This window comes from Endobacterium panacihumi (assembly GCF_050847465.1).
Lineage (GTDB): Bacteria > Pseudomonadota > Alphaproteobacteria > Rhizobiales > Rhizobiaceae > Neorhizobium > Neorhizobium panacihumi.
Genome location: NZ_JBOZRA010000001.1, coordinates 227081 through 339506 on the forward strand (window position 1 = coordinate 227081; position 112426 = coordinate 339506).

General features: G+C 59.5%; 111 protein-coding genes (2 of these 111 cut by a window edge). 71 read left to right on the forward strand and 40 right to left on the reverse strand.

All coding sequences use genetic code 11. The features are described from left to right. From ACRQ1B_RS01065 to ACRQ1B_RS01090, 6 genes are all read left to right on the forward strand, one after another. Positions 1-1125: the 3' portion of an efflux RND transporter periplasmic adaptor subunit gene (locus ACRQ1B_RS01065; protein WP_432291830.1), read on the forward strand. 18 nt of this gene lie to the left of the window's left edge; only the last 1125 of its 1143 coding nucleotides appear in the window; its start codon lies off the left edge, out of view; it ends in the stop codon at positions 1123-1125. Positions 1126-1152: 27 nt separating this feature from the next. Next, on the forward strand, positions 1153-4332 hold the full coding sequence (locus ACRQ1B_RS01070) for an efflux RND transporter permease subunit (RefSeq protein ID WP_432291831.1): 3180 nt from the start codon (positions 1153-1155) through the stop codon (positions 4330-4332). Positions 4333-4498: 166 nt separating this feature from the next. Then, a complete protein-coding gene (cysP, locus tag ACRQ1B_RS01075; protein ID WP_432291832.1) occupies positions 4499-5482 on the forward strand; it encodes a thiosulfate ABC transporter substrate-binding protein CysP in 984 nt (327 codons plus the stop codon). Between the two features lie 78 nt (positions 5483-5560). Then, on the forward strand, positions 5561-6385 hold the full coding sequence (gene cysT, locus ACRQ1B_RS01080) for a sulfate ABC transporter permease subunit CysT (protein ID WP_432291833.1): 825 nt from the start codon (positions 5561-5563) through the stop codon (positions 6383-6385). A gap of 3 nt (positions 6386-6388) precedes the next feature. Then, entirely contained in the window at positions 6389-7267 is an 879-nt protein-coding gene (gene cysW / locus ACRQ1B_RS01085) for a sulfate ABC transporter permease subunit CysW (RefSeq protein WP_432291834.1), read from the forward strand. Then, positions 7264-8283, forward strand: coding sequence for a sulfate/molybdate ABC transporter ATP-binding protein (locus tag ACRQ1B_RS01090; protein ID WP_432291835.1), 1020 nt, complete (start codon positions 7264-7266; stop codon positions 8281-8283). The genes cysW and ACRQ1B_RS01090 overlap by 4 nt, the downstream gene beginning before the upstream one ends. Here ACRQ1B_RS01090 and ACRQ1B_RS01095 read toward each other — a convergent pair. From ACRQ1B_RS01095 to ACRQ1B_RS01105, 3 genes are all read right to left on the reverse strand, one after another. After that, on the reverse strand, positions 8280-9386 hold the full coding sequence (locus ACRQ1B_RS01095) for a DNA alkylation repair protein (protein WP_432293778.1): 1107 nt from the start codon (positions 9384-9386) through the stop codon (positions 8280-8282). The genes ACRQ1B_RS01090 and ACRQ1B_RS01095 overlap by 4 nt on opposite strands. 275 nt (positions 9387-9661) lie before the next feature. Then, positions 9662-11098 (reverse strand): NAD-dependent succinate-semialdehyde dehydrogenase, encoded by a 1437-nt coding sequence (locus ACRQ1B_RS01100; protein WP_432291836.1) that lies wholly within the window; start codon positions 11096-11098, stop codon positions 9662-9664. A gap of 235 nt (positions 11099-11333) precedes the next feature. Continuing rightward, positions 11334-12527 (reverse strand): acyl-CoA dehydrogenase, encoded by a 1194-nt coding sequence (locus tag ACRQ1B_RS01105; RefSeq protein WP_432291837.1) that lies wholly within the window; start codon positions 12525-12527, stop codon positions 11334-11336. A 94-nt stretch (positions 12528-12621) separates the two neighbouring features. Here ACRQ1B_RS01105 and ACRQ1B_RS01110 point away from each other — a divergent pair, with 94 nt between their 5' ends. From ACRQ1B_RS01110 to ACRQ1B_RS01180, 15 genes are all read left to right on the forward strand, one after another. Then, on the forward strand, positions 12622-13539 hold the full coding sequence (locus ACRQ1B_RS01110; protein ID WP_432291838.1) for a LysR family transcriptional regulator: 918 nt from the start codon (positions 12622-12624) through the stop codon (positions 13537-13539). A gap of 26 nt (positions 13540-13565) precedes the next feature. Further along, on the forward strand, positions 13566-14243 hold the full coding sequence (locus ACRQ1B_RS01115) for a phosphoribosyltransferase (RefSeq protein WP_432291839.1): 678 nt from the start codon (positions 13566-13568) through the stop codon (positions 14241-14243). Between the two features lie 83 nt (positions 14244-14326). Continuing rightward, a complete protein-coding gene (locus ACRQ1B_RS01120; RefSeq protein WP_432291840.1) occupies positions 14327-15382 on the forward strand; it encodes a dipeptidase in 1056 nt (351 codons plus the stop codon). 89 nt (positions 15383-15471) lie between these two features. Then, positions 15472-17115 (forward strand): ABC transporter substrate-binding protein, encoded by a 1644-nt coding sequence (locus ACRQ1B_RS01125; RefSeq protein WP_432291841.1) that lies wholly within the window; start codon positions 15472-15474, stop codon positions 17113-17115. Between the two features lie 218 nt (positions 17116-17333). Further along, positions 17334-18401 (forward strand): ABC transporter permease, encoded by a 1068-nt coding sequence (locus ACRQ1B_RS01130; protein WP_432291842.1) that lies wholly within the window; start codon positions 17334-17336, stop codon positions 18399-18401. Then, positions 18398-19330, forward strand: coding sequence for an ABC transporter permease (locus ACRQ1B_RS01135; RefSeq protein WP_432291843.1), 933 nt, complete (start codon positions 18398-18400; stop codon positions 19328-19330). Before ACRQ1B_RS01130 ends, ACRQ1B_RS01135 begins: the two co-directional genes overlap by 4 nt. Further along, positions 19327-20163, forward strand: a complete 837-nt coding sequence (locus tag ACRQ1B_RS01140) for an ABC transporter ATP-binding protein (RefSeq protein WP_432291844.1) — start codon at positions 19327-19329, stop codon at positions 20161-20163. The genes ACRQ1B_RS01135 and ACRQ1B_RS01140 overlap by 4 nt, the downstream gene beginning before the upstream one ends. An 11-nt stretch (positions 20164-20174) precedes the next feature. After that, positions 20175-20930 (forward strand): ABC transporter ATP-binding protein, encoded by a 756-nt coding sequence (locus ACRQ1B_RS01145; RefSeq protein ID WP_432291845.1) that lies wholly within the window; start codon positions 20175-20177, stop codon positions 20928-20930. Between the two features lie 34 nt (positions 20931-20964). Further along, a complete protein-coding gene (locus ACRQ1B_RS01150; protein WP_432291846.1) occupies positions 20965-21891 on the forward strand; it encodes a LysR family transcriptional regulator in 927 nt (308 codons plus the stop codon). Positions 21892-22103: 212 nt separating this feature from the next. Then, a complete protein-coding gene (locus ACRQ1B_RS01155; protein WP_432293779.1) occupies positions 22104-23573 on the forward strand; it encodes an ABC transporter substrate-binding protein in 1470 nt (489 codons plus the stop codon). A gap of 259 nt (positions 23574-23832) precedes the next feature. Further along, positions 23833-24783: an ABC transporter permease gene (locus ACRQ1B_RS01160; protein WP_432291847.1), complete on the forward strand. Its 951-nt coding sequence runs from the start codon at positions 23833-23835 to the stop codon at positions 24781-24783. Further along, on the forward strand, positions 24780-25601 hold the full coding sequence (locus ACRQ1B_RS01165) for an ABC transporter permease (RefSeq protein ID WP_432291848.1): 822 nt from the start codon (positions 24780-24782) through the stop codon (positions 25599-25601). The genes ACRQ1B_RS01160 and ACRQ1B_RS01165 overlap by 4 nt, the downstream gene beginning before the upstream one ends. Before the next feature lie 227 nt (positions 25602-25828). Further along, positions 25829-26170 carry an ElaB/YgaM/YqjD family protein gene (locus ACRQ1B_RS01170; RefSeq protein ID WP_432291849.1) on the forward strand — a complete coding sequence of 114 codons (342 nt, stop codon included), beginning with the start codon at positions 25829-25831 and terminating at the stop codon, positions 26168-26170. A gap of 2 nt (positions 26171-26172) precedes the next feature. Next, positions 26173-26619 carry a hypothetical protein gene (locus ACRQ1B_RS01175; protein ID WP_432291850.1) on the forward strand — a complete coding sequence of 149 codons (447 nt, stop codon included), beginning with the start codon at positions 26173-26175 and terminating at the stop codon, positions 26617-26619. Between the two features lie 175 nt (positions 26620-26794). After that, entirely contained in the window at positions 26795-27166 is a 372-nt protein-coding gene (locus ACRQ1B_RS01180; protein ID WP_432291851.1) for a DNA-binding transcriptional response regulator, read from the forward strand. 13 nt (positions 27167-27179) lie between these two features. Here ACRQ1B_RS01180 and ACRQ1B_RS01185 read toward each other — a convergent pair whose 3' ends face one another. Together ACRQ1B_RS01185 and ACRQ1B_RS01190 are read right to left on the reverse strand one after the other, a co-directional pair. Then, complete coding sequence (locus tag ACRQ1B_RS01185; RefSeq protein WP_427567760.1) at positions 27180-27743, reverse strand: RNA polymerase sigma factor; 564 nt, start codon at positions 27741-27743, stop codon at positions 27180-27182. 1 nt (position 27744) lies between these two features. Beyond that, complete coding sequence (locus ACRQ1B_RS01190; protein ID WP_209018814.1) at positions 27745-27921, reverse strand: NepR family anti-sigma factor; 177 nt, start codon at positions 27919-27921, stop codon at positions 27745-27747. A gap of 175 nt (positions 27922-28096) precedes the next feature. Here ACRQ1B_RS01190 and ACRQ1B_RS01195 point away from each other — a divergent pair, with 175 nt between their 5' ends. From ACRQ1B_RS01195 to ACRQ1B_RS01260, 14 genes are all read left to right on the forward strand, one after another. Continuing rightward, positions 28097-28891 (forward strand): response regulator, encoded by a 795-nt coding sequence (locus ACRQ1B_RS01195; protein ID WP_432291852.1) that lies wholly within the window; start codon positions 28097-28099, stop codon positions 28889-28891. Between the two features lie 91 nt (positions 28892-28982). Then, on the forward strand, positions 28983-29147 hold the full coding sequence (locus ACRQ1B_RS01200) for a DUF1328 domain-containing protein (RefSeq protein WP_432291853.1): 165 nt from the start codon (positions 28983-28985) through the stop codon (positions 29145-29147). 85 nt (positions 29148-29232) lie between these two features. Then, on the forward strand, positions 29233-30243 hold the full coding sequence (locus ACRQ1B_RS01205) for a sensor histidine kinase (RefSeq protein ID WP_432291854.1): 1011 nt from the start codon (positions 29233-29235) through the stop codon (positions 30241-30243). Positions 30244-30618: 375 nt separating this feature from the next. Further along, a complete protein-coding gene (locus ACRQ1B_RS01210; protein ID WP_432291855.1) occupies positions 30619-31572 on the forward strand; it encodes a sugar-binding transcriptional regulator in 954 nt (317 codons plus the stop codon). A 147-nt stretch (positions 31573-31719) separates the two neighbouring features. Continuing rightward, positions 31720-33033 (forward strand): ABC transporter substrate-binding protein, encoded by a 1314-nt coding sequence (locus ACRQ1B_RS01215; RefSeq protein ID WP_432291856.1) that lies wholly within the window; start codon positions 31720-31722, stop codon positions 33031-33033. Positions 33034-33183: 150 nt separating this feature from the next. Then, positions 33184-34056 (forward strand): carbohydrate ABC transporter permease, encoded by an 873-nt coding sequence (locus ACRQ1B_RS01220; RefSeq protein ID WP_432291857.1) that lies wholly within the window; start codon positions 33184-33186, stop codon positions 34054-34056. 11 nt (positions 34057-34067) lie between these two features. Continuing rightward, positions 34068-34892: a carbohydrate ABC transporter permease gene (locus ACRQ1B_RS01225; RefSeq protein ID WP_432291858.1), complete on the forward strand. Its 825-nt coding sequence runs from the start codon at positions 34068-34070 to the stop codon at positions 34890-34892. Positions 34893-34904: 12 nt separating this feature from the next. After that, entirely contained in the window at positions 34905-35909 is a 1005-nt protein-coding gene (locus tag ACRQ1B_RS01230) for an ABC transporter ATP-binding protein (protein WP_432291859.1), read from the forward strand. A 31-nt stretch (positions 35910-35940) separates the two neighbouring features. Continuing rightward, positions 35941-36717 carry an L-iditol 2-dehydrogenase gene (locus tag ACRQ1B_RS01235; protein ID WP_432291860.1) on the forward strand — a complete coding sequence of 259 codons (777 nt, stop codon included), beginning with the start codon at positions 35941-35943 and terminating at the stop codon, positions 36715-36717. 73 nt (positions 36718-36790) lie between these two features. Then, positions 36791-38272 (forward strand): mannitol dehydrogenase family protein, encoded by a 1482-nt coding sequence (locus ACRQ1B_RS01240; protein ID WP_432291861.1) that lies wholly within the window; start codon positions 36791-36793, stop codon positions 38270-38272. Between the two features lie 5 nt (positions 38273-38277). Further along, complete coding sequence (locus ACRQ1B_RS01245; protein ID WP_432293780.1) at positions 38278-38988, forward strand: HAD family hydrolase; 711 nt, start codon at positions 38278-38280, stop codon at positions 38986-38988. Positions 38989-39034: 46 nt separating this feature from the next. Beyond that, positions 39035-40639, forward strand: coding sequence for an FGGY-family carbohydrate kinase (locus tag ACRQ1B_RS01250; RefSeq protein WP_432291862.1), 1605 nt, complete (start codon positions 39035-39037; stop codon positions 40637-40639). Continuing rightward, positions 40629-41018 carry an ester cyclase gene (locus ACRQ1B_RS01255; RefSeq protein ID WP_432293781.1) on the forward strand — a complete coding sequence of 130 codons (390 nt, stop codon included), beginning with the start codon at positions 40629-40631 and terminating at the stop codon, positions 41016-41018. Before ACRQ1B_RS01250 ends, ACRQ1B_RS01255 begins: the two co-directional genes overlap by 11 nt. Before the next feature lie 77 nt (positions 41019-41095). Next, the gene (locus tag ACRQ1B_RS01260) at positions 41096-41809 is read left to right on the forward strand and encodes a sulfate transporter family protein (protein WP_432291863.1); all 714 of its coding nucleotides are present in this window, start codon (positions 41096-41098) and stop codon (positions 41807-41809) included. Position 41810: 1 nt separating this feature from the next. Here the strand turns inward: ACRQ1B_RS01260 and nth are convergent, their stop codons facing one another. After that, positions 41811-42614, reverse strand: coding sequence for an endonuclease III (gene nth / locus ACRQ1B_RS01265; RefSeq protein ID WP_432291864.1), 804 nt, complete (start codon positions 42612-42614; stop codon positions 41811-41813). A 35-nt stretch (positions 42615-42649) separates the two neighbouring features. On the opposite strand from nth, the gene ACRQ1B_RS01270 reads away from it, so the two are divergent. The 4 genes from ACRQ1B_RS01270 to ACRQ1B_RS01285 all read left to right on the forward strand — a co-directional run bounded on the left by ACRQ1B_RS01270 (position 42650) and on the right by ACRQ1B_RS01285 (position 45171). After that, complete coding sequence (locus ACRQ1B_RS01270; RefSeq protein ID WP_432291865.1) at positions 42650-43132, forward strand: DUF2244 domain-containing protein; 483 nt, start codon at positions 42650-42652, stop codon at positions 43130-43132. 90 nt (positions 43133-43222) lie between these two features. Then, a complete protein-coding gene (locus ACRQ1B_RS01275) occupies positions 43223-44107 on the forward strand; it encodes a methylated-DNA--[protein]-cysteine S-methyltransferase (protein WP_432291866.1) in 885 nt (294 codons plus the stop codon). Positions 44108-44232: 125 nt separating this feature from the next. After that, positions 44233-44499, forward strand: coding sequence for a PilZ domain-containing protein (locus ACRQ1B_RS01280; RefSeq protein ID WP_432291867.1), 267 nt, complete (start codon positions 44233-44235; stop codon positions 44497-44499). 90 nt (positions 44500-44589) lie between these two features. Continuing rightward, entirely contained in the window at positions 44590-45171 is a 582-nt protein-coding gene (locus ACRQ1B_RS01285) for a dual specificity protein phosphatase family protein (RefSeq protein WP_432291868.1), read from the forward strand. Positions 45172-45177: 6 nt separating this feature from the next. Here ACRQ1B_RS01285 and ACRQ1B_RS01290 read toward each other — a convergent pair whose 3' ends face one another. Continuing rightward, positions 45178-45477: a hypothetical protein gene (locus tag ACRQ1B_RS01290; protein WP_432291869.1), complete on the reverse strand. Its 300-nt coding sequence runs from the start codon at positions 45475-45477 to the stop codon at positions 45178-45180. 135 nt (positions 45478-45612) lie between these two features. Continuing rightward, the gene (locus ACRQ1B_RS01295) at positions 45613-46596 is read right to left on the reverse strand and encodes a sugar-binding transcriptional regulator (protein ID WP_432293782.1); all 984 of its coding nucleotides are present in this window, start codon (positions 46594-46596) and stop codon (positions 45613-45615) included. Between the two features lie 191 nt (positions 46597-46787). On the opposite strand from ACRQ1B_RS01295, the gene tal reads away from it, so the two are divergent. Beyond that, on the forward strand, positions 46788-47753 hold the full coding sequence (gene tal, locus ACRQ1B_RS01300) for a transaldolase (protein WP_432291870.1): 966 nt from the start codon (positions 46788-46790) through the stop codon (positions 47751-47753). A 51-nt stretch (positions 47754-47804) separates the two neighbouring features. Here tal and ACRQ1B_RS01305 read toward each other — a convergent pair whose 3' ends face one another. From ACRQ1B_RS01305 to ACRQ1B_RS01320, 4 genes are read right to left on the reverse strand one after another with little or no spacing between them, the layout of a single operon-like run. After that, positions 47805-48644: a metal ABC transporter permease gene (locus ACRQ1B_RS01305; RefSeq protein WP_432291871.1), complete on the reverse strand. Its 840-nt coding sequence runs from the start codon at positions 48642-48644 to the stop codon at positions 47805-47807. Next, on the reverse strand, positions 48641-49516 hold the full coding sequence (locus tag ACRQ1B_RS01310; protein ID WP_432291872.1) for a metal ABC transporter permease: 876 nt from the start codon (positions 49514-49516) through the stop codon (positions 48641-48643). The genes ACRQ1B_RS01305 and ACRQ1B_RS01310 overlap by 4 nt, the downstream gene beginning before the upstream one ends. Then, on the reverse strand, positions 49497-50390 hold the full coding sequence (locus ACRQ1B_RS01315) for a manganese/iron ABC transporter ATP-binding protein (protein ID WP_432291873.1): 894 nt from the start codon (positions 50388-50390) through the stop codon (positions 49497-49499). The genes ACRQ1B_RS01310 and ACRQ1B_RS01315 overlap by 20 nt, the downstream gene beginning before the upstream one ends. Continuing rightward, complete coding sequence (locus tag ACRQ1B_RS01320; RefSeq protein WP_432291874.1) at positions 50387-51286, reverse strand: metal ABC transporter substrate-binding protein; 900 nt, start codon at positions 51284-51286, stop codon at positions 50387-50389. The genes ACRQ1B_RS01315 and ACRQ1B_RS01320 overlap by 4 nt, the downstream gene beginning before the upstream one ends. A gap of 358 nt (positions 51287-51644) precedes the next feature. On the opposite strand from ACRQ1B_RS01320, the gene ACRQ1B_RS01325 reads away from it, so the two are divergent. Then, a complete protein-coding gene (locus tag ACRQ1B_RS01325; RefSeq protein WP_432291875.1) occupies positions 51645-52583 on the forward strand; it encodes a hypothetical protein in 939 nt (312 codons plus the stop codon). 354 nt (positions 52584-52937) lie between these two features. Here the strand turns inward: ACRQ1B_RS01325 and lysS are convergent, their stop codons facing one another. The 3 genes from lysS to ACRQ1B_RS01340 all read right to left on the reverse strand — a co-directional run bounded on the left by lysS (position 52938) and on the right by ACRQ1B_RS01340 (position 58040). Next, the gene (gene lysS, locus ACRQ1B_RS01330; RefSeq protein WP_432291876.1) at positions 52938-54434 is read right to left on the reverse strand and encodes a lysine--tRNA ligase; all 1497 of its coding nucleotides are present in this window, start codon (positions 54432-54434) and stop codon (positions 52938-52940) included. 225 nt (positions 54435-54659) lie between these two features. Continuing rightward, positions 54660-56117: a glutamate--tRNA ligase gene (gltX, locus tag ACRQ1B_RS01335; RefSeq protein ID WP_432291877.1), complete on the reverse strand. Its 1458-nt coding sequence runs from the start codon at positions 56115-56117 to the stop codon at positions 54660-54662. A gap of 150 nt (positions 56118-56267) precedes the next feature. Beyond that, a complete protein-coding gene (locus ACRQ1B_RS01340) occupies positions 56268-58040 on the reverse strand; it encodes an SLC13 family permease (RefSeq protein ID WP_432293783.1) in 1773 nt (590 codons plus the stop codon). Between the two features lie 166 nt (positions 58041-58206). On the opposite strand from ACRQ1B_RS01340, the gene ACRQ1B_RS01345 reads away from it, so the two are divergent. Then, on the forward strand, positions 58207-58749 hold the full coding sequence (locus tag ACRQ1B_RS01345) for a glutathione peroxidase (protein WP_432291878.1): 543 nt from the start codon (positions 58207-58209) through the stop codon (positions 58747-58749). Between the two features lie 9 nt (positions 58750-58758). On the opposite strand, the gene ACRQ1B_RS01350 is transcribed toward ACRQ1B_RS01345, so the two are convergent. From ACRQ1B_RS01350 to ACRQ1B_RS01365, 4 genes are all read right to left on the reverse strand, one after another. Then, positions 58759-59040, reverse strand: coding sequence for a helix-turn-helix domain-containing protein (locus ACRQ1B_RS01350; RefSeq protein ID WP_432291879.1), 282 nt, complete (start codon positions 59038-59040; stop codon positions 58759-58761). Then, on the reverse strand, positions 59037-59366 hold the full coding sequence (locus ACRQ1B_RS01355; RefSeq protein ID WP_432293784.1) for a type II toxin-antitoxin system RelE/ParE family toxin: 330 nt from the start codon (positions 59364-59366) through the stop codon (positions 59037-59039). The genes ACRQ1B_RS01350 and ACRQ1B_RS01355 overlap by 4 nt, the downstream gene beginning before the upstream one ends. Before the next feature lie 97 nt (positions 59367-59463). After that, complete coding sequence (locus tag ACRQ1B_RS01360; protein WP_432291880.1) at positions 59464-60231, reverse strand: TerC family protein; 768 nt, start codon at positions 60229-60231, stop codon at positions 59464-59466. Positions 60232-60333: 102 nt separating this feature from the next. Continuing rightward, positions 60334-61017 (reverse strand): TetR/AcrR family transcriptional regulator, encoded by a 684-nt coding sequence (locus tag ACRQ1B_RS01365; RefSeq protein ID WP_432291881.1) that lies wholly within the window; start codon positions 61015-61017, stop codon positions 60334-60336. A gap of 136 nt (positions 61018-61153) precedes the next feature. Here ACRQ1B_RS01365 and ACRQ1B_RS01370 point away from each other — a divergent pair, with 136 nt between their 5' ends. The 5 genes from ACRQ1B_RS01370 to xylA all read left to right on the forward strand — a co-directional run bounded on the left by ACRQ1B_RS01370 (position 61154) and on the right by xylA (position 68139). Beyond that, on the forward strand, positions 61154-62347 hold the full coding sequence (locus tag ACRQ1B_RS01370) for an HlyD family secretion protein (RefSeq protein ID WP_432291882.1): 1194 nt from the start codon (positions 61154-61156) through the stop codon (positions 62345-62347). A gap of 48 nt (positions 62348-62395) precedes the next feature. Then, the gene (locus tag ACRQ1B_RS01375; RefSeq protein ID WP_432291883.1) at positions 62396-63994 is read left to right on the forward strand and encodes a DHA2 family efflux MFS transporter permease subunit; all 1599 of its coding nucleotides are present in this window, start codon (positions 62396-62398) and stop codon (positions 63992-63994) included. Between the two features lie 142 nt (positions 63995-64136). Further along, positions 64137-65162, forward strand: coding sequence for a LacI family DNA-binding transcriptional regulator (locus tag ACRQ1B_RS01380; protein ID WP_432291884.1), 1026 nt, complete (start codon positions 64137-64139; stop codon positions 65160-65162). 25 nt (positions 65163-65187) lie between these two features. Continuing rightward, positions 65188-66642 (forward strand): xylulokinase, encoded by a 1455-nt coding sequence (gene xylB, locus ACRQ1B_RS01385; protein WP_432291885.1) that lies wholly within the window; start codon positions 65188-65190, stop codon positions 66640-66642. Positions 66643-66828: 186 nt separating this feature from the next. Next, positions 66829-68139: a xylose isomerase gene (gene xylA, locus ACRQ1B_RS01390; RefSeq protein WP_432291886.1), complete on the forward strand. Its 1311-nt coding sequence runs from the start codon at positions 66829-66831 to the stop codon at positions 68137-68139. Positions 68140-68181: 42 nt separating this feature from the next. Here the strand turns inward: xylA and ACRQ1B_RS01395 are convergent, their stop codons facing one another. After that, a complete protein-coding gene (locus ACRQ1B_RS01395) occupies positions 68182-68739 on the reverse strand; it encodes a YcxB family protein (protein ID WP_432291887.1) in 558 nt (185 codons plus the stop codon). 447 nt (positions 68740-69186) lie between these two features. Between ACRQ1B_RS01395 and ACRQ1B_RS01400 the strand changes: the two genes are divergently transcribed. The 5 genes from ACRQ1B_RS01400 (at position 69187) to ACRQ1B_RS01420 (ending at position 75443) form a co-directional block, all read left to right on the forward strand. Further along, the gene (locus ACRQ1B_RS01400; RefSeq protein ID WP_432291888.1) at positions 69187-70710 is read left to right on the forward strand and encodes a sugar ABC transporter ATP-binding protein; all 1524 of its coding nucleotides are present in this window, start codon (positions 69187-69189) and stop codon (positions 70708-70710) included. Then, the gene (locus tag ACRQ1B_RS01405; RefSeq protein WP_432291889.1) at positions 70707-71708 is read left to right on the forward strand and encodes an ABC transporter permease; all 1002 of its coding nucleotides are present in this window, start codon (positions 70707-70709) and stop codon (positions 71706-71708) included. The genes ACRQ1B_RS01400 and ACRQ1B_RS01405 overlap by 4 nt, the downstream gene beginning before the upstream one ends. An 81-nt stretch (positions 71709-71789) precedes the next feature. Next, positions 71790-72755: a substrate-binding domain-containing protein gene (locus ACRQ1B_RS01410; RefSeq protein ID WP_432291890.1), complete on the forward strand. Its 966-nt coding sequence runs from the start codon at positions 71790-71792 to the stop codon at positions 72753-72755. Between the two features lie 248 nt (positions 72756-73003). Beyond that, positions 73004-74056 carry a sugar phosphate isomerase/epimerase family protein gene (locus ACRQ1B_RS01415; RefSeq protein WP_432291891.1) on the forward strand — a complete coding sequence of 351 codons (1053 nt, stop codon included), beginning with the start codon at positions 73004-73006 and terminating at the stop codon, positions 74054-74056. Between the two features lie 214 nt (positions 74057-74270). Next, the gene (locus ACRQ1B_RS01420; protein ID WP_432291892.1) at positions 74271-75443 is read left to right on the forward strand and encodes a Gfo/Idh/MocA family protein; all 1173 of its coding nucleotides are present in this window, start codon (positions 74271-74273) and stop codon (positions 75441-75443) included. A 30-nt stretch (positions 75444-75473) separates the two neighbouring features. On the opposite strand, the gene ACRQ1B_RS01425 is transcribed toward ACRQ1B_RS01420, so the two are convergent. From ACRQ1B_RS01425 to ACRQ1B_RS01440, 4 genes are all read right to left on the reverse strand, one after another. After that, positions 75474-76397, reverse strand: a complete 924-nt coding sequence (locus ACRQ1B_RS01425; protein WP_432291893.1) for an HD-GYP domain-containing protein — start codon at positions 76395-76397, stop codon at positions 75474-75476. Positions 76398-76678: 281 nt separating this feature from the next. Next, positions 76679-78001 (reverse strand): c-type cytochrome, encoded by a 1323-nt coding sequence (locus tag ACRQ1B_RS01430; protein ID WP_432291894.1) that lies wholly within the window; start codon positions 77999-78001, stop codon positions 76679-76681. Between the two features lie 11 nt (positions 78002-78012). Beyond that, on the reverse strand, positions 78013-79779 hold the full coding sequence (locus ACRQ1B_RS01435; RefSeq protein WP_432291895.1) for a GMC family oxidoreductase: 1767 nt from the start codon (positions 79777-79779) through the stop codon (positions 78013-78015). 4 nt (positions 79780-79783) lie between these two features. Then, entirely contained in the window at positions 79784-80488 is a 705-nt protein-coding gene (locus tag ACRQ1B_RS01440; protein WP_432291896.1) for a gluconate 2-dehydrogenase subunit 3 family protein, read from the reverse strand. Between the two features lie 389 nt (positions 80489-80877). On the opposite strand from ACRQ1B_RS01440, the gene ACRQ1B_RS01445 reads away from it, so the two are divergent. From ACRQ1B_RS01445 to ACRQ1B_RS01475, 7 genes are all read left to right on the forward strand, one after another. Then, positions 80878-82251 carry a GH1 family beta-glucosidase gene (locus tag ACRQ1B_RS01445; protein ID WP_432291897.1) on the forward strand — a complete coding sequence of 458 codons (1374 nt, stop codon included), beginning with the start codon at positions 80878-80880 and terminating at the stop codon, positions 82249-82251. A 324-nt stretch (positions 82252-82575) separates the two neighbouring features. Beyond that, positions 82576-83607, forward strand: coding sequence for a methionine ABC transporter ATP-binding protein (locus ACRQ1B_RS01450; RefSeq protein ID WP_432293785.1), 1032 nt, complete (start codon positions 82576-82578; stop codon positions 83605-83607). Beyond that, a complete protein-coding gene (locus ACRQ1B_RS01455; RefSeq protein WP_432291898.1) occupies positions 83597-84265 on the forward strand; it encodes a methionine ABC transporter permease in 669 nt (222 codons plus the stop codon). Before ACRQ1B_RS01450 ends, ACRQ1B_RS01455 begins: the two co-directional genes overlap by 11 nt. Before the next feature lie 22 nt (positions 84266-84287). Then, entirely contained in the window at positions 84288-85067 is a 780-nt protein-coding gene (locus ACRQ1B_RS01460) for a MetQ/NlpA family ABC transporter substrate-binding protein (protein WP_432291899.1), read from the forward strand. 82 nt (positions 85068-85149) lie between these two features. Beyond that, positions 85150-85926, forward strand: a complete 777-nt coding sequence (locus ACRQ1B_RS01465; protein WP_432291900.1) for a MetQ/NlpA family ABC transporter substrate-binding protein — start codon at positions 85150-85152, stop codon at positions 85924-85926. A 141-nt stretch (positions 85927-86067) separates the two neighbouring features. Further along, positions 86068-88251 (forward strand): putative bifunctional diguanylate cyclase/phosphodiesterase, encoded by a 2184-nt coding sequence (locus ACRQ1B_RS01470; protein ID WP_432291901.1) that lies wholly within the window; start codon positions 86068-86070, stop codon positions 88249-88251. Continuing rightward, positions 88251-88697 (forward strand): hypothetical protein, encoded by a 447-nt coding sequence (locus ACRQ1B_RS01475; RefSeq protein WP_432291902.1) that lies wholly within the window; start codon positions 88251-88253, stop codon positions 88695-88697. The genes ACRQ1B_RS01470 and ACRQ1B_RS01475 overlap by 1 nt, the downstream gene beginning before the upstream one ends. 18 nt (positions 88698-88715) lie before the next feature. On the opposite strand, the gene ACRQ1B_RS01480 is transcribed toward ACRQ1B_RS01475, so the two are convergent. Genes ACRQ1B_RS01480 through ACRQ1B_RS01495 form a run of 4 tightly spaced genes read right to left on the reverse strand, consistent with a single transcriptional unit; the run spans position 88716 to position 91425 of the window. Next, positions 88716-89036 (reverse strand): low molecular weight protein tyrosine phosphatase family protein, encoded by a 321-nt coding sequence (locus tag ACRQ1B_RS01480; protein WP_432291903.1) that lies wholly within the window; start codon positions 89034-89036, stop codon positions 88716-88718. Continuing rightward, positions 89036-89980, reverse strand: coding sequence for an oxygen-dependent tRNA uridine(34) hydroxylase TrhO (gene trhO, locus ACRQ1B_RS01485; RefSeq protein WP_432291904.1), 945 nt, complete (start codon positions 89978-89980; stop codon positions 89036-89038). The genes ACRQ1B_RS01480 and trhO overlap by 1 nt, the downstream gene beginning before the upstream one ends. A gap of 58 nt (positions 89981-90038) precedes the next feature. After that, positions 90039-90950, reverse strand: coding sequence for a CHAD domain-containing protein (locus tag ACRQ1B_RS01490; RefSeq protein WP_432291905.1), 912 nt, complete (start codon positions 90948-90950; stop codon positions 90039-90041). Further along, positions 90925-91425, reverse strand: a complete 501-nt coding sequence (locus ACRQ1B_RS01495) for a CYTH domain-containing protein (RefSeq protein WP_432291906.1) — start codon at positions 91423-91425, stop codon at positions 90925-90927. Before ACRQ1B_RS01495 ends, ACRQ1B_RS01490 begins: the two co-directional genes overlap by 26 nt. 147 nt (positions 91426-91572) lie before the next feature. Between ACRQ1B_RS01495 and ACRQ1B_RS01500 the strand changes: the two genes are divergently transcribed. Continuing rightward, the gene (locus tag ACRQ1B_RS01500; RefSeq protein WP_432291907.1) at positions 91573-92211 is read left to right on the forward strand and encodes a 2-dehydro-3-deoxy-phosphogluconate aldolase; all 639 of its coding nucleotides are present in this window, start codon (positions 91573-91575) and stop codon (positions 92209-92211) included. Between the two features lie 133 nt (positions 92212-92344). Then, positions 92345-93058, forward strand: a complete 714-nt coding sequence (locus ACRQ1B_RS01505; RefSeq protein WP_432291908.1) for a tellurite resistance TerB family protein — start codon at positions 92345-92347, stop codon at positions 93056-93058. A gap of 75 nt (positions 93059-93133) precedes the next feature. On the opposite strand, the gene ACRQ1B_RS01510 is transcribed toward ACRQ1B_RS01505, so the two are convergent. Further along, positions 93134-94051: a hypothetical protein gene (locus tag ACRQ1B_RS01510; protein WP_432291909.1), complete on the reverse strand. Its 918-nt coding sequence runs from the start codon at positions 94049-94051 to the stop codon at positions 93134-93136. A gap of 267 nt (positions 94052-94318) precedes the next feature. Here ACRQ1B_RS01510 and ACRQ1B_RS01515 point away from each other — a divergent pair, with 267 nt between their 5' ends. Beyond that, positions 94319-95014 carry a GNAT family N-acetyltransferase gene (locus tag ACRQ1B_RS01515; RefSeq protein ID WP_432291910.1) on the forward strand — a complete coding sequence of 232 codons (696 nt, stop codon included), beginning with the start codon at positions 94319-94321 and terminating at the stop codon, positions 95012-95014. Continuing rightward, positions 95011-95226 carry a hypothetical protein gene (locus ACRQ1B_RS01520; RefSeq protein ID WP_432291911.1) on the forward strand — a complete coding sequence of 72 codons (216 nt, stop codon included), beginning with the start codon at positions 95011-95013 and terminating at the stop codon, positions 95224-95226. Before ACRQ1B_RS01515 ends, ACRQ1B_RS01520 begins: the two co-directional genes overlap by 4 nt. On the opposite strand, the gene ACRQ1B_RS01525 is transcribed toward ACRQ1B_RS01520, so the two are convergent. The 5 genes from ACRQ1B_RS01525 to ACRQ1B_RS01545 all read right to left on the reverse strand — a co-directional run bounded on the left by ACRQ1B_RS01525 (position 95214) and on the right by ACRQ1B_RS01545 (position 99076). After that, a complete protein-coding gene (locus ACRQ1B_RS01525; RefSeq protein WP_432291912.1) occupies positions 95214-95759 on the reverse strand; it encodes a hypothetical protein in 546 nt (181 codons plus the stop codon). The two genes, ACRQ1B_RS01520 and ACRQ1B_RS01525, sit on opposite strands and share 13 nt — an antisense overlap. Before the next feature lie 51 nt (positions 95760-95810). Then, the gene (locus tag ACRQ1B_RS01530; protein WP_432291913.1) at positions 95811-96347 is read right to left on the reverse strand and encodes a hypothetical protein; all 537 of its coding nucleotides are present in this window, start codon (positions 96345-96347) and stop codon (positions 95811-95813) included. Positions 96348-96426: 79 nt separating this feature from the next. Further along, a complete protein-coding gene (locus ACRQ1B_RS01535; protein WP_432291914.1) occupies positions 96427-97446 on the reverse strand; it encodes a nickel/cobalt transporter in 1020 nt (339 codons plus the stop codon). Continuing rightward, positions 97440-98084 carry a DUF1007 family protein gene (locus tag ACRQ1B_RS01540; protein ID WP_432291915.1) on the reverse strand — a complete coding sequence of 215 codons (645 nt, stop codon included), beginning with the start codon at positions 98082-98084 and terminating at the stop codon, positions 97440-97442. The genes ACRQ1B_RS01535 and ACRQ1B_RS01540 overlap by 7 nt, the downstream gene beginning before the upstream one ends. A 95-nt stretch (positions 98085-98179) precedes the next feature. Continuing rightward, a complete protein-coding gene (locus tag ACRQ1B_RS01545) occupies positions 98180-99076 on the reverse strand; it encodes a LysR family transcriptional regulator (protein ID WP_432291916.1) in 897 nt (298 codons plus the stop codon). 617 nt (positions 99077-99693) lie between these two features. Between ACRQ1B_RS01545 and odc2 the strand changes: the two genes are divergently transcribed. The 4 genes from odc2 to ACRQ1B_RS01565 all read left to right on the forward strand — a co-directional run bounded on the left by odc2 (position 99694) and on the right by ACRQ1B_RS01565 (position 103935). Then, on the forward strand, positions 99694-100824 hold the full coding sequence (odc2, locus tag ACRQ1B_RS01550; protein WP_432291917.1) for an ornithine/lysine decarboxylase: 1131 nt from the start codon (positions 99694-99696) through the stop codon (positions 100822-100824). 106 nt (positions 100825-100930) lie between these two features. Further along, entirely contained in the window at positions 100931-101503 is a 573-nt protein-coding gene (locus tag ACRQ1B_RS01555; RefSeq protein WP_432291918.1) for a GNAT family N-acetyltransferase, read from the forward strand. Positions 101504-101913: 410 nt separating this feature from the next. Then, a complete protein-coding gene (locus ACRQ1B_RS01560) occupies positions 101914-102552 on the forward strand; it encodes an OmpW/AlkL family protein (protein WP_432293786.1) in 639 nt (212 codons plus the stop codon). Positions 102553-102921: 369 nt separating this feature from the next. Beyond that, positions 102922-103935, forward strand: a complete 1014-nt coding sequence (locus tag ACRQ1B_RS01565) for a serine hydrolase domain-containing protein (protein WP_432291919.1) — start codon at positions 102922-102924, stop codon at positions 103933-103935. Between the two features lie 3 nt (positions 103936-103938). Here ACRQ1B_RS01565 and ACRQ1B_RS01570 read toward each other — a convergent pair whose 3' ends face one another. Continuing rightward, positions 103939-104616 (reverse strand): spermidine synthase, encoded by a 678-nt coding sequence (locus ACRQ1B_RS01570; RefSeq protein ID WP_432291920.1) that lies wholly within the window; start codon positions 104614-104616, stop codon positions 103939-103941. A 208-nt stretch (positions 104617-104824) separates the two neighbouring features. Between ACRQ1B_RS01570 and ACRQ1B_RS01575 the strand changes: the two genes are divergently transcribed. Continuing rightward, positions 104825-105991, forward strand: a complete 1167-nt coding sequence (locus ACRQ1B_RS01575) for a GGDEF domain-containing protein (RefSeq protein ID WP_432291921.1) — start codon at positions 104825-104827, stop codon at positions 105989-105991. Between the two features lie 22 nt (positions 105992-106013). On the opposite strand, the gene ACRQ1B_RS01580 is transcribed toward ACRQ1B_RS01575, so the two are convergent. From ACRQ1B_RS01580 to ACRQ1B_RS01600, 5 genes are all read right to left on the reverse strand, one after another. After that, positions 106014-107000, reverse strand: a complete 987-nt coding sequence (locus ACRQ1B_RS01580) for a WD40 repeat domain-containing protein (RefSeq protein WP_432291922.1) — start codon at positions 106998-107000, stop codon at positions 106014-106016. 59 nt (positions 107001-107059) lie between these two features. Next, positions 107060-108214 carry a CobW family GTP-binding protein gene (locus ACRQ1B_RS01585; protein WP_432291923.1) on the reverse strand — a complete coding sequence of 385 codons (1155 nt, stop codon included), beginning with the start codon at positions 108212-108214 and terminating at the stop codon, positions 107060-107062. 142 nt (positions 108215-108356) lie between these two features. After that, positions 108357-108761 carry a type II toxin-antitoxin system VapC family toxin gene (locus tag ACRQ1B_RS01590; protein ID WP_432291924.1) on the reverse strand — a complete coding sequence of 135 codons (405 nt, stop codon included), beginning with the start codon at positions 108759-108761 and terminating at the stop codon, positions 108357-108359. Then, the gene (locus tag ACRQ1B_RS01595) at positions 108761-109012 is read right to left on the reverse strand and encodes a type II toxin-antitoxin system VapB family antitoxin (protein WP_432291925.1); all 252 of its coding nucleotides are present in this window, start codon (positions 109010-109012) and stop codon (positions 108761-108763) included. The genes ACRQ1B_RS01590 and ACRQ1B_RS01595 overlap by 1 nt, the downstream gene beginning before the upstream one ends. Before the next feature lie 51 nt (positions 109013-109063). Next, the gene (locus ACRQ1B_RS01600; protein WP_432291926.1) at positions 109064-109828 is read right to left on the reverse strand and encodes a creatininase family protein; all 765 of its coding nucleotides are present in this window, start codon (positions 109826-109828) and stop codon (positions 109064-109066) included. A 167-nt stretch (positions 109829-109995) separates the two neighbouring features. Here ACRQ1B_RS01600 and ACRQ1B_RS01605 point away from each other — a divergent pair, with 167 nt between their 5' ends. The 3 genes from ACRQ1B_RS01605 to ACRQ1B_RS01615 form a co-directional block, all read left to right on the forward strand. Next, entirely contained in the window at positions 109996-110478 is a 483-nt protein-coding gene (locus ACRQ1B_RS01605; RefSeq protein ID WP_432291927.1) for a MarR family winged helix-turn-helix transcriptional regulator, read from the forward strand. Between the two features lie 108 nt (positions 110479-110586). Then, a complete protein-coding gene (locus ACRQ1B_RS01610) occupies positions 110587-111609 on the forward strand; it encodes a LacI family DNA-binding transcriptional regulator (RefSeq protein WP_432291928.1) in 1023 nt (340 codons plus the stop codon). A 36-nt stretch (positions 111610-111645) separates the two neighbouring features. Next, positions 111646-112426, forward strand: the 5' portion of a protein-coding gene (locus tag ACRQ1B_RS01615) for a 2-hydroxyacid dehydrogenase (protein ID WP_432291929.1). 185 nt of this gene lie beyond the right edge of the window; only the first 781 of its 966 coding nucleotides appear in the window; it begins with the start codon at positions 111646-111648; its stop codon lies off the right edge, out of view.

Here is a 112426-nt window from a genome sequence, read left to right on the forward strand (position 1 = left end):
TTGTCCATCGGTCTTGTCCTGGCGTCCACGCTCGCCCTTCTTGCCGGATGTTCGGAAGAAAAAAAGCCTGAAGCCGCAGAGGTTCTGCGACCGGTAAAAATTGCCGAAATCGGTGCGGCCGATGAAGGGCGCGCACTTGTCTATTCCGGCTCTGTGCGAGCGCGAAAGCAGATGGATCTCGGTTTTCGCGTGGCCGGCAAGATCACCGAAAGACTGGTCGATGTCGGCGAGCGTGTGACGCCCGGCACCGTGCTTGCCCGTCTCGATGCGACCGACCTGCAATTGGCTGTGCGCCGCGCCGAAGCCGATCTGGCATCGGCCGAAAAGCAGGTGGAAATTTCCGCGCTTGCCCGCCGCCGTGCTGAAAACCTCGCCTCGAAGAACATCGCGCCGCAGGCCGAACTTGAGCAGAGCGTACTCGCCGCCGATCAAGCTCTTTCGGCCCGCCAGTCTGCCGTCTCGGCGCTGGAACAGGCGCGCAATCAGGTCGCCTATGCGGAACTCAAATCCGACGTGAACGGCATCGTTACGGGCGTCAGCGCCGAAGCGGGTCAGGTGGTTGCCGCAGGCACGGCCGTAATTTCCGTTGCCGTTGATGGTGAAAAGGAAGTGGAGATCGCGGTGCCGGAAAACGACATCGCCCAGTTCCGTCCGGGCAAGACGGTTTCGGCGAGTTTCTGGTCCTATCGGGACCTGACGCTCGAAGGCAAGGTGCGCGAAGTGTCCGGCAGCGCCAACACCCAGTCGCGCACATTTACCGTTCGCGTCAGCCTGCCGGATGACGAGCAGTTGCGGCTCGGCATGACCGGCATGATCACCGCCCGCACCGACGGCGCGGTTGCCGCCTATTCCGTGCCGCTTGCCGCCGTTGCCGAAAAGGATGGCAAAAAGATCGTCTGGATCGTCGACAAGGCCAAGGGCACTGTGCATTCGCGTGTCGTGACCGTTGCCGGTTTTGCCGATGACGGCGTGCGGATCGCCGATGGCGTCAAGCCCGGCGAGGCGGTCGTTGCCGCCGGAACCCAGTTCATGGCGGAAGACATGAAGGTGAAGGTGCCGGGAGCAGCGACGGCAGAAGCCGAGAGCAATCCGCAGACCGCGCCGCAGGGCGCTGACCGTTCGTAACCGCAGCCGGTAGAGGGAAAAGAGATCATGTCATCCTCCGATCACACACCTTCCGGTTCCAACCCCGGCCCGGTTTCCGGCGCCGAGCAGACGCCCGAAAAGCAGCCCTTCAACCTGTCGCGCTGGGCGATTGCCCATCCGAGCATCGGCCGTTTCCTGTTCGGCCTGATCATCATCATCGGTGCCCTCGGCATCATGAACATGGGCCAGAAGGAAGATCCCGATTTCACCTTCCGCGTCATGGTCGTGCAGGCCGTGTGGCCGGGCGCCTCGCTGGAGGAAATGCAGGATCAGGTCGCCAACAAGATCGAGCGCAAGCTGCAGGAAACGCCGCATCTCGACTGGGTGAAATCCTATTCGCGCGCCGGATCAACGATCATCACGCTGCAGATCAAGGGCGATACCAATGCCGATGATGTGGCGGACGCTTTTTATCAGGTTCGCAAGAAAGTTGGCGATATCACAGACCTTCCGAGCGGTTTGCTCGGTCCGTATTTCGATGACGAGTTCGGTGATACCTTCATCACGCTGCATGCGATCAGCGGCGATGGCTACGGGTATCCGGAGCTGAAGAAATACGCCATTCAGGCACGCGACATGCTGCTGGCGACGCCCGGCGTGGAAAAGGCCGTCATCCTCGGTGACCAGGCGGAAAAGATCTATATCGACGTCTCGTCCAAGGTGTTGGCCGAGCACAACCTGACCTTCAACGATCTCCAGAGCGCCCTTGAGGGCCAGAACACCGTCGATCCGGCCGGAAATATCGAGACCTCCAGTCGTTCCGTCCGGATCGCGGTGGAGGGGGGCGTGACGACGCCGGAAGACGTGCGCGAACTGCGCCTGCGCACCGGTTCGCAGGTCATCCGTCTCGGCGATATCGCCACCGTCTCCTCCGGGCTCGTCGACCCTTACGAGCGCAAGTACCGTTTTAACGGCCATGACGGCGTGCAGGTCGGTGTGGTGATGGCGCCGGGCTTCAAGGTGACGGATGTCGGCCATTCGGTTGAGGAAACCTATGCGCGTTTCATTGCTTCCATGCCGGTCGGCGTATCTGTGGATCAGGTTTCCAACCAGCCGGAAGTCGTGACGGAAGCCGTCGGCGAATTCACCCAGGCGCTGATGGAAGCGCTGGTCATCGTGCTCGCGGTGTCGCTGATTTCGATCGGCTGGCGCTCCGGCATCATCATCGCCATCGCCATTCCGCTGGTTCTCGCGGCAACGCTTGCCATCATGTACACGCTGGGCATCGAGTTGCAGCGCATCTCGCTTGGTGCGCTAATCATCGCGCTCGGGCTTCTGGTGGATGATGCGATGATCGTCGTTGAGATGATGGAGCGAAAGCTGGAGGAGGGGCTGCCGAAACTCGAGGCCGCCACCTTCGCCTATTCCTCCACCGCATTCCCGATGCTGACGGGTACGCTGATCACTGTCGCCGGCTTCATCCCCGTTGGTTTCGCCAATTCCACCGCCGGCGAATATGTCCGCTCGCTGTTTTATGTGGTCGGCATTGCGCTGGTGGTTTCGTGGTTCGTTGCCGTCTATTTCACGCCCTGGATCGGCTATATGCTGCTGAAACAGCGCGCCCATGTCGGCACCCATCACGATGCCTATGACACGCGTTTCTATCGCGGCCTGCGCCATTCCGTCGGCTGGGCGGTCAAACACCGGGTGATCGTGCTGTTGACCACGATTGGTGTGTTCGCCGGCAGCCTGTGGTCTTTTCAGTTCATTCCGCAGAGCTTTTTCCCGCAATCGTCGCGGCCGGAAATTCTGGTCGATATGTGGCTGCCGGAAGGCACCTCGATCGAGGAGACGGAACGTCAGGCGAGGGCGCTGGAAGACCGTATCCTGCCAGACCCCGACAAGACATTTGTCGCCACCTATATCGGCGAGGGCGCGCCACGCTTCTTCCTGCCGCTCGACCAGCAGCTTCGCAACCCGAACTATGCGCAACTGCTCGTCATGGCCAAGGACGTGGAATCGCGCGAACGCATGATCGAAAAACTGCGCAAGACGCTGGCGGAAGACTTTCCGACCGTGCGTGGCAAGGTCGATCGCCTCTTCCTTGGCCCTCCGGTCGGCTGGGCTGTGCAGATGCGCGTGCAGGGTCCGGATCGTGACGAAGTCCGCCGCATTGCCGATCAGGTGAAGGAACGTTTCCACCAGAACCCGGTTCTCGGCGCCATCCACGATGACTGGCTGGAAAAGGTGCCGTCTATGAAGCTTGTCATCGACCAGGACCGTGCCCGTGCGCTTGGTGTCTCGTCGCAGCGCGTGCGACAGATGCTGTATGCCGCCACGACCGGCGCGCCGCTCGGCGATTTCCGCGATGGCGAGGAAACCGTGTCGATCGTTGCCCGCGAACCGGCGGAAACGCGCAAACTGCTGTCGGCTGTCGAAAGCGTCTATATCCCCACCGACAGCGGTGCCTTCGTGCCGGTCTCACAGATCGCCCGTGTCGAACCGGTGCTGGAAAACGGCATCGAATGGCGCCGCGACCGCCTGCCGACCATCACTATCAAGGCGACCGTGCCGGACAGTGTCGAGCCGACCGACCTTTCGGTCAAACTCTACAACCAGCTCAGCGATATCCGCGCCGAACTTCCGGCCGGTTACCGGCTGGAAATCCAGGGTGGTGCGGAGGATGCGGCCGAAAGCCAGGTGTCGATTGCCGCCAAGGTGCCGGTCATGCTGCTGGTCATCGTGGCGCTGCTGATGGTTCAGCTCCAGCATTTTGGAAAATCCATGCTGGTGCTTGCCACCGGTCCGCTCGGCATCATCGGTGCGGCCGCAGCGCTGCTGATCAGCGGTGCGCCCTTCGGCTTCGTGGCGATCCTCGGCGTCATCGCGCTGCTCGGCATCATCATCCGCAACTCGATCATCCTGATCGACCAGATCGACCAGGATATCGCGGCCGGCATGCACAAGGCCGAAGCGATCGTCGGCGCTGCCGTGCGTCGTTTCCGGCCGATCATGCTGACGGCGATGACGGCGGTTTTGGCGCTGATCCCGATCTCCTGGGGTCTGTTCTGGGGGCCGCTGGCTTACGCGATGATGGGCGGCATCATGGTGGCCACCGTGCTGACCATCTTCGTTCTGCCGGCCGGTTATGCGCTGTTCTTCGGTCGCGAGCCGAAGCAGAAAGATGAAGCCTCAGACCAGCAGAATGAGCCGCAGCAACTCGACCTGCCGATGGCGGCGGAATAACGCAATCCGAGGCCTGTTCCTGAAGCGTGGAACAGGCCTCGCCAAACATCGTCTCCTTTGGTGGAAAATTCTCCGGCCAAGCCTTTGCCTGAGTGGTGCGTTTCTCGCGCGGCCTCGCGCTGCCGCATATGTTTGCAGCAATCGCAAATCCCACCGGAGTTTTTTGATGAACCGCCTCCTGATCCTCGGCACTGCCATTGTCGCCTTGTTTGTGCAGCCGGCCTTCGCGCAGGAGCAGAAACTCCTCAACGCCTCCTATGATATCGCCCGCGAGCTTTTCGTGGCTGAAAACGAAGCCTTCGTGAAGGCGCATCCGGGCGTCACCATCGACCAGTCGCATGCCGGCACCTCCAAGCAGGCGCGCTCGATCGTCGAGGGGCTGGAAGCCGACGTCGTGACCTTCAATCAGGTGACCGATGTCGAGTTTCTGGTGAAGCAAGGTTTTGTGGCTAACGACTGGCAGAACGCCTTCCCGAACAGCGCGTCACCCTTCTATTCCTTCCCGGCCTTCCTCGTGCGCGCCGGCAACCCGAAGAATATCAAGGGCTGGGCCGACCTGGGTCGTGACGATGTTCACGCCGTCTTCCCGAACCCGAAGACGTCGGGCAATGCGCGTTACACCTATCTGGCTGCCTATGCCTGGGCCAAGGAAGAGTTCAAGCACGATGCGGAAAAGATCGAAGCCTACATCACCAAGATCTTTGACAATGTTCCGGTCTTCGACACCGGCGGTCGCGCCGCCACCACGACATTCGTCGAGCGCGGTCAGGGCGATGTGCTGATCACCTTCGAGGCCGAAACCCGCGGCATCGAAAAGCAGTATGGCAAGGACAAGGTTCTGAGTGTCATCCCGTCGGTATCGCTGCTCGCCGAGTTCCCGGTCGCCGTTGTCGACAAGGTTGCCAAGAAGCATGGCACCGAACAGCTGGCAAAAACCTATCTCGACTTCCTCTACACGGAAGAGGGCCAGCGTGTTGCCGCCAAGTTCGGTCATCGCGTGCACAATGAAAAGGTTGCCGGTGAATTCAAGGATCAGTTCCCGGAAATCCGCCTCGTCAATGTCGATGACGTGTTTGGCGGCTGGTCAAAGATCCAGTCGGAGCATTTTGCCTCTGGCGGCACGCTCGACAAGCTTTACGGCAGCCGATAATCGCGCATAGTCGTTCAAGTCCATTCAGCCCGGCGGAAGAACACTCCGCCGGGTCTTGCTGTATAAGGAACCGACTGCGTGAGACGCCGTAATGTCCTGCCCGGCCTGCCGCTTTCGCTGGGCGTGACCCTGTTTTATGTCGGCCTGATCGTGGTGCTGCCGCTGGCAGCGCTCGTGTTCAAGGCCGCGAGCCTTGGGCCTGCGGATTACTGGCAGATCATCTCGTCATCGCGGGCCATCGCGAGTTATCGTGTTACGGTGCTGTCGGCGCTTGGGGCGACGCTGTTCAACCTGTTTTTCGGGCTGGCGCTCGCCTGGGTCATCACCCGTTATCGTTTTCCCGGAAGGCGTATCGTCGATGCCATGGTCGACCTGCCGTTTGCCCTGCCGACGGCGGTGGCCGGTATCGCGCTGACGGCGCTGTTTGCCAATAATGGCTGGTTCGGTTCGGTGCTGGAAAGTGCCGGCATCAAGGTCGCCTATACGCCTTTGGGCATCATGATCGCCATGTGTTTTACCTCGCTGCCCTTCATCGTGCGCACGGTGCAGCCGGTACTGGAAGATCTCGATCCTGCGCTGGAAGAGGCGGCGCAATCGCTCGGCGGCTCGGATTGGTCGATTTTCCGCAAGGTCATCCTGCCGCTTTTGACGCCTGCACTTCTGGCCGGCGTGTCGCTCTCCTTCGCGCGTTGCCTCGGAGAATTCGGCGCCATCATCTTCATCGCCGGCAACCAGCCGATGTCGACGGAAATCACCGCATTGCTGATCTTCATCCGGCTGGAAGAGTATGATTATCAGGCCGCTGCCGCCATCGCCTCGGTGCTGCTGCTCACCGCTTTCTTCATGCTCGGCGTCACCAACTGGCTGCAGGCGCGGGCGCTGCGTTATACGGTGAAGGGATAAGTCATGAGCACGCTCTCCACCCGAAAGAAGCCGCCACGCGTCGGCGACAATCCCATCTTCCGCCGCGCGCTGATCGGCATCGTGCTCGTTCTCGTCGCCTTCGTCATCGTCGCACCGCTGATCATCATCGGCGTCGAGGCGTTTTCCAAGGGCTGGGCCGTCTATCGCGACACGATCATCCATCCCGATACGCTGCATGCCATCGGGCTGACCGTGCTCGCAGCGCTGATCGCCGTGCCGGTCAACACCGCCTTCGGCATCGCGGCAGCATGGGCCATCACCAAGTTCGACTTTTGGGGCAAACGGTTTCTGCTAGTGCTGATCGAGATCCCGTTTTCGGTTTCGCCCATCGTGGCCGGTGTCGCCTATCTGTTCGTTTACGGCTTGCAGGGCCTGTTCGGCCCGCTGCTGGACGCCTATGATATCAAAATCCTGTTCGCCATTCCGGGCATCATCATCGCCTCGATGTTCGTCACCGCGCCTTTCGTGGCGCGCGAACTGATCCCGCTGATGCAGGCGCAGGGGCGTGATCTCGAAGAGGCCGCCACATCGCTTGGCGCTTCCGGCTTTCGCACCTTCCTGTCGGTGACACTGCCGAATGTGAAATGGGCGCTGCTTTACGGTGTCATCCTGTGCAATGCGCGCGTGATGGGCGAATTTGGCGCGGTGTCGGTTGTCTCCGGCAATATTCGCGGCCAGACCAATACGCTGCCTTTGCATATCGAACTGCTCTATCACGATTATCAGGCGGCGGGGGCCTTTGCCTCTGCCTCCATCCTGGCATTGCTTGCCGTCTTCACCATCATCGCCAAGGTTTTGCTGGAGCGCCAAGGCGCCGGCCGTGTCCGCAAAACCGCCAACCCGGCAGAGAAAACCGCATGAAAATCCGCCTCGAAAACGTCGTCAAAACTTTTGAGACCTTTCGCGCCGTCAAGGACGTGTCGCTCGATATCGAGAGTGGCGAGCTCGTCGCGCTGCTCGGCCCCTCCGGTTCGGGAAAAACCACGATCCTGCGCATGGTGGCGGGGCTGGAATATTCCGATGGCGGCACCATCCATTTCGGCGATCAGGATGCCACCGACATTCCGGTGCGCGACCGTGGCGTCGGTTTCGTGTTCCAGCATTACGCGCTGTTTCCGCATATGACGGTGGCCGACAACATCGCCTTCGGCATGAAAGTGTCTAAGGTGAAGCGCGAGAAGGCTGCGATCGAGGACCGTGTCACCGATCTGCTGCGGCTCGTCCGTCTAGAAGGTCTCGGTGACCGTTTCCCGGCACAGATTTCCGGTGGCCAGCGGCAGCGTGTGGCGCTCGCTCGTGCCCTTGCCGTCGATCCGAAAGTGCTGCTGCTCGATGAACCTTTTGGCGCGCTCGATGCCAATGTACGGCGAGACCTGCGCCGCTGGCTCAGAGAAATCCATTCGGAGCTCGGGATTACCACCTTGTTCGTCACCCACGATCAGGAAGAAGCGCTCGACCTCGCCGACCGGGTGGTGATTTTGAAGGACGGTCAGATCGTGCAGCAAGGCACGCCGGAAGAAGTGTGCCGCGATCCGCAATCCGCTTTCGTGATGAAGTTTCTGGGTGATGCCAATGTGATCACCGCGCAAGTGCGCGATGGGCGTGCCTATACCGGGGATGTGTCTGTGGAGGCCGCTGGCGTGGCGGATGGCAGGGGCGAGATTTATGCGCGGCCGACCGATCTCGACTGGTCTCACGCCGGACCGGGCATTGCCGCGACGATCTCGCGCGTGCTCGACCGCGCCGACGGCCGCCGTGTGCTCGCAACAACGGCGGCGGGTGAGGCGCTGGAATTCGATGTGGAGCCGGAGCGGGTGGTGAAGGCCGGCGAGGCGGGGTTCGTGACGCTAAGGCGAGCAAAAGTGTTTGCTGTCTAGGCGAGAATCTCGAACGCACCTTCCGTCAGCACCTCGCCATTGACGATCAGTTCCACAGCATGCCGGCCGGGATAATGCACGCGCGTGGTGAAATCTCGGATGGCGCGGCTGATGGAGAGTTCAACATCAGTACCGGCATCCAGCGAAATCTCTTTCCATTTGAACACCTTTTTCGAGGTGCCGCCGGCTTTCTTCACGTAATGCACGGCGTAATCGACCACGAGTTTTTGTGAAGCCTCTGACGTCGAAACGAGATGTGTAGAAACCTTCACCGTGCCGCCGAGTTTCAACGCTGATGGTGTCACAGCAAAGCTTTTCACCGTTACCTCGGCCTTGTGTCCTGCGCCCAGCACATGCAGCGCACGGGCGTCGCCCTTCTTGATCAGCGTGCGCAGAGCCTGCCGGATGATCCAGGCGCTGTGGGTATTGGTCTGGTTCCAACCGGCGATCTTTTGCAGCACCCAGTCCGGGTGATCCTTGGTGATGTCGTTCAGATGATTGGCGACGGATTTGCGGACATAAAGCGCCGGGTCGCTGCGCAGGTTTTCAAGGATTTTTGACACCGGTGAAGGATCGGCGATCAGCGGTTTCAGCTGGAACGACCATGGCAGGCGTGGCCGGCAACCCTCCGAGGCGAGGCGGCGGACGTGCTCGTTGTCGTCTTGCGACCAGCCTTCCATGACTTGCAGCGTGCGTGCCATGTCCTTTTGCAGAAAGTGTCGGATGGCGAATTCCGACGAGCCGAAGCGGGTGAAGTAGGCGAGGGCCTGCATGGAAAGGTCGAAATGGTCGTGACCGTAAAGCGCCACATATTCCGGCAGCGTGATCGACGCAAAACCGTGACTGATGCGCTGTGCCAGCGCCGACAGGATTTCGATGTTCTTCTCGTACGGGCCGGGCAGGGTGGTGTGAAAGGATACCGCGATCTGCCGCAGACGCTGCATGATGCTGAGATCGTCCAGCCCCTCGGATGCCAGCGTCAGAAACCGTTCGCCGTCGAAACCCGGATGGATCGCGGCGGTTTCGTTAGCAAAATGCGTGAGACGGGCGCGATTGAATATTTCCTTGAGCAGAGGTGCGGCTTCGGTCGTGGCGTCGGTCATCATGGCTTCCATTGCTATTGGGTGGGTGGCATCCATCCTCCCCGTCGTCATCCTCGGGCTTGACCCGAGGATCCACACTGCACCCTCTGAGCGCTTGGTTTTGGATCCTCGGGTCAAGCCCGAGGATGACGGGGTGGGGGGAGGTGCGTTGTAACTCTCCACCTAATGTTCACTTTTTGTTTTCGTATGCGACTCTGCTCAAACACACAATCCCAAAAACAAAACGGCCGGAGTTTTCACTCCGGCCGTCCCGTCATTCACATGAAGCTGGTGGATCAGCTCATCTGGCTGACGTATTTGGTTTCGAGATAGGCCTGAACGGCTTCCGAACCGCCTTCCGTGCCGTAGCCCGAATCCTTGATGCCACCGAACGGCACTTCCGGCAGGGCAAGGCCGTTGTGGTTGATGGTCAGCATGCCGGCTTCCACCTGACGACCGAGTTCGTGGGCGGTCTTGACCGAGCCGGTGAAGGCATAGGATGCCAGACCGAAGGGCAGGCGGTTTGCTTCTTCAACGGCATCCTCGAAGGTCGAGAAGCGGTTGACGATGGCGACCGGGCCAAACGGCTCGTCGTTCATGATCTTGGCCGAGGTCGGAACATTGGCAAGAACGGTCGGCTCGAAGAAATTGCCCTTGTTGCCGATGCGCTTGCCGCCGGTCTTCAGGTCTGCGCCGGCGGAAACGGCGTCCTGAATGAGGGCTTCCATGGCCGGGATGCGGCGCTCGTTGGCGAGCGGGCCCATGACCGTGTCGGCTTCAAGGCCGTTACCAACCTTGATGGCTTCGGCGGCCTTCACAAAACCGTCGAGGAATTTGTCGGCGATACCGTCCTGAATGAGGAAACGGGTCGGCGCGACGCAGACCTGACCGGCATTGCGGAATTTCGACATGGCGGTGATTTCGATCGCCTTGTCGAGATCGGCGTCGTTGAAGATCATGACGGGCGCATGGCCGCCGAGTTCCATCGTGGCGCGCTTCATGTGCTTGCCGGCGAGGGCTGCGAGGTGCTTGCCGATCGGGGTCGAGCCGGTGAACGAAATTTTCCGGATGACCGGATGCGGGATGAGATATTCCGAGACTTCGGCCGGGATGCCGTAGACGAGACCGATGACGCCAGCCGGAACGCCGGCATCGGCGAAGGCGCGGATCAGTTCGGCAGGCGATGCCGGGGTTTCTTCCGGTGCCTTGACGATGATCGAGCAGCCGGCGGCAAGAGCGGCAGACAGTTTTCGCACGATCTGGTTGATCGGGAAATTCCACGGCGTGAAGGCGGCAACCGGGCCGACCGGCAGCTTGATCGCCATCTGCGAGACGCCGGTGAAACGGGCCGGAATGATCTGGCCATAGGTGCGGCGTGCTTCTTCGGCGAACCAGTCGATCGTGTCGGCGGCGCCCAAAACTTCCATCTTGGACTGGGCCAGCGGCTTGCCCTGTTCGCGCGTCATCATGTAGGCGATCGCATCGGCGCGTTCGCGCAGGTTGTCGGCGGCCTTGCGCATGATCTTGGAGCGTTCGAAGGCAGACGTGTCGCGCCAGATCTTGAAACCCTTGTCGGCAGCTTCGAGCGCCAGATCGAGATCCGCCTTGCGGGCGTGGGCGATCTTGCCGATCACCTCATCCGTTGCCGGATCGGTCACTTCGATGGTCTCGCCCGCGATGGCATCGCGCCATTCGTTTGCAATGAAAAGCTTGACGTCGGGATAGGTCGTCATGGTGTCCACTTTCGTTTTCGGAAGGATGGAGACGGGGCCGGGAGGAGGCCGGCTCAGGCAATAGCGGTCCTGACGTAGGATAGATGGAGCCGACAATCAACGGCTTGACAAAAAGTAATACTAAATGAATGCGGCAGCCCCTCATCCGCCTGCCGGCACCTTCTCCCCGCGAGCAGGGAGAGGGGGAGCGCAGCTCGCTGCGCTCTGGGTGAGGGGCGATGTTGACCTGCCAAACTCAGAAAAACGCCTGAATCCCAGTCTGCGCACGGCCCAGAATGAGCGCGTGCACATCATGCGTGCCCTCATACGTGTTCACCGTCTCGAGGTTCTGCGCGTGGCGCATGACATGGTATTCGATCTGGATGCCGTTGCCGCCATGCATGTCGCGAGCCTGACGGGCGATGTCGAGCGCTTTGCCGCAATTGTTGCGCTTGACGATGGATATCATTTCCGGCGCCATCTTGTGGGCGTCCAGCAACTGTCCGACGCGCAATGAACCCTGCAGGCCGAGCGCGATTTCCGTCTGCATGTCGGCCAGTTTCTTCTGGTAAAGCTGCATGCCGGCCAGCGGCTTGCCGAACTGTTTTCTGTCCAGGCCATACTGGCGGGCGCGGAACCAGCAGTCTTCCGCCGCGCCCATCACGCCCCAGGAAATGCCGTAGCGGGCCCGGTTGAGGCAGCCGAACGGACCTTTCAGGCCCGACACATTCGGCAGAAGCGCATCTTCGCCCACCTCGACGCTGTCCATGACGATTTCGCCGGTGATCGAAGCGCGCAGCGACAGTTTTCCGCCGATCTTTGGCGCGGAAAGCCCCTTCATGCCCTTTTCGAGCACAAAACCGCGGATCTCGTTATTATGCGCTTCCGACTTGGCCCAGACGACAAACACGTCGGCAATCGGCGCGTTGGAAATCCACGTCTTTGCACCGCGCAGGCGATATCCGCCCTCGATCTTTTCGGCGCGGGTCTTCATGCCGCCGGGGTCGGAACCGGCATCGGGTTCTGTCAGGCCGAAACAGCCGATCAGATCACCGGAGACGAGGCCGGGCAGGTATTTCTGCTTCTGCTCATCCGAACCGTAGGCGAAGATCGGGTAAATGACGAGCGAGGACTGCACGCTCATCATCGAGCGGTAACCGCTGTCGATGCGTTCGATCTCGCGGGCGACGAGGCCATAGGCGACATAGGATGCGTTGGCTGCGCCAAACTCTTCCGGCAATGTGACGCCCAAAAGGCCGGTCTGGCCCATCAGCTTGAACAGGCCGACATCGGTCGTTTCGTCGAGATAGGCTTTTTCGACACGCGGCAGGAGCTCCGATTTCGCGAAGGCGGCGGCGGTGTCGCGGATCATCCGCTCGTCTTCGCTGATCTGCTCGTCGAGCAGAAACGGGTCTTCCCAGGAAAATGCGCTACGCGTGCTCACGATCATGCCTCCAATATCGATGTGACCGGCATTGTCCGTGACGGCTTGACGGACGGCAAGCGTTGTTTACTCATTTCGCCATGAGGTATAGGAATGGATGATGATCACAACGAGCCGAAGATTGCTGCCTTCGACCGGTGCGCTGGCCGCCTTCGATGCGGTGGCGCGGCTCGGCAGTTTTTCCGCCGCCGCCGATGAGCTTTCGTTGACGCAAGGGGCCGTGAGCCGCCAGATTTCCGGGCTTGAAGACCAGCTGGGCGTGATGTTGTTCGAGCGCACCAGTCGCGGTGTGGGGTTGACGGTATCGGGCGTGAACTATGCCAAATCGATCGGCAACGCGCTGTCGCTGATCCGCTCGGCCTCGCTGAAGGCCATGACGAAAACGCATAATGATCAGCTCAATCTCGCCATCCTGCCGACCTTCGGTACACGCTGGCTGATGCCGCGCATTCCGCGTTTCGTCGAGCGTCATCCGGAAATTACGCTGAACTTCGCCACCCGTATCGGCGTCTTCGATTTCGAGAAGGACGGGCTGGATATGGCCATCCATATCGGCCTGCCGGACTGGCCGGGGGCGGAATGCACCTTTCTGATGGACGAGATGGTGGCGCCGGTTGCAAGCCCTGCCTTTCTGGACAGCCATCCGGTTGCTGGTGCGGAGGATCTGAGATCCCTGCCGCTTCTGCACATGGCGTCGCGGCCGGGGGCGTGGAACCACTGGTTCCAGAGTCTCGGGCTTCGCGACGCGCCGTCGCAGGGCATGCGGTTCGAGCAGTTTTCAAGCGTGGCGCAGGCTTGCATTGCCGGGCTTGGCGTGGCGTTGATGCCGCTGTTCCTGATCGAATCCGAATTGCGCAATGGCGAAATCGTACAGGCTTTTGCGCATCAGGTGCGTAGCCCGAGCGCCTATTATGCAGTAGCACCCGTCGCCAAGACCGATTCCCGTCCCGTCAGCGTTTTTCGCGAGTGGCTGGTCGAGGAGATCGGCCGTTATCGTGACGAACCCTATTTTGCCTGACCCGTTTTCGCTTGATGGAGATCCGAATGCAGCCGCACGATTTCTGGCAGGAAATCTATCCCGCCGACACGTTTGATCCGGCAGGTCCGTTCAGCACTTTCTATCCGGCCGTGCTGGAAGATGGCCGGCAGATCATGCTGCCGATCCGGCACCTTTCCAATGGTGAAAACGCGCTGGCCTCGCTGATCATCAATCAGGCCAGTTTTGTCGTGCAGGATGCACTGGCCGATGCGCTGGCGGCCAAGCTGAAACCGTTCGATCCCGAAATCGTCGTCGGCCTGCCGACCTTGGGCCTGACGCTTGCCGCAGCCGTTGCCCGCCGTCTCGGCCACGGCCGTTACATACCGCTCGGGACCTCGCGCAAATTCTGGTATGACGACGAGCTTTCGGTGCCGATGTCATCGATCACCACGCCGGAATACAGCAAGCGGCTTTATGCCGATCCGCGCATGCTGCCGCTGTTGCGTGGCAGCCGTATTGCGCTGATCGATGATGTGATTTCCAGCGGTTCGTCTATTCTTGCCGGCCTGTCGCTGATGGAAGCGATCGGCATCGAACCGGTCGTGATCGGTGCCGCCATGCTGCAATCGGAACGCTGGCGCGACACGATCGCCGATATCGATCCCAAATGGCGCGACCATATCGTCGGCGTGTTCAAAACCCCTCTGCTCAGCCGGACGGATGACGGGCACTGGACCAAATAAGATGATTTTTTCCGGCTTGCCGAGTGTGTGGAGTTCTGAATAGGATCAGCACTTCGCATTCGCAGCAGAGATCTGGAAAATTCATGGAACTGGTGTTCGACGGCCATAACGACGTGCTTCTCCGGCTTTGGAGGACCATGAAGGGGGGCGGCGATCCGGTCGCCGAATTTCTGAACGGCACGAGCCAGGGCCATATCGATGCGCCGCGCGCAAAAATCGGCGCTCTCGCTGGCGGCATCTGCGCCATCTATATTCCCTCCGGCGACCTGATCCTGAAAGAACCGGATGCCAACGGCCATTACGAGACGCCGCTGGCCGCCCCGCTTGAATATCTGCCATCGCTCAACATCGGCATGGAAAAGGCTTCGATCGCGCTGCGTCTGGAGCGTGCCGGCGCATGGCGCCTCTGCCGCTCGACGTCCGATATCCGCAAGGCGATGGAGGACGGCGTGTTTGCCGCCGTGCTGCATATGGAAGGCTGCGAGCCGATCAGCGCCGATCTTGCCGAACTCGATGTGTTCTACGCTGCCGGCCTGCGCTCGCTCGGGCCGGTCTGGAGCCGCCACAACATTTTTGGTCACGGCGTGCCGTTCGCCTATCCGATGTCGCCGGATACCGGGCCGGGCCTCACCGATCTCGGTTTCGAACTGGTCAAGGCCTGCAACAGGCTCGGCATCCTCATCGATCTCGCCCACATCACCGAAAAAGGCTTTTGGGATGTGGCAAAGACCACGGACCAGCCGCTGATCGCCAGTCATTCCAACGCACATGCGCTGACGGCAGTGGCGCGTAATCTCACCGACAAACAGATGGACGCGATCAAGGAAAGCCGTGGTCTCGCCGGGCTAAACTATGCCGTCACCATGCTGCGTCCGGATGCGCGCGACAATGCCGCGACGCCGCTTTCCGACATGGTGCGCCATATCGATTACATGGTGGAGCGCATGGGCATCGATTGCGTGGCGCTCGGATCGGATTTCGACGGTGCAACCGTACCGGCCGATATTCACGATGCGGCCGGCAACCAGAAACTGGTTGCGGCGCTTCGGGACGCGGGCTACGCTTCTGAAGACATTGCTAAATTATGCCGGGAGAACTGGCTGCGCGTGCTTGGGGAGGCCTGGCACGAAAAGGCCTGAAGGCAGAAGCGATACGAAAGCGGCAACGACCGCCGGGACGACAGAAAATAACGACAATAACGGGCAACAAAACAACGGGAACGACCACCATGATGAACTCTCTCAACAGACGCGTTCGCATTCTTTCCGCAGGCGCAGCGCTTGCGTTGATCACGCTTGCCGCGCCAAACGCCTTTGCCGCGACGCCGGCCGATACGCTGGTCGAAGGTTTTGCCATCGACGACATCATCACCATCGATCCGGGCGAGGCTTTCGAGCTTTCAACCGCTGAAGTGACGGCCAACAGCTACAGCAAGCTGGTCGGCCTCGATCCGGCCGACACGTCCAAGGTCGTCGGTGATCTCGCCGAAAGCTGGACCGTGTCCGATGACGGCCTGACCTATACGTTCAAGCTGAAGCCGGACCTGAAATTTGCCTCCGGCAACCCGCTGACAGCTGAAGATGTTGCCTTCTCCTTCGAGCGCGCCGTCAAGCTCGACAAGTCGCCTGCCTTTCTGCTGACCCAGTTCGGCCTGACCGGCGATAATGTTGCCGAAAAGGCCAAAGCCACCGACGCTACGACCTTTACCTTCACGGTGGACAAGGCCTATGCGCCAAGCTTCGTGCTCAACGTTCTCACCGCCACCGTCGCCTCCGTGGTCGACAAGAAACTGGTGATGGAACACGCCAAGCCGATGACGCCGAGCGCGGAATACAAATACGACACCGATTTCGGCAATGAATGGATGAAGACCGGTTATGCAGGCTCCGGCCCGTTCAAGGTCATGGCATGGCGCGCCAATGAAGCCGTCATCATGGAAGCCAACCCGAATTATTACGGCGAAAAGCCGAAACTGAAGCGGGTCATCTATCGTCACATGAAGGAAAGCTCCGGCCAGCGTCTGGCGCTTGAAAACGGCGATATCGATGTTGCCCGCAACCTTGAGCCGAACGATCTGAAGGCCATCGAAGGCAAGGAAGGCCTGTCGAGCACATCGGCGCCAAAGGGCACGATCTATTATTTCAGCCTCAACCAGAAAAACGCCAACCTCGCCAAGCCGGAAGTGGTCGAGGCGATGAAATATCTGGTCGATTACGATGCTATCGGCGCCACCCTGATCAAGGGCATCGGCGAGATCCACCAGACGTTCCTGCCCAAGGGCCAGCTCGGCGCCAGCGAGGAAAAACCGTATAAGCTCGACGTCGCCAAGGCCAAGGAACTGCTGGCCAAGGCCGGTCTTGCCGACGGTTTCACTGTCACCATGGATGTGCGTAACACCCAGCCGGTGACCGGCATTGCCGAAAGCGTGCAGCAGACGCTGGCGCAGGCCGGCATCAAGCTGGAAATCATTCCGGGCGACGGCAAGCAGACACTGACCAAATTCCGCGCCCGCACCCACGACATCTATATCGGCCAGTGGGGCTCGGACTATTTTGACCCGAACTCGAATGCCGAGACCTTTACCGTCAACCCGGACAATTCCGACGAGGGCAAGAGCAAGACGCTGGCCTGGCGCAATGCCTGGGATGTGCCGAAGGAACTGTCGGATGCTTCCAAGGGCGCGCTTCTGGAAAAGGACGCGGCCAAGCGTGCCGCCATCTATCAGGACCTGCAGAAGAAGGTTCTGGATGTCAGCCCGTTTGTGATCGTCTTCCAGCAGACGGAAGTGGCGGGGTATTCGTCGAAGCTCAAGGGTTACAAGCTCGGCCCGAGCTTTGATACGAACTTTGTTTATGGGGTCTCGAAGGACTGATTGCAGTCGCGTTTGGAATGAGGGCGGTGCCGCATTTCCCTTCTCCCCGTTTTGACGGGGAGAAGGTGCCGGCAGGCGGATGAGGGGCAAGCCCGAACCGCCGAGCCTGCGTCGGCCCCTCATCCCCTCGCTGTCGCTCCGGACCTTCTCCCCGCAGGCGGGGAGAAGGGGCTGGCCGCAACGCCTCAAATCCATAGCATCACGCTGAGGAGATCTTCTTGACTCTCACCGATACGACGGCAGCGACACGGCGCAAGCGCAGCCGTTCCTCCACCACCGGCAAGGCGGTTCTCCGTTTTCTGGTGACTGTCGTCACGACTTTCCTCGGCCTTCTGGCCGTCACCTTTTTCATCGGCCGCGTCATCCCCATTGATCCGGCACTCGCCATCGTCGGCGACCGTGCGCCCGCCCATGTGGTGGAACGTGTGCGCGCGCAGCTGGGCCTCAACCTGCCGCTCTACCAGCAGTTCTATTTCTACGTTCGTGATGCGCTGACCGGCAATTTCGGCACTTCGGTTCTCACCACCAATCCGGTGATGGACGATATCCGTCGTGTCTTTCCGGCGACGATGGAGCTGGCGACGATCGGCACGCTTTTCGGTGCGCTGATCGGCATTCCGCTCGGCGTGCTCGCCGCCGTCAAGCGTGGCAGCATTGCCGACCAGATCGTGCGCGTCGTCGGGCTGATCGGTTATTCCGTGCCGATCTTCTGGCTCGGTCTTCTGTCGCTGGTGCTGTTTTACGCAAAGCTGCGCTGGGTGGCTTATCCCGGACGTCTCGATATCGTCTACGAATACACGTTCACGCCGATCACCGGTTTCTTCCTGTTCGACAGTCTCGTGCAGGGCCAATGGGATGTGTTCTGGGATGCCTTCCGCCACATCATCCTGCCCGGTGCGCTGCTCGGGTATTTCTCGCTCGCCTATATCAGCCGCATGACGCGGTCCTTCATGCTCAACGAGTTGCAACAGGAATATATCGTCGCCGCCCGCGCAAAAGGTCTGTCGGAAACGCGGATCATCTGGTTTCACGCGCTGCGCAATGCCGCAGTCCCGCTGATCACCGTGATCGCGCTCTCTTATGCCGGGCTGCTGGAAGGTTCGGTGCTGACCGAAACCATCTTCTCCTGGCCGGGGCTCGGTCTCTACATCACCAATTCGCTGCAGAATGCGGACATGAACGCGGTTTTGGGCGGAACGATCATTGTCGGTTCCGTTTTCATCGCCATCAACCTCCTGTCCGACCTTCTTTACCGCACGCTTGATCCAAGGACACGCAGCCGATGAGCGTTGTGGAACAGACTTTTAAACCCTATAGCCGCGATTGGCTGCTGTCCGACCGCCCCACCTCGCGCCATCAGGCCCGTCTTGGCCGCGCCTATGTGATCTGGCGGCGGTTTTCCGAAAACCGGCTGGCACTGGTTGGCCTCGGCATCATCATCCTGCTGCTTTTCGTTGCTGCATTCGCCAATGTGCTGGCGCCGCACAATCCGGTGCAGGGCGACCTGATGAATGCCCGCCTGCTGCCACCCGGCAGCGCCGGTTACTGGCTCGGCACGGATGATCAGGGCCGCGATATTCTCTCGCGCCTGATCCACGGTTCGCGCCTCACATTGATGGTGATCGTGCTCGTTGCGGTCATTGCAGCACCGATCGGCCTGATCGTCGGCACGGTTTCCGGTTATGCCGGCGGCTGGATCGATGCCATTTTGATGCGCATTACCGATATCTTTCTGGCCTTTCCAAAGCTGGTTCTGGCGCTGGCGCTGGTCGCCGCTCTCGGCCCCGGCATCGAAAACGCCATTCTCGCCATCGCCGTCACCTCATGGCCGCCTTATGCACGTATCGCCCGTGCCGAGACGCTGACGTTTCGCAACTCGGAATTCATCTCGGCCGTCAAACTGATGGGCGCTTCGCCCTTCCGCATCGTGCTGCGCCATGTCATGCCGCTCTGCCTGTCCTCGCTGATCGTGAGGGTGACGCTCGACATGGCCGGCATCATTCTGACTGCCGCCGGTCTCGGTTTTCTGGGCTTGGGCGCACAGCCGCCGCTGCCGGAATGGGGGGCGATGATCGCTTCCGGCCGCCGCTTCATTCTCGACCAGTGGTGGGTTGCGGCCATGCCGGGTTTTGCCATCCTTGTCGTCAGTCTCGGTTTCAACCTCTTGGGGGATGGCCTTCGTGATGCGCTCGATCCGAAGGAGGCCGGCCAATGAGTGCGCCTCTTCTGACGGTCGATGACCTGCGCGTCACCTTTCCCACCCGCACCGGCGAGGTACAGGCGGTGCGCGGCGTGTCGTTTACGCTCGGTCGTGAACGACTGGGCATTGTCGGTGAAAGCGGGTCAGGCAAATCGCAGACCGGCCGGGCCATCATGGGCCTGACGCCCGGCCACGCAAAAATCACCGCATCGAAGCTGGAGTTCGACGGCATAGACCTGTTGAACGCCAAGCCAAAACAACGGCGGGACCTGCGCGGCAAACGCATCGGCATGATACTGCAGGACCCGAAATATTCGCTGAACCCGGTGATGACGATCGGCCGCCAAATCATCGAAACACTGCTCGCACATGAAAAACTCAGCCGCTCGCAAGCGCGTGAGCGGGCACTAAAAATGCTGGAGGCGGTGCAGATCCGCGATCCCGAGCGGGTTTTCGGGCTCTATCCGAACGAGGTTTCGGGTGGCATGGGCCAGCGGGTGATGATCGCCATGATGCTGATCTGCGGCCCGGAAATGCTGATCGCCGACGAGCCGACCTCGGCGCTCGATGTGACGGTGCAGCTCGATGTGCTCTCCATCCTCGACAAGCTGGTGGCCGAGCGCGGCATGGGGCTGGTCTTCATCAGCCACGATCTGCGGCTCGTCTCGTCCTTCTGCGACCGCGTCATCGTCATGTATGCCGGGCGTATCGTCGAGGAACTGCCGTCCGCCGATCTGGCGCAGGCGAAACATCCTTATACGCAGGGCCTTCTCAACTGCCTGCCGACCATCGGCACCGACCGGCATCCGCTGCCGGTGCTGGAGCGCAAGGTGGAGTGGTCGGCGTGATGACTGGAACGATGACAGACAAAACCGCACTTTCCGTCCGCGACATGGTCGTGACGTTTGACGAGTATGTGGCGCTCGATCACGTAAGCGTCGATGTGGCCACCGGCGAATCTTTTGGCATTGTCGGCGAATCCGGTTCCGGCAAGTCCACGCTTCTGCGCGCCGTGGCGGGCCTCAACCGTTTTGACGAGGGCACGCTTAGCGTCGATGGCCGCAGCTATGGCAGTCGCAGCCGGGACAAGGAATTTTACCGCACCGTGCAGATGGTGTTTCAGGACCCTTACGGCTCGCTGCATCCGCGCCAGACGGTGGATCGGCTGTTGCTGGAACCGCTCGCCATCCATGGTTTTGATGATGTCGATGGTCGTATCGCCCGCGCGTTGGATGAGGTGGGCTTGGGCGCCGGTTTCCGCTTCCGTTATTCGCACCAGCTGTCCGGTGGTCAGCGGCAACGCATTGCCATTGCCCGCGCACTGATCCTTGAGCCAAAAATCCTGCTTCTGGATGAGCCGACCTCAGCGCTCGATGCCTCGATCCAGGCGGAAATCCTCAATCTTCTGGAGCAGGCCCGCAAGGATAGAGGCCTGACCTTTGTCATGGTGAGCCATGATCTTGGCGTCATCAGCCATATGTGCGAACGGGTGGCGGTGATGAAAAACGGAAAGATTGTCGAGACCGTACCGGTCGAGGCACTGGAAAAGCGCGCGTTTTCAGAGGATTATACGCGCCAGCTTCTGGTCGCCAGCGAAGGTTTTCGTCGCGGCTGATTTTTCCTTGCCGCGCCTGAGAATGGATGATCGCATGCACCTTCGCGCCCTGATGTATTTTGATGAACTGGTGCGCACCAATTCCATGCGTGCTGCGGCGGAAAATCTCGGCGTTGCGCCGACCGCCGTCAGTCGTCAGATCGAAGCCTTAGAAGACCATTTCGGGACGCCGCTGGTGGAGCGCAACAATCGCGGCATCCGCCTGACGGCTGCCGGCGAGTTGCTGGCCGCGGGGGCGGGCAAAACATTGCGCGAACTGCGGCACGTTCATCAGCTGATCGATGACATGCAGGGTCTCCAGCATGGCAAGGTGTCGATCTACGCCAATGGCGCGACGGTCGCGAACCTGCTGGCGCCGGTTCTGGCCGAGTTCAGTCTGGCATATCCAAAACTGCGCTTCGAGGTGGTGATCACCTCGGCACGGGAGGCGGTGGAAGCACTGGCATCCTCCAAGGCCGATGTCGTCGTGGCGCTGTTTGCACCGAAAATGCCGGGGTTGAAGGTGCTCATGCGTTCCGACGTCACCTATGACGTCATTCTATCCGCCGATCATCCGGCGGCCGGAGCAAAGGAAATTTCGCTGGAGCAGCTGGTTGAGATGCCGTTGGCGTTGCCCGACAGATCATTCAGTGCCGGCCAGGCATTCGAGGATGTGTTTGCCAAGGCCGGTCTGAAACTCGATCCGGTCTTCGTGACCGGTGCCTTGGAAATGCTCAAGGAACTGGTCCTGCGGCAGGCAGCTGTCACGCTTCTGCCGGCGCTGTCCGTGAAGCGGGAAATCGAGGCGGGGCAGATGGTGGCGGTGCCGGTAGCCGGTGGAAAAGCGGTCAGAACGCCGATGGATTTGTGCGTCGCGCCGGACCGACAGCTTTCGTTTGCGGCAGCAACGCTTGTCGATTTCATCGAGACTTTCATGCGCGACACGGCGACACGCAAAAACTCTCACAAAAAGGCCGATTGAGAAAATCTGTTGTGTATCGTTTTTCGCTACACAGATGTGAAAAAATCTGCATTGTGTGTGCGCCCTCGAAATGACACTTCCTGTCAGTCAGCGGGCACCGACCAACTTGTCTTTCGGTTGACCTGCCGGAATGGAGACCACGAATGGCCAAGACGATTTTTTCCATCGCTGCCGCATCTATCGCCATCACAAGGCGCACCGCTTTGGGTCTCATGGTGGCGACGGCTGTGATGGCAGCAGGGCAGGGCATTGCATTCGCAGCGAAAACCTCGGTTACGGTGGGAATGGCCGTCGAGCCGGGCGGGCTGGACCCGACCGTCGGCGCGCAGGTGATGATCGGTCAGGTGACATGGCAGAATGTTTTTGAGGGCCTGACGACGATCGACCGGGATGGTAAGGTCGTACCGCTTCTTGCCGAAAGCTGGGCTGTGTCTCCGGATGGGCTGATCTACGCGTTCAAGCTGCGTCAGGGCGTAAAATTCCACGATGGCGAGGTGTTCGATTCCGCGACCGCAAAATTCACCATCGATCGCGCCCGCGGTGCCGATAGCGTCAATCCGCAAAAACGCTATTTTTCCACCATCGATAGCGTTGAAACGCCGGATGCGGCAACGCTGGTGCTGAAGCTGAAACAGCCGACCGGCAGCTTGCTTTATTGGCTGGCATGGCCGGCCTCGGTGATGGTGGCGCCCAAGACGGCGGAAAACAACAAGGTGACGCCCGTCGGCACCGGGCCGTTCCGTTTCGTCAACTGGGCAAAAGGATCCCAGGTCGAGCTTTCGAAAAATGCCGACTACTGGAACAAGGCCGTTTCGGTGAAGCTCGAAAAGGCTGCCTTCCGTTTTATCGGCGATCCGCAGGCGCAGGCGGCGGCCTTGAAAGCCGGCGATGTCGATGCTTTCCCGGAATTCGGTGCGCCGGAACTTATGGACAGTTTCGAGGGTGACGAGAGACTAGTCACCGTCATCGGCAATACGGAACTCAAGGTCGTGGCCGGCATGAACAATGCGACCAAGCCATTCAATGACAAGCGTGTGCGCCAGGCCCTGATGATGGCCGTTGATCGTGCTACCGTCGTCGATGGTGCATGGTCTGGGCTCGGTACCGCTATCGGCAGCCATTATACGCCGAATGATCCGGGTTACATCGATCTGACCGGCATCTATCCGTATGATGTCGATAAAGCGAAGGCGCTGCTGGCAGAGGCCGGTTATGCGAACGGGCTGAGTTTCACCATCAAGGCGCCGCAGATGGCCTATGCGCAGCGTAGCGCGCAGATTTTGCAGGCGATGTTTGCCGAAATCGGCGTGACGATGACGATCGAAACCACCGAGTTTCCGGCCAAGTGGGTGTCGGATGTGTTGAAGGCCGCCAATTACGAGATGACCATCGTGGCGCATGCGGAGCCGATGGACCTCGATATCTACGCACGCGATCCCTATTACTTCAATTACAAGAACCCGGCCTATAACGCGGTTTTGCAGAAGGTGCAGGAAACGGCCGACCCGGCCGAGCAGGCGAAGCTTTATGGCGAGGCGCAGAAGATTCTCGCTGATGACGTGCCGTCGCTGTTTCTGTTTGTCATGCCGAAGCTCGGGGTGTGGGATGGGAGATTGAAGGGGCTGTGGGAAAACGAACCGATCCCGTCGAATGTGCTGACGGATGTGTTTTGGGCAGAGTGAGGGAATTGGTGACTATTCCGGCGCGATCGAAGATGGAGTTGCTAGGATGCGCCCAGTCGATCTCCCCCCTTGAGGGGGAGATGCCCGGCAGGGCAGAGGGGGGTAATTCCCGCGCAAACGCTGCTTTCGATATATCTGCCGTACCGTTGCTCACCCCCCTCTGTCACTTCGTGACATCTCCCCCTCAAGGGGGGAGATTGTTGGGAGGGCGCCTCACCGTCGGAATTCCTACTATTTCTCACGGGTTGGCAGGCCACCCATGATCAGCATCCTCACCCGCCGAATCGCCAGCCTCATCATCACGCTTCTGGCCGTTTCTCTGCTGGTTTTCGCCGTCATGAACCTTTTGCCCGGCGATCCGGCGGCGATCATGCTCGGCACCTCGGCCAGTCCCGATACGCTGGCGGCCCTGCAAAAACAGATGGGTCTCGATCAGCCCATGCCGGTGCGTTACCTCTCATGGCTTGCGGGCGTGCTGCAGGGCGACTTCGGCAACTCTTACACTTACAGCGTTCCGGTCGCCGGTTTGATCGTCGAGCGCCTGGCCGTGACCTTGCCGCTGGCGCTGATGGCCATTGTCCTGTCGGTGGCGATAGCCGTCCCGCTCGGTGTCACGGCCGCCCGGCACCGCAATGGTCCGATCGATCTGTTCGTCGGCCTGTTTTCCTATGCCGGCATCGCCATGCCGGGGTTCTGGGTGGGTCTGCTGTTGATCCTGCTGTTCTCTTCCAGTCTTGGCTGGATGCCGGCCGGTGGTTTTCCCGGTTGGGCGGCCGGTATCGGCCCCGCATTGAAAGCGCTGGTTCTGCCGGCCATATCCCTGGCTTTGGCGCAGGCCGGTGTGTTGACGCGGGTGGCGCGCACATCCGTCATCGAGGTAATGCGCGAGGATTTTGTCCGTACCGCCCGCGCCAAGGGATTGAGCGAAGGCGCGGCGCTATGGCGGCATGCCTTGCCAAATGCGCTGATCCCGGTCATCACCATGCTCGGTCTGCAATTCACCTTTCTGGTGGCCGGCGCGGTTCTGGTCGAAAACGTCTTCAACCTGCCGGGGCTGGGGCGGCTTGCCTTTCAGGCTCTGTCGCAGCGTGACATCATCGTCATGCAGAATGTCGTCCTGTTTTTTGCCGCGCTCGTCATCATCATGAATTTCCTCGTTGATCTCGCCTATCTGGTCATCGATCCGCGATTGAGGGCGAAGGCGCAATGATTGCACGCATTCTGTGCCGCCCCGTTCTCGTCGCCGGCTTGGTCATCACGCTGACGCTTCTAGTCGTGGCCTTGCTGTCGCTGGTCTGGACACCGGCGGTCCCGTCAAAAATGCAGATCCTGCTGAAGCTGAAGCCGCCGTTCTCTGCCGGGCTTTTTGGCACGGACCAGTTCGGCCGCGATCTGACCTCGATGCTGATGGTCGGCGCGTGGAATTCGCTGTCGATTGCGCTGGTGGCGGTAACGATCGGGGCCAGTATCGGGACGGTCATAGGTGTTCTCGTTGCGGCGCGGCGTGGCTGGGCGGAAATCATTCTCATGCGCATCTGCGACATCATCTTTGCGCTACCGCCGATCCTGTCGGCGATGATGCTTGGAGCGTTTCTGGGGGCAGGGCGGTTCACCGCCATTCTGGCGATCGCCACCTTCATGGTGCCGGTTTTTGCCCGCCTGACCTTTGGCGCGGCGCTGCAGATCTGGACGCGGGACTATGTGATGGCGGCGATTGCGATCGGTCGCTCGAAAACCAAGATCACGCTCATTCACATCCTGCCCAATATTTCCAACCAGATCATCGTTCAGGTGACGATCCAATTGGGTCTTGCGATCCTCACAGAAGCGGGCCTGAGCTATCTCGGTCTCGGCATGCCACCGCCGGCTCCCACCTGGGGCCGCATGCTGGCCGATGCGCAGACGTTTTTCGGGCAGGCTCCCTGGCTGGCGCTTTTGCCGGGCCTCGCCATCGCGCTCGCCGTGCTCGGGTTCAACATGCTGGGCGACGGTCTTCGCGATCTTTTCGATCCGAGAGAGCGACGCTGAGCCTTCCATTTCATTGTCGCAAATGGGCTGGAACAAAAGTGGTGTCATCGCGTTTAAGCCGTGAACCGAAGACAGGAAACGTGTGCCCGCTCGCTGGCATGCATTTCGGGGCGGTCGTCACGGGGGCGTTCCGGCAGATTTTACCTGCCGTCATCTTTCCTGACATCCCCTTTTGTCCTCGATTGCGGTGAAATCCGCCCACTCGACGATAGTCAAAGGAGATTGACATGGCGCCTGTAAATTCGACCAAGGATATTCCCGGTGAAGCCGCATCGGCAGCTTACGCGCAGGAAATCGAACTGCAGCTGTCGCAGCTGCGCGAAGACATCGCCGTTCTCGCGCGCACAGTTGCTGCTGCCGGCTCCCAGAAGGCCGAAAATGTCACCCGTCGCGTAAAGAGAGCCACGGATGAAGCAGCCGACGCTTCACTGAACATGGTCGAGGCGGCCCGTGAGCAGGCCTTGTCGCTCGAAAAGGATCTTGAGCGCCAGATCCGCACCAACCCGTTGCAGTCGGTGGCGATTGCCGCAGGTGTCGGCTTCCTGTTCGCCCTTCTGGCACGGCGCTGATCATGGGGGGGCTGGCCCCTATCCTGGCATCGCTGCTTGCGGTTGATATCCATGCTTTTACCAAGCGGATTCGCCGCAATGCCGTGCTTTATGCGATAGCAGGATTTTTCATGCTCACGGCCTATGCCGCGGGCGTGACTGCACTTGGTATCTACCTTGCTACAATGATGCATCCGGCCGCTGCCGCCGCAGTGGTGGCTTTTGCAGCTTTCATCGTGGCTTTGATCTTCTTCCTTGCCATCATGCTGTCCAACAGGGCTGAAGAAAAACGCCGGCGTCAGGCGGCGGCCGCAAATAGCGGCAAGGCGATGATGCTGACGGCTGCCATGTCCGCCCTGCCGATGGTAATTCGTTCCAAGCCACTTGCGGCCGTTGCCATTGCCGGTGGTCTGGCCATGGTGCTAGGCAAGACGCTCGGCGGCTCCGGCCGGTCCGGCGACGAGACCTGATAGCAGTCATTGGTGATGATCAGAATGGGACGCGGCAGCCAGCTCGCGTCCCATTTTTATTGCCGTTCGCGACAGAACACGTCGCGGATGTATCATTTTATAAAGACCACCCCTGTTTGGGTGATCTAGACCGCTGATGGCCTTGTACCCAAATCACCATCAGGATGCCCGGAATTTGCGTGTTCTCGTTGTCGACCCCGAATATCTGGTAGCGCTCGATGGCGAACAGGTCCTGACCGATGCTTTGGGTTGCGATGTGGAAATCGCCATGCCCCGAGACTATCCGGACATTCTTGAAAATCGCCGTTTCGATGTTGTGTTGATCGACGTGCGTGTCATTCAGGACGATGTCGCTGATGCCGCCCGGCGCATCTCCGCGAGCGGAGCGACAGTGGTGCTGTCCAGCCTTTCACACATGAATGCGAACGGATTTGCAGCCTGGCCGAATGTGCCGGTGGTGCTGAAACCTTTCGACGACAAAACGCTGATCGAGGCCGTAAAAAACGCCGCGACCAGTGATCGCGACGTTTCGTCTCCTCCTAGGTAACTTTTAGAGCGGCTCAACTGCCGAAGGCGCGGGCCGTGATGGCGGCATCGCCCGGATCGGGGCCAAAATCGCCTTCGCCGGAAACACCCAGCAATTCCTGCAGGCGGGTGCGCGCGCGGCTGACGCGGCTCTTGATCGTGCCGACGGCGCAACCGCAAATCTCGGCGGCTTCTTCATAGGCAAAACCGGCAGCGCCGACGAGAACGATGGCTTCGCGCTGGTCATCCGGCAGCTTGTCGAGCGCCTTGCGGAAATCCTGCAGGTCGAGGCGGCCATACTGTTCCGGGTGAACGGAGAAGCGTTCGGAGAAAAGGCCGTCCGAATCCTGCACTTCACGGCCGCGCTTGCGCATCTGGCTGTAAAATTCGTTGCGCAGGATTGTGAACAGCCAGGCACGCATATTGGTGCCGGCAGTAAAGCTGGTCTGGTTGGCCCAGGCTTTCATGATCGTGTCCTGCACGAGATCGTCCGCCTTGTCGTGGCGACCGGTCAGGGAAACCGCGAAGGCACGAAGATTAGGCAGGGATGCAAGGAGGTCGCGCTTGAACGCGCGGTCGGCAAGTTCCTGCTCTGTCATGTTACGTCCCCGATTTCGCGTTTTTCTCGGCCTGTTCAAGGCGCTCGAGAAGGTCGAGAAAACGGTCAGGAATACCTTCTTCCTGTACGGCATCGTAAAAGTCGCGCAGCTTGCGCGAGATTGCCGCATTGGGAAGCGTCGCACCGGGCCTAAAGTCTTTCGCTTGCGCTGTCGTCATTGTTTTTTCTTTTTTTCTGCTATCTTGTTCACTCATCACGCGGGCAGCCTGTTGCGATATCACTGACAACAGAATGCACGACGACCAAAAAAGTTCCGTTACGGTCGGAACTTTTTTTGTCGCCGACCGTTTCAAGCCAGTTAGTTGCCCGCTGGGCTCAGGGGAGAATATATTTATGTCACTTACCACGCGCGTCGCGTCTCACCTTCCATACCTGCGTCGATACGCTCGTGCCGTCACCGGATCGCAGACATCGGGTGACGCCTATGTTGCCGCGGTCCTCGAAGCCTTGATTGCCGATATCTCGATCTTTCCCGAGACGTCGAAGGATCGCGTGTCGCTGTATAAACTTTTCGTTGCGATCTTTGGTTCCACATCCATTGAAATCCGCCCGATCGAATCGCCGTTTGCATGGGAACAGCGCGCCGTCGCCAATCTTTCGGCCTTGCCATCGAAGGCGCGTCACGCGTTCCTGCTGATCTCGGTCGAAGGTTTCACCATCGAAGAAACCGCCGAAATCCTCGATCTCACCACCGAGGAAGCAACCCAGCTTCTCGATGAGGCATCGCGCGAGATTTCGCGTCAGGTCGCGACCGACATCATGATCATCGAAGACGAGCCGCTGATCGCACTCGATATCGAGCAGATGGTTCAGGACCTCGGCCACCGTGTCACGGGTGTTGCCCGTACACACAAGGAAGCCATTTCGCTGTTCCAGACCTCGCAGCCGAAAATGGTTCTGGCGGATATTCAGCTCGCCGATGGCAGTTCGGGCATCGACGCCGTCAATGAAATCCTGCGCACGTCCAGCGTGCCGGTCATCTTCATCACGGCTTTCCCGGAACGTCTGCTGACGGGTGAACGCCCTGAACCGGCCTTCCTCGTCACCAAGCCATTCAACCCGGATATGGTGAAGGCGCTGATCAGTCAGGCACTGTTCTTCAATGAGGCGGTCAAGGCTGCGGCCTGACCGGCGGCGGGTTCCGGCAGGATATTGAAACAGATCAGGAACAAAGGAGACATGGCGACGTTCTTTCGCAAGAAAACGAAAGGAAATCGCCATGTTGTACTACGCTCTGGTATTTCTCGTGATTGCGCTGATAGCCGGCGCTCTCGGGTTCGGTGGAGTGGCGGGCACGGCGGCTGGAATTGCCCAGATCCTGTTCTATCTCTTCCTCATTCTGTTGGTCATATCGCTGGTGATCGGGTTGTTCAGGCGAACCTGACAGCCTATAAGAAATGCTCTTGATCAACCGGATGCCGGTTCCCGGCTTTCGGTGCTTCCCTTAAGTTAGACAAGCAGGCGGGGTGATGCAGTTGGCGCATCAGCTGACATGGCAGCAGGCCGGAGAGAGTGACGACAAGCTCCATGGCTTTTTCATGCCTGCGCTCGTGGATCTCGGCGCCAGCATCATCATTCAGAATGCGGTGCGCGAATATCTTTTCGTGACGAACCTGCCATCCGTATGGGTGATTGCGGACGGTCGTGCGCCGACCGATCGCAGCCTGTTCGGCGAGGAAATTGCCGACAAGCTTTCCACCATCAAGGATGCGATCCGGAAACCGGGCGACAAGGCGCATATCGAGATCGCCGTCGGTTCTGAAGATGTGTTCGAGTTCCGGGTGCAGGCCATCAGCCTGTCCGATGGCGACATGCATCTGGTCACCACCATTATCGACCGCTCCGAAGAGCGCCATCGCGAGCGTCTTTTGCGTGCGCTTCTGCGCGAAGTCAGCCACCGTTCGAAAAACCTGCTCGCCATCATCCAGAGTATTGCCCTGCAGACGGCGCGTTACTCCGGCACGCTGGACATGTTTTTGAACAAGTTCCGCGGGCGACTTTATTCCCTCTCCCAGAGCCAGGACCTGATCACGGATTCAAGCTGGCGTGGCGCGTATTTCCGCGAACTCGTTGAACAACAGACCCAGAAATACCTGCCGGAAAACGCTCACCTGGTCGTGGTCAAGGGTGATGATGTCCTGCTGACGCCGAATGCCTCCCTGCATATCGGGCTGGCATTGCATGAACTGATCGTCAATGCGGTCAGTCATGGTTCGCTGCTCACCAGCCGTCGCGCCATCGAAGTCACCTGCAATCGGGTGCTGGTTGATGGTCACGACAGTCTCGAAGTGTACTGGCTGGAAAAGCTTGATCCTTCCGCCAGTGAAAGTCTTGTCAACGAGGAAACGTTGAAAGGGCATTTCGGCAGTACCGTTCTGGAGCGCGTCGTCCCCGCGTCGGTTAATGGCAAAGCGCAATATGCCATCTCCGACAAGGAAATCTGCTACAGCCTGACGTTCCCGCTCGACGTGGCGGAATGATTTTATTGGCTTTTTCTAGAAGCACTTAAAAAAATCGATCGCTTTCGAATTTTTTCTGTGAGCCGCCGGAACCAAATTTGGGCAAGTCCGTTATCACTACATCTGGAAGCGCCCCCGTCCCCCGCCCTTCAAGCTTCCAGATAAACTCTTCATCCCCCTCGAAGAGACGATCTGGCTCGGTTTCCCCCGGAAACCGGGCCAGTTCTTTTTTGGGCTGTCCTCATTGTTTTTCCCCTTGGTCGCGATGCAGCGCCGAGCCGGCTCGCCTTTCTGGTGGTTTGTCGTTCAGGTCGGGCAGATCGTATTCAAACTTGTCTTGTCGTTTGACAGCCCCTCCCAAAACATGTCAGCAAATCGCAAGAGGAGATTTCTGTCATGGCAAAACGGTCGGATTCGCAAGGACGGCTCGACGATGCGGCGCGCGCCGGCTGGCTTTATTACGTCGCGGGGCGCACCCAGGACGAGATTGCCAGCGCCATGGGCATTTCCCGCCAGTCGGCGCAGCGGCTGGTGTCGCTGGCCGTTGCCGAGCGGCTGATCAAGGTGCGGCTCGATCATCCGATCGCCGCCTGCCTGGAACTGGCCGAGGCGCTGAAGGCCAAACATGACCTGAAATATATCGAGATCGTGCCGAGCGATCCGGCAGCTGTGTCGACCACGGTCGGCATTGCCGAAGCGGCAGCCGCCGAAATCGAGCGCTGGCTGAAGCGGCCGGATCCGATCATCGTTGCTATCGGCACGGGGCGCACATTGAAGGCGGCGGTCGATCAGTTGCCGCCGATGGAATGTCCGCAACATCGCATCGTGTCGCTCACCGGCAATATCGGGCCGGATGGATCGGCCGCCTATTACAACGTCATCTTTTCCATGGCCGATGCCATCAAGGCGCGGCATTTTCCGATGCCGCTGCCGGTCATGTGTACCTCGGTCGAGGAGCGCGAGACGCTGCACGATCAGGCGCTGGTGCGGTCCACCATCAAGCTCGGTGCCATGGCCGACGTCACCTTTGTCGGTATCGGCGAACTCGGGCCGGATGGTCCGCTCTGCCTCGACGGTTTTCTCGAGCGCGAGGAAATGCAGATGCTGGTCGACAATGGAGCGGCCGGAGAAATCTGCGGCTGGTTCTTCGATCATGACGGCAAACTGCTCGATAACCCCATAAACGGGCGTGTTGCCTCCGTACCGCTGCCATCGCGGGATACATGCTCGGTTGTAGGAATTGCGCAGGGGCGTCGGAAAATTCCCGCTATGGCTGCGGCCCTGAAGGGTAAGCTAATCAATGGCTTGATCACCGACGAGTCGGCGGCTGAGCAGTTGCTCTCCCTGTGAGCAAAAATTTATAATAACAAAATCAATTGTTTAAAACGTTTTAATCGCAGTGCAGCGACGAATCCGCATTGACTTCTGTCATCTGTTGATAAGTAATTGCCCACGAGCAAAGCGAATGCTCGCATCCAATCTTCTCGGGAGGAAGATATGACATTGAAGACCGTTCTGCTGGGCGCCTGCTCGGCGCTGGCGTTTGCCGGTATGGCCTCTGCCGAAACCCTCACCATCGCAACTGTCAACAACGGCGACATGGTTCGTATGCAGAGCCTGACGTCCGAATTCACCAAGGCCAACCCCGACATTCAGGTCGAGTGGGTAACCTTGGAAGAAAACGTGCTGCGCGAACGCGTGACGACCGATATCGCTGCCGGCGGTGGCCAGTACGACATCGTCACCATCGGCAATTACGAAGTTCCGATCTGGGCCAAGCAGAAGTGGCTGCTGCCGCTCGATGGCCTCGGCGACAAGTACGACATGGACGACCTGCTGCCGGCGATCCGCGGTGGCCTGTCGATGGACGGCAAGCTTTATGCGGCACCGTTCTACGGCGAATCCGCCATGATCATGTACCGCAAGGACCTGTTCGAAAAAGCCGGCCTGAAAATGCCGGAAAAGCCGACCTGGGAATTCATTGCTGACGCTGCCCGCAAGACCACCGACCGCAAGGCCGACATCAGCGGCATGTGCCTGCGTGGCAAGGCCGGCTGGGGCGAAAACATGGCCTTCGTTTCGGCTCTGAACAACTCGTTCGGCGGTCGCTGGTTCGATGAGCAGTGGAAGCCGCAGTTCGATCAGCCGGAGTGGAAGGCTGCCCTGCAGTTCTACGCCGACCTGATGAAGGATGCCGGCCCGTCGGGCGCTTCTTCCAACGGCTTCAACGAAAACCTGACGCTGTTCCAGCAGGGCAAGTGCGGCATGTGGATCGACGCGACCGTCGCCGCATCCTTCGTATCGAACCCGAAGGATAGCAAGGTTGCCGACCAGGTCGGTTACGCCATGTTCCCGAACAAGGAAGGCGTCGACAATCACGGCAAGTGGCTGTGGTCGTGGAACCTCGCAGTCCCTGCTTCTTCCAAGAAGGCTGAATCGGCGCAGAAGTTCATCTCCTGGGCAACCAGCAAGGAATACACGGCGCTCGTCGCTTCCAAGGAAGGCTGGTCCAACGTTCCTCCGGGCACGCGTACCTCGCTCTACAAGAACGAAGAGTACACCAAGGCTGCCCCGTTCGCCGCTCCGACGCTTGCCGCGATGGACGCTGCCGACATCACCAAGCCGACCGTCAAGCCGGTGCCTTACACCGGTGGCCAGTTCGTCGCGATCCCTGAATTCCAGGCTCTCGGCACCACGGTTGGTCAGCTGTTCTCGGCTGTCATCGCCGGCCAGTCCACGGTCGACGACGCGCTTGCCGCCGCTCAGGCAACGGCAACCCGCGACATGACCCGCGCCGGGTACATCAAGTAACGTCCTCCCAGGGACACGTGGCTGCCTGCCCGATCGGGCAGCCACACCCGCCGCCCCCGGTTGCGGGCAAAGCCATAACAAGAAGATGAAACCGTGCGTGCGCCTCCCGCCGAGGCGATGCGCGTGGCCACTCAAGGGAGGGTCGCTGAAATGGCAACGCAGAATACGAAGACGTTGGCGCGGCTGATGATGGCGCCCTCCGTCATTGCCCTACTGGTCTGGATGGTCATACCGCTGTCGATGACGCTGTATTACTCCTTCCAGAACTACAATCTGCTGACACCCCAGAATGTCAGCTTCGGTGGTTTCTTCAACTACCAGTATTTTTACACCGATCCGGCCTTCTTTACCGCTATCTGGAACACGCTGATCCTCGTGGTCGGTGTGCTGGCCATCACCGTGATCGGCGGCATTGCCATCGGTCTGCTGCTCGACCAGCCGATTTTCGGCCAGGGCATCGTGCGCATTCTGGTGATCTCGCCTTTCTTCGTCATGCCGCCAGTGGCAGCGCTGATCTGGAAGAATATGATCATGCACCCGTCCTACGGGGTGCTCGCAGATATCGCAAAATTCTTCGGGGTGCAGCCGGTCGACTGGTTCGCGCAATATCCGCTGTTTTCGGTCATCGTCATCGTTGCATGGCAGTGGCTGCCGTTCGCGACGCTCATTCTCTTGACGGCCCTGCAATCGCTTGACGGCGAGCAGAAGGAAGCCGCCGAAATGGACGGCGCCAACTTCTTCAACCGCTTCATCTACCTGACGCTGCCGCATCTTTCCCGCGCCATCACGGTCGTCATCCTGATCCAGACGATCTTTCTGCTCGGCATCTATGCGGAAATCTTGGTCACCACCAATGGCGGCCCCGGTTATGCCTCCACCAACCTGACCTTCCTGATCTACCGCACCGCGCGTCTCGGTTATGACGTCGGCGGTGGTGCTGCAGGCGGTATCATCGCTGTCGTTCTCGCCAATATCGTCGCCTTCTTCCTGATGCGCGCCGTCGGCAAGAACCTGGACAAGTAGGAGAGACGATCATGGCTCGCAAATCCACCACGCAAAGCAAGATCGTCTGGACCGTCATCGCATGGGTCGTGGCGCTGGTGATCTTTTTCCCGATCCTCTACGCGGTCATCACCAGCTTCAAGACGGAGCCGGAAGCCATTGACGGGTTCAGCCTGATCCCGTCGGGCACGTTCGAGAACTACATCACGGTGCAGACGCAGCGTGATTACTTCAAGCCGTTCATGAACTCGGTGGTGTTGTCGATCGGTTCGACCATCCTTGCCCTGATCTTCGCCATTCCGGCGGCATGGGCGATGGCATTCGCACCCGGCAAGCGCACCAAGGACATTTTGATGTGGATGCTTTCCACCAAGATGATGCCGGCCGTCGCGGTGCTTCTGCCGATCTACATCCTGTTCCGCAATTTTGGCCTGCTCGATACCCGCATCGGCCTGACGATCATGCTGACGCTGATCAACCTGCCGATCGTGGTGTGGATGCTCTACACATACTTCCGCGAAATTCCGGGCGAGATCCTGGAAGCGGCCCGTATGGATGGCGCCAATCTGTGGAAGGAAATCGTCTATGTGCTGACGCCGATGGCGGTGCCGGGCATCGCTTCCACGCTGCTCCTGAACATCATCCTTGCCTGGAACGAAGCTTTTTGGACCATCCAGCTGTCGACCACCAATGCGGCACCGCTGACGGCCTTCATCGCCTCGTTCTCAAGCCCGCAGGGTCTGTTCTGGGCAAAGCTTTCGGCGGCTTCCACCATGGCGATTGCGCCGATCCTCATCCTCGGCTGGTTCAGCCAGAAGCAACTCGTTCGCGGCCTCACGTTTGGCGCGGTTAAGTAAGGAATTGGTCTCATGGGCAGCATTACTCTCAAAAACGTCCAGAAACACTTCGGCGAGGCCAAGGTCATCCCGTCAGTCGATCTGGAAATCACCGATGGCGAATTCGTCGTCTTCGTCGGCCCGTCGGGTAGCGGCAAGTCCACGCTGCTGCGCCTGATCGCCGGTCTGGAAGATGTCACCGGTGGCACGATCACCATCGACGGCAAGGATGTGACGGAAGCGGCACCCGCCGCCCGTGGCCTTGCCATGGTGTTCCAGTCCTACGCGCTCTATCCGCACATGAGCGTGCGCAAGAACATCGCCTTCCCGTTGAAGATGGCGAAGATGGAACAGTCGAAAATCGACAAGAAGGTGGAGGATGCCGCCCGCATCCTTAATCTCACCGATTATCTCGAGCGTCGTCCCGGCCAGCTTTCGGGCGGCCAGCGTCAGCGTGTCGCCATCGGCCGCGCCATCGTGCGCGAACCGTCGGCCTTCCTGTTCGACGAACCGCTGTCGAACCTCGATGCGGCGCTGCGCGGCACGATGCGTCTGGAAATCAGCGATCTGCACAACCAGCTGAAAACGACGATGATCTACGTCACCCACGACCAGATCGAAGCCATGACCATGGCCGACAAGATCGTCGTTCTCAATCGCGGCAATATCGAGCAGGTGGGTTCGCCGATGGAGCTCTACAACACCCCGCGCAACCTGTTTGTCGCCGGTTTCATCGGTTCGCCGCGCATGAACCTGATCGAAGGTGAATACGCACAGTCGAAAAACGCCAAGACCGCCGGCATCCGTCCCGAACACCTGACGCTTTCGAAGGAAAGCGGTCTTTGGAAGGGCACTGTTTCGGTTGCCGAACATCTCGGCGCCGACACGTTCCTGCATCTCGATGTCGATGGCATCGGCAAGATGACGGCGCGCGCCAGCGGCGAATTCGGCGCTCATCACGGCGATACGGTCTACCTGACGCCGGACGAGAGCAGGCTGCACCGTTTCGACGACAAGGGCCTGCGCATCGCGGGCTGAGACTAGAATTGTCATATCAAGGATAAAGACCGTGACAGGCAGACTGGAAGGCAAATCGGCGATCATCACCGGATCGGCGCGCGGCATTGGCCGGGCGTTTGCGGAAGCCTATGTGCGCGAAGGCGCAACCGTGGCCATCGCCGACATCAATATCGAACGCGCCGAGCAGACCGCGAAGGAAATCGGGCCCAAAGCCTATGCGGTCCAGCTCGATGTCACCGATCAGGCATCCATCGATGCGGCGATCCGCACGGTCGAGGAAAAGACCGGTGGCGTCGATATCCTGATCAACAACGCGGCGCTGTTCGATCTGGCACCGATCGTCGAGATCACTAGGCAGAGCTACGATACGCTGTTTTCGATCAATGTCGCCGGTTCGCTGTTCATGCTGCAGGCCGTCGCCAAGTCGATGATCGCGCGCGGCAAGGGCGGCAAGATCATCAACATGGCCAGCCAGGCCGGGCGTCGTGGCGAGGCGCTGGTTGGCGTCTATTGCGCCACCAAGGCGGCGATCATCAGCTTTACCCAGTCGGCCGGTCTCGATCTGATCAAGCACGGCATCAACGTCAATGCGATCGCCCCCGGCGTTGTCGATGGCGAGCACTGGGACGGCGTCGATGCCCTGTTTGCCAAGCATGAAAACCGTCCGCGTGGCGAAAAGAAGAAACTGGTCGGCGAATCCGTTCCGTTCGGCCGCATGGGCACGGCGGAAGACCTGACTGGAATGGCCGTGTTCCTCGCCAGCCGCGATGCCGAATACGTCGTCGCCCAGACCTACAATGTCGATGGCGGCAACTGGATGAGCTGAGGCTCTCGCTGACCGCCCGTTTGGGGCGATCACGCATGTATTTGATATTCTAGGACCTTCGAGGACCGAGACCATGACCGTAAAACTTTCGCTGGCCACGCTGAATGAGGCCAAGGCAACAGCTGCCATCCCCGCCTATGATCCGAAGTCGCTGAGCCATGGCATCGTGCATTTCGGCGTCGGAAACTTTCACCGCGCCCATCAGGCGATCTATCTCGATGACCTGTTCAACACCGGCAAGGGTCATGACTGGGCGATCACCGGTGCCGGCGTCATGCCGTCCGACGCCGCCATGCGCGAAAAACTTAAAAGCCAGGATTTCCTGACCACCGTTGTCGAACAGGACAACAACAAGACCGGTGCCCGCGTCACCGCACCGATGATCGACATCATCGCACCGGGCGAGACTGCGGCGCTGATCGAAAAGCTGGCCGACCCGACCACGCGTATCGTTTCCATGACGATCACCGAGGGCGGTTATTTCATCGATGCGGCCGGCCATTTCAATCCGGCCCATCCGGCCATGGTCGAGGATGCCAAGAACCCGACAGCACCAAAAACCGTGTTCGGTCTGATCCTTGCAGGCCTGAAGGTTCGCAAGGAACGTGGCATCGCGCCGTTCACGATCATGTCCTGCGACAACATCCCGGGCAATGGTGAGGTGACGGAAAGCACGGTCATCGGTCTGGCAAAGCTGTCGGATGCGGATTTCGCCCACTGGATCCATGAGAACGTCGCTTTCCCGAATTCGATGGTCGACCGCATCACGCCGGCCACCGGCCAGCGCGAAATCGACATCCTGAAGAACGATTTCAACATCGACGACAACTGGCCGGTGTTCTGCGAAGAGTTCAAGCAGTGGGTGATGGAAGACAAGTTCCCGCTCGGCCGCCCGGCGCTGGAAGAGGTCGGCGTGCAGTTCGTGCCCGACGTTGCGCCTTACGAGCTGATGAAGCTGCGCATCCTCAACGGCGGTCATGCGACGATCGCCTATCCGGGCGAACTTCTCGACATCCACTTCGTGCATGAAGCGATGGAACACCCGCTGATCCGCGCCTTCCTTGCCAAGCTGGAGAAGGAAGAGATCATCCCGATCGTGCCGCCGGTACCCAATACCAGCCTCGACGATTATTTCGATCTGATCGAGCGCCGTTTCCTCAACCCGAAGATCGGCGACACCATTCCGCGTCTGGCGCAGGATGGCTCCAACCGCCAGCCGAAGTTCATCCTGCCCTCGACGCGGGACCGTCTCGCCAAGGGTGACGACATTGTGGGCCTTTCGCTGGTCTCTGCCCTGTGGTGCCGTTATTTTGCTGGCACCTCGGATTCGGGTCGCAAGATCGTCTTCAATGACGCCAGCGCCGAAAAGCTGCAGGCCGCCGCCATCAAGGCCAAGGACGATCCGGATGCCTTCCTGGTGTTCGACGAGATCTTTGGCGAAGTCTCGAAGAACGATCTGTTCCGCAAGCGTTTTGCGCATGCGCTGAAGACGCTCTGGGAACAGGGAACAGCCAAGACGCTGGAACTCTATCTCGCCGACGAACTGGTCAAGTAAAGGCTATCGCCATGAATGACCGGCCGCTGGTGATTTTCGATTGTGACGGGGTCCTTGTGGACAGCGAACCGGTTTCGGTTCGTGTTCTCGTCGCAGCGCTCAATCGCCACGGCATCGATATGGCCGAGGAGGAGGCCTATAGCCGCTTCCTCGGCCGCAGCCTCGCCACCATGACGCAGGTCATGGACGAGGAATACGGATTTCACACAGGCCCGGAATTTCTGGAGGGGCTGCGTGTTGATCTCTACGAACGCTTTCACACCGAGTTACAGGCGATCAAAGACATTGCCGTGACGGTCGATAAGCTCGGTTGCGACCATTGCGTCGCATCCTCCAGCCAGCCGGAGCGTATCCGCCTGTCGCTTTCCCTGACCGGTCTTCTCGACAAGTTCGAGCCGAACATTTTCAGCGCTTCCATGGTCGAAAACGGCAAGCCTGCGCCAGACCTCTTCCTCTTTGCAGCGGAAAAGATGGGCTATGACCCCGCCAACTGCATCGTCGTGGAAGACAGTCCCGCCGGTATCGAGGCGGCACAGCGGGCCGGCATGACGGCGCTCGCCTTCACAGGCGGTTCTCACACCCATGTTGCCGGTTATCGTGAACGCATCGAAGCACTTCAGCCCGATGCAATATTTGACGCGATGCCGGATTTGCTCCACCTTGTCCAAAAACAATTCAACGGTCACAAGGGACTCGTTGCCTCCAGCTCGCTTTGAGCGCTAGAGGTTTTGCGGGGGCATAAGGGGCAGGAAACCAATCCGTATGCGTGATCATATCGTCGCGGTGGATGTCGGCACCACGAGCGCGCGGGCTGCGGTTTTCGATCGCGCCGGGCGATTGCTGTCACGCGCCAAGCAGCCGATCGAGATGATCCGGCCACGCGAAAACCACGCCGAACACGATAGCGAAAACATCTGGGCTGCCTGTTGCGGCGCCGTGCGCACCGCTTTGACCGAGGCAGGCATTGCCGCAGATCAGGTCGCCGCGCTCGGTTTCGACGCCACCTGTTCGCTGGTCGTGCGCGATAAAAGGGCCAAGCCGTTGGCCGTCTCGCCGCGCGGCGAAAACCGTTTCGACACAATCGTCTGGCTCGATCACCGTGCCATCGGTGAAGCCGAAATCCTCAATGCCTCAGGCCACCCTGTACTGAAATATTCCGGCGAAACGCTGTCGCCGGAAATGCAGATGCCAAAACTGATGTGGCTGAAACGGCATCACAAGGATACCTGGGCGAAGACGGGCTTCATCTTCGATCTCGCCGACTTTTTGACATGGAAGGCGACCGGATCGACGACGCGCTCGCGCTGCACGCTGACGTCTAAGTGGAACTATCTTTCCCACGAAAAAACCGGCTGGCAGGCCGATTTTCTGGCGCTTGCGGGTCTTGAGGATCTACTGGAGCGAGCCAGTCTCTCGGAAGACACCGTGCCCGTTGGTGGTGTTATTGGGCGCCTGACGAAACAGGCCGCCGGCGATCTCGGTCTCGACACCAAATGCGTGGTCACCTCGGGCATGATCGATGCCTATGCCGGTGCGCTCGGGGCATTGGGCAAGGCCGCGGATGAAAAAGCGAAAGATGTCGGGGCACTGGAGCAGAGCGTGGCGCTGATTGCCGGGACATCCAGCTGCATCGTCGCGCTCAACAGCCAGCCAAAACCCGGCCAGAGTCTGTGGGGGCCGTATTACGATGCGCTTCTGCCCGGCCACTGGCTGGTGGAAGGCGGGCAATCGGCCACCGGCGCACTGCTCGACCATATCGTACGCATGCATGCCGCCGGCGGCGAGCCGACGCTCGACCTGCATGCCCGCATCGTTTCGCGGATCGGCGAACTCAGGGCAGAGGAGGGCGGCAATCTCGCCCCCGATCTCAACATCCTGCCGGACTTTCACGGCAACCGTTCGCCGCTTGCCGACCCGCGCGCGACAGGCGTGATTTCCGGTCTGACGCTCGACACGTCTTTCGATGGTCTCTGCCGCGTTTACTGGCGCACCTGCGTGGCGATTGCGCTCGGCATCCGCCACATCCTCGAGGCGCTGGCGCAATACGGTTATCGATTCGAGACGCTGCACATTACCGGTGGCCATGTGCAGAACCCGCTTCTTTTGGAACTCTACGCTGATGTGACTGGCCGCAAAGTGGTCGTGCCTAACACGAAGGATGCCGTGTTGCTGGGGACGGCCATGGCGGCGGCGGTTGCCGGCGGTCTTTACGACACCCTGCAGGCGGCAGCCGGTGCCATGGATCAGGGCTGGGCGGAACACGCCGCCGATCCGGCACGGACAAAGGCCTATGGCCGCGATTACAAACGGTTCCTCGCCATGGTCCGGCATCGCGAGGAATTGCGAAGGCTCGATGATGACGCCTGATGAACTCGCCGACATCTATCGCGGTTATATCGACTGCCTGAACCGGCAGGACTGGAACAATCTCGGTGATTTTGTCGGTGAAAACGCTCATCACAACGGGCGGTTCCTCGGGCTTGCCGGTTATCGCACCATGCTGATCAACGATTTCGAGCAGATCCCCGATTTGCGCTTCAATATCGATCTTCTGGTGTGTGATACGCCGCATGTGGCCAGCCGGCTTGCCTTTGACTGTTCGCCCAAGGGGCGTTTTCTGGGGCTGATTGTGAACGGCCGGCGCATCCGGTTTTCCGAAAACGTGTTCTATCGTTTCGAGGATGGTCGGATTGTCGATGTGCGCTCTGTCCTCGACAAGGTGGCTATCGAAGCGCAGCTCGGCTAAATCGCGTCGCAGTGATGCGCGTATCTTGCTGAAACACTTCACAAATCCCATATCTGGCCGGAACCAAGGAGACGCCGATGATCCTCGACGCCGCACGCCGCTCGCTGACAAACCTTTTCGCCCCCGAAAGCCGTTCCGTTTTCCTGAAAATGCTGGGGCTGACGCTGCTCATCCTTGCCGGTCTCTGGTTCGGTCTGCGCGAGGTTCTGCTCACCTATGTCTGGCCATGGTTCGCGGCCTTCCTGCCGTCCATGCCCGAATTCGGCGGTTTTCTGGCGCTGATTGCGGGCATCCTGTTCGGGGTCGGTCTGGCGCTGGCGCTGGCTTTGCTGATCGCGCCGGTCACAGCGCTGATTGCCGGCCTTTTTCTCGATGATGTGGCGCAAGTGATCGAAAAGCGTGATTACCCCGCCGATCAGCCGGGCAAGGAACTGCCGCTCGGTCAGGCCATCGTCGGTTCGATCCAGTTTCTGGGCGTCGTCATCGTCGGCAACATCATCGCGCTCTTGATGCTGTTCATCCCCGGCGTCAACCTGATCGCCTTCTTTCTGGTCAACGGTTACCTGCTTGGCCGCGAGTTTTTCGAATTTGCCGCCATGCGTTTTCGCCCGGTTGCGGAAGCCAAGGCGTTTCGCGCCAAACACTCTTCCACGGTGTTTCTCGCCGGCATGCTGATCGCCGGTTTCCTGGCCATCCCCTTCGTCAACCTTTTGACGCCGCTGTTCGCCGCCGGCCTGATGGTGCATCTGCACAAGGCGCTGTCGAAACGCGATCCGGGTTTCGTCGGGTAACTCAGCTTTCGGCGAGGGCGTCTGCGATGACCTCGCCGATCATCTGTGGTGGCAGTTCCACCAGCGGCGCCGGGATGTCATTGCTTTTTGCCGGATATTTGCACAGATCGGCGATCACGCAACGTTCGCATTCGGCCCGCCGGGCCTTGCAGGTGTAACGTCCATGCAGGATCAGCCAGTGATGCGCGTGGTAAAGATACTGTTCCGGGATCACCCGCATCAGATTGTCTTCCACATCATCCGGCGTGTTGCCGGGCGCGAGTTTGATGCGGTTGGCGATACGAAAGACGTGGGTGTCGACGGCCATTGTCGGCACGCCAAAGGCCATGGACATCACCACGTTTGCCGTCTTGCGGCCGACGCCCGGTAGCATCACCAATTCTTCACGGGTCTTCGGCACTTCCGAGCCGAATTTTTCGATGAGCATGCGACAGAGCGCGATGACGTTCTTCGCCTTGTTGCGAAACAGCCCGATCGTCTTGATGTGCGCGATGACGCCGTCTTCGCCCAAAGCCAGCATCTTTTCCGGCGTGTCGGCGATTTTGAACAGTTCGCGTGTCGCCTTGTTCACCCCGGCATCGGTCGCCTGCGCCGAAAGCGCCACCGCGACCACCAGCGTGAACGGGTTCACATGTTCCAGCTCGCCTTTCGGTTCCGGCCGCTGGATGGAGAAGCGCCGAAACATTTCCACCCGCTCCTCGTTCGAATAGGCGGATCGCGGCAGGGGCTTGCGGCGGCGGGTCACCGGTGTCGCATTTGACTTTTGCAAGGTTTGAGTGCTGGAATTGCGCTTGGAAATGGCCATGGCTTTTAGTGCCATCCGACCCGGAGAAAAGCAACGTGGATGCCTCCGAAGAAACGCCGGTTTTTGCCGCCGAACTCACCGCGCACCGCTCGCTCGGGCGAAAGGGTTTTCGCGTGATGCTGGCTGTTTCGGGCGCCATCTGCCTGTTTTATGGCCTGTTTTTCATGGTGAACGGCGCGTGGCCGGTTGGGTTGTTTTTCGGGCTGGATTTCCTTCTTCTCTACGGCGCCTTCCGGCTGAACTACCGCTCCGGCCGGGCGCGAGAACAGGTGACCGTGACGCGCAGCAATCTCTCTATCCGAAAGATCTCCCCGGCCGGCCGCACGGTCGAACATTGTTTCAACCCGTTCTGGGCGCGTTTTGGCGTGTCCCGGCACGAGGAATTCGGTATCACCGCCATGCATGTTTCAGGTGAGGGCAGGCGAACGGATGTCGGCTCGTTTCTAAACCCCGATGATCGCGAAAGTTTTGCCAAGGCTTTCAAGGGCGCGCTTGCTACGGTGAAACGCAGAATCTGACCGACAGCGATGAAATCTCCTGCAGAACAGCAAGAAACGGGTGGTGCGCCGGGCTGTTCGAGGCCATCTTCCGGACAAAGGAGAGACGAGATGAACGCTCTTGCAAAAATTTCTGATCCGCCGATCGATGTGACACCCGAAGGCATGGATTACGATACCGTTCGCCGGGTGATCGAACTGATCACGCTGGATTACCGCGCTCAGCCTTCGCTCGAAACCATCGCTGCCGAACTCGGCCAGTCGCCGACGCAGCTGCAGAAGGTTTTTACGCGCTGGGCAGGCCTTTCGCCAAAAGCCTTTCTGCAGGCGGTGACGCTGGACCACGCGAAACGGCTGCTCGGAGCGGAAAAACTGCCGCTTCTGGAAACGTCATACGAGCTTGGTCTTTCCGGTCCCGGTCGTCTGCACGACCTTTTTGTCACCCACGAGGCGATGTCGCCTGGCGAGTGGAAGGCCAAGGGCGGTGGGCTGACGATCCGCTATGGTTTTCATCCCTCGCCATTCGGCCGGGCGCTTGTCATGGCGACCGATCGTGGTCTTGCCGGTCTCGCCTTCGCCGATGGTTTCGAGGATCAACAGGCCTGTCTCGACGACATGACCCGGCGCTGGCCGAATGCGGCCTATATAGAAGATGGCGCAGGCACAGCCGGTTACATCGTCCGCATCTTCGACCGTTCCCAATGGTCGGCGGAACGGCCCTTGCAGGTTGTGCTGATCGGCACCGATTTTCAGGTGAGGGTGTGGCGCAGCCTGCTCAAAATTCCGTTCGGCAAGGCGGTGACCTATTCACATGTCGCCTGCGATATCGGCCAGCCGACGGCAAGCCGCGCAGTGGGGGCGGCTGTGGGTGCCAACCCGATCTCCTTTGTCGTGCCCTGCCATAGGGCCGTGGGCAAAAGCGGCGCGCTGACGGGTTATCACTGGGGGCTGACACGAAAGCGGGCAATTTTGGGCTGGGAGGCGGGCAGCGCCTAACCGGACCGGCGTCCGAGAAATTAGAAATTTGTCATTTATGACAAGAAGTTACAGGCACTTTTGTGGGGTTTTGCAATAGTTGCTCGCAATTGTACAGGGTCTCCAAAACAATGGAGATCGTGACCGTGCAAGAGCGCAGGTTCCCCCGATCGAGAGCGTTTCTGGGCGCCAAGATCATATTCAATGACGGCCACTCGTCCTTTGACTGTATCGTCAGGGAAATGTCCGAGGGGGGCGCACAGATCAAGGTCGAGAACGCGTTGGCCGTTCCCGAAAGATTCAATCTGACCCTTTCCGATGGTCGCAGTTTTGATTGCGAAATCCGCTGGCGGCGCATCAATGCGATCGGTGTGGAATTTCACGACGCCATGGATCCTGCGCTGAAGTCCTGACCGCGTTTTGCTTTCAGCATCCTGTCAGCTTCCTCTTCTATCCGCTTTTCACCGGCAGGTTCAGCCTGCCTCCTAGGTGGAGCGGATGGCATGATGTTCAAAACCCCAAGGCAGCCTTTTCTGCGGTGGGCTGGTGCCGGGCTCCTCTCACTCCTGCTCGCGGGTGGCGGTTATCTCTGTTTCCTGCAGGTCAGCGGCAATTTTCACACGGTCATTGCCGGTGAGCTTTATCGCTCCGCACAGCCGACGCCGGACCAGATCGAACATTATGTCCAGCAATATGGTATCCGCACCATCGTCAATCTGCGCGGCGAGAACGATGATCAGGCCTGGTACGCCGATGAAGTGGCTACGGCCAGCAAGCTCGATATCCGCCACATCGATTTTCGCATGTCCGCCTACAAGCAACTGACCGGGCCGGAAGCCGACAGACTGGTGGCGCTTTTGAAGAATGCGCCCAAACCCATTCTCATCCATTGCCTTTCAGGTGCCGATCGCACCGGGCTTGTTTCGGTCATTTACAGCAACCAGATCGCCGGTCTGCCGGAACATCAGGCGGAACGGCAGCTTTCCATCCTGTTCGGTCACGTGGGCATTCCGCTGATTTCGGCGGCTTACGCAATGGATGAGAGCTGGCATCAGTTGGAGCGGCATTACGGCATTGAGGGGTGAACGACCTCAATTGCCTGCTGCGATAAACGCAAAACTGCGGTTGTCGTGAGTGCCTTGGCCATTGCCCGTCAAGGCAGTGAATGCCAGGCGGCTGACAAAGGGAAACACGATATTGTCGGCCGAGCTTTGCTGGTCGCTCCCGTAGAGGACCTGAGAACCGACGACTGCCGGTATCTCTGAAAACCCGTTATAGAAGTTGATCTGATATTCGCCGGTGTTTGGTCTGTTCACCTGGAAATCGTCACCTCCCGATATGATGTTGCCGTTGCCATCGACAACACCGGCGATAATGCGTGTTACGGCCATCTCATTTCTCCCTTCGGTGTGAATTGAAGATAAGCTCTCATAGGTTGCATTATTGTTTGGGTTAAATCAATTAAAAATTGTTTTCGTTGATGCTTTTTGCTGTTTTACGGTGTCGGCGATGCCGACGTGGAACGCTCAATCGACATCGAGCAGCCGTAACAATTCCATCGCTGCCGCTTCATCGGTGATCAGCGTATTGCACCCCACCCGCCGGATCGTGGCGCGGATGGCGGTGGCGCGATGGGCGCCGCCGGAGGAAAGCACGACGTGTTTGGCCTTTTTCAGCGTGTCGAGATCGATCGACATCACCCGTTCGTTGAGTTTTTGGTCGACCGATTTTCCATCTGCATCCAAAAAATTGAACATCGTGTCGCAAACGCAGCCCGCCGCAATAAGCCGATCAAGTTCGGCCTTCGAGATAAAACCCTCCGACAGCGAGGTCGAATGCGGGCCGATATCGCCGCAGCTGACGACGGCGAGGTCGAGGGTTTCAGCGAGATCATAGACCGCATCGAGGCCGCATTTTTCGATCAGCGCACGTTTGGTGGCAACACTATCGACCAGAAGCGGTGCCAGAAACATGAAACATTCCGCTCCCAGCTGCCCGGCAAACCGCCAGGTGAAATCGATGGGATTGGTTTTCTGGACTGCGACGATGCCGCCGAGCAGCGACACGACCTTGCAGTTTTCCCGGCGCGGCGGGCGGAAGCTGGAGAGGGAGGCTGTCATGGTGCGGCCCCAGCCGACGCCGATCGTCATGTCGTTCTGCACGACTTCCGACAAAAACTGCCCGAGCGCGAGGCCGACGGCGCTGGCCAGTGCCTCGGCGCTGTCGTCTTTCGGGGCGGGCACGACGACCGCTTCATCCAGCCCGTAGGCGCGTTCCAGCCGGGTCGCCAGTTCCAGACAGCTATCGACACCCTCGCTGATCCAGATCTGCACTTCCGAGCGTTTCATCGCCTCGTCCAGCATGCGGATGACGGTGGAGCGGCTGATGCCGAGCCGTTCGGCGACGTCCTTCTGGGTCAGGCCTTGATTGTAATAGAGCCATGCGGCGCGCAAGCGCTGCGAGCTCGCGTCCGAGGCGGCGGCATGGGTGTCGCGTCTGAGTTTGACCAAGGCATCCTCGCTTTTGCCCGCAGGCGCACTATCTCGTTTCCATGCCATGATATCGTCATGGATGGAACATATGTCAATTCAAGAAGACAAATGTCTTGACTTCTTGACCTTCCCCGGATGTTATCTCGATAACTGTCCAGGGATCGGAAACGCCATTGGGCGTTGGGTTTTCAAAAGCGAGGATTTTCCGGATGACATCGAAACTAGAGCAACTGCGCGCCATGACCACCGTTGTCGCCGATACCGGTGACATCGAAGCCGTTGCACGCCTGAAGCCGGTGGATTGCACCACCAACCCGTCGATCGTGCTCAAAGCGATCAACACGTCCATCTTCGCCGACAAGGTGAAGGAAGCCGTTGCCTGGGGCCGCACACAGGGTGGCGATGCTGACGCCGTCGCCGCAGCCGTGGCCGACCGTCTCGCCATCGACGTGGGCGCTGCCCTTGCTGCCATCGTTCCGGGCCGCGTCTCGACCGAAGTGGATGCCGACCTCTCCTTCGACACCGAAGCCTCGATCAAGAAGGCGCACGAGATCATTGCCGCCTACAAGGCGCGCGGCATCGAGCGTGACCGCATTCTCATCAAACTGGCCTCCACCTGGGAAGGCATCAAGGCTGCCGAAAAGCTGCAGGCCGAAGGCATCGACTGCAACCTGACGCTTCTTTTCTCCCACGCTCAGGCGGTGGCCGCAGCCGACGCCAAGGCATTTCTCATTTCGCCTTTTGTCGGCCGTATCCTCGACTGGCACAAAAAGGCGACCGGCCAGGACTACACGTCGGAAACCGATCCGGGTGTTGTGTCGGTCCGTTCGATCTACAACTACTACAAGGCCAATGGCATCAACACGATCGTCATGGGCGCCTCGTTCCGCAATGTCGGCGAAATCGAAGCGCTGGCCGGTTGCGACCGCCTGACGATTGCGCCGAACCTGCTCGACGAGCTGGACAAGGCCGAAGGCACGCTGGAGCGCAAGCTGTCTCCTGAAAAGTTCGAGGCCGTTGCCCCGATCAAGATGGACGAAAAGACTTTCCGCTGGATGCTGAACGAAGACCAGATGGCGACCGAAAAGCTGTCGGACGGTATTCGCCTGTTCGCCAAGGACCTCGTTGCCCTGCGCGATCTGGTGAAGAAGGAACTGCAGCTCGCTGCTGCCTGATTGTTTTTCGCTTCGATTGCAAAGGCCCGCCATTGGCGGGCCTTTTTGCGTTCAGGAGGCTGTCATTCTTTTTGCTGTCACCACCGTCTTGATGAAGGCGAGGATGAACATCGCCGTCATCAGCAGCACGATGGTCGGGGCAGGCGCGCTGTCGAGGAAAAAGGCGAGATAAATGCCGCCGAGCGAGCATCCGAGAGCGACGGCCACCGCGGTGATCATCATGCTGGTGAAGCGGCGGGTCAGCAGGAAGGCGATGGCGCCGGGGGCGACCAGAAGTGCGACGGACAAGATGATGCCGATGGCCTTCAGGGCGCCGACGACCGTCAGCGACAGGACGGCGAGCAGGCCGTAATGCAGGATGCGTGTCGGCAGGCCGATCGCCTTGGCATGCTGTTCATCGAAAGCGTGGACAAGCAGGTCCTTGCGGAAGATCAGCAGGAAGATCGTCGAGGCGATGGCGATCAGGGTGGTTTCGATCAGGTCGGAGGGCAGGATGCCGAGCATGTCGCCGAACAGGATGTGGTCGAGATGTACATCCGCCTGAACCTTGACGTACAGCACCAGGCCCAGGCCGAACATGCCGGAAAACACGATGCCGAGCACGGTGTCTTCCTTGATGCGGCTGTTTTCCTTCAAAAAACCCGTCGCCAGCGCGCAGACCATGCCCGCCACGAAAGCGCCGATCGAAAGCGGGATCGCCAGAATATAGGCGATGACCACGCCCGGCAGCACGGCATGGCTGACGGCATCGCCCATCAGCGACCAGCCTTTCAGCACGAGAAAGCAGGAGAGAATGGCCATCGGCAGTGCGATCATCAGCGTCACGGCAAAGGCGGTGCGCATGAAATCGATCTGGAAGGGAAAAAGCAGGAGGTCGATTGTGTCGCTCATTGTGCTGCCTCCGGGCTGGCTTCTTCCAATGAGGCCTTCAGGCGGCGGCGCGAGGCGAGCATGCCGTGTTTCGGCGCGAAAACAAAGGCAAGCAGGAAGATGACCGTCTGGGCGACAACGATGATGCCGCCGGTGGCGCCGTCGAGGAAATAGGACAGGTATGCGCCGAGAAAGCTGGTGCCGGCACCAATGGCGAGCGCCATCACGATGACGCGTTGAAAACGGTCGGTCAGCAGATAGGCGGTGGCACCGGGCGTGACGACCATGGCGACGACGAGAAAAGCGCCGACGGTCTGCATGGCGGCGACCGTGGAGGCGGCGAGCAGGGCGAAAAACATCACCTTCAGCGCATCGGGTTTGAGGCCGATCGTGCGGGCGTGGTTTTCATCGAAAAAGGCGACCATCAGGTCCTTCCATTTCAATGCCAGCACGACGAGGCTGACCGTGCCGATGATGACCAGTTGCAGCGTGTCACCTGGAGAAATGGCAAGAACATTGCCCATAACGATGGTCTGGATATCGACCGAGGTGGGTGACAGCGACACCATGAAGAGGCCAAGCCCGAAAAAGGAGGTGAAGATCAGGCCGATGATGGCGTCTTCCTTCAGCCGCGTGCGCTGGTTGAGGAACAGCATGGCGAGGGCGGCAAGCCCGCCGGACAGGAATGCGCCGATGGAGAAGGGCAGGCCGAGCATGAAGGCGCCGGCAACGCCCGGAACGATGGAGTGCGAGAGCGCATCGCCGATCAGCGACCAGCCTTTCAACATCAGATAAGCGGAGAGAAAACCACAGACGCCGCCGACAAGGGCTGAAACCCAGATGGCGTTGAGCATGTAGCCGTAGGTAAAAGGCTCAAGAAGCGTCTGGAGCATTTTTGGCCTCCGTCTGCTTCTCTTTTCCGTTGCCGTAGGTGACGTAAGGCCGTTCGTCGTCGGTAAAGACTTTGACGTGGCGCGGGTCTTCATCGTCATGCAGGTCGCGGCCGCCGAGGATGAAATGGCGCAACACGCCGCCAAAGGCCTTTTCCAGATTGGCCTCGTTGAACGTGTCCTCGGTCTTGCCGTAGGCCAGCACGGTGCCCTTGACGAAGACGGTGCGGTCACAGAAATCCGGCACGCTGCCGAGATTGTGAGTGGAGACCAGCATCACGCGGCCTTCATCACGCAATGCCTTCAACAGCGTGATGATCTGTTCTTCGGTGGTCACGTCGACGCCGGTAAAGGGTTCGTCGAGCAGGATCACTTGACCTTCCTGCGCCAATGCGCGGGCGAGGAACACACGCTTGCGCTGACCGCCCGAAAGCTCGCCGATCTGGCGTTTGCGGTATTCCTCCATGTTCACCCGTTTCAGGGCCTGGGTCACCATCTCATGGTCACGACGGGAGGGAATGCGGAGAAAATTCATGTGGCCGTAGCGGCCCATCATCACCACGTCCTCGACGAGGACGGGAAAATCCCAGTCGACCTCTTCCGACTGTGGCACATAGGCGACGAGGTTCTTTTTCAGCGCCTCGCGCGCGGTCATGGCGAGGATTTCGACGCTGCCCTCGTTGACCGAGACAAAACCCATGATCGCCTTGAACAGCGTGGACTTGCCGGCGCCGTTGACGCCGACAAGCGCCGTGATCGTGCCCTTCGGCACTTCGAAACTGGCATGTTTCAGCGCCGTATGGCCGTTGCGATAGGCGACGCTGACATTGTCGAGTTTGATGCCGGTGCTGACCGGCTTGACGCTGCCCATCATCATTGTGCGAGACCCTTTGCAATGGTTTCCGAGGTAACGCGCAGAAGATCGAGATAGGTCGGCACCGGGCCGTCGGCTTCCGAGAGCGAGTCCACATAAAGCACGCCGCCGTAAGCAGCGCCTGTTTCCGAGGCGACCTGTTTTGCCGGCTTGTCGGAGACGGTGCTTTCCGAAAAGATCACCTTCACATCATGCTCGCGCATGGCATCGATGACCGATCGCACCTGCTGCGGCGTGCCCTGGCTGTCGGCATTAACCGGCCAGAGATAAAGCTCCTTCAAGCCGAAATCGCGGGCGAGATAGGAGAATGCGCCCTCACTCGTCACCAGCCAGCGATGGTTTTCCGGCAGTTTTGCCAGTTCCTCGCGGATCGGCTGGCTGAGCGCGCGGATCTTGTCCGAATATGCCTTGGCATTGGCTGCATAGACCTCGGCATGGGTCGGATCGACCTGTGCCAGACCCTTGCGGATGTTCTCGACATAGATCAGCGCATTGTCCGGCGACATCCATGAATGCGGGTTTGGCTTGCCCTGATAGGCGCCGCCGGCAATCGCCATCGGGGTGACGCCATCCGAAACAGTGACACTCGGCACGTCGCCGAGGTTTTTCAGGAACCGCTCGAACCAGAGTTCCAGATTGAGGCCGTTGCGCAGGACCAGATCGGCATCGCGGGCGCGGAGAAGGTCACGCGGCGTCGGCTGGTAATTGTGGATCTCGGCACCCGGCTTGGTGATGCTTTCGACGGTGGCGGCATCACCGGCAACGTTTTTCGCCATATCGGCAATGATGGTGAAGGTGGTGACGACCTTTGGCTTCTCACCCGATGCATTCTGGGCCTGCGCGGCGAAGGGCAGGGCGATGAGACCGGTAACGAGGCATGCAATTCTCAAAAGAGACATGGAAACCGTTTCTGCTGTTGCAAGTCATTTGCAAGTGAGACTAGCGCAGATTTTGATCCTGTCAATGCTATTGCGAATTATTCGCAATAAGAGACTCTCGCGTCTCGCTGCCGGTGTGCGACATGCGAACGATTGGTGAAGGGGATCATTGAATGGAGAACGGCGTGGGGATACGCGTCAGGCGCGGCGAATGCAGCCATTTGGCCCATTCCGGTACGGATACAACCAATATTGGCAGGATTTTCGCGTGGAAAACATTAGCGGATTAAAGTTTCCTCAATAGGAGTAGGTGAATATCGGCACTGTATTCCAGATGTGTAGTTGAGTAATTGGGGTAGACCATGCCGGGGCTTGGTACGTGAAAGGCATCAAGATCCGGCTCTCGCGCAAGCTTGCCTTGATCCTCGGTGGCATCGTCGTTTTCGGCGGTGGCAGCGGTGCGGCAGCGCTTTACGCCAGCCATGCCGGATTGCTCGGCTCCTCTTCCGCCAATATCAACGGACTGACCTGTTCCACCGTGCAGACGGTGAAAATCAAGCGTGATCATCAATATTGGGTGCGCAAATATGTCGTCGCCGATACCGGTGACGGTCCGGCGCGTATCCGCACGGCGGTTCGTGTCGCCAAGGCCGTCCAGAAGGCGGAAAAGGCCGATCTCGTGCAGGTCGCCGTTCTCGACAAGTCCGGCCCGACCGACCGTGCCGCCATGCGCGGCCGCGCCATCGGCGCGCAGGTCATCTACACGCCTGATCCTTCAAAGGTGCCCGACGGCGTGATGAACCATCCGCTCGCGGCCTTCTATCTCGATGGCGCGGCCGATGAGACGGGCCAATATTACGGCATGCGTGTCGATCTTCCTTACGAGGATATCGACGGCATGGCGGCTGGTCTGACCGATTTTGCCGATTGCATCGAGCCGGTCGTTGCCGGGTCCGAGGGTGGCCATGGCGGTTCCGCCAAAACCAAGGGCGCCGAGACCGGCCATGGCGGCGGTGAGGCTGCCGGGCATGGTGAAGCACCTCCGGCAGAAGGCCATGGTGAAGCACCTGCCGAGGGGCATGATGCGCCTTCCGCTGAAGGACATGGGCCGCCGGATGGCGGCGAGGTGGTTGCCTCTACACCGCAGGACAAGGGTTTTCTTAGCTCCATCACCGGCATGTTTTTTGGAGACAAGAAAGACGAAGCGCCGGTTATCGACGGGAACACGACGGCGGCGGCAGGCGAGCACCCGGCGGAAAAAGCCGGTCATGAGGCCGAGCCGGAAATGCCGAAAGTGACCGAGCCGACGGGGCATTGATGGTGTCTGCCGGGGCTGGCGATCAGACGCCTCTTCAGAATTATTGCTGACGCGAAAACTTCTTCTCCATCATTCAGGCTTCCCCTCCGTCATTCCTGTGCTTGTCACAGGAATCTAGCCGACGCGCGTCTGCGCGGCGAGGGAGTTTTTCAGCCCAAGAGCTTGGGCTGGCTGGATCCCCGCCACAAGGGCGAGGATGACGGAGGAGGGGTGTTGCTCTCCGTCGCGGGGCCTTTTAGCCAGCTGCGCGGGTTATATACACGAACGAAAACGGCGCCACTGAACTTCAGCGACGCCGTTTTCGTTTGATGGGCCGAGACGCGCACCCCGCGGATGCGCGTTCCCAAGATAACCTCAATCCGCCTTGGCCTTGCGGGCCGGGAACAGGATGACGTCGCGGATAGACGGTGCGTTGGTCAAAAGCATGGTCAGGCGGTCTACGCCGATGCCGAGGCCACCGGCCGGCGGCATGCCCTGGTCGATCGCATCCAGGAACTCGTCGTCGAGCTGCTTGTCTTTCTCGCCGCGGGCGTGGGCCTGTTCCAGCTGTTCGACCATGCGCTTGCGCTGCTCTTCCGGGTCGTTCAGTTCGGAAAACGCATTGCCCAGTTCCCAGGCGTTGCAATAGGTCTCGAAACGCTCGACGAGGCGCGGTTCGCCCGGCACTTCCTTGGCGAAGGGCGAAATGTCCTTCGGGAAATGGGTGACGTGGCTCGGCTGGATCAGCGTGCCCTCGACCTTTTCCTCGAAGATGAAGGCCAGGCATTCGCCCCATGTCCAGTCCTTCTCGACTTCGAAACCGGCAGCCTTGGCGGCGGTGCGGGCTTCCTCGTCGGTCTTCATGGCGAGGAAGTCGATGCCAGTGACTTCCTTGACGGCGTCGGGCATGGGCACGCGCTTGAACGGGCCTTTGAACGACATTTCCGTGTCGCCGTACATGAACTCGGTGGAGCCGTGGATCTTTTCCGCCAGTTCGGCGAACATGCGTTCCACGAGGTCCATGATGTCCTCGTAATCGGCATAGGCCCAGTAGCATTCCATCATGGTGAATTCAGGATTGTGCCGGGTGGAAACGCCTTCGTTGCGGAAGTTCCGGTTGACCTCAAAAACCTTGTCGGTGAGGCCGGAGACCAGCGTGCGCTTCAAAAACAGTTCCGGCGCGATGCGCAGGTACATGTCCTGCTTCAGCGTGTTGTGATGGGTCTTGAACGGATCGGCCGTGGCACCGCCATAAACGGAATGCAGCATCGGTGTTTCGACTTCCATGAAGCCGTCGTTTTCCATGAAGCGGCGGATGCCGGACACGATTTTTGAGCGCTGCTGGAAGCGCAGCTTCGATTCCTCGTTGCTCATGATGTCGAGGTGACGCTTGCGATAACGGATTTCGACATCGGCAATGCCGTTCCACTTTTCCGGCATCGGAAGCAGCGACTTGGTCAGCATGGTGATTTCGCGGGCGCTGATCGACAGCTCGCCACGCTTGGTGCGGCGCACGATGCCGGTGACGCCGATAATGTCGCCAAGGTCGATCATCGCCAGCATGTTGCGGGCTTCTTCCGGCGTCACGTCCTTGTGCGAAAAGATCTGGATCTTGCCGCCGGCGTCATGGATGTCCATGAACATGCCCGAGTTGCGCGAGGAATAAACGCGACCGGCAACGGTGACGACATCGGTGGTTTCGACGTCGGCCTCGAGGTCCTTGTATTTTTCCGCCAGTTCCGCGTTGGTGATGGTGCGGTGGAAATGCGCCGGATAAACGTCGCCGATGGTTTCGCGCAGCTTTGCAAGCTTCTGGGCGCGCACTTCGGTGGCGTCGGAGGAGAGGGCGGTTTCGGTCTTTGTGTCGGTCATCGTGTTCGCCTTTAAGGGCTGGTGTCTGTTTTCTGCCGGGTGGTCGCTTGTGTGGTGCGCCACCCACCGAATTCGTCATCCTCGGGTTTAACCCGAGGATCCATTCTGGCTGCTCGCATACGTTTCCATCCGAGGCCTCAGAGGGCTTGGACATGGATCCTCGGGTCAAGCCCGAGGATGACGACGGTGAGGGAACTCACCAGTTCGCAACGTAGCTGCGCAGCTTTACTTCCCGTCGCCCACCATGGACGAAACAACAGTCGCCGCAATCTTCAAACGCTGGCGCACCACCGAGCGGCCGAGGATCGCCATGCTGTCAAACAGCGGCAGCGAGCGCTGCGAGCCGGACATGGCGATGAACAGCGGCGGCGTGACGACGCGCAGTTTCTTCTCCAGCTTGTCGGCAACGGCACGCAGTTCGGCGTCGATCGCCTCCACGTTCCACTCGATCATCTTCTCGATATCGGCCTGAACCGTGTTGATGATCAGCAGCGTATCTTCCGGAGACGTCTTCAGGCCCGCAAACGAGGCGGGCGTCAGGTTGACGTCGGCGGCGAGCAGGAAGCCGGCAAGGTTCGGCAGATCGCCGAGCTTGGTGATGCGGCTCTGCGAATGCTTCAAGCCCTCGGTCAGGCGGGAGTTTTCCATCGCCCATTCCAGCGTGCGGGCAACGAACTCTTCCGGCGTGAGTTTCTCGCGCAGCCAGCGGCCGTTCAGCCAGTCGAGCTTCTGCAGGTCGAAAATCGCGCCGGCCTTGGACAGCGCTTCCGGATCGAATTTTCCGATCAGCTCTTCCATGGTCAGCAGCTCTTCGCCTTCGGCGATCTGCACGAAAAAGAGGCCGAGGAAGTTCATGAGCGCTTCCGGCAGGTAGCCCAGCGCGGAGTAATAGCTGATGGATGTGGGGTTCTTGCGCTTCGACAGTTTTGACTTGTCGGCATTGCGCATCAGCGACAGGTGCATCCACACCGGTGCTTCCCAGCCGAAATAACGATACAGCAGGATATGTTTTGGCACCGACGCCAGCCACTCCTCGCCGCGCGCGACGTGGGTGATCTTCATCAGATGGTCGTCGATGACGTTTGCCATGTGATAGGTCGGCATACCGTCGCCCTTGATGAGCACCTGCATGTCCACCGAATCCCACGGGATCGATACGTCGCCGTAAACGCCGTCGGTGAAATCGCAAGACCCTTCGGTCGGGATTTTCATACGCACGACGGACTGCTCGCCGGCGGCCATCTTGGACGTGACTTCCTCGGCGCTGTAGCTGAGGCACAGACCATCGTATTTCGGCGGCTTGCCGGCGGCGCGCTGGCCTTCGCGCATCTGCTCGAGCCGTTCTGGCGTGCAGAAGCAGCGGAAGGCGTGGCCCTTGTCGAGCAGGTCCTGCGCGTAGGGCTGGTACATGTCCTTGCGTTCGGACTGGCGGTACGGGCCGTAAGGGCCGCCGACATCCGGGCCTTCCGCCCATGTCAGGCCTGTCCATTTCAGCGCATCCAGAACGCGTTCTTCGAATTCGAGGGTCGAGCGGGTGGCGTCGGTATCCTCGATGCGCAGGATGAACTCGCCGCCATGCTTCTTGGCGAAGAGGTAGTTGAAAAGGGCGATATAGGCGGTGCCGACATGGGGTTCGCCGGTCGGCGAGGGGGCGATACGGACGCGCGGGGTCGGATGGATCATTGTGCTGCTCTTTTTCAAGGCGCGCTGCCCGTAGAGATAGGGCGGCGCCAAGCCTGTTCCGGGAATAGGGATTGGTGCAGGCTTAGGCCATATTCAGGGGACAGCGTCAAGGTTTTTGGGGGCAACGGCCCTAGCAGTCTGTTACCGCGCTCAACTGACTGGCCAGACATAGAGCAATGCCGGGATGCTCACGAATATGATCAGGAAAGAGAGCGGCAGGCCAAGCCTCGGATAATCGGAGAATTTGTAGCCGCCCGGACCAAACACCAGTGTGTTGCACTGATGGCCGACGGGAGTGAGGAAATCGCAGCCGGCGCCGATTGCTACCGCCATCAGAAACGCTTCCGGCCTGAAACCGAGATTGGTCGCAAAGCTTGCCGCAATCGGGCCCATGACCAGCACGGTGGCGGCGTTGTTGAGGAAGGGGGTGACGGCCATGGCGGTGACAAGAATGAGGCCGAGGGCACCCCAGGCGGGTAGCGTTGCCGCCGCCTGACCCAGCCAGTTGGCGATCAGTTCGCTGCCGCCGGTCGTGCGCAGGCTGTCGGAGACCGGGATCAGCGCCGCCAGCATGACGAGGATCGGGCCATCCACCGACTTGTAGAAATCGGTGAGCGGAATGGCGCGGAAGACGACCATGCCGAGCGCTGCCGCAAAAAACGCGACCGGAACCGGGGCGAGGCCGACGGCGGTGGCGGCCATGGCCAGCACCAGAATGATCAGCGGAATGACGGCGCGCCGACGCGTGCCGAGCAGCACTTCGCGCTGGGCGAGGGGAAACAGGGAAAAATCCTGCATCACGCCCGGCATGTTCTTGCGAGACCCCTGCAAAACGATCACGTCGCCGGCGGCAAGCGTCAGGTTGGCCAGCCTTTCCTTGACGCGTTCGCCATGGCGGCTGATGGCGAGAAGATTGACGCCGCGTGTGTAAGAAAGTGCCAGTTCCTTGGCGGACAAGCCTTTGAGCGGCGATTCCTGGCTGATGATTGCCTCGATGGAAATCACGTCCGCCTGGTCCTTGCCGTTTTCCATCAGCGGCTTGCCCGACAGCTGCAGTTTTGCACCAGAAACGATGCGGTCCAGCGCCTTGGACGGGCCTTCGAGAAGCACGATATCGTTTTCCCGCAGCTTCAGGTCGGGGAAGGGTGCCATGCGCGATGTGCCGCGCAGGACGGCATTGGAAATGACCTCGCCATCGCCGAGTTTCAAAAGCTCGCCAAGTGCCTTTTCCAGTACGGTCGATTGCTGCGTGATCGTCACTTCCGATGTGTAATTGCTGATTTCGACGGCTTCTTCCAGCGAGTTGGTCTGCTTGGTGCGGCTCGGCACCAGCCAGTGGAAGAACAGCAAAAAGGTGATGCCGACGACACAGAGGATCACCCCCATCGGGGTGAAATCGAACATGGTGAAGGACGCGCCGGTCAGTTCCTCGCGGATTCGCGAGACAACGATATTGGGCGAGGTTCCGATCTGCGTCATCAAGCCGCCGAGCAGCGCAGAAAACGCCATCGGCATCAGGTACTTTGACGGCGAGACGCCGGATTTCTTGGCGAACTGGAAGGCGACCGGCATCATGATCGCCAGCGCGCCGATATTCTTGATGAACGCAGAGAGGACCGCCACCACGATCATCAGGAGCGCCAGCTGTGTGTGCAGCGAATTGAGGTTGGGAAAGAACTTTTTGATCGCCGTGTCGACGACGCCGGAACGGGCGACACCGGCCGACACGATCAGCGCGGAGCCGACGATGATGACGATATCGTCGGAAAAGCCGGAAAACGCCTTGTCGAACGGTACCACGCCCAGTGCCACCGCCAGAACCAGCGCGCAACAGGCCACGACATCATACCGAAAGCGATCCCAGATGAAGACGGCCATCATCGCCGCGATAACGGCAAAGGCGAGGATCTGCTGCGTGGTCATGAAGCTCCGGGAGGATGCGAGGGGAGGCACGAAAGTGGCGAGATAATGCCTGAGCCGCAAAAATGTTTCAAACAACCGCGACGGGTTGCGGGTTTTTACCGTCTTGGACAATGGCGAGCCGAGGACTAGAGTGCGGCCATCCGCATTGCCGCACCAGGAGATTTCCATGGCCGATATTCTGTCCATCCCCGTCACGCTGGCCGACGGGCGCCAGACTTCGCTCTCCGAATACAAGGGCAAGGTCTTGCTGGTGGTCAACGTCGCTTCCAAATGCGGACTGACCAAGCAATATGAAGGGCTGGAAAAGCTTTACGAGAAGCGCGGCGAAGGGTTCGAAATCGCGGCTTTCCCGGCCAACAATTTCAAGGAGCAGGAACCGGGCACGGATGCGGAAATCGTCGAATTCTGCCAGCTGACCTATGACGTGAAGTTTCCGATCTTTTCAAAGATTTCGGTGAAGGGACGGGACCAGCATCCGCTTTACAAGGCGCTGACTTCCGTCGAATTGCCGACGACAGGCGACGGGCCGATGAAGGAGAGATTGCGCTCCCTTGGGCTGGAATTGAAGGATGGTGGCGAGATCGTCTGGAATTTCGAAAAGTTTCTGATCGGTCGCGATGGTCGTGTCGTTGCGCGCTTTGCGCCGGATGTGGAGCCGCAGGACAGCAGGCTGGTTTCGGCGCTGGAACGGGAACTGGCGAAGGGGTGAGGGTGCGGATCACGCCGCTTCACTCACCCGCATCTCGACACGCAACCCAGAGGCCACGAGCATGTTGACGAGTGTATCGAGAGAAAACAGGCTGATCTTGCCGTTCAACAGATCGGAAATGCGCGGCTGAGTTACCTTCAGCAGTCGCGCTGCTTCGGCCTGTGTCCAGTTTTTCGAACGGATATGCCGTTCCAGCGACATCATCAGGTGAGACCGCAGCTTCATGTTTTCGGCTTCGGCCGGATCCTGTTCGATGGCGTCCCAGATGTTTGCGAAAGTATGATTGCTCATAGGTCTCGTTCCTTTAGCAGATCGCCAAAACGTTTCGCTGCAATGTCCATTTCTGCCTTGCCGGTCTTTTGCGTCTTCTTTTGAAAGCAGTGAAGCACATAAATGGCCTCCGCAAATTTGGCGACATAGAGCACTCTGAACGCGCCGGTCTCGTCTCGAACCCGGATTTCATAAACGCCCTTTCCGACTGTGTGCATGGGCTTCCAGTCGGATGGATTCAGTCCGTTCTGAACCTTGTCCAACTGATAGCCGACCTCGCGCCGTGGCGCTTCCGGGAAAGCGCGCAGGTCATGCAAGGCACTCCCAAGAAACCGAATGGCTTTCATGAGGCGAATATACAAAATTTTGTATTATTCGGCAATATGCCAACGAAAAGGGCGCCGCATGGGCGCCCTTTGTCTTTGTCGCTGTCTTGAACCCTGCTTAATGCAGCGTCGTCTCGCCGCTCTTTTTCTTCTTCTTGGCGTTGCGCGAGACCATATTCAGAATCTCGACCAGTGCCGAGAAGGCCATGGCGGCGTAGATGTAGCCCTTCGGTACGTGCACGCCAAAACCTTCGGCGATCAGTGTTGCGCCGATCATCAGCAGGAAGCCGAGCGCCAGCATGACGATGGTCGGGTTCTTTTCGATGAAGTTCGCGAGCGGGTTGGCGGCCAGAAGCATGACGGTGACGGCCGCGACCACGGCGACGATCATGATCGGCAGATGCGGCGTCATGCCGACGGCGGTGATGATGCTGTCGATCGAGAAGACCAGGTCGAGAATGAGGATCTGGGTGATGGCGGCGGTGAAGGTGATCTGCACGACCTTCTCGCCGGCGCCGACCATGTCGTCCTTGTGGTCGATCGGATCGACACTGTGATGGATTTCCTTGGTTGCCTTGTAGAGCAGGAACAGGCCGCCGGCGATCAGGATCATGTCCTTCCACGAGAAGGGATGGCCGAACACCTCGAAGACTGGATTGGTGAGCTGGACGATCCAGGCGACGGTGCCGAGCAGGCCGAGGCGCATGATCAGTGCAAGGCCGATGCCGATCTTGCGGGCCTTGTCACGGTGTTCCGGCGGCAGCTTGTTGGTCAGGATCGAGATGAAGATCAGGTTGTCGATGCCGAGCACCACCTCCATGACGACAAGGGTGACGAGCGCGACCCAGGCTGTTGGATCCTGGATGAGCATCATGATGTCTTGCATGGGGTAATGTTCTCCTGAAACATCGGGTGTTGGACAAGCTATATTGTCGCCGGTTTCGGAGAAACAAGCGCACGTCTCGGGTATACGTGCGCCGCGTGACTGTTATTCCGCAGGACAGTTCGTTTTTTTATGTCCGTAAGCGGCCATGAAGACATGGATGGCGCCGCGGATGACGCGTTCGATCTCTTCACGTGGTGGTGCTTCCGGCATGGTGCCGAACAGGCGGAACTTGAAAAAGCTGCCGCTGGCGAGATCGAGGAACTGTCCTGCCGCGAGATTGATGTCGTCGATCTTCAACGATCCGGCCTCGACATGCAGGGTCAGAAAATCCTGAAGCACGGTGCGCAGGTTCTGCGGGCCACGGAAAAAGCGGGCACAGAGATCCGGCATGCGTTCGCGCACGCCCAGCACGGTGCGCATGGCATTGATGATCTTTTCGTCTGTCAGGTGTTCGAGGAATTTGATGCCAAACTCCCGCAGGCCGGTTTCGACATTTTCGTTGTCTTTTAACACGGTGCGCAGTGCTGCCAAGAAGGCGGCGCGCTCGCGTTCCACCATGGCGATGAACAGGTCTTCCTTGTTGTCGAAATAGACGTAGATCGTTCCTTTCGATACGCCGGCCTCGCGGGTGATGTCGTTCATGCTGGCGGCATCGAAACCTTTTTGCATGAACACGCGTTTAGCACCGTCGACGATCTGCTCGCGTTTTGCCGGGTCCGCGCCGGCGGCAAAACGGCCTGCGGGCGCAGAAGTCTCGGTCACCGGCAATGTCTTCGAACTGTCCATTTTACCTTTTTTCATCATTTCGAACCGATCGGTTCGATTGGCCCTTGATATGTGGTTTGCAAAGTTCTAAGTCAAGCCCGATTAAACCGATCGGTTCGATTGGTGCCCCGCTCTCCCTCTGTAGATGGTCGATACCATGAACGCATCTCAAAATTCCGGTGCCAAGCGCGCCGTCAAGCTCGAAGCCGTCGAGGACGACACGGCCGAAGCCCGCACGGAAGCCCCGGCCAGTGCGCCGACCGCCCCGACAGCAACCGCTGCGGCGACGGAGCAGAAGGCCGAGCCGAAGAAAAAGAAGCGTGGCGTGGTTCTGCCGATCGTCGTGCTCGCTCTTCTGGCCGGTGGCGCATGGTATGGTTATGAGTGGTGGACGACCGGCCGTTTCATGGTTTCGACCGATGACGCCTATATCGAAGGCGATATCGCCACAATCACGCCGAAGGTTACGGCCTTTGTCTCCAAGGTGAATGTGGTTGCCAACCAGCAGGTGAAGGCCGGCGACACGCTGGTCACGCTCGACAATGGCGATTACCAGAACGCGCTCGATCAGGCGAATGCCGCAATCGAAACGCAAAAGCTGTCGCTGAGCCGCATCGATGCACAGATCGCCGCCGGCAATGCCAGTGTCGAACAGGCGCAGGCGCAGGTGGTTGCCCTTCAGGCATCCGTTCGTGGCGCCGAAATCACCCAGAAGCGCCAGACGGAACTGCAGGCGAAGTCGGCCGGCACCGCTGCCGATCTCGATCAGGCCAATATTGCGCTCGATCAGGCCAAGGCGAACCTCGTCGGCGGTCAGGCCAGCATTGCCAGCGCCAAGGCGAATATCACCATTCTCGAAGCCCAGAAGCGAGAAGCCGAAGGCCAGATCCGTGGCCTTGAACTTCAGCGCGACAAGGCGGCCCGCGATCTCTCCTTCACCATTCTGAAGGCGCCGTATGACGGTGTCGTCGGCAATCGTTCGGTGCAGGAAGGCGATCTCGTCTCGTCCGGCCAGCGGCTGATGGCGCTGGTGCCGACGCGCCAGCTTTATATCGACGCCAATTTCAAGGAAACGCAGATCCAGCATCTGGAGCCCGGCTCCAAGGTGAAGGTGCATGTCGACGCCTATAGCGACGATGCGATCACCGGCACGGTGGAGTCCATCTCGCCGGCTTCCGGCTCGGTCTTCTCGCTGCTGCCGCCGGAAAACGCCACGGGCAACTTTACCAAGATCATCCAGCGTGTGCCGGTGCGTATTGCTCTGCCGCAGGATGCGCTTGATAGCGGCCGCCTGCGCGCCGGTCTGAGCGTCGTCGTCGATGTCGATACGCGCACGGCACCACAGAACTGACCCGGCTCTCGCTCTGATCTAACAGCCCCACGGGGCGGAGGTGGTCCCATGGCTGGGAGCGCAACAACAACTGCAGGATCGATACCGGCGGCGACGCCGGCGGATGCCCCCATGGACCGGAGAAAGCTGATTGCTTTCTTCGCCATGGTGCTCGGCATGTTCATGTCGATCCTCGATATCCAGATCGTGTCGGCATCGCTGTCGGAAATCCAGGCCGGCCTTTCCGCCGGCTCGGACGAGATCGGCTGGGTGCAGACATCCTACCTGATCGCCGAGGTCATCATGATCCCGCTGTCGGGCACGCTCGCGCGCATCGTCTCGACGCGGTATCTTTTTGCCTTTTCGGCGGCCGGTTTCACCATTGCTAGCGCGCTCTGCGCCACGGCGACGAATATCGACCAGATGATCGTCTACCGCGCCATTCAGGGCTTTATCGGCGGCGGCATGATCCCGTCCGTGTTCGCGGCGGCCTTCACCATCTTCCCACCGTCCAAGCGCGCCATCGTCTCACCGATCATCGGCCTGATCGCCACGCTTGCACCCACAATCGGCCCGACCGTTGGCGGTTATCTGTCCCACGCTTTTTCGTGGCACTGGCTGTTTCTGGTCAACATCATTCCGGGCATCATCGTTTCGATCGTCACCTGGAATTTCATCGATTTCGACAAGCCGGAACTGTCGCTGTTTAAAAAATTCGACTGGACTGGCCTGGCGGCCATGGGCATCTTTCTCGGTGCGCTCGAATACGTGCTGGAAGAGGGCAATTCCAACGACTGGTTCAACGACCACATGATCGTCATCGGCGCGATTGCGTCGGGTATCGGTGCCATCGTGTTCTTCTACCGGGCGTTTACCTCGGAATTCCCGGTGGTGGATCTGACCGCCTTTGCCAACCGCAATTTTGCCTTCGGTTCGATCTTTTCCTTCGTCATGGGCATCGGGCTTTATGGCCTGACCTATATCTACCCGGTCTATCTCGGCCGTATTCGCGGTTACGACAGCCTGATGATCGGCGAGACGATGTTCGTGTCCGGTCTGGCGATGTTCTTTACCGCGCCTTTGGCCGGCAAGCTTTCGACCGTCATGGACCTGCGGGCGATGATGGTGCTCGGCTTCATCAGCTTTGCTGCCGGCACCTACATCATGACCGGCATCACCGCCGACTGGGACTTTTATGAACTGTTCATCCCGCAGATCCTGCGCGGCTTCGGGCTGATGATGTGCATGGTGCCGATCAACAATATCGCGCTCGGCACGCTGCCGCCGGCCCGTATCCGCGGTGCATCCGGCCTGTTCAACCTGACCCGTAACCTCGGCGGCGCCGTGGGTCTCGCGATCATCAGCACGCTTCTGTCCAACCGTCAGGACGTGCATTACGAACGGCTGCGCGAAAACCTCGACTGGGGCAATCAGGCTGCCGTCAGCCAGCTCAACAGCATGGCCGCCAACCTGAATACCTACGGTCTCGATGGCGCCACCGGCGCGATCCGCCAGATGGTGCAGATGGCGACCAAACAGGCCGTGGTGATGTCGTTCAGCGACGTCTTCATGATCCTGACCGTGCTGTTCGGCATGATGATCCTGGGTGTTGCCGCAATTTCCAAACCCGCTCCTCAAGGTGGGGGAGGCGGTGGCGGCGGCCACTGATTTATCAAAGAGATCCACCGCGCGTACCGGAGTCGCTGTTATGAGCAGCGACCCCGTTTTGCTGTTTAAGGCAGATTGGTGCGACAAAAATCTGATTTACGTACCTCAGCTTTTTCGCTACCACACGGGCGGAGGAGTGCGCATGAAGCCGACGGTCCATGACATCGCCAGAAGTGCGGGCGTCAGCCTTGCGACCGTGGACCGCGTGCTGAATGCCCGTCCGGGTGTGCGCGAAGGCACGCGCGTAAAGGTCGAGGAGGCGATTGCCGCGCTCGGTTACGTGCGCGATGTCGCCGCCGCCAATCTGGCCAAGAGCCGGGTATACCCCTTTGTGTTCATTCTGCCGGTCAACGAAAACCCGTTCATGGCCGGCCTGCGCCGCGAGGTGGAAGAGGCGATCGCCCGCTCCGGCGTGGAGCGCACGCGTATAGAGGTGATCGACGTGCCGGCGCTCGAAAGTGCGGCATTGGTTGCTGCGTTGGACAAGGTGGCGGGTGGTGATGCGGCCGGTGTCGCCTTTGTTGCCGTCGATGCGCCTGATGTGCGCGAGGCGGCGAGCCGCGTGGCTGCTGCGGGTATTCCGATGGTGACGCTGGTTTCCGATCTTTCGCAGTCATCGCGCGACCATTATGCCGGCATCGACAATATCGCCGCCGGGCGCACCGCCGCCACGCTGATGGGGCGTTTTCTGGGTTCGCGGCAGGGCAAGATCGTGCCGCTCGCCGGTTCGCTGATGGTGCGTGACCACCGCGAGCGTCTCGATGGTTTTTCCGCCGTCATGGCGCAGGATTTTCCGCATCTGACATTGCTGCCCGCCGTCGAGGGACGGGACGATGCGGTTCTCGTGGAAAAGTTGATTGCTGAGACCCTACGCCAACACCCCGACATCTGTGGCATCTACAGTCTCGGTGCCGGTAACCGTGGTCTTCTGCCGGTGCTGGAGGCGCGGCCGCTTTCGCCCGCTCCTGTCGTCATCCTGCATGAATTGACGGAGGCGAGCAGCGCGGCGCTGCAAAACGGCACGATCGATGCCGTGCTCAATCAGGATGCCGGGCATGAGGTGCGCAGCGCCATCCGTGTCTTGAAGGCGAAGGCCGACGGCCTACCTGTGATCGCTGCGCAGGAACGTATTCGCATAGACATTTTCTTGAAGGACAACCTGCCCTGAAGGCGGCGGGAGGAAAGGAAACAGCATGTATCTCGGTCTCGATCTCGGCACGTCCGGCGTAAAAGCGCTGCTTATCGACGGCGGTCAGAAGATCATCGGTTCGGCCAACGGTTCGCTCGATGTGTCGCGTCCGCATCCCGGCTGGTCGGAACAGGATCCTGAGCATTGGGTGCGCGCGACCAAGGAAGCCGTTGCCGGGCTCAAGCAAAAGTTCCCGAAGGAGCTTTCGGCGGTGAAAGGCATCGGCCTGTCCGGCCAGATGCACGGAGCGACGCTGCTCGATGCCGACGACAAGGTTCTGCGCCCCTGCATTTTGTGGAACGATACGCGTTCGCACAAGGAAGCCGCCAGCCTCGACGCCAATCCGATTTTTCGCAAGCTTACCGGCAATATCGTTTTCCCGGGCTTCACCGCGCCAAAACTGGCATGGGTGAAGAACAACGAACCCGACATCTTTGCAAAGGTCGCAAAAGTGCTGCTGCCAAAAGACTATTTGCGTCTTTGGCTGACCGGCGAGCATATTTCGGAAATGTCCGACTCTGCCGGTACTTCCTGGCTCGACACCGGTGCCCGCAAATGGTCGGCGGAGCTTCTGGCTGCGACCGATCTTTCGGAAAAACAGATGCCGTCGCTGGTGGAAGGCACGGAACAGGCCGGCAAGCTGCGCGGCGAACTGCTCTCCGAATGGGGCATGGCAGACGGCGTCGTCGTGGCCGGCGGGGCAGGGGACAATGCGGCCTCGGCGATCGGCATGGGCACGGTTTCGCACGGCTCCGCCTTCGTGTCGCTCGGCACGTCCGGCGTGCTGTTTGCCGCGACCGACAGCTATCTGCCCAAGCCGGAAAGCGCCGTGCATGCCTTCTGCCACGCGCTGCCAAAGACGTGGCACCAGATGGGCGTCATCCTGTCGGCCACCGATGCACTCAACTGGCATTCGAAGGTGAGCGGCAAGCCTGCGGCCGACCTGGTGTCCGAACTCGGCGACACACTGAAGGCGCCCTCGGGCGTCACCTTCCTGCCCTATCTTTCGGGCGAGCGCACGCCGCACAATGATGCCGTCATTCGTGGTGCCTTCCTCGGGCTGGAGCATGAATCGAGCCGTTCGGTGCTGACGCAGGCGGTGCTGGAAGGCGTAACCTTTGCCATCCGCGACAATCTCGAGGCGCTGAAATCGGCGGGCACGCGGATCGAACGTGTCACTGCCATCGGCGGCGGTTCGCGCTCGCGCTACTGGCTGGCCTCGATCGCCACCTCGCTCGGTGTGCCGGTGGATATTCCGGCCGACGGCGATTTCGGTGCCGCCTTCGGTGCCGCGCGTCTCGGCCTGATCGCTGCCACGGGCGCCGATCCGATTGCCGTCTGCACCGCGCCGAAAACCGAAACGACCATCGATCCGGTTGCCGGCCTCTCGGAAGCCTACGAGGCGGCTTATGGTCGTTATCGTGCCGCCTATCCGGCCATCCGCGCTTTGGCCGGCTGATTTTTCGGGGAGCAATCCCGTCAGGCGGTGAGTGAAAAACCTCACCGCCAAAAGATCTCAAAACCGAAGATCGCTGCCCCTGCGGCGATTTTTACCTTGCAATGAGGTACGTACGTCATATTCTGATTTACGTACCTCAGATTCACGTTTAATCATCACAATCATCTTTTCAGGGAGGAGACCCATATGAAAACCGGCTTTTTCGGCGATATCCAGAAGATCAAATATGAAGGCCCGGACAGCACCAATCCGCTGGCCTACCGTTTCTACAATCCCGACGAGATCGTCGCGGGCAAAAGGCTGGAGGATCACCTGCGCTTTGCCGTCGCCTATTGGCACTCGTTTGCCTGGGAAGGTGGCGACCCGTTCGGCGGCCGCACCTTCGATCGCCCGTGGTATGACGGTGAGATGGACAAGGCCAAGCTGAAGGCCGATGTCGCCTTCGAAATGTTCTCGCTGCTCGGCGCGCCCTATTATTGCTTCCACGATGCCGACGTGCGCCCGGAAGGCAAGACGTTTGCGGAGAACACGAAGAACCTTGAAGAGATCGTCGATTATTTTGCCCAGAAGCAGGAAGAGACCGGCGTAAAGCTGCTTTGGGGCACGGCCAACCTGTTCTCCAACCGCCGCTTCATGTCCGGCGCTTCCACCAATCCGGACCCGGATGTGTTTGCCTATTCGGCCGCCACCATCAAGACCTGCATGGACGCGACACAAAAGCTCGGCGGCGAGAATTATGTGCTTTGGGGTGGCCGGGAGGGTTACGAAACCCTGCTCAACACCGACCTGTCTCGCGAATTCGACCAGATGGCGCGCATGCTGCACATGGTGGTCGATTACAAGCACAAGATCGGCTTCAAGGGCGCCATTCTCGTCGAGCCGAAACCGCAGGAACCGACAAAACACCAGTATGATTACGACGTCGCGACGGTCTATGGTTTCCTCAAGAAATACGGCCTCGAAAACGAGGTGAAGATGAACATCGAACAGGGCCACGCCATCCTCGCGGGTCACACGTTCGAGCATGAGCTGGCGCTGGCCAATGCCCACGGCATCTTTGGTTCGATCGACATGAACCGCAACGATTACCAGTCCGGTTGGGATACCGACCAGTTCCCCAACAACGTCCCGGAAATGGCGCTCGCTTACTACCAGGTCCTGCTGGCGGGCGGTTTTACCACCGGCGGTACGAATTTCGACTCGAAACTGCGCCGTCAGTCGATCGATCCAGCCGACCTGTTGATCGGCCATATCGGCGGCATGGATTCCTGCGCACGCGGCCTCAAGGCTGCGGCGAAGATGCTGGAAGACGGTGCGCTGTCGAAGCCGCTGGCGGAACGTTACGCCAAGTGGGACAGCCCGGAGGCGCAAAAGATGCTGCGCGGTGATTTTTCGCTGGAAGAACTTGCCGCCAAGGTGGAGCGCGAAAACATCAATCCCGAGCCAAAATCCGGCCGTCAGGAGTTTCTGGAAAACGTCGTCAACCGTTACGTTTGATGGTGTGCAAAAATGGCCGGGGCGTTCGCGTCCCGGTCGGTCTCATTTGACCAGTACCGGATTGCCGGTTCGCATGCAGTGCCGAAGGTCCTGCAACTGCGCTTCCGCCAAGAAGCGTTTCGGCATGATGCGGTAATTTTCCACGCTGTAGATCAGGATAAGTCCATCGTTTTCCTCGGCCCGGACAAATTCCTGCCATGGCATGATGACCGTGCCGTATTCATTCCGGCTTCTGTAACCGTTTTCATCCCATTCGACGGTTCGCGGCACCTGCATGGGCCTGTCGCGGCTGAACCGTTTTTTCGCCGCCCGTCCACCGAACGCAAGCATCACGACGGTAGGCACGACGAAAACACCCAGCAGTGTCGATCCGGCATAGATTGCGAAAAACGGCAATAATGCAGAGATATCGCCTGCCAATACGCTGATCAGCAGCGTGAAAACAGCCATAAAAACCAGCCAGAAGACCAGCAATCGGACAATGGTGCCGCGGCGGCGAAGGGTCCGCCAGAAATGCAGCATGCTGGCATGTTTGAGATCGCTGGCGTTCAGCTGGATCGATACGCGCCTCGTATCCGTGTCAAAGCCTGTATCGCTCACCGCACCCCCGCTTGCGCAAAAGAAAGACAATCGTGCCTTCCTTGCAGCTATTTAGAGATGAGGGCGATGATGGCAATCATCAGAGCGGCGATATGCGCGCTAACTCGCGCCAGAAGCCCGACGCCTCCTTTAAGGGGGGTCCGCCGCGCCAGGCTCCTGGCTGCGATTTCAGTCAAATACAATCTATATTAGAGTAAACTAATTCGTCAACGAGAATGCTCGTAAAGATTGTTGATAGCCTGTCGCATTTTGTGCTCACATTTGGTTGAGGCTTGATCAGCAATTCCTGCTTTACGTACCTCATAATCTTGGCTAGCCTCCACATTCAGGAGGACAATCAATGCATTCGACCGCTTGCGAGGAGGCTGGCGTTCGATCTGCGTTTCCGTTTAAACGCGTATCGACGCATCTGAATTTGGTGGCTAACCCATGAGCGTTTTTGCGCCCATGGCTGCGACTGATTATGCCGTGCCGTTGCTGGAAGGTGCGGGACTTTCAAAGACATTTGGCATTGTCGAGGTCCTGAAGGATATCGACCTGACCGTGCAGGCAGGCGAGGTCCACGCCATCATCGGCGAAAACGGCGCCGGCAAATCCACGTTGATGAAGATTCTCGCCGGCAACCATCAGCCCACGCGTGGCGAGTTGCGCATCGATGGCCAGCCGGTCAGCTTTTCGGGGCCTGTGGATGCGGAAAAGCACGGCATCGTGCTGGTGCATCAGGAAATCCTGCTGGCCCCGGACCTGACGGTTGCACAGAATATCTATCTCGGCCGCGAGCTTGGCAAAGGCCTGGCGCTCGACGACAGGGCGATGAACGAGGGCGCGCGACAGGCGATCCGCGATCTGGGCGGCGATCTCGATCCGAATGCCATCGTATCGCGGCTTTCCATTGCGCAAAGGCAGCTGGTGCAGATCGCCCGCGTTTTGCTGGTGCCGCACCGTATCGTCATCTTCGACGAGCCGACCGCCTCGTTGACACCGCATGAAACCGAGGCGCTGTTGAAGGTCATTCGCGATATCCGGGCGAAGGGTGTCGGTGTGCTCTACATTTCGCACCGTCTGCCGGAGGTGAAGGAGATAGCCGACCGCGTGACCGTGTTGCGCGATGGCCGATTGGTGGCTTCGCACGAGACTTCCGAACTGCAGCCAGCCGACATGGCGCGGCTGATGGTGGGGCGTGATGTGGCAAAACTTTACCCCGATCGCCATGTGGCTGCGGCGCGTGAAACCGTGCTGAATGTCGAAAATTTCGATGTGCCGGGTTATGCCCAAGGCGCGTCCTTCAGCCTGCGCAAGGGCGAAATTCTCGGCTTTGCCGGGCTGATCGGCGCTGGCCGTACCGAGTTGATGGAAGGTCTGGTGGGGCTTCGTCCGGGCAAGGGCAAGGTGACCTTTCGCGGTCATGCCGTCGCCTTCACCGATGTGCATTCCAGCCTGAAGGCCGGCGTCGCCTATCTGTCGGAAGACCGCAAGGGCAAGGGTCTGCTTTTGACAAAGGATCTGCGCACCAACCTGACGCTGGCTTCTCTCGGCAAATTCATTCGCGGGTTTCAGATCGATCGCAGACAAGAAAGCGACGCGCTCGACAAGGCGATCGCGGATTTCGACATCCGCACCGGCACCAAGAATATCCTTGCCGGCCAGCTTTCCGGCGGTAACCAGCAAAAATTGCTGCTCGCCAAAATGATGCTGCTCGATCCGCAGGTGGTGATCATCGATGAACCGACGCGCGGCATCGATATCGGCAACAAGGAACAGATCTATAAATTCATCGTCAGTCTGGCCGGGGAAGGACGCTCGATCATCGTTGTGTCCTCCGAAATGCCGGAGCTGATCGGCATCTGCGACCGCATCCATGTCATGCGGGCGGGGCGGATCGTTGGCGAAGTGGAAGGGGATCACATGACCGAAAACGAGATTGTGCAGCTGGCGACGGGCGTGAATGCAGGCGCGGGGGAGGCGGCATGAACGCGGTGGCAACGGACACGACCAAGGCGCCAAAAACGTCGAAAGACTGGGACATGGCGGCAATTGCGCCCTTCGTGGCGTTGGCGCTGCTTCTGGTGCTCGGTTATTTCGCCAATCCGAACTTTGTCTCGGTCGCCAATCTCACCAATGTCATCACCCGCAGCGCCTTCATCGCCATCATCGCGCTCGGCGCAACCTATGTGATCTCGTCGGGCGGCTTGGACCTGTCGGTCGGTGCGATGGTCGCGTTTGTCGCCAGCCTGATGATCCTGTTCATGAATTCCGCCGCCGTTGCCGATCCGATGCTGATGCTGATCGCGGCGATGATGCTGGCTCTTATCCTCGGTGCCGCCTGCGGTTTGACCAACGGTTTGATCACCACGGTCGGCAAGATCGAGCCGTTTATCGCCACGCTCGGCATGATGGGCATTTATCGCGGCCTGACGACGTGGTTGTCTCAGGGCGGCTCCATCACCGTGAGGGACCGTGAGCTGCAGCAGCTTTATCGCCCGGTTTATTTTGGTGATGTGTTTGGCGTGCCGATCCCGATCATCGTGATTTTCGTCACCGCTGCCATCGCCGCCTTCGTGCTCTACCGCACCCGTTATGGGCGGCATGTGATCGCGGTCGGTTCGAATGAGGACGTGGCCAAGTATTCCGGCATTTCCGTGCAAAAGGTCCGCACGATTGCTTATGTCATTCAGGGTCTGTGCGTCGCCGTTGCGGTGATCATCTATGTGCCGCGTCTGGGTTCGACCTCGGCGACCACAGGCATTCTCTGGGAATTACAGGCGATCACCGCCGTCGTCGTTGGTGGTACGGCGCTTCGTGGTGGCGTGGGCCGTGTGTGGGGCACGATCTGCGGGGCCTTCATTCTGGAAATCGTCGGCAACATCATGCTGCTTTCCAATTTTGTCAGCGAATATCTGATCGGCGCGATTCAGGGGGCGATCATCATCATCGCCATGCTGGTGCAGCGCACGCTGATGCGGAAGTAGGGAGACATTCTTGAAATACGCCGGGCCATCTGGGGCGGGTTCGGTCGGGAGGAGAGACCCCGAAAACCTTGGGAGAGAGATATGCGTAGAAGAACTTTTGGGATAACCGCAGCAGCGCTCGCTGCCTCGGTGGTGATGGCACCTGCGCTCGGCTGGGCGCAGGAGGCAAAGAAGGTCACGATCGGCGTGTCCATTCCGGCCGCCGACCATGGCTGGACGGCCGGCGTGGTCTTCCATGCCGAACGTGTCGCCAAGCTTCTGATGGCCGAACACAAGGGCCTCAACGTCATCGTGAAAACCTCGGCCGATCCGGCCAGCCAGGCCAATGCCGTGCAGGATCTGGCGGTGCAGGGCATCGACGCTCTCGTCATCCTGCCGACCGATCCGGATCAGCTCGTTTCGGCCATCCAGCAGGTCAAGGATGACGGCAAGTTCGTGGCGCTGGTCGACCGCGCGCCTTCCGTCAACGACAACACGATCCGTGACCTTTACGTGGCCGGCAATAACCCGGCGCTCGGTGAAGTCGCTGGTAAATACATTGCCGAAACGACGCCGGAAGCCGAAGTGGTGATCATTCGCGGCTTGCCGATCCCGATCGACCAGCAGCGTCAGGACGGCTTTGACAAGGGCATCGAAGGCTCCAAGGTGAAGGTGCTGGATCGTCAGTATGGCAACTGGAGCCGCGACGACGCGTTTCGCGTGATGCAGGATTATCTCACCAAATATCCGAAGATCGACGTGGTCTGGTGCCAGGATGACGACATGGCCGTCGGCGTGCTGGAAGCCATCGAACAGGCCAAGCGCACCGACATCAAATACGTCGTTGGCGGTGCCGGTTCCAAGGACATGATCAAGCGGGTCATGGATGGCGACAAGATCATGCCGGTCGACGTGCTTTATCCGCCGGCCATGGTGGCGACTGCCATGCAGCTCACCGCCGGCGGTTTTTACGATCAGGTCCCGGTCAGCGGCAATTACATCCTCGACGCCACGCTGGTGACCAAGGACAACGCCAAGGAATTCTATTTCCCTGACTCGCCGTTCTGAACCCAACATGGTGCTCGCCTTGAAAGGGGCGGGCACTCGCTTACCTCCGTCATTCCTGTTCCTCGCGTTTCACGCGAGGTGTGTCACAGGAATCCAGCAGCGCTGCGTCTGCAGCGCGCGAAGACTCTTTTCAGCCCAAGGACTTGGGCTGGCTGGATCCCGGCTCAACCCTTCGGGTTTAACCCGAGGGCGGATGACGGAATAGGGGGCACTCTGCGTGCCACATCAATTTCTAAGAGGAGATTTTCATGAAGACGATCAAGGGACCGGGCATCTTTCTCGGCCAGTTTGCAGGCGACGCGGCACCGTTCAATACTTGGGACGGCATCACCAAATGGGCGGCGGACAAGGGATATCTCGGCGTGCAGGTGCCCACATGGGCGACCCAGCTGATCGACCTGAAAAAGGCCTCGACTTCCAAGGACTATTGCGACGAGCTGGCCGGCAAGGCGCGCGAAAACGGTGTGGAGATCACCGAGCTTTCCACCCATCTGCAAGGCCAGCTTGTGGCCGTGCATCCGGCCTATGATGAAGTGTTCGACGGTTTTGCCGCACCGGAAGTGCGCGGCAACCCGAAAGCGCGACAGGAATGGGCGGTCGAACAGGTGAAGATGGCGATCACCGCCTCAAAACATCTCGGCATCAAGGCGCATGCGACCTTTTCCGGCGCGCTGGTCTGGCCGTTCCTCTATCCGTTCCCGCAGCGTCCGGCCGGCCTCGTGGAAACGGCTTTCGACGAGCTGGCGAAACGCTGGACGCCGATCCTCAATCATGCCGACGAAAACGATGTCGACGTGTGTTACGAAATCCATCCGAGCGAAGACCTGCATGACGGCATCACCTTCGAGATGTTCCTGGAGCGCGTGAACAACCATCCGCGCGCCAACATGCTCTACGATCCGTCGCATTACGTGCTGCAATGCCTCGATTATCTCGACAACATCGACATCTACAAGGACCGGATCAAGATGTTCCATGTCAAGGACGCGGAATTCAATCCGACCGGTCGGCAGGGCGTTTATGGCGGTTTCCAGAGCTGGGTAAATCGCGCTGGTCGTTTTCGCTCGCCGGGTGACGGGCAGGTGGATTTCGGTGCGATCTTCTCCAAGATGGCGGCCAACGATTTCGATGGCTGGGCAGTGGTCGAGTGGGAATGCGCGCTGAAACATCCGGAAGACGGGGCACGTGAAGGGGCGGAGTTCGTCAAGGCGCATATCATCCGTGTGACGGAACACGCGTTCGACGACTTTGCGGCCGGCGGCACCGATGAGGCAGCGAATAGGCGGATGCTGGGGCTTTAACGATAGGCGGCCTTGCCCCTCGGACAGTGTTCGCAGCTTGCCCCTCACCCTAACCCTCTCCCCGCAGGCGGGGAGAGGCGACGTGCCTCGCTCGACGGTGGAGAGTGGCGAAAACGCTGCGGCTTGTGTCCTTCTCCCCGTCATTACGGGGAGAAGGTGGTGGCAGCCGGATGAGGGGCGAGTGCCGAGATACAAGGTTTCAAGGAGATATTTCATGGCAATCGAAGGCAAACAGGAAGCGGCACGGGAGCCACGCATTCGCCTCGGCATGGTGGGCGGCGGTTCCGGCGCGTTTGTCGGCGCGGTGCATCGCATGGCGGCAAGGCTGGATGATCGTTTCGACCTGATATCAGGCGCGCTGTCGTCGACGCCGGAGAAGGCGGCGGCGTCCGGTCGCGAACTGGGGCTGGATCCAGCCCGCACCTATGGTTCCTACAAGGAGATGGCGATCCGCGAGGCGCGTCTGAAGGATGGCATCGAGGCAGTGTCTATCGTCACGCCCAACCATGTGCATTTCGAAGCGGCCCGCGAGTTTCTGAAGCGCGGCATCCATGTCATCTGCGACAAGCCGCTGACCTCCAATCTGGCGGATGCCAAAAAGCTGAAGAGGCTGGCGGATGAAAGCGATGCGCTGTTCATCCTCACCCACAATTACACCGGTTACCCGATGGTGCGCCAAGCCCGCGAAATGATCGCCAACGGCGATCTCGGCAAGCTGCGCGTGGTGAATGTCGAATATGCGCAGGACTGGCTGACGGAAGCCGCCGAACAGACGGGGGCAAAACAGGCGGTGTGGCGCACTGACCCTGCGCAGTCAGGGGCAGGAGGCTCCACCGGCGATATCGGCACGCATGCCTATAATCTCGCCTCCTTCGTCACCGGTCTGACGCTTCAAAGCCTTGCCGCCGATCTCGACAGTTTTGTGCCGGGCCGCAGGCTGGACGACAATGCACATGTGATGCTGCGGTTTACGGAGGGGGCGAAGGGCATGTTGTGGTGCAGCCAGGTGGCGCCGGGCAATGAAAACGGGCTGAAGCTGCGCGTTTATGGCGAAAAGGGCGGACTGGAATGGTCCCAGGAAAACCCGAACCTGCTCTGGTACACACCGTTCGGTGAGCCGAAGCGGCTGATCACCCGCAATGGTGCCGGTGCAGGGGCTGCGGCGGCGCGCGTGTCACGCATCCCGTCCGGTCATCCCGAAGGGTATCTTGAGGCCTTTGCGACGATCTATTCGGAGGCGGCGCTCGCTATCCACGCGAAGAAGAACGGCAAAAAGCTCGACAAGGCGGTCATCTATCCGACCGTCGATGACGGCGTTAAGGGCGTTGCCTTCGTGGAAGCCTGCGTGGCGTCGTCGAAGAAAAACGGTGCCTGGGTCAAGCTTTAAGCAAAATACTGCGGCTGGTGGGCATCTCCCTTAGCGGAACATCGAACCCAGCCGCAGGATCAGCTTGCGGTCGAACATGTGCGGCTGGTCGTACATCCAGGTCAGCGCATCGGCGGTCGACCATGCCTTCTTGTAGGGGCGCACGCTAGTCAGCGCATCGAACACGTCGCAGACCGTGCAGATGCGCACGACCGGAATGATCTGGTCATCCTTCAGGCCCAGCGGATAACCGCTGCCATCGAGCGCTTCGTGGTGCAGGCGGCAGACGTCGAGGATCAGGTCGGACACGCCGCCGAGATCCTTCATGTGGCGATAGCCGATTTCCGGGTGGCTGCGGATCATGCGCCATTCGACGGCATTGAGTTTGCCCGGCTTGTTGAGGATGGCGTTGGGGATCAGCAGCTTGCCGATATCGTGCAGGATGCCGGCGCGGCCGATCTCGTCGACCATCTCGTCGTCATATTCCAGCAGCACGGCCATCTGAGCCATCAGGCCGGCCACAACGACGGAATGCAGATAGGTCGCCTTGTGCTTGGCCTTCAGGCGCGTCATCTCCACGAAAAGTTCCGGCGCATTCTCGACGCCACGACGGGCGGCGATGGCGGCTTCGGTGATGTGTGTCATGTCGATATTGCCATCGACCATGGCTTCCAGACCCTGGCGCATGGCGTCCATGGCGCCTTCAAGGGCCGCGCTGGTTTCCAGCCGCATCGGCTCGCTTAAGGGGGCAGGCTTGAAATAACCGGCAGGGGCGCGCTCCAGAAGGGCTGCAACATCCACCCGGCTTTTCTGCTGGCTGACGAGAACATCAACAGCAGAGGAGAGGAGGATGGATTTCAGATCCTCCTCGGATTCCAGCATGAATCGCCGACGCGGAAATTCGGCACTCGGGCATTCCACGGCCTCGATATAAAGGCCGGCCTGAACAAGATTTTTGGGAAAACGAAGTATCACGCCAATCATTCCTCGAATTACGGGGGTGATTTGGCCGTCATGACTATAAATAAATCCCTTAAATCGGCGATCACATTTTTATGGTGTGCCGAAAGAGGGTAATTTTCTGTGTTTCATGATGTTCTTTATTACAATTTATCAGATTTTATTCGCGTAATTGTTTGATTTTAAATCGCTAATGAAATTTCAGATATGCATTTGGACATGTGCAAACGGCGTGCCCTGCCGGAGCAGGACACGCCGTTTTCGGTTGATCCCGAACAAGGATCCGGGGGATTTTTTCAGTGTTTTGCGAGGTCGCGAACGGCCTTCACATCCGCCGCCGAAACAGCCGGTGCCTTGTTGGTCCAGCCTTCGCGCAGGAAGGTGGCAAGGGCTGCGATTTCCTCGTCCGACAGGCGCTGGTCGTAACCCTGCATGCGCATCTTCATCGGACGGTCCGCCGTGGAGGGCAGTTCCGCCCCGTGGAGGATGACGCTGATCAGGCCTTTCGGCGACTTCGCGGTGACGAGCGAATTGCCGTCGAGTTCCGGGAAGGTTTCGCCCGCACCCTTGCCGGTGACGAAATGGCAGCCACCGCAATTGTCGAGATAAAGACGAGGGCCGAGCGGCATATCCGGCTTGGCTTCCGTCAGCATCTTTTCGGTTTCGGTGACTTCCGGGGCCGCCGATGCTGTCGAGGCAGCGTTTGCCGGTGCAGTTCCAATCTTTTTGAGGTAGGCGGCGATCGCCATGTTGTCCTCATGCGTCATGTACTGCAGCGAGTCACGCACGACGAGCATCATTTCGCCGGTTGCAGTGGAGTGGGCGTTGCGGGCAGTCGAGAGGTAGGCGGCCGTCTGCTCGGTGGTCCACTTCTGCGGGCCGCTTTCCGGACCACGAAGGTCAGGCGCGGTGTAACCGTCGATTTCGCCGCCGGTCAGGAAAGCCTTCGACGTTTCGTCGATACCGTCCTGCGCCATGAACAGGTTGCGCGGGCTGTGGCAGGCGGCGCAGTGGGCAGCGCCCTCGACCAGATATTTGCCGCGATTGAACTGTTCGTCCTCACCGGCGTTCGGCTTGAAGCCGGGCGCATAGCTGGCGGAAAGCCAGTTCCAGGCGCGCAAACCGAAGCGCAGGTTGAACGGGAAGCCCAGCTTGGTTTCCTCGACCTTGTTGGAGACCGGCTGAACCTCATGCATAAAATAGTCATAGAGGGCGACGATGTCCTCTTCCGACATCTTGCGGTAGTTCTCATACGGCATGGCCGGGTAGAGATGCGTACCGTTCGGGGTTACGCCATCGTAAAGAGCCGCGCGGAAATCGTCGAGCGACCAGTTGCCGATGCCGGTTTCCTTGTCGGGCGTGATGTTGGTGGTCCAGATCGTGCCCATCGGGCTCTGGATGGCACGGCCGCCCGCAAAAGGCTTGCCGCCTTCGTTGGTGTGGCAGGCCATGCAGTCGCCGGCGCGCATGACATATTCACCCTGACCCTTGGCCGGCTTGAAATCGGCAGCCAACTGGGTGGCCGGGCCGGTGCGCTGCACCGGCACGAAGATGAAGGCGGCAAGGGCAACGAGACCCAAAACGACGAGGACGCCGAGAACGCGAATGAATTTTTTCATGGCTTCTCTCCTCACACCAGCGGACGCGGATTGGGCAGGTAATCCTTGCGTATATGTTCTGCCGCCCAATAGGCCAGGCCGCCGACCATGCCGGTCGGGTTGTACTGGGTGTTCTGCGGGAAGGCGCTGGCGCCCATCACGAACACGTTGTGCTGGTCCCAGGCCTGAAGATAACGGTTGATCGCCGAGGTCTTGCGATCGTCACCGGTTACCGCGCCACCGGTATTATGGGTGGTCTGGTAAGGACGCACGTCGAACATGGCGCCATCCTTCTTGAAACCGTCCTGCGCGATGTCGGGTTTCATCGTCTTCACGACTTCCTCCATCTTCGTCTTCATGAACTGGATCATCTTGAGGTCGTTCGGCTGCCAGTTGAAGGTCATGCGCATCATGGCGCGGCCGCGCGGGTCCTTGTAGGTCGGGTCGAGGTCGAGATAGTTGCCGCGATAGGACATCAGCGAACCGTGGGCGCCGATGTTCATCGAATGGCCGTACCATTCGCCGATCGCCTTTTTCCAACCGGCCCCCCAGGACGGCGTGCCCGATGGCAGCGACATGGAGCGGATCGGCTGGCCGTTGGTCTGGCCGGAACGCCAGTAGGCGCCGCCGATAAAGCCTTCCTTGGCAAAGTCGATATTGTCCATGCCAAAATCATCGATGCACATGCCGTTGGCGCCGGTGCCGATGAACGGGTTGAAATTCTCGTCCTTGAAGAACAGCGTGTAACCGCCTGTCAGCTGGTAGGAATAGTTACGGCCGACGACACCTTCATTGGTGTTGGGGTCGTAAGGTTTGCCGATGCCCGACAGCAGCATCAGGTGCACGTTGTGCAGCGAAAATGCCGTCAGGATGACGATATCGGCCGGCTGGAAGACTTCTTCCTGGGCCTTTTCGTCATAGTAGGTGACGCCGGTCGCGGTCTTGCCGTCCGGTGCCAGTTCGACGCGCAGCACGTCGGCATGGGTGCGGTATTCAAAATTCTTCTTGCGCTTGAGCGCATCGATGATCGCCGTCTGCGGAGAAGATTTCGAATAGTTGTAGCAGCCGAAACGCTCGCAGAAACCACAGTGGTTACACGGGCCCATCTGCATGTTGTATTCGTTGACATAGTCCTTGGAGGCAATGCCGCCGGGGCTCGGGAAGGGGTGGTAACCCATGGCTTTCGCCGCATCGGCGAACTTCTTGCCGTCCCAGGTCGAGTGCATGGGCGGCATCGGGTAGTCGCGCGAACGCGGCGCCTCGAACGGGTTGCCGCCTTCGACGATCTTGCCGTTGATATTGCCGGCCTGACCGGAAATGCCGGCTACATGCTCGAACCGATCGAAGTGCGGCTCGAGTTCGGCATAGGACATCGGGTAGTCCTGAATGGTCATGTCTTCGGGAATGATGTTGCCGAATTTTTCTTCCGTATAGGAGCGCAGGCGGTATTCCGACTGCATCGGACGCCAGTTGAGGCCGTTCCAGTGGGTGCCGGCGCCGCCGACACCGATGCCGGGCAGGAAGGTGCCGAGGCTGCGATAGGGCAGGGCCGTCTCGTTCTGGTCGCGGCGGATGGTCAGCGTGCCGTTGCGCGGCTTCTGCATCATGCCGAGGCGCACGCCGTATTTCAGCTCGTCGATCATATTCGGGTACTGGAAGTCCGGTACCGTTGCCTGATCGTGGCCACGTTCGAGGGCGAGGATCTCGAGGCCTTCATTGGCCAGTTCCATGCCGAGGATGGCGCCGGTCCAGCCGAAACCGACGAGGACGACGTTTTTCTTCTTTTCAGTGCGTGCCATGGTCTCAGGCCCTCTCGCCGGAAATGGAAACGGGGCCGAGCGGGTATTTCACGTTGTGCTTCAGCACCCATTCCCTGTAGGAGCCGCGCGCGCCCGGGAACCCGATATAGGTCCAGGCCTGCATGCCGTGATTGCCGCCATACATCGGGTCGGCGAAATAGCCTTCCTTGGTATTGCCGAGCAGGATGGTGAAGAACTCGCGCAGCTCGGGCTTGATCTTCATCTCGTCCTTCTGGAGCGAGGTGAGCGCCTTGTCCTGGGTTGCCGCGTCCAGTTCGGCAAAGATCTTGCCATGGGTCTGTTTGCACCATTCGTCGAAGGCGGGGATCGCCTGCTGGTAGACTTCCAGCGGCGTCAGCGGCGTCTGCCAGCCGCGCAGCGGGCTTGCTGCCGCATCGTGCGGGCCTTGCATGTACCAGTCGGCGGCGCGGCCATAGTCACCGGCCAGCTGCATGTCGATGAAGACCGGGACGCGCGTTTCGATCGCGCCGGGGCCATCGCCTTCCGACGGGATCAGTCTTGCCACCGCTGCCATCACGAAAGCCCACTCACTGGGCTTGAGACAGATCGGTTTGTATTCGGTAAGCGCCACCGGCTCGGATTTTTCCTCGGCCTTGGCAGGGATCGCCACAATGCCGGCAATGGCCGCGCTCGCCGCCGATGCCTTCAGGAAGGTTCGGCGGGACGGCAGGCCCGGTACGTCTCTCATGTTAAGCTCCTTCGTCCGCTTGAAATGCCTTGCGCGGCGCGTCGGGAGGGGCGCGTCACTTTAGCGCAGGAGGCAATCTGACACTGCGGCTCTACGCCGCAGTTTGACAAAGGACAAGTTAGCTGTGGTTGAAATTGATGCATTTACATCTATTGGAAGGCAAACTTTTGCACATGGACAAAAAACCGCGCAATCTGCGTTCGCATTCGGTGCATTCGACAAAACTTACGCTCCTGTTCGCATCAAGATGACGCCTTGACCCGGATTGTTTTCGTGTCTTCTCTCAAGGCTGAAAAAGTTTGCCGCTGCGGTCTGTGCATCCGGCCCGTGCCTGCCTAAATCGCTGCGGATATCCGGCTGTCGCCGACAGAAAAAAACAGGCCTGTCTCATGAACGATCCGAAGCACCTCGCCGCGCGTTTTCCCAAGGATTTCCTTTTCGGTGTCGCCACCGCTGCCTTCCAGATCGAAGGTGCGGCGAAGGAGGACGGGAGAAAAGCCTCGATCTGGGATGCTTTTTGCAACATGCCCGGACGCGGCTATGGGCGACACAACGGTGAAGTCGCCTGCGACCACTATCATCGGTTCGAACAGGATCTCGATCTGATCAAGGAGATGGGCGTCGAGGCCTATCGCTTTTCCATCGCATGGCCGCGCATCATTCCGGATGGCACCGGACGCATCAACGAGAAGGGGCTCGATTTCTACGACCGTCTTCTCGACGGTATGCAGGCGCGTGGCATCAAGGCCTATGCGACGCTCTATCACTGGGACCTGCCGCTGACGCTGATGGGCGAGGGCGGCTGGGCTGCACGATCGACCGCATACGCCTTCCAGCGTTACGCCAAGGTTGTGATGGCGCGTCTCGGGGATCGTCTCGATGCGGTCGCGACCTTCAACGAGCCGTGGTGCTCGGTCTGGCTTTCCCATCTCTACGGCGTGCATGCGCCGGGCGAGCGCAACATGGAGGCGGCACTGGCTGCCATGCACCATACCAATCTGGCGCACGGGCTTGCCGTCGAAGCCATCCGTCATGTCACGCCAAAAGTGCCGGTGGGGTTGGTGCTGAATGCCCATTCGGTCATTCCGGGCAGCGACGGTGCCGAGGACAAGGCCGCCGCCGAACGCGCCTTCGATTTCCACAACGGCGCGTTTTTCGGCCCGGTCTTCAAGGGCGAATATCCGGCCTCGCTGCTCGATGCGCTGGGCGATCGCATGCCACCGGTGGAGGAGAGCGATCTCGACGTGGTCTCACAAAAGCTCGACTGGTGGGGACTGAACTATTACACGCCGATGCGTGTGTCCGCCGATCCGACCGAAGGGGCTGAATTTCCGGCGACGACACCGGCACCGTTCGTGAGTGACAAGACCACGGATATCGGCTGGGAAATCTATGCGCCGGCGATGAAGTTGCTGATCGAGGATCTCTACCGCCGTTACGACCTGCCGGATTGCTACGTGACCGAAAACGGTGCCTGCGACAATACGGAACTGGTCGATGGCCGGATCGAGGACGACATGCGCCTCGACTATTATGCTGAACATCTGGGTGTCGTCGCCGATCTGATGAAGGACGGTTATCCGATGAAGGGCTATTTCGCCTGGAGCCTGATGGACAATTTCGAATGGGCGGAAGGCTATCGCATGCGTTTCGGCCTCGTTTATGTCGATTATGAAACCCAGACGCGAACCATCAAGAAAAGCGGCAACTGGTACAGCGCGCTGGCCTCGACTTTCGGTTCGTCAAATCAACTGCCGACATAACGGAAATTCGGGAAGATTATTTCCTGCCGCACTGCACAAACGGAAAACCATCCCTGTGCAATGGTCGGCGCTGACGGCATAAGTCTCGGTCAAGAGAAGTGCGAAATCCTCTGCCGCAACCGCCTGTATCGAAAGCCGTCAAAAATGATTGTCGCCTGTGTTTGTCTTCGAATGTGCCGCCTGATTGGCTAAAGCGTGCATAAACGGCTATAGAGCCGCCAGTTTCTGAAGACCAACACCCGAGAGTAAGACATGACAATCCAACAAGCGGCTGCCCGCACAGCGCCCGAGGTCGATCAATCGGCCAAGGCGGCGACAGTGCCGATGGTCGCCTTCGAAGGCGTCGGAAAACGCTATGGTCCCGCCGGCGAAGGCGGTTTTACCGCGTTGGCCGATATCGATCTCACCGTCGCGCGCGGCTCCATCACCGGCATTATCGGTCGCTCCGGCGCGGGAAAATCCACACTGATCCGCCTCGTCAACGGCCTGGAAAAGGCAACGACCGGCAAGGTGATCGTCGACGGCATCGAGGTCGGCGGGCTGGGTGAAGACGGCCTGCGTGGCCTGCGCCGCCAGATCGGCATGATTTTTCAGCACTTCAACCTTCTGTCGTCGCGCACCGCTTCCGACAATGTGGCGCTGCCGCTCGAAATCGCCGGTGTCGACAAGGCGACGATCAAGGCCAAGGTCGGTCCGCTGCTCGATCTCGTCGGGCTTGGCGACAAGGCCAATCGTTATCCCTCGGAGCTTTCCGGCGGCCAGAAACAGCGCGTCGGCATCGCCCGTGCGCTCGCGACCGATCCAAAACTGCTGCTTTCCGACGAAGCCACTTCGGCGCTCGATCCGGAAACCACGCAGTCGATCCTGGAGCTGCTGAAGCGCATCAATGCCGAGCTGAACCTCACGGTTCTCCTGATCACCCACGAGATGGAAGTGGTGAAAACCATTGCCAGCCACGTGGCGGTGATCGATGCCGGCCGTATCGTCGAAGCTGGCCGCACATTCGACGTTTATGCCAACCCGAGCCATGAGACGACGCGCACTCTGCTGGCTTCGGCGCTCAACCTGCCGGAATGGCTGCGCAACAGCATCAAGCAGGTGCCGTCTGTCGGTGATCGTGTTCTCGTGCGTCTCGTCTTCTTCGGCGAAACTGCCTTCAAGCCGCTGACCGGCCGTCTGGTCGCCGAACTTGGCTCCGACGTCAACATTCTGGCCGGAGGCATCGAGGAAATCGGCGGCGAGCCCTTTGGTTCGCTGGTCGTCTCCTATTCCGCCGACCCGGCCGTCGTTGCGCGTGCCGAACAGTTTTATGCCGAAACCGGCCTGACCACGGAGGTTCTCGGTTATGTCGCTTGAGATGATGATCAGCCTTATCCTCAAATCGCTTGGCCAGACCGGCCAGATGGTGGCAATATCAGGCCTGCTCGGCTCGCTGATCGGCCTGCCGATCGGTATTTTCCTCGCCACCAGCGGCAAGGGCGAACTGTTTCCGGCGCCGATGATCAACCGCATCATCGGCCTGATCGTCAACGCCGCCCGTTCGACGCCCTTCATCATCATGGTCGTGGCGATCATTCCGTTCACGCGTTTCGTCACCGGCACTTCGATCGGCACCAATGCGGCCATCGTGCCCTTGACCATCGCGACCATCCCGTTCTTCGCGCGTCTGGTCGAGGCGGCGATCCGCGAGATCGACAAGGGCCTGATCGAGGCGGCGCGTGCCATGGGGGCGACCCCAATGCAGATCGTCTTCAAGGTTCTGCTCGCCGAAGCGCGTCCGTCGCTGATGGCGGCACTCACCATGACCATGGTCAGCCTGATCGGTTATTCCGCCATGGTCGGCGCTGTCGGCGGCGGTGGTCTGGGCGATCTCGGCATCCGTTACGGTTACCAGCGTTTCATGCCGGAAATGATGCTCGCCGTCGTCATCGTGCTGATCGTGCTCGTACAGCTCGTGCAGAGCGCCGGTGATGCGCTGGCCCGCAGTTTCGACAAGCGCAATCGCAAGAACTGATTTTTTGAAGAGGGGTAAGATCATGAAGAAACTGATTGTTGCGGCGACGCTCGCCGCTCTCTTTTCCACCGGTGCAGCTTTTGCCGAAACGAAGAAGGTCGGCGTCACACCTGGCCCGCATGCGCAGCTGGTTGAAAAGGTCAAGGAAGTTGCTGCGCGGAAGGGCCTTGAGCTCGATATCGTCGAGTTTTCCGATTACGTCGTGCCCAATCAGGCGCTGTCGGATGGCGATATCGACATCAATTCCTTCCAGCACCTGCCTTATCTGGAAAATCAGGTGAAGGAACGCGGGCTCGATCTCGTCAGCGTCGCCCAGTCCGTCAATTTCCCGATGGCCGGTTACTCCAAGAAGATCAAGGCACTCTCCGAGCTGAAGGACGGCGCTTCGGTGTCTATCCCGAACGATCCGAGCAATGGGGCGCGCGCGCTGCTTTTGCTCGCTGATCAGAAGCTGATCACGTTGAAGGACGGGATTGGCGTCAAGGCATCTGTCGCAGACATCACCGAAAACCCAAAGAACCTCAACATCACCGAACTGGACGCCGCCCAGCTGCCGCGTTCGCTCGATGATGTCGATCTCGCCGCCATCACCACCAATTACGCACTTGCCGCCGGCCTCAACCCTAAGTCGGACGGCATTTTCCAGGAAAGCACCAAGGCGCCTTACGTCGGCATCATCGCCGTGCGCGCCAAGGACAAGGATGCCGAGTGGGTAAAGACCTTTGTCGAAAGCTATCACAGCCCGGAAGTGAAGGCCTTTATCGACGAAACCTTCAAGGGCGCAATTACGCCCACCTGGTAAGCCATTCAATTGTAACGCCGATTCTGTCCCAAGAGAGTCGGCGCTGCCTTAGAAACCAAATGACAATCGTGAGGAAACACCAATGAAAAAACTCATCATCGCGGCAACGCTCGCCGTTCTCGCTGCCGGTTCGGCTCTTGCCGAGGACATCAAGGTCGGCGTTTCGGCCGGCGAACACGCCAAGATCATGGAAAAGGTCAAGGAAGTCGCCGCCACGAAGGGCCTCAACATCGATATCATCGAGTTCTCCGACTATGTCGTGCCGAACCAGGCGTTGAACGACGGCGACATCAACGCCAATTCCTTCCAGCATCAGCCCTATCTCGACAACCAGATCGCTGACCGCAAGTTCGATCTCGTCAGCGTGGGCAAGACCATCACCACCCCGATGGGCGTCTATTCCAAGAAGGTGAAGAGCCTCGACGAACTGAAGGAAGGTTCGACCGTCGCCATCCCGAACGACCCGACCAATGGTGGCCGCGCGCTGCTGGTTCTGGCCGCCAAGGGTCTCATCAAGTTCAAGGACGATGCCGGCATCAAGGTGACGCCTGCCGACATCATCGAGAACCCGAAGAAGATCGAGTTTGCCGAAATCGACGCCGCCCAGCTGCCGCGTTCGCTCGATGATGTCGATGCCGCCGTCATCAACACCAACTACGCCATGGAAGCCGGCCTCAATCCGAAGAAGGATGCCATCGCGATCGAGGGTGAACAGTCGCCTTACGCCAACATCATCGTCGTTCGCACTGCCGACAAGGACCAGCCTTGGGTCAAGACCCTGGTTGAATCCTACCACGATGAAAGCATCCGCAAGTTCATCAATGATGAATACAAGGGTGCCCTGATCGCTTCCTGGTAAGAGCGTCAAATAGTCCACTGCAATAAGGGCGGTCCGGCCTTGCCGGGCCGCCTTTTTGCATTGGTAGGGTTTGCGCCCCGATTTTGTTGGCGATAAACAAAATTTGAACCCTCGCAACGTATCTTGGGTTCGGGGGAAAATATGCGGGTCCTATCTTCGCGTCCGAAGCAGTCTTCTGTCGCACAGCGTCGTTCGCTCGTGCGCTCGCTGCTTGTCATCTTTGCTGCCGTCATGGTGATCGTCACCAGCATGGTGCTGACAGCGCTCGACCGTGTGGGCGAACATGCCAACCGGCTGGATGACGAACGGTCGCGCGAAACCACGATCGGTGCGCTGCAGACCTTTCGCAACCATCTCGGCGCGACGCTGAACGACTATGCCGCCTGGGACGATGCCGATCGCTATGTCTATGCCGCCGACGGCATGGACTGGGTGATCAGCAATTTCGGCGATATGACCGCCAACAACAATCTCTTCGATGCCGCCGTGGTGCTGGACGCCGAAGAACGGGCGCTGATGACCTATGAAGCCGGTGCGCCGGCAGACTGGACAATCAAGACCTATTTCGATTCATCTTTCCAGACGCTCTTCGACAGCGTGCGCAATTCTGCGCCGGAAGCGACGCCGGAGGGCAATGCCTTCATCCGCACGCCGCGCGGCATTGCCGCCGTTTCCATCGGTCTGGTGCGCCAGAAAAGCGGCCGCATCGATCATGATCCGGCGGCACGCCGTTATCTCGTTCTGCTGCGCCATCTGCATGAGAACGATATCAAGGGCATGGCAAGAACCTACGTGGTTTCGGGCCTAAGCCTTGCCGACGAAGGTGAACGGCCAGCCAATCACGTGGAAATCCGCGATGCCGATGGCCATGCAATCGGCGGGCTGACCTGGACCTCACGCCTTCCCGGCAGCGCCAGCCTTGCACAGGTGCAGCCGCTGGTGCTTGGTGCGATCGCCATGGTGGCGATTTATTTCATCCTGCTCTTCGTCAGCGGATCGCGCCTGCTGAGCCAGATCAAGGCGGAAGAGGCGGCGGCGGTGGGGCTGTCGCGTCTGGATACGCTAAGCGGTCTTTCCAACCGTTACGGCCTGTTCGCCAATCTGCGCGAGCTTGTCTCGCTTGCCGAAAACAGCAATGACGACGTGCTGTTGCTTTACCTCGACCTCGACGGGTTCAAGGAAGTCAACGACGCCTATGGCCATGGCACAGGCGATAATCTCATTCGTGGCGTGTCCGCCGGCCTGTCGGCTCTTATCGGCAGGCAGGCGACCATTGCGCGCGTCGGCGGCGACGAGTTTGCCATCGCCATGAACACGCGGGAGCAGGAAACCGTGGTGCCGGAACTTTGCGAACGTATTCTCGGCTTTTTCGCCGAACCTTTCGTGATCGGCGAGCGGGTGGCCGTGGTCGGCACCAGTATCGGCGTGGCCGTTTCTGCGCGCGGCACCGTTTCGGGCGAGGAATTGTTGCGTCGGGCCGATATGGCGATGTACCAGTCCAAGGATGCCGGTCGCGGTCGGTGGACTGTGTATTCGCCATCCATGGATGCCGAACGCGAGGAGCGCAATCAGCTGGAAATCGACCTGCGCCGCGCGATCGAAAACAGCGAGATCGGTGTCGTCTATCAGCCGGTTGTCGATGCGCGCGACGGACGCATGGTCTCGGTGGAGGCGCTTGCCCGCTGGAACCGGCCGGGGCATGGTCCGGTTAGCCCGGAAGTGTTCATCGGCATCGCCGAACAGACAGGCATGATCGACCAGCTGGGCCTCAGCGTTTTGCGCACCGCTTGCCGCGCCGTGCGGCAATGGCCCGACCTGCGGCTTGCCGTCAATATTTCCCCCGGCCAGTTCCGTGATCCGGCCTTTGCCGGTTATGTTGCCCAGACGTTTAGCGATATCGGTGTGGATCCAAGCCGTATCACGCTGGAAATGACCGAGAGCTATTTCATTCGCAATCCGGCCCGCGCGCTTGTCGCCATCGACAGCCTGAAGGCGATCGGGGTGAAAATCGCGCTCGATGATTTCGGCTCGGGTTTTTCCAGCGTCGGGTACCTGCGCCAGTTCGGTTTTGACCGCATGAAGATCGACCAGTCGCTGGTGGCAACGGTGGCCGAAGGCGGCAGCGCCGTCGACCTGCTGCAGGCCACCGTGGCGCTGGCGCGTGCGCTCGATATTCCGGTGACAGCGGAAGGCGTTGAGACCGAGGATCAGGCAAAAATTTTGCGGCTCAGCGGTTGCGACGAATTGCAGGGGTATTTCTTCGGCAGGCCGATGCCGGGCGATGCGATCGGCCGGATGGTGCTGGAGCAGAGGGTGGGGAGTTGATGCCTGCCGGTGCCGCAAGAAATGCCCTCGTCTCACTGATCTTCTGTCTCTCAGCGATGATCGCTGTCGCATCTGCATTGGGTTTTGCGGCGTATTCCGGCTTTTGGGCCGGGCCTGCCGAGACACCTTTTCGACGTGGTGAGCTGCTTTCATCCGGTGGCGATGACGAAGTCGCGATGACTTTCCTGACCATCGTCATCCCCTGTATCCTTTGGCGGGCACGTCATTGGAAGCGTCGGATAGCGCTTCTCGAAATTGGGGTATTCTTCGGCGCTTACGGCGCGGCTTTAGCATCCATCATGATGAGCCTGGACTGTGGCAATTTCTTTTTAACGGCATTTGGTGTTGGCGACCCATACCTGCAGATTTTCTGTCTTTCCAGTATCGTTGCGATGGGTGGCCTGATCGCTTCAAGGATGACCGGTTTTCAACGTGCTGGGCTTTAGGGTTTGCCGCGTTGTACTTTATAAATACCGCCCAACCTTCGCCTTCAACAACTCCACCAGAGCCGGTTCCATAAACTGGTAATCATCGGGAATGTCGAGGCAGATCAGCCGCGCTTTTTTCATCGCCGCCCGGTAGCGCGTTTGCAGCTTTGTGCGGTGGGTGCGCTCCATCACGAAGATGATGTCCGCCCATTCCACCAGTTCTGGCGAGAGCGGGTTTTCCGCGTCGTTATTGGTGCCGGCCGAGGCGGTTTCCACGTTCGTCCAGCCGGCAAAAACCTGTTCGGCAGTCGGGCTGCGCAGTTTGTTCTGGCTGCAGACGAACAGGATATTTTTCATCAGCCGCCGATATGTTTCTGGCCGCGCTTTTTCGCGAGAGCAATTTGCAGCTGGCGCTGGCGGTAACGCAGGCGGTCTTCTTCGGTGCGGCTGTCATAGCAATTGGAGCAGGAGACGCCTTCCTCGTATTTTTCCGAGGTGATCTCTTCCGCCGTGATCGGGTTGCGGCAGGCGTGGCAGAGCTTGTGATTGCCTTCCTTCAGCCCGTGCTCGACCGAGACGCGCTCGTCGAACACGAAACAGGCGCCTTCCCACAGGCTTTCTTCCTGCGGCACCTCCTCGAGATATTTCAGGATGCCGCCCTTGAGGTGATAGACTTCCTCAAAGCCTTCTTCCTTCATGAAGGCCGTGGCCTTTTCGCAGCGGATGCCGCCTGTGCAATACATGGCGATCTTCGGCTTGTTGTGCAGGCCGGCATTGTTGCGCACCCAGTCCGGGAACTCGCGAAACGTTTTGGTATTCGGGTCGACCGCGCCTTTGAAAATGCCGATCGCGGTTTCGTAGTCGTTGCGCGTGTCGATCAGGATGGTTTCCGGATCGGAGATCAGCGCGTTCCAGTCCTTTGGATCGACATAGGTGCCGACGATGCGGTTGGGGTCGATATCCTCGACGCCCATGGTGACGATCTCTTTCTTGAGCTTCACCTTCATGCGCACGAAAGGCATTTTTGACGCCCGGCTCTCTTTATGTTCGAGCGCCGCAAATTCCGGCATGGCGCGCAGATGTGCGAGCAATCTAGCAATGCCCGCATCCGTGCCGGCCACCGTGCCGTTGATGCCTTCGCGCGCGATCAGCAGCGTGCCCTTGATACCGTTTTCATCACAAAAGGCCTGCAGCGGCTTTTGCACGCTTTCGAAACGTTCGAAGCGGGCGAAATGATAGAGGGCGGCCACGAGAAAGCTGCCCGTAGCCTCGGGGCGCGGAAGGGTCTGGTTTTCGGTCATGGCGCACGAAATACAATTTTGGCCGCGTCTTCGCAATGGCCTGTATCGTGACAAATGATCAGGAAGTTGCGGCGGTTTTCCACAGCAGGGCGATGAGGCGGCTTTCCTGCTCTCCATCATCGGCAAACACGGTGTCGGCCATCTCCAGTGCCTGATGCCGCAGCGCCTGTTGCTTGGCGATAACGGCACCCAGAAGCCGCGCCATCGTATCGCCATCGCCAAAAAGCTCCGGCTGTTCGTTGATCAACTGTGTCAGCACCGACAGGTCATGTTCGTGACCGAGGAGTTCGACCAGATTTTTGGCGTCCTGGTGTTTTGCAGCCATGGCCGATGGCCAGAGATCGCGCAGCAGCGAAAGATGCATCCAGTAGATCTGGCCGGATTTGCGAAGTTCATGAAAGACGTCGGCTTCCGGCTTGGCATGGCACGCGGCGAGCGCCGATGCGGCCGCATTGCGCTGTTTGCGCCATGCCTTGCCAAGACACTTTCCTGCCTTGCCGGGATTGTCGTTAAGATCGAGCGTTTGCAAGGCATCTATGGCAGCGTGGCTTTGTTCAATGGCTGCTGCGATCTTGTCTTCGAGATCGGTCTCGCCCGCCACGATCCGATCGCGCCGCTCGATCAGCGCGTTGGATGCGAAGGTGAGGGCGGCGATCTCCTCCGCCGATGTCGCGTCGCTCACCAGATATTCCGTGGTTTCGATCAGCGCCGTCGCATCACGTGCGGTCGATAGCGATTTGGCGACATCGCGGATGCGGGCGTTTTCCGCTTTTCGAAACGCCTTGGCATCCGGTTCGATCAGCCGGTAGAGCGCCCGCACCCGCTTGAAACGCTTTCGGGCATCGTGGATCGCCTTGTGCTGGCCATCCGGCTGCTCTTCCAGCAGGGTGACGGCACGGCCAAGCTGCTTTTCCGCAACCGCGCGAATTTCCTGTGTGAACGGCTCAGAGGGGCGGATTCGATAGGCCATGGCCCAACTCCGTGCTGAGATCCTCATTGGTGGCCATGGCCATGTTGGAATACCGTTTGTCGCCGGTCACTTCGCGGCCAAGCCACGCCGGCAGCTCCGGCTTATCGTCTTCGCTTTGCATTTCCACCTCGGCAACGACGAGGCCATGGTAGAAGCCGGCAAACTCGTCCACCTCGAAGGTAAAGCCGCGATATTCCACCCGGTGCCGCGTCTTTTCCAGAACGAGCCCGATGGCCGCCTGCATCAGTTCTTCCGCATCGCTGACCGGAATGTCATATTCGAATTCGTCGCGCACCAGCAGTTCGCGGCCCAGCTTGATCGTCAGGCGGGCGCGTATGCCGTCAATGATGCGCACCCGGATCGAACGGTCGTCGCCGGTTGCGACATAGGCCTGCAGAAAACTGTTGGTTTCACCGACGCCGGCCTTCCAGCCGTCATTCGCTACCAGAAACTTGCGCTCGATTTCCTTGGCCATGGTGCTCCCGTCCGTTGACATCAAACCTATGGCAATGCGACACTTTCGACCAGCCCCGCATTGTGTCGCAACGGCATTTTCCCTCGACATCAGATGGTGCGGGGAGTATTCGAAAACACACTTTAATCGTTTCAAACGGATAAGATGATGAGCGGTAAGACAGAAAAAGTCCTTTCCATCCTCAAGCTGCAGCCGGTCGTTCCGGTGCTGATCGTGGACGACGCGAAGTCGGCGGTGAACCTTGCCCGGGCGCTGGTCGCCGGTGGCCTGCGCGCCATCGAGATCACGCTGCGCACGCCGGCCGCCCTCGACGCCATCAAGGCAGTCGCAGCCGAAGTGGAAGGCGCCAATGTCGGTGCCGGCACCATTCTCAATTCCAAGGATTACGAAGCCGCCGTCAAGGCCGGTTCCACCTTCATCGTATCCCCGGGCGTTTCGCCGAGCGTACTTTCCGCCGCCAACGATAGCGCGGTTCCGCTTCTGCCGGGCACGGCAACGCCGAGCGATGTCATGACGCTGCGCGAAGCCGGTTACGACGTCATGAAATTCTTCCCCGCCGAACAGAACGGTGGCGCACCCATGCTGAAGGCCTGGTCCTCGCCGCTCGCCGGCACGCTGTTCTGCCCGACCGGTGGCATCTCGCTGAAGAATGCCAAGGATTACCTGTCTCTGCCGAATGTCGTCTGCGTCGGCGGTTCCTGGGTTGCCCCGAAGGAACTGATCGAGGCCGGTGACTGGGCCGGCATCACCAAGCTCGCTTCCGAAGCCTTTGCGCTGAAGGCCTGAGCTGAAGGTTCTGGAACGGTTTTCATGAGGCGGTCCGTCATGCGGGCCGCCTCATGACATTTTCGTCATCCTTTTTGATTTCGCCGCGACAATCCCTATCTCCGGATCAGTGTTTCACGATCAGGAGATTTGAATGTTCGACGCCAAGAAGCTTCTAGACCAGTTCCTCGGTTCGCAGGTGCCTGGCCTTTCGGGAAGCGTCCGTGACAAGGCCGGCCAGTTCGGCGGTATCGCGAAGAACAATCCCCTGAAGTCCGCTGGCATTGCAGCCGCCATTCTGGGCACCAAGACGGGCCGCAAGCTGGCCGGCAATGTGGCGACGATCGGCGGTATTGCCGCTGTCGCCGGCCTCGGTTACCTCGCCTACAAGAACTATCAGTCCGGCAAGTCGCCGCAGGCTGCCCCGCAACCGACGCCGGCCAGCAACGAGCCGATCGCGCTGCCGCCACCGGATAGCGCCTTCAGCCTGCAATCGCCGCAGCTCTCCAACGATTTTGCCCTGACGCTGATCCGCGCCATGATCGCAGCCGCCAAGGCCGACGGTCATATCGACGCCGCCGAGCGCGCCAACATCATGGAAAAGGTTCATGAGGTTGATCTCGGCTCTGAGGCCGAAGCCTTCATCCGCGATGAGCTGGCAAACCCGGTCGATATCGACGAACTTGTCGCCGCTGCCCGCACGGAGGAACAGAAGGTCGAGCTTTATACCGCAACCCGCCTGACCATCGAGCCGGACACGCGCGCCGAGCGCGGTTATCTTGACCTGTTGGCGGGCCGCCTCAATCTGCCGGATGCGCTGGTCGATCATATCGATGCGACGGTGTCGGCGGCCAAGGTTCAGGCCTGATCGGATCGGGTTTCAGACGATGAAAAAAGGCCTCCCGCAGGTGATGCGGGAGGCCTTTTTGTCGACATTTGCAGCTTACAGCTTGATCTCGAGTTTTAGCGAATAATTGGAAAAATCGTTGAACGCGCCGGGATCCTTGAAGGTGCTGGCCGGAAGCGAGGTCGGCGGGCGGTTGTCCGGACGCCACGACGCCGTCAGCGTCATTTCCTTGTTGATATTCCAGGCAAGGTCGACTTCGCTGGTCTTGACGCCGCCATTGTTCGCGTGGCGCGCGGAGGCGGAAACATCCGCATAACCGACCCCGGCGCGGTAGCTCATACTGCTGCCATTGCCATTGCGATCCATGCCGGCAAAGGCCGTGAACTTGTCGTTGCGTCCCTTGATGTCATAGGACTGATGGGTAACGCGATTGTTGAAGTCGGTTTCGACGCTGGTGCTGAAGTCGACATATTTTTTCGGATCGTTTGCCGCCGGATCATCGCTGAGGCGGAAACCGAAATCGTAGACGATCTTTCTGTCGCCGACATACACACCGCCGCGGGGATTGGTGCCGTTCGTCGATACACCGAGAACGCCCGAGCTTTTGGCGTCGGGCTTGATGCGCCGTTCCGAATTTTTCAGAAGGCCAGCCAGGATCTTTTCCTGAGCTGTCGACGGCGCTTTTGGTTTGCCGTCGATATCGAAGGCACCCATCATCGTGCGATGCACGCCATTGATGCGGCTGTTGACGGCAAAGATCGTCGTGCCATCGTCGGTAATGCCGGCGACGCCTTCGTAATGCGAGCCCTTGAGGCTGTATTTGCCGCCGCACTGGAACTGGCTGTTAAGGTAGCTGTCGTCGGCGGAATAACCGTCGAAGGTGAGGCCGGTTGCCGTCGCTCCCGGGCCGCAGCCGCTCAGGACAGGCGTGACGTTGAGATTGATTTCGCGGAAGCCTTGAGGCGCTTTCGACTGCTGCTTGGCCGCCTGGGTCGCAAGCTTTGCGTCCCTCATTGCTGATCCTGGTCCCATCGTGTTTCCCGTCCGTTTCTGTTGATTGGATTGGCGAAAAATATCTTTCGTAAGCGCCGCGCGGTCGTTGCCGTCGGCGAAAATGACAGTCATTTGACTTTATTCAACGGTGCGCAAATTAGGTTTCTGGCCTCGTTTGTCCACCCCAAAACGAACCGGGAAAATACCCTGAATTCATCGGCAAAGCTTTGTCGTTGCCTTTCGCAAGGGCCTCGCTTAGCTTCGAAAACATCAATTGCAGAGGCATTCATGCGCGATCTTTCCACCTACAAGCCTGCCGCTCCCGCACCCGTCACGCTCAAGGGTCGTTTCGTTACCCTGGAACCTTATGAGAGGGCAAAACATCTGGCCGAGCTGTGGGATGCGCTGGGCGGTGCCGATGCCATCAACGAACTGATCCGCTATTTTCCCAACGACCACTACGATACGGCCGAGGCCTTTGGTGCATGGCTGGACAATGTGCGCGACAATTCCGGTTTCGTGACGCTGGTTGCCCGCGAAAACGCCACGGGCAAGGTGGTGGGCATGGCAAGCTACATGCGGCCGGACCCGAAAAACGGCGTGGTTGAGGTCGGCTCGGTGGCGCATGGTGTGGCGATGAAACGTTCGCCGATGTCGACCGAACTGCATTACCTGATGGCGAAACACGTGTTCGAGGATCTCGATTACCGTCGTTACGAATGGAAGTGCCATAACGAAAACGAACCGAGCAAGGTGACGGCCAAACGTTATGGTTTCTCCTTCGAAGGCGTCTTTCGCCAGCACCTGATTTCGCGTGGTGAAAACCGCGATACCGCGTGGTTTTCGATGATCGACAGCGAATGGCCGGTGATCGGCAAGGCTTTTGAAGCCTGGCTTGCGTCGGAGAATTTTGACGCGGACGGTCAGCAGAAGCGCAAGCTGGAAGATATTCGCGCCGAAATTTCGAAGGATGTTTCTGCATGACGCCCGAAGCGAAATCGCAGGCGATCGCCGCAGCCCTCATTCTCGGCGGCGCCATGGTGGTGATCTATTTCATGCCGTCGCTTGTGTTGTGGATCGGCGATTTTTCGCCGGTTCTGGCCGTCATTGTCGGCACGCTGCTGATCCTGTGTTTCTTCTGGATTTTCTGGTTGCGGGCACGGTATCAGAGGCGGCGGGATCGTCAGGACGTGTAGCCCATAACAAGCCCCAGCAACGCAGATGCCCTTATGGCTCCTACGGGATTGTCATGAGCATTCTTGTAGAGCCACAGTGTGACCAGCCATATGATGAAGATCACGCCGGCTGCGATAGCCAGAATGATCCCCAAAACCGGTTTCAGCATCATGGCGGCGCAGGCTGACAGCAGGACAAGCCAGAAGATCAGATCTTCTTCCCAATGCGAATTCCTGCGCCGACGCTGATCGGCCCAGCGTCTTCTCAGGTGATTGCGCAGTCTGCGCCGTTTCCTTTTGAGGCCGATTATAGACCGGCGCATCGTTACGTTTGACTGCGAAAAAGCCCATGCCGTGCCGGCGAGCACGCAGGTGATGTGCAGGAGGGCCCACAACAGGCAGGCGGTCGCCGTTTCCTCCAACGCGGAAAATGCCTCGCCGCTGAATATGCGACCAAGCACGAAGGTTGTCATCGCCGTGAAGGCGACGGTCAGTCTTGCCGGCCATTGCCAGCCACGGGAATGTGCCGTTGTAGGGTTTGTTGCTGGGGGCATTGCAAAGGCTGTTGGCTTTATATTGCTATGATGGTGTCTAAGGTCGTTCGATCAGTAGGTCACGGGCATTGTCATCACGTAACCCATGGCAAAGCTGAAGATCGTGGCAAAAACAATGCTGCTTTTCGGTCTGGTGGGTGCATCCCGATAATATGGCGTAACGATGTAGACCATGAAGAGTGTGACGGCCGTGATCAGGAAGGCGAGCGTCATACCGAATGAGGTGAGGCAAATGATCAATCCGATCACCACCATGATGGGCCAGATCATCCCGGCTTCGGCTTTTCGATAGTCTTCGCGACTGCGGTCGCCGATCCAGCGGCGGCGCAGATGAACCCGCAATTTCGACCACTGTCGCGCAAGACGGAGGGTGGGCTTCCGGAGTCTGTCGCTTATCCAATCCATGCAGCAACCCAAGAGCAGGCAGATTGCCTGAAAGCCAAACCACAGAAGCCAGAGGGCTCCGACAGATTGCCATGTCGGCACGGAGCCTGCGGCAAAGGCGCTGCCGCCGATAAAGCCTGTCACCATCACCAAAGCGACGGCTGCGGTCGTTATCAGCCGCCATCCCTGTGAATGTATCGTCAAAGCTTACTCTTCCGCGCTCATCGTCCCACCCCCTTGATCTCCCCCGGCAATATGGGTTCACCGCCGAAGAAGTCGAGAATCACACCTGCAACGACGCACCCAGCAGCGACAGGCCCATCAGCACGAGGAAAAGGGCGGCGACGATCTCGACGCCGAGCGTGATACGTTCGCCGCGGCGCGAGCCGGGACCGGCAAAACGCACAGCGATATCCTTGGCCGTGACGGCGAGCGTGGCCAGGATGGAGACGGTGATGGCGGTGCCGATCGACATCGCAAGCACCGACAGTGCGCCGCCAAGATAAAGCCCGTTCAGCAGCGAAAAGGTCATGACCAGAATGGCGCCGGAGCAGGGACGCATGCCGACGGCCAGAATGGCCGACCATGCTTCGTGCAGGCTGAAATCCTTGGCCCCCATGGCGGCCGCATCCGGCATGTGCATCTGGCCGCAATCGGCGCAGACATTGCCGGGCTCGAGATCGTCATGACTGTGCACTTCGACCGCTTCGAAACGCAATCCGGTCGGGCCGGTTGGGGCTGCCATGGCAAGGCCCTGCAACGGCATCGTGCGACGCAGCGACCAGATTTTTCGCGTCAGCAGCCAGAGGCCGAACAGTGCGATCATGGCAAAGCTTGCGACTTCCATCGCCCATGTGGCGCGCGTCAGCGTGATGCCGGTGCCACGCAGGGCAAAATAGGCGACGACGACGAGCAGGATGGCGGCGACGCCCTGCAGCAATGCCGACAGGAAGGAGATCGCCATGCCGCGTTTCAGCGCGGTTTCGTTGGCGATCATGTAGGACGAGATGACGGCCTTGCCGTGGCCGGGGCCGGCGGCGTGGAAAACGCCATAGGCAAACGAGAGGCCGATCAGGCCGGACAGCGCCCACGGATCTTCGCGCATCGCCTTCAACGCGCCCGTCAGCGCCCGGTAAAAGCTTTGCTGGTAGGTGTTGATCCACTGGAAATAGGGGGCGAGTGGTCCGCCGATGGAAAAACTGGGTTCTGCCGAACCGACGCCGAGCGGCGACTGCGCGTGTGCTGCGGTGGCGATCAACAGCGTGCCGAAAATGACGAGCGTGAGACGTCGCAGGCTCAGCATGACACCTCCATGCGGGTGGCGAACAGTTTGGTCATGTCGGTGCCGGTCGGATCGTTGAAAAAGGCGTCGGTCAGCGTGTCCTTGTTGGAGGCAATGACCTCGTCCGGATCGGGGCGGACGACGCTGTGCTTGCAGGCGGCAAAAGCCTTTCCTTCTACCTTCAGGTCCTTGTCGGTCGGAAAGTTGACGGCGGTGTACATGGAGGGATCATAGACACCGAAGGCGAGCTTGCCCTTCAGTGGTACCTGCTTCGACGGTTTGACCGCGAAGATGACGAGGATCTGGCCTTGCTGCCATGTCACATGGATGATCCCCGGCTTGGTTACCGGCACATCCTTGCCATCGACGGAGATGGTCGTGAAGTAGTGAAAATCCTCCATCGACGCGCGCATGGTCTCGCCAAGTTCGGCAAGCTCTTCATTGTCTAGCTTGAGGTCTGAATTTTTGTCGAAATCAAGCATCACGCTGGAGGAAAACACTTCGTCGAAGCGCCAGACATTGCGCAGCTCGGCCAGATTGCCGTCTTCGCCGGCCACCACTTCCAGCCGCGCATCCAGAAAGATGTGCGGATGCGCCAGCGCCGGCAGGGGCAGGGCGCAGAGTGCGGCGGCGGCGATGATCGATCTGGAAAACTTCATGCTTCGGCTTCTTTGTCCAAATGGTGCAGGTGGAGTGACCCGCAAATAAGACGGAATTTCGGCTCCCTGATGACAGTAACGTTATTACGCCTGCATCACGCCTGAACCTTGCGGAACCATGCGGTCAGAAAATCCACGAAACTGCGCACCTTGGCCGGCAGGTAGCGGCGGTGGGGATAAACGGCATAGATGCCGCGATCCTTGACGATATAGTCGTCGAACAGCGTCACCAGCTCACCGGACTGGATATAGGGCAGCACGATGAAATCCGGTACGATGGCAGCACCAAGGCCGGCCTGTGCGGCGCGAAGTGTCGCCTGCGGGCTGTTGACCTCGATGGGACCTGCGACGGGCACGGACAGCGCGCCGCCATTCGGGTCCTGAAAACGGATATTGTTGTGCGAGCGGGTATTGGTATCGACGATAAAGGGTTTGCCGGTCAGGTCGCTCGGGTGATCGAAAGGGCCGAAACGGGCGACGAAATCCGGCGTGGCGACCGCATAAACCCGGAAATCAGACAGTTTTCGCGCAATCAGACCCGAATCTTCCAGTCGGGTGATTCGGATGGCGAGATCGAAACTTTCCTCGATCAGGTCGACGAAGCGATCTTCGGCAACGATTTCCAGCGCGATTTCCGGGTTTGCGACGGCAAAATCGATCAGCGACTGGCCGACCGGCGCATCGATGAAGGTGCGCGGCACCGACACGCGGATGCGGCCCTTGAGGTCGGCATTGTTCTCGCGCACCAGGTCGGCGAGGTTGTCGATCTCTTTCAGAATGTCGGCGGCGGTGCGGAAATAGGTGTGTCCCGCTTCGGTCAGCGAGAACTGCCGGGTCGTGCGATTGAGCAGCAGCGCGCCAAGATCGTCTTCCAGTTCGCGCACATATTTCGACAGAAGCGCCTTGGAGCGGCCGGTGCGGCGGGCGGCGGCGGAAAAACCTTCCGCTTCGACCACGTCGATAAAGGCGCGCATGCGGGTGAGTGTATCCATCGAAGTGTTTGCTCCGGTTCGCAAATTGGCTTTCACGGCCAGCAAGACGTCAGCCAGCCCGGAAACACAAGGGGCGCGTTTCCATATGCCTGTCTAATTCTGCCCCATTGTTCATGCAAATTCCCCCTGCCTGCGTCGTGTTAAGATTTTTGGCCAAGGTTCAAAAAAACGCTTGATTATGACGGCGAATATTCTTATCTCCCGCCTTGCCCAAAGTCGCACGTGCCCATGGGTGTCCGCCGACCCTCGAATTGAGATTTATCTCTAAGGTGAGGTCATCGGTAAGGTACCTGGAACTAACCCCTCCAGTCGCTATTCCGGCCAACCGGGAAATGCGAGGACGCCTGAAGCAACGACGGTGCGGGCCTTTTAAGTCTCTGCATGCTTTCCATCAGCATGCAATTCTGTAGAGGCACACCTGAATTGCCGGAAGTGCGGTAGGGACAACCCTCCAATCAATGGCAGACAAAGCGGATCAAAGCTCTTGGCAGGGCGTTGGTCCATCGATCGCGCGTTTGAGCGTGCAAGGTATCGGTGTCTCCAAAGACCGGTGCCGACGCATCCTCATCCGTCCTTTGTCCTCTTGCCGGAGCGTGGTGCTCCAGAGGGTTTGAACGATGACTGCACGTATCCTCGACTTCCTCCGTACCGAGCGTCCAGAAGGCCCTTGCCTTGTTGTCGACCTCGACGTTGTGCGCGACAATTTCAAGGCTTTCCGCCACGCACTGCCGGACAGCTCGATCTACTATGCCGTCAAGGCAAACCCGGAACCAAAAATCCTCGAACTGCTCGCCTCCATGGGCTCGAGCTTCGATTGCGCTTCGGTTGCCGAAATCCAGATGGCACTTGCTGCCGGCGCCACCGCTGACCGCATCTCCTTCGGCAACACCATCAAGAAGGAACGCGACGTTGCGCGCGCCTTCGAACTCGGCGTTGGCCTGTTCGCTGTCGACAGCCACGAGGAAGTCGAAAAGATCGCCCGTGCCGCTCCCGGCGCCAAGGTGTTCTGCCGCGTCCTGACCGATGGTGAAGGCGCCGAATGGCCGCTGTCGCGCAAGTTCGGCTGCGTGCCGCAGATGGCCGTCGACGTTCTCGTCTACGCTCACCAGCTGGGCCTCGAAAGCTACGGCGTTTCGTTCCACGTCGGTTCGCAGATGACCAAGGTCGATGCCTGGGATTCGGCTCTGGCCGATGCCAAGCGCGTCTTCTCGTCGCTGGCCAAGCAGGGCATCGTCCTGCAGATGGTCAACATGGGCGGCGGTTTCCCGACCAAGTACCTGCGCGACATCCCGAAGGCCGAAGAATACGGCCAGGCGATCTCCGCTTCGCTGCGCAAGCACTTTGGCAACAACCTGCCGAAGACGATCATCGAGCCGGGTCGCGGCATGGTCGGCAATGCTGGCGTCATCAAGGCGGAAGTCGTTCTCGTTTCGCGCAAGTCGGACAATGACAACCATCGCTGGGTTTTCCTCGACATCGGCAAGTTCGGCGGTCTCGCCGAAACCATGGACGAGGCGATCCGTTACCCGATCCGCACCACGCGCGATCAGGACCAGATGGAGCCCTGCGTTCTGGCCGGCCCGACCTGCGATTCGGCTGACGTCATGTACGAAAAGAACATGTATCCGCTGCCGCTCACGCTGACGATCGGCGACGAAGTTCTGATCGAAGGCACCGGTGCCTATACGACGACCTACTCGGCGGTTGCCTTCAACGGCTTTGATCCGCTCAAGGCCTACGTCATCTAAACCTGACGTAAAACAGTTCGCGGTTCCCGATCCTCCAGGCGGGGGCCGCAAATCCACAATGATCTGACGACACCGTTTGAAACGGTTTTGAGTGCGGGAGGCCAAGATGGCCGCTGTTCTTGATTCTGTACGCGCATTCCTTGCGCCGAAATCCAAATCCTTCACGATTTCCGCTGAAAATGCGGCCGATATCGTGGCCCGTGAAAACCTGCTCGATCGCGCCATGGGGGCTGATCGCCGCAAGAAGTCGTCGGAAAAGATCCGCAACAACCGTCTGCCGGCCGAGGGGCTGGCGCTGGTTGCCCGCGATGCGACCGGCCATGTCATCGGCACGGTTCGCCTGTGGAACATCGAAGCCGGTGTTGCCGCCGATGGTGCACCTGTCGATGCGCTGCTGCTTGGGCCGCTTGCGGTCGATCCGGCCCGCGAAGGCAAGGGTATTGGTGCAGCATTGATTCGTGCGGCCATTTCGGAAGCCACCAAGCGTGGTCATGGTGCCATCATCCTTGTGGGTGATGCGCCCTATTACCAGAAATTCGGCTTTTTTGCCGAAAAGACCCGGCATCTCGTCATGCCCGGCCCCTGCGACCGCGCCCGTTTTCTGGCGCTGGAGCTGAAGGCCGGCTGGCTGGATGATGCCGCTGGCATGATCGTGGCGAGTGGACGCAAGCTGGCCTGACACGTGTCACGGCAATACCGGTGGTGTTCAGCCTTCCGGTATCTGCCATTCATGACATGACACAGGGAAGGTGTGTGGCGGCTCACCTTTTGCAAGATGGGGCTTCACGGCTCCGCGTATCTCCGATCCTGCCCGACCCCGTCTCCCGAAAGGGAGGCGGGGTGTTTTGTTTTCGCAGTCCGGTGGCCGGCCATCCGCCGCGATCCTCTCGTTTTTAGAATTATCTAATTTGTGTCTTTTATGCCGCAACCGTCACCCGTTAACCGGGTCTTTGATCCTGATCAAACTTAATTAACCAAGGGAAGTTTATCTCTCCTCCATTGATTGGCCGGTTTGAAGGATGGGGGCTGAATATGATTAAGGCACGGATTATCAACTACTTAGCTGGCGCAAGCGTCGCATTTTTTGCAATGGGCGCTGCTGCTGCCGATCTGGCCGAACCGCAGGCGGCACCGACGGCTTATGAAGCACTGTCGACCAAGAGCCCGTGGCAGATTCGCGTTCGCGCCCTTGGCGTCATCACCCATGACAGCGGTTCTATCGATCAGGCGGCGGGCGTTGGGCTGGAATATTCCGACTCGGTCGTTCCCGAACTGGATATTACCTATTACTTCACTGAAAATTTTGCTGCCGAACTGATCCTCGGCACCACCTATGCCAAGATTGAAACCACCGGCGCACTGGCTGGTGTCGATGTTGGCAAGTCATGGCTGCTGCCCCCAACCCTTATGCTGCAGTATCATTTCACCGATTTTGGCGCGTTCAAGCCGTATGTCGGTGCTGGCGTCAACTATTCGCTGTTCTACAACCAGAAGGAAAAGCCCGGTTTTACCGGTCTCGACGTCGACAACAACTTCGGTGCCGCCGTTCAGGTTGGTTTCGACTATATGTTGGACGAGCACTGGGGCATCAACTTCGACGTTAAGAAGATTTTCTTGGAAACCGACTGGAAAGTCGACAGCAGCCCGCTGACCGGCTCCCCGGCTCTTTCCGGCAAGGCCAAGATCGATCCGTGGCTGATCGGCGCAGGTGTCACCTACCGGTTCTGACGCGAGAACAAACCGGTAGGGGGCCGGCCGGCGCAACGGAGGCGGCGTCGGCCAACTCCCTTTTGAAGATACTTGACGCGGGTGCCGAAAGGTGGCCCGCGTCTTTTCGTTTGCGGCTCCTTGCCTGTCTTTTGAAGGCAATCCTGAAAATCACGCTCACTTGACATTTATTCGACTTGTAATCATATTTTCGAAAGTACAAATATGGCGTGTCCTCCTGTGGGACACTCGGGCATGACGCCCTGAAGCCCCGTCCTGACATGAAGTTGGGGCGGGGTTTTCATTTTTTCGGATTCACGGTGTTTCACCTTGGTGTGAGCAACGGCTTTGCGCCATGGTGACGCCCATTCTACGCCCTAGCTTGTGGGAATGTTGACACGTCGCTCCGCACTCGCATCGCTGCCCTTCCTTATTCCCGCCGCCCACGCTTTTGCGCAGGGGGCGCCTGCCGCCACAGGCCTGAAGGCCGTGCTCGATAATGCCACTAACCTGTCGCCGCTCAAGGTCGTGCTGGTGAACCGCGAGGGGAAACCGCTGGCCGAACGCGCGTTCAATGGCCATTCTCTCAACGGCTCCACCAATATCAAATCGGCGTCGAAATCGATCATTTCGGCCATGGTCGGCATTGCGATCGGTAAGAAGCTGCTGGACGGGCCGGACCAGAAGATCGCGCCGATCCTCAAATCTGCCCTGCCGTCCAATCCCGATCCGCGCCTGAGCGACGTCACGATCGGCAATCTCCTGTCCATGCAGGCCGGTCTGTCGCGCATGTCGGGACCGAATTACGGGCGATGGGTGTCGAGCAGCAACTGGGTGCGGTTCGCGCTGTCGGAGCCGTTCGATGGCGAGCCGGGCGGGTCCATGCTCTATTCCACCGCCTCGACGCATCTGCTTTCCGCTATCCTGACGCGGGTGGGGCGCAAGTCGACGCTGGAATTGGCGCGGGAATGGTTTGCACCGGTGGATGATTTCCGCATCGGCTCGTGGGAACGGGATCCGCAGGGTATCTATCTCGGCGGTAACCAGATGGCGATGACGGCGCGATCATTGCTGGCCTTCGGTGAACTGTACCGCAATGGCGGAAAGACGGGCGAGGGGCGGCAGGTGATCCCGGCAGACTGGATCGCCACGTCATGGCAGGTGCGCACGAATTCGCGCTTTTCCGGCGATGGTTACGGCTATGGTTGGTTCAACCGCACGATCGGCGGCGAAAATGTCTGGTTCGGCTGGGGATATGGCGGACAGATGGTCTATGTCGTGCCGTCATTGCAGATGACGGTGGTGATGACATCTAATGAAAGCGGTCCGTCGGCGCGCAATGGCTACCGCGATGACCTGCATGCGCTGCTCGGCAACATTATCGGCGCCGTGCGCGCCGCGTGAGAATCAGGCCGTCGCCAGCCAGATCATATGACGCGCGCCGCCGCCCTTGCCACGGCCATTGGCTTTCGCGCGAGCTTCCTCGACCGTAAAACCCGAAGCCTGCAGGCGACGGGTGAATTTCGGATCGGGTGCCGATGACCAGACGGAGAGTACACCGCCGGGTGTCAGCGCGGTCTTGGCGGAGCGCAGGCCACGCGGGGCGTAAATCTGGTCATTTTCATCACGCGTCAAAGCCTCAGGTCCGTTGTCGACATCGAGCAGGATCGCATCCCATGCCTTCGGGCGGGCATTGATCAGATCGGCAACATCGTCTTCCCTGATCGTCACGCGCGGGTCGGACAGGCAGTCGCCATAAACGTCCGCCATCGGGCCACGGGCCCATGCCACCACGGCCGGCACCAGTTCGGCAACGGTGATCTCGGCATCCGCTGGCAGTTCCTTCAATGCCGCCCGCAGGGTAAAACCCATGCCCAAGCCGCCGATCAGCATCTTCGGTTTCGCGCGCCCCTTGATCTTTTCCCACGAAAGTTTGGCAAGCGCTTCCTCGGAGCCACTCAGGCGGCTGTTCATCAACTCGTTGGTGCCGAGCATGATGGAAAATTCCGAGCCGCGCTGTTTCAGCCGCAATTCGTCGCGTCCGCCGGGCACTTTTGCCGTGTCGAGCACTATCCAGGGGATCATCGTTTTCTCCGTCTTCGGCACCTGCCGTGCCGGCGTTATGACGGTTTGGGCGGTTGATCGCAACGGCTAGAGAAAATCCGCAGCGAGAAAAGCAGGTTAGCAGTAAATCCCAAGAAACGGCCAATAATTGCTCGCATTAAGCGAGTGTTTGTCACCTTTTGTAAAGGACAGGTTGCCTACACTTCGCTCGGAAAGATGGGGTGAAGGGATGGCATTCGATCTGCGCACGGTTTACGCGATGACGGCACTCGCCTGTGTGATCATGGGCGCGGTGCAGCTTGCCGCCTATTCAACCGGCCGGTTCGGCCGCTGGCTGGCCTGGTGGAGCGCCAACAACATCCTGCTGGGTTTGGCATCCTGCCTGATTGTCTTGCGCGAAATCGCTCCGGATTTCCTGTCGATTTCGGTGGGAAACACCATGACGATCGTCGGTAGCGCGCTGTTGCCGATTGCCGTGCGGGAGTTTGCCGGACGCAGAACCAGCATGTGGATCGTCCTGCTGATAACGGTATTACCAAGCCTTCCCTATTTTCTGATCTTCACCGAGCCTTCTCAATCGATGCCACGGATCGTGTTCTCATCGGCCGTCTGCGCGCTGTTCGATATGGCGGTTGCCTGGGAGGCACGCCGGATGGCGCGTGAGGAAAAGCTCTATTCGGCAGAACTTGCCTCCGGCCTCTTTGCTTTGACGGCAACACTATATGGTTCGCGTGCGGTGATGGGCTGGTGGGGTAGTCTCGGTGGCGGTCCACTGTTTCACAATGGCGATCAGTTGCATGCCGCGCTTGGCCTCGTTGCCATGCTGCTGCTGACGCTGCGCTGCATGGTGATCATGATGATGGCGACCGAGCGTACGCAGTTGCAGCTGGAAAATGCCGCCTATCACGATCCGCTGACGGGTGTGCTCAACCGCGCCGGCATGAGCCAGGCCTTCAATGTGCTGACGCGGCGGCCGTTGGCTGTGCTGGTCATCGACATCGACAATTTCAAACAGCTCAACGATAGCTGCGGCCACGCTATGGGTGACGATGTGCTTAAGGCATTTGCCACAGCGGCGCACAGCGCCGTGCAGCCCGGCGACCTGATCGCCCGCCATGGCGGCGATGAGTTCGTGGTGGTCTTACCTGACCGCACGCTCAACGATGCGGCCGGTCTGGCGCAGGATATCCGCAGCGCGTTTTCGGCGGCAACGGACGGCATGGCACAGGCGTGCTGTGTTCGTCCGACGCTCAGCATCGGTGTGGCGACCGGTCAGATGGACGAGGCAGACACGTTGCACGCCATCCTCCACAAGGCCGATCAGGCGCTTTACCGCCGCAAGCGGGAAGGCCGTGACGGTGTCGATGTGTTTTCGGAGGAGTTGCAGGCAGCTTGATAATCAAGCCGCCCCAAAAAGATCAGGCGGAAATATCGACCACGCCGCAATCGCCGGCATCGGATGCGAAGGCGAGGCGTTTGCCATCGCCGCTCCAGCTGAAGCCGGTAATGCCACCCTTGCCGGGACGGCGCAGCAGTGCTTCCTTGCCGTCGGACAGGCGCACACCCAGAATCATGCCGTCGATATAACCGATCGCCAGCACTTCTTCGGCCGGGTGGAAGGCAACCTGCGTGACCATGATATTGGCGCGGGTGCCGAGTTCCTGCGGCGCCTTGCCCATCGGACCATCCTTGCCGGCAAACGGCCAGACGATAGCGGCCGGCGCACCGGATGAGGCGAGCCACTTGCCTTTGGGCGACCAGGACAGCGATTTCACCTTGGCGGGATAACCGGTCATGCGCATATGGCGGGCATCACCCGCCTTGCCGTCGAGCTTCCAGCCGTGCAGGGCGTTTTCCACCATCATGGTGACGAGGAAACGGCCATCAGGCGAGAAGGTGACGCCGGTATGGGCGCCCTTCCATTCCAGATCCTGCGCCGGCGCATTGGTGCCGACCCAGTGCATGGATACGCCGTTGTAACGGGCGGCGGCGATGCGCATACCCTTGGGCGCAAAGGCGATCGCCTCAACGCTGCGTTCCTCGGTGAATTCCTTGGTGGTGCCATCGGCCAGCTTCACGAAGCTCGACTTGCCATAGGCATAGGCGACAGCATTCTGCGGGCCGCCGGCCACGACATTGATCCATTTGCGCGGTGCTTCTGCGACCAGTGTGGTCGAACCATCCGGCGCGATGCGCAGAACCTTGCCGTCTTCGCCGCCTGTCAGCAGCGAATTGCTGAAGGGATCACGCACGAAGGTGAGAAGGCCTTGATGGGCTTCCTCGACCTTTTCGCCGCCATCAAGGCGGTGGATCGTGCCGGCAGCGGTGGCAAAAAACGGGATGTCGCCGACGAAGTGAACCCCGACGACATGGCCTTCAAGATCAAGCGGTGCAACAGTCGGCATCAGTGGATATGTCTTTCACGCATGGATTTCGTCTATGACCGCTTGGTCGGTATGGGTAATCAGGCCGGTGTCTTTTCCGTTGCCTGGCAAGCAAGGAAGCTTTGCTCGATCTTGGCGAAATCGAGATTGCGGCCGATGAAGACGAGGCGGCTTTCGCGCTTTTCGCCATCCTTCCACGGACGCTGGTGATCGCCTTCGACGATCATGTGCACGCCCTGGACGACATAACGTTCCTCGTCACCCTTGAAGGCGATGATGCCCTTGAGACGCAGAATGTTCGGGCCTTCCGTCTGGGTTATCTTCTGGATCCAGGGGAAAAAGCGTTCCGGGTTCATTTCGCCGCCGCGCAGCGAGATGGACTTGACCGTCAGATCATGGATGGCGGCAACGGCGCCCGGCGAATGGTGGTGATGGCCGTGATCATGTTTGTGGTCATGATGATGATCGTGGCCGCAATCGGGACCGCAGGTGTGGTCGTGCCCATGATCGTGGTGATGATGGTGGTGCCCATGGTCATGATCGCAATCCGGGCCGCAGACATGATCATCATGGCCGTGCTCAAGGAAATGCGGATCGTTTTCCAGCGCACGCTCGAGGTTGAAGGCGCCCTGATCGAGCACGCGGGCCAGATCGACGCCCGAACGGGTGGCCTTGTGGATGCGGGCGGTCGGGTTGATGGCGCGGACGATCTCCTCGATCACCGCAAGTTCTTCCGGCGTCACGAGATCGGTCTTGTTGATAACAACGACATCGGCAAAGGCGATCTGATCTTCGGCTTCGCGACTGTCCTTCAGGCGCAAGGGCAGGTGCTTGGCGTCGACCAGCGCGATGACGGCGTCGAGCTCGGTCTTGGAGCGAACGTCGTCATCCATGAAGAAGGTCTGCGCGACAGGAACCGGATCGGCAAGGCCGGTGGTTTCGACGATGATGCCGTCAAAACGGCCGGGGCGGCGCATCAGTCCCTCGACGACGCGGATCAGGTCGCCGCGCACGGTGCAGCAGACGCAGCCATTGTTCATTTCGTAGATTTCTTCGTCCGACTCGACGATCAGGTCGTTGTCGATGCCGATTTCGCCGAACTCGTTGACGATGACGGCGTATTTCTTGCCGTGGCTTTCGGAGAGAATGCGGTTGAGAAGCGTCGTCTTGCCGGCGCCGAGATAGCCGGTCAGCACGGTAACGGGAACGGGCTTTGCGGTGGCTGCTTCGGTCATGGAAACCTCGAGAGATTTTGGGGCGCTATCGCGCGGAATTTTTAGGACCCGGACATCCGGTCCGCCCCATATAAGAGCAAGCGGGAGCGAGTTCAAAGGGTTTAATGTTATAAGATGACGGTGGGGTGATCAGGTTCCCTTGTCACGGAAGAACCTCGGCGTCAGTTGAGCGAAGCAGCTTGTCCATGGTCAACAATGGTTGCTGGCTTGTTTTGGCGTAGGCGTAATGAAAGCAATCGAAATTGCTGAGATGACGTTTTCCGATCCCGTGTTTTTCGGCCACTTCGACGGCATGGTGCAACAATTCGCGTGGAGCGCCTGACTCTTTTATTTCTATTCCACGTATGTCCAGCCAGTCCGTCACGACGGCGGCTGCCTGTTTATAGCTGCAATCGAGTTGATCGGGTCGTGAAAGCACGATGATTGCTTCCCAGGCGGCGAGTGGAGATATGTATGGTGAAGGGGCTGTCGACAGAGCCTGCTCATAATCAGCAGCGGTGTCTTCGCCTGCCATGATCGAGACAACAGCGCAGGCGTCGATAAACATCAGTTCTTGCCCAGATCGTGGTCAAGTTCCTGGTAGGCTTCAGGTGGGACTGGTTTGCGGCCCTGTTTGAACGAGAGGCCGTGCTCCTTGAGAAGCCGGCGGGCTGTCTCTGTCGGTGTCTCCTGATGGTTACGTCTGTTCAAGGTTTCCTGCAACGCGACAATCACTGCCTCGGTGACAGACGTTCCATCTATCCGTGCCAGTTCCTGCGCCAGCGCATCTGCTTTTTCACTGCGAATATTCAAAGTCATCGGTCTGACCTCAAGCGAATGCTATATTCTCGCACATCCGATTGTCAGCGACTACCTCAAAACCGAGGGGTCAAACTGCGCCACATCCCGCAAAAGCTCGATGATCCCCGTCACCGCATGTGCCACCAATTGCTCGCCGCGTTCGGCGGTGGCGGCGCTCGCATCGCCGGCCACGCCCTGTTCATTGAGGTCGCTCATCTTCCAGCCAAAAGCATGCCGACCGTAGGCGCGCAGATGTTTGTAGTCTTTCGCAAACGCGGCCTGCCCCGACCCAAATTTTTCCGCCTTGGTCATGTCCACATGGTCTGGCCACAGTGCCAGCATGACCGAGGTCTCGATATCGCCGCCGTGGATATCGATCGCCTTGTCCTCCGGTGCGATCCAGCCCTGTGGCTGGCCGAAACGCGTCCAGCTTGTCGCCACCGCCAGCATGTTGAAACGCACGCGGGCTTCGGTTGCCACGATGGTCAGAAGCGGTGAATTGCCGCCATGGGCGTTCAGCATCACGAATTTGCGGATGCCTTTTTCGTGCAGCATTTCGGCGATGCCGAGCCAGCGTTCCACCGCTTCTCTATAACTCAGTGTTTTTGTGCCCGTCACATCCATATGCTCTATGGAATAACCGACTGATTCGACCGGCAGAAACGTGGCAGGCAAATCCTTCGGCAGTTGCGGGATGATGCGTTCGACCAGACCTTCGGCGATCAGCGCGTCGGTTTCGAAGGGCAGATGCGGGCCGTGCTGTTCGTGGGCGCCGAGCGGCAGGACGGCAATCCAGTCCCGGTGCGCTTCGGGTGACAGGTTAGGGGCGTTCATGTCAAAACGCGGTTCCGGGTATCTGGCCGGATGTTGCGGAGGCATGGTCTTGGGCATCTGGCGATGGTTCCCGGCTTTCGCTATGGATGTGCATCCTATATCGGCAAGGCATCTGCATGGCAAAGCCGGCTTGAGAGGCCAAGGGAAGGGGCAGGTAGGTTAAGGGCATGAGCAAGAAAAAGGCCGAGAAGAAGAACAAGGGGCTGAAGAAAAAGGGCGCGTATGAAGCCGTCGATATCGCGCCGGCGATCACCCAGGCTGCGCGTTCCATGCGCACCGCTCTCAGCCACATGCTGTCGGACAGCGGGCTTTATGCCGGTCAGGACGGAGTCATCATGCTGCTTGCGGAAGAGGATGGCATGACGCCCGGGCATCTGGCCGAAAAGCTCGGCGTCAAGGCGCCGACCATGACGCGCACGATCGGTCGCATGGAGGCACAGGGTTTTTTGGAGCGCCGTGCCGATGAAACCGATGGCCGCCTTGCCAAGGTGCACCTGACCGAACTCGGCCTCAAAAGCGTCGAGCAGATCGAGCGGTCAGCCGCCGGATGTGGCGCGCTCGCGGCCAAGGGCCTGTCCGACAAGGAGGTGAAGACGCTGATCAAGCTCTTGCGCACCGTGGATGAGAACCTGCAGCCCGGCGACGACTGAAAGTCGCACATAAACTTCATTTCAAAGGTTGCGAAACGGAATTAAATTGTTTTAATAATTTAATTCCCGATTGCGCCTCCGTTTGGTGCGTCTCACCCCGGAGGACCTGTGGCTCAAAAGATCAAGCTATCAACGATCGCCGAAAGCCTGGGGCTTTCGACTGCAACCATTTCGCTTGCCCTTCGCGACAGCCCGCTCGTGGCCGCCGATACACGCGAAAAGATCAAGGAACAGGCACGCGCGCTGGGTTATATCTATAACCGTCGCGCGGCCAGCCTGCGCACCTCGCGTTCGGGCATCATCGGCGTCGTGGTGCATGACATCATGAACCCGTTTTACGGTGAAATTCTCAAAGCGATCGAGACCGAACTCGACCGCAACCGCCAGACCTTCATTCTCTCCAACCATTACGACTCTGTCGAAAAGCAGCGCAATTTCATCGAAACGCTGCTGCAGCTCGGAGGTGACGGCGTCATCATGTCGCCGGCCATCGGCACGCCGATCGAGGATGTGCGGTTGGCGGAAACCAATGGCATGCCGCTCATCTTGGTTGCCCGTTCGATGGAAGGCACGGCTTTGCCGACCTATCGCGGCGATGACAGCTACGGCATCTCGCTTGCCACCAACCACCTGATCGGCCTTGGCCATCGTACCATTGCCATGATCGGCGGCACCGACCAGACATCCACCGGCCGCGACCGGTATCAGGGTTATGTCAACGCGCTTCGCAAGGCAGGCATCGAGGTCGATCCCGAATTGCGTATTCCCGGTCCGCGCTCCATGCAGGGCGGTTTCGAGGCTGCGGTGAATTTCCTCTCCCTGCCGCAAAAGCCGACGGCCGCCGTCTGCTGGAACGATCTTGTCGCCATTGGGCTGATGAACGGCATTGCCCGCGCCGATCTCGTTGTCGGCCAGGATATTTCGGTCACCGGCTATGACGATCTCGAACAGGCCTCGATCGCCGTGCCGGCGCTCACCACCGTGTCCAACCAGCAGGCAGAGGTCGGGCGTCTTGCAGCGCGTGCGCTTCTCGATCGGCTGGCCGGCAGCCATGAACCCGATGGCATCCACCTCATCAAGCCGGAAATGCGTATCCGCCAGTCGACGGGGCCACATCGCCCACGCGCCTAAGCAGAGAATTTTTCAAGTCAGCACAGGAAAAAGAGCATGACCGACAGACCCGTCACCGTCCTCATTCCCGGACGCATCCATCCGCGTGTGCTGGAGCGATTGGAAAAAGAGTTTGACGTGGTGACGGTGCCCGGCCAGGGCGGCGAACTGGAGCTGGACGAGGCCATCCGTGCAAAGGTGCGTGCCGTTGCTCTGTTCGGCACACTGCAGAAACCGTGGATGGATCTCCTGCCGAACCTGGAAATCGTTTCGAATTTCGGTGTTGGTTATGACGGTGTCGATGCGACCTATGCGGCCAGCAGGGGTATTGTCGTCACCCACACGCCGGATGTTCTGAACGACGAGGTTGCCGATACGACGATCGGCCTTCTGCTCAACACTGTGCGACGGCTGCCAGTGGCGGAAGACTGGTTGCGCAGCGGTCGCTGGAAATCGGACGGACCGTTTGCGCTGTCGCCGCTATCGCTCAAAGGCCGGCATGTCGGCCTGCTCGGCCTTGGCCGTATCGGGCTTGAAATCGCGCAGCGGCTGGAAGCTTTCAAGCTAAAAATCAGCTATCACACCCGCACCGCCCGCACAGATGTGCCCTACACGCATTTCGCTTCTCTGAAGGAGATGGCGGAAGCGGTGGATACACTGATCTGCATCGTGCCGGGCACGGCGGCCACCCACAAAATCATCAATGCCGAGATCCTTTCGGCGCTCGGGCCCAACGGCGTGTTCATCAATGTCGGGCGCGGATCAAGCGTGGATGAAGCGGCGCTGGAAGCGGCTTTGCGCACCGGCACCATCGCCGCCGCCGGGCTTGATGTGTTTT

Excerpts from the sequence above, each read along its gene's own strand:
- ACRQ1B_RS01070 (WP_432291831.1), top strand. The coding sequence starts at position 1,153 with ATGTCATCCTCCGATCACACACCTTCCGGTTCCAACCCCGGCCCGGTT.
- cysP (WP_432291832.1), top strand. The coding sequence starts at position 4,499 with ATGAACCGCCTCCTGATCCTCGGCACTGCCATTGTCGCCTTGTTTGTG.
- cysW (WP_432291834.1), top strand. The coding sequence starts at position 6,389 with ATGAGCACGCTCTCCACCCGAAAGAAGCCGCCACGCGTCGGCGACAAT.
- ACRQ1B_RS01090 (WP_432291835.1), top strand. The coding sequence starts at position 7,264 with ATGAAAATCCGCCTCGAAAACGTCGTCAAAACTTTTGAGACCTTTCGC.
- ACRQ1B_RS01095 (WP_432293778.1), bottom strand. The coding sequence starts at position 9,386 with ATGACCGACGCCACGACCGAAGCCGCACCTCTGCTCAAGGAAATATTC.
- ACRQ1B_RS01100 (WP_432291836.1), bottom strand. The coding sequence starts at position 11,098 with ATGACGACCTATCCCGACGTCAAGCTTTTCATTGCAAACGAATGGCGC.
- ACRQ1B_RS01105 (WP_432291837.1), bottom strand. The coding sequence starts at position 12,527 with ATGATCGTGAGCACGCGTAGCGCATTTTCCTGGGAAGACCCGTTTCTG.
- ACRQ1B_RS01110 (WP_432291838.1), top strand. The coding sequence starts at position 12,622 with ATGATCACAACGAGCCGAAGATTGCTGCCTTCGACCGGTGCGCTGGCC.
- ACRQ1B_RS01115 (WP_432291839.1), top strand. The coding sequence starts at position 13,566 with ATGCAGCCGCACGATTTCTGGCAGGAAATCTATCCCGCCGACACGTTT.
- ACRQ1B_RS01120 (WP_432291840.1), top strand. The coding sequence starts at position 14,327 with ATGGAACTGGTGTTCGACGGCCATAACGACGTGCTTCTCCGGCTTTGG.
- ACRQ1B_RS01125 (WP_432291841.1), top strand. The coding sequence starts at position 15,472 with ATGATGAACTCTCTCAACAGACGCGTTCGCATTCTTTCCGCAGGCGCA.
- ACRQ1B_RS01135 (WP_432291843.1), top strand. The coding sequence starts at position 18,398 with ATGAGCGTTGTGGAACAGACTTTTAAACCCTATAGCCGCGATTGGCTG.
- ACRQ1B_RS01140 (WP_432291844.1), top strand. The coding sequence starts at position 19,327 with ATGAGTGCGCCTCTTCTGACGGTCGATGACCTGCGCGTCACCTTTCCC.
- ACRQ1B_RS01145 (WP_432291845.1), top strand. The coding sequence starts at position 20,175 with ATGACAGACAAAACCGCACTTTCCGTCCGCGACATGGTCGTGACGTTT.
- ACRQ1B_RS01150 (WP_432291846.1), top strand. The coding sequence starts at position 20,965 with ATGCACCTTCGCGCCCTGATGTATTTTGATGAACTGGTGCGCACCAAT.
- ACRQ1B_RS01155 (WP_432293779.1), top strand. The coding sequence starts at position 22,104 with ATGGTGGCGACGGCTGTGATGGCAGCAGGGCAGGGCATTGCATTCGCA.
- ACRQ1B_RS01160 (WP_432291847.1), top strand. The coding sequence starts at position 23,833 with ATGATCAGCATCCTCACCCGCCGAATCGCCAGCCTCATCATCACGCTT.
- ACRQ1B_RS01165 (WP_432291848.1), top strand. The coding sequence starts at position 24,780 with ATGATTGCACGCATTCTGTGCCGCCCCGTTCTCGTCGCCGGCTTGGTC.
- ACRQ1B_RS01170 (WP_432291849.1), top strand. The coding sequence starts at position 25,829 with ATGGCGCCTGTAAATTCGACCAAGGATATTCCCGGTGAAGCCGCATCG.
- ACRQ1B_RS01175 (WP_432291850.1), top strand. The coding sequence starts at position 26,173 with ATGGGGGGGCTGGCCCCTATCCTGGCATCGCTGCTTGCGGTTGATATC.
- ACRQ1B_RS01185 (WP_427567760.1), bottom strand. The coding sequence starts at position 27,743 with ATGACAGAGCAGGAACTTGCCGACCGCGCGTTCAAGCGCGACCTCCTT.
- ACRQ1B_RS01190 (WP_209018814.1), bottom strand. The coding sequence starts at position 27,921 with ATGACGACAGCGCAAGCGAAAGACTTTAGGCCCGGTGCGACGCTTCCC.
- ACRQ1B_RS01195 (WP_432291852.1), top strand. The coding sequence starts at position 28,097 with ATGTCACTTACCACGCGCGTCGCGTCTCACCTTCCATACCTGCGTCGA.
- ACRQ1B_RS01200 (WP_432291853.1), top strand. The coding sequence starts at position 28,983 with ATGTTGTACTACGCTCTGGTATTTCTCGTGATTGCGCTGATAGCCGGC.
- ACRQ1B_RS01205 (WP_432291854.1), top strand. The coding sequence starts at position 29,233 with ATGCAGTTGGCGCATCAGCTGACATGGCAGCAGGCCGGAGAGAGTGAC.
- ACRQ1B_RS01210 (WP_432291855.1), top strand. The coding sequence starts at position 30,619 with ATGGCAAAACGGTCGGATTCGCAAGGACGGCTCGACGATGCGGCGCGC.
- ACRQ1B_RS01215 (WP_432291856.1), top strand. The coding sequence starts at position 31,720 with ATGACATTGAAGACCGTTCTGCTGGGCGCCTGCTCGGCGCTGGCGTTT.
- ACRQ1B_RS01220 (WP_432291857.1), top strand. The coding sequence starts at position 33,184 with ATGGCAACGCAGAATACGAAGACGTTGGCGCGGCTGATGATGGCGCCC.
- ACRQ1B_RS01225 (WP_432291858.1), top strand. The coding sequence starts at position 34,068 with ATGGCTCGCAAATCCACCACGCAAAGCAAGATCGTCTGGACCGTCATC.
- ACRQ1B_RS01230 (WP_432291859.1), top strand. The coding sequence starts at position 34,905 with ATGGGCAGCATTACTCTCAAAAACGTCCAGAAACACTTCGGCGAGGCC.
- ACRQ1B_RS01240 (WP_432291861.1), top strand. The coding sequence starts at position 36,791 with ATGACCGTAAAACTTTCGCTGGCCACGCTGAATGAGGCCAAGGCAACA.
- ACRQ1B_RS01250 (WP_432291862.1), top strand. The coding sequence starts at position 39,035 with ATGCGTGATCATATCGTCGCGGTGGATGTCGGCACCACGAGCGCGCGG.
- ACRQ1B_RS01255 (WP_432293781.1), top strand. The coding sequence starts at position 40,629 with ATGACGCCTGATGAACTCGCCGACATCTATCGCGGTTATATCGACTGC.
- ACRQ1B_RS01260 (WP_432291863.1), top strand. The coding sequence starts at position 41,096 with ATGATCCTCGACGCCGCACGCCGCTCGCTGACAAACCTTTTCGCCCCC.
- nth (WP_432291864.1), bottom strand. The coding sequence starts at position 42,614 with ATGGCCATTTCCAAGCGCAATTCCAGCACTCAAACCTTGCAAAAGTCA.
- ACRQ1B_RS01275 (WP_432291866.1), top strand. The coding sequence starts at position 43,223 with ATGAACGCTCTTGCAAAAATTTCTGATCCGCCGATCGATGTGACACCC.
- ACRQ1B_RS01285 (WP_432291868.1), top strand. The coding sequence starts at position 44,590 with ATGATGTTCAAAACCCCAAGGCAGCCTTTTCTGCGGTGGGCTGGTGCC.
- ACRQ1B_RS01290 (WP_432291869.1), bottom strand. The coding sequence starts at position 45,477 with ATGGCCGTAACACGCATTATCGCCGGTGTTGTCGATGGCAACGGCAAC.
- tal (WP_432291870.1), top strand. The coding sequence starts at position 46,788 with ATGACATCGAAACTAGAGCAACTGCGCGCCATGACCACCGTTGTCGCC.
- ACRQ1B_RS01305 (WP_432291871.1), bottom strand. The coding sequence starts at position 48,644 with ATGAGCGACACAATCGACCTCCTGCTTTTTCCCTTCCAGATCGATTTC.
- ACRQ1B_RS01310 (WP_432291872.1), bottom strand. The coding sequence starts at position 49,516 with ATGCTCCAGACGCTTCTTGAGCCTTTTACCTACGGCTACATGCTCAAC.
- ACRQ1B_RS01315 (WP_432291873.1), bottom strand. The coding sequence starts at position 50,390 with ATGATGATGGGCAGCGTCAAGCCGGTCAGCACCGGCATCAAACTCGAC.
- ACRQ1B_RS01320 (WP_432291874.1), bottom strand. The coding sequence starts at position 51,286 with ATGTCTCTTTTGAGAATTGCATGCCTCGTTACCGGTCTCATCGCCCTG.
- lysS (WP_432291876.1), bottom strand. The coding sequence starts at position 54,434 with ATGACCGACACAAAGACCGAAACCGCCCTCTCCTCCGACGCCACCGAA.
- gltX (WP_432291877.1), bottom strand. The coding sequence starts at position 56,117 with ATGATCCATCCGACCCCGCGCGTCCGTATCGCCCCCTCGCCGACCGGC.
- ACRQ1B_RS01340 (WP_432293783.1), bottom strand. The coding sequence starts at position 58,040 with ATGACCACGCAGCAGATCCTCGCCTTTGCCGTTATCGCGGCGATGATG.
- ACRQ1B_RS01345 (WP_432291878.1), top strand. The coding sequence starts at position 58,207 with ATGGCCGATATTCTGTCCATCCCCGTCACGCTGGCCGACGGGCGCCAG.
- ACRQ1B_RS01350 (WP_432291879.1), bottom strand. The coding sequence starts at position 59,040 with ATGAGCAATCATACTTTCGCAAACATCTGGGACGCCATCGAACAGGAT.
- ACRQ1B_RS01355 (WP_432293784.1), bottom strand. The coding sequence starts at position 59,366 with ATGAAAGCCATTCGGTTTCTTGGGAGTGCCTTGCATGACCTGCGCGCT.
- ACRQ1B_RS01360 (WP_432291880.1), bottom strand. The coding sequence starts at position 60,231 with ATGCAAGACATCATGATGCTCATCCAGGATCCAACAGCCTGGGTCGCG.
- ACRQ1B_RS01365 (WP_432291881.1), bottom strand. The coding sequence starts at position 61,017 with ATGGACAGTTCGAAGACATTGCCGGTGACCGAGACTTCTGCGCCCGCA.
- ACRQ1B_RS01370 (WP_432291882.1), top strand. The coding sequence starts at position 61,154 with ATGAACGCATCTCAAAATTCCGGTGCCAAGCGCGCCGTCAAGCTCGAA.
- ACRQ1B_RS01375 (WP_432291883.1), top strand. The coding sequence starts at position 62,396 with ATGGCTGGGAGCGCAACAACAACTGCAGGATCGATACCGGCGGCGACG.
- ACRQ1B_RS01380 (WP_432291884.1), top strand. The coding sequence starts at position 64,137 with ATGAAGCCGACGGTCCATGACATCGCCAGAAGTGCGGGCGTCAGCCTT.
- xylB (WP_432291885.1), top strand. The coding sequence starts at position 65,188 with ATGTATCTCGGTCTCGATCTCGGCACGTCCGGCGTAAAAGCGCTGCTT.
- xylA (WP_432291886.1), top strand. The coding sequence starts at position 66,829 with ATGAAAACCGGCTTTTTCGGCGATATCCAGAAGATCAAATATGAAGGC.
- ACRQ1B_RS01400 (WP_432291888.1), top strand. The coding sequence starts at position 69,187 with ATGGCTGCGACTGATTATGCCGTGCCGTTGCTGGAAGGTGCGGGACTT.
- ACRQ1B_RS01405 (WP_432291889.1), top strand. The coding sequence starts at position 70,707 with ATGAACGCGGTGGCAACGGACACGACCAAGGCGCCAAAAACGTCGAAA.
- ACRQ1B_RS01410 (WP_432291890.1), top strand. The coding sequence starts at position 71,790 with ATGCGTAGAAGAACTTTTGGGATAACCGCAGCAGCGCTCGCTGCCTCG.
- ACRQ1B_RS01415 (WP_432291891.1), top strand. The coding sequence starts at position 73,004 with ATGAAGACGATCAAGGGACCGGGCATCTTTCTCGGCCAGTTTGCAGGC.
- ACRQ1B_RS01420 (WP_432291892.1), top strand. The coding sequence starts at position 74,271 with ATGGCAATCGAAGGCAAACAGGAAGCGGCACGGGAGCCACGCATTCGC.
- ACRQ1B_RS01430 (WP_432291894.1), bottom strand. The coding sequence starts at position 78,001 with ATGAAAAAATTCATTCGCGTTCTCGGCGTCCTCGTCGTTTTGGGTCTC.
- ACRQ1B_RS01435 (WP_432291895.1), bottom strand. The coding sequence starts at position 79,779 with ATGGCACGCACTGAAAAGAAGAAAAACGTCGTCCTCGTCGGTTTCGGC.
- ACRQ1B_RS01440 (WP_432291896.1), bottom strand. The coding sequence starts at position 80,488 with ATGAGAGACGTACCGGGCCTGCCGTCCCGCCGAACCTTCCTGAAGGCA.
- ACRQ1B_RS01445 (WP_432291897.1), top strand. The coding sequence starts at position 80,878 with ATGAACGATCCGAAGCACCTCGCCGCGCGTTTTCCCAAGGATTTCCTT.
- ACRQ1B_RS01450 (WP_432293785.1), top strand. The coding sequence starts at position 82,576 with ATGGTCGCCTTCGAAGGCGTCGGAAAACGCTATGGTCCCGCCGGCGAA.
- ACRQ1B_RS01455 (WP_432291898.1), top strand. The coding sequence starts at position 83,597 with ATGTCGCTTGAGATGATGATCAGCCTTATCCTCAAATCGCTTGGCCAG.
- ACRQ1B_RS01460 (WP_432291899.1), top strand. The coding sequence starts at position 84,288 with ATGAAGAAACTGATTGTTGCGGCGACGCTCGCCGCTCTCTTTTCCACC.
- ACRQ1B_RS01465 (WP_432291900.1), top strand. The coding sequence starts at position 85,150 with ATGAAAAAACTCATCATCGCGGCAACGCTCGCCGTTCTCGCTGCCGGT.
- ACRQ1B_RS01470 (WP_432291901.1), top strand. The coding sequence starts at position 86,068 with ATGCGGGTCCTATCTTCGCGTCCGAAGCAGTCTTCTGTCGCACAGCGT.
- ACRQ1B_RS01475 (WP_432291902.1), top strand. The coding sequence starts at position 88,251 with ATGCCTGCCGGTGCCGCAAGAAATGCCCTCGTCTCACTGATCTTCTGT.
- ACRQ1B_RS01480 (WP_432291903.1), bottom strand. The coding sequence starts at position 89,036 with ATGAAAAATATCCTGTTCGTCTGCAGCCAGAACAAACTGCGCAGCCCG.
- trhO (WP_432291904.1), bottom strand. The coding sequence starts at position 89,980 with ATGACCGAAAACCAGACCCTTCCGCGCCCCGAGGCTACGGGCAGCTTT.
- ACRQ1B_RS01490 (WP_432291905.1), bottom strand. The coding sequence starts at position 90,950 with ATGGCCTATCGAATCCGCCCCTCTGAGCCGTTCACACAGGAAATTCGC.
- ACRQ1B_RS01495 (WP_432291906.1), bottom strand. The coding sequence starts at position 91,425 with ATGGCCAAGGAAATCGAGCGCAAGTTTCTGGTAGCGAATGACGGCTGG.
- ACRQ1B_RS01500 (WP_432291907.1), top strand. The coding sequence starts at position 91,573 with ATGAGCGGTAAGACAGAAAAAGTCCTTTCCATCCTCAAGCTGCAGCCG.
- ACRQ1B_RS01505 (WP_432291908.1), top strand. The coding sequence starts at position 92,345 with ATGTTCGACGCCAAGAAGCTTCTAGACCAGTTCCTCGGTTCGCAGGTG.
- ACRQ1B_RS01510 (WP_432291909.1), bottom strand. The coding sequence starts at position 94,051 with ATGAGGGACGCAAAGCTTGCGACCCAGGCGGCCAAGCAGCAGTCGAAA.
- ACRQ1B_RS01515 (WP_432291910.1), top strand. The coding sequence starts at position 94,319 with ATGCGCGATCTTTCCACCTACAAGCCTGCCGCTCCCGCACCCGTCACG.
- ACRQ1B_RS01520 (WP_432291911.1), top strand. The coding sequence starts at position 95,011 with ATGACGCCCGAAGCGAAATCGCAGGCGATCGCCGCAGCCCTCATTCTC.
- ACRQ1B_RS01525 (WP_432291912.1), bottom strand. The coding sequence starts at position 95,759 with ATGCCCCCAGCAACAAACCCTACAACGGCACATTCCCGTGGCTGGCAA.
- ACRQ1B_RS01535 (WP_432291914.1), bottom strand. The coding sequence starts at position 97,446 with ATGCTGAGCCTGCGACGTCTCACGCTCGTCATTTTCGGCACGCTGTTG.
- ACRQ1B_RS01540 (WP_432291915.1), bottom strand. The coding sequence starts at position 98,084 with ATGAAGTTTTCCAGATCGATCATCGCCGCCGCCGCACTCTGCGCCCTG.
- ACRQ1B_RS01545 (WP_432291916.1), bottom strand. The coding sequence starts at position 99,076 with ATGGATACACTCACCCGCATGCGCGCCTTTATCGACGTGGTCGAAGCG.
- odc2 (WP_432291917.1), top strand. The coding sequence starts at position 99,694 with ATGACTGCACGTATCCTCGACTTCCTCCGTACCGAGCGTCCAGAAGGC.
- ACRQ1B_RS01555 (WP_432291918.1), top strand. The coding sequence starts at position 100,931 with ATGGCCGCTGTTCTTGATTCTGTACGCGCATTCCTTGCGCCGAAATCC.
- ACRQ1B_RS01560 (WP_432293786.1), top strand. The coding sequence starts at position 101,914 with ATGGGCGCTGCTGCTGCCGATCTGGCCGAACCGCAGGCGGCACCGACG.
- ACRQ1B_RS01565 (WP_432291919.1), top strand. The coding sequence starts at position 102,922 with ATGTTGACACGTCGCTCCGCACTCGCATCGCTGCCCTTCCTTATTCCC.
- ACRQ1B_RS01570 (WP_432291920.1), bottom strand. The coding sequence starts at position 104,616 with ATGATCCCCTGGATAGTGCTCGACACGGCAAAAGTGCCCGGCGGACGC.
- ACRQ1B_RS01575 (WP_432291921.1), top strand. The coding sequence starts at position 104,825 with ATGGCATTCGATCTGCGCACGGTTTACGCGATGACGGCACTCGCCTGT.
- ACRQ1B_RS01580 (WP_432291922.1), bottom strand. The coding sequence starts at position 107,000 with ATGCCGACTGTTGCACCGCTTGATCTTGAAGGCCATGTCGTCGGGGTT.
- ACRQ1B_RS01585 (WP_432291923.1), bottom strand. The coding sequence starts at position 108,214 with ATGACCGAAGCAGCCACCGCAAAGCCCGTTCCCGTTACCGTGCTGACC.
- ACRQ1B_RS01590 (WP_432291924.1), bottom strand. The coding sequence starts at position 108,761 with ATGTTTATCGACGCCTGCGCTGTTGTCTCGATCATGGCAGGCGAAGAC.
- ACRQ1B_RS01595 (WP_432291925.1), bottom strand. The coding sequence starts at position 109,012 with ATGACTTTGAATATTCGCAGTGAAAAAGCAGATGCGCTGGCGCAGGAA.
- ACRQ1B_RS01600 (WP_432291926.1), bottom strand. The coding sequence starts at position 109,828 with ATGAACGCCCCTAACCTGTCACCCGAAGCGCACCGGGACTGGATTGCC.
- ACRQ1B_RS01605 (WP_432291927.1), top strand. The coding sequence starts at position 109,996 with ATGAGCAAGAAAAAGGCCGAGAAGAAGAACAAGGGGCTGAAGAAAAAG.